Raw genomic sequence first — 114114 nt, 5'->3', positions numbered from 1 at the left:
TTCAGCCTAAAACCGGGAGACATTCATGGACTCCTCGGTCTGAACGGGGCGGGTAAGAGTACGCTGATCAAACTGCTGAACGGAACGGTCGAACCGACGTCCGGTGAACTGTCCATTGATGGGACGACCACACGTCTCACACCGGCGGAAGCGATTCGTCAAGGCATCATCACGGTATCGCAAGAAGTGGATGATGCGCTCTATTTGGACTTGCCTGTATACGAAAATGTTCTCCCATGGCAGACGGTGAAGCGGATTCGCCCACAACTGTTGAAACAGCGGGCAAAAGACGTGCTATCCCGGGTCGGTTTAGACATCGATCCAACGCGTCCGGCCGGTCACTATCCGCTCAGCGTAAAGCAACGTCTTCTCATCGCCCGGGCACTCGAGAGTGATGCCAAGTATTTATTACTCGATGAGCCGACCGCTGCCTTGTCGGAAACGGATGCCGCTGCCTTGCTTGAATTATTACAAACGCTGGCGGCAGAAGGGGTGGGCATCGTGTTGGTCACGCACCGGTCAGATGAACTGACGCGCGTCACGTCAACATCTACCTTTCTTCGAGACGGACGTGTCGTATATGAGGGACCGTTTCAAACCCTTTCCACGGAAGCCGTTCAAACCTTTTTGAGTGGGACGACATTTGAAGGGACACAGGAGAAGGCAATCCCTGAAGAGGGGAGTCGCTTATCCGCACAGTTGACCCTCCCTGCGTTCGGGACGCATCTCTCCGTTGAAGCGTACCGCGGGGAAGTGCTCGGGATTGGAGGATTGACGGGGAGCGGGAAGACGGAACTCGTGGAAGCCTTGTTCGGTCTTTCTGGGCTTCGTCAATCGATCACGGTTGATGGAACAATACACGTGATCAAAGAACCGACAGACGCTGTACGTTTAGGATTTGCACTCGTTCCAGAGGAGGGACGTCGTCACGGATTATTTCTAGACGAGACGATTGAGCGGAACGTGATTGCTGTCGCAGGAAAGACCGATGGTGTCTCTGACGTACTGGCATCGCTTCGCGTCCGCTATGCGAACATGAGACAACCTGTTCGTGAGCTGAGTGGTGGAAATCAGCAGAAGGTCGTCTTTAGCAAATGGCTACTTGACGACCGGGACATCTATCTGCTCGATGAACCGACAAAAGGGATTGATATCGCAGCGAAGCAGGACGTGTATGAACGCGTCGTCGCACTCGCGAAACAAGGGAAGACCGTGTTGTTCACCTCAAGTGAGCGACATGAACTTGAACGGGTCGCCAATCGGATTTTTTGGCTCGACCGTGGACAATTTGTAGAGAAAGGAGGCGCATGACATGGCACAATTAGTGGTCAAAGAACGAAAACGAATCAGCGGTCAGATCGGTCAATACGGGACGTTACTCGCAATCCTTGGGCTGATTGCAGTTTTTACCGTGACGAACGATCAATTTCTGACGTATGCAAACTTTAGTGACATCATCAAATCGGTTTCAATCGTGTCGTTACTTGCTCTTGGCGTCACATTTTCGCTCATCGTCGGCGGTTTCGACTTATCGGTCGGGTCGACGGCGAGTCTCGCGACAATCGGGGCAGCGGCAAGCCTTGTCCTTCATCGACAAGAACTTCTCGTCGCGCTGCTGATTCCGCTCGCCCTAGGGATTCTCGTCGGACTATTGAATGCGCTCGTCACAATCAAATTCCGGTTACCGGATTTGCTAGCGACACTCGCCATCATGTACGTCATTAACGGGATTCAGTTGACGTATACGAAAGGATTCTCGATTTATGACAACATGCCAATTGAAGGGGGGACGGCGCCAGGACGCTTCATTCCATCCTTTTTATTTATCGGACAAGGAACAATCGGTCCGATTCCGTTCGTTGCCTTACTCATGCTGTTGTTCTTCATTGGGGCTCACTTGTTTTTAACGTATACACGGACAGGGCGAGAGTTTTATTACGTTGGGTCAAACGCAGAAGCGGCCCGCCGCTCCGGGATTGCCGTGAATCGGATCAAGTTGTACGCTTACGTGCTCAGCGGATTGTTTGCGGCCATCGGCGGCATCATTCTTGCATCTCGGATTGGGACAGGACAGGTCTCGGCCGGAGCACCGCTTTTGATGGACGCTGTTGCGGCTGCTTATATCGGCTACGCCGTCTTTGGGACGGGTCGTCCGAACGTGATCGGGACATTGATTGGAGCTATTTTGATCGGAATTCTCTTGAATGGACTGACGATGTGGGACGTGCCGTACTATGCGCAAGATATCGTCAAAGGGACGATTTTGATTGGAGCGCTCGGTCTTTCTTATATTCAAAAGAAACAACGGACATGACAAAACCCCCGAACATCAGTTGTTCGGGGGTTCGCTTTGTTCACGCGTCATTGTGAGAAACGGATACACACCGCCGTTCGTCTCCTGCATGAACGTGTCTTGTGGGATGAAACCGAGCGACTCGTATAACCGGATGGCCCGTTTGTTGAACGTGGCGACGGCAAGATGCACTGTGCGAGTCCCATATGTCGCCTCGATCCAAGTAAGGATTGAAGTGAGGAATCGATGTCCGTTGCCGCTCCCTGTCAAATCAGGGCGCATGCCGAGACCAATGGAAATGGTTTCTGCTGACTCGAATTGCAATGTGACAAAGCCGATGAGATCGTCGTCCTCAAGAATGGCGAACGTCGCGTCTCCCCGTTCATCCGCATCTAAAAATAAGGCGAGGTCTTCTTCGTCGGCATCCATATTGTAAAACGCGTATTCGCCTTCATAGCGCCACTTGAAAGCGATTAGTTCGGCTTGCTCTTGGGTGAGTGGATGAAACGTATGGCTCATAAAAATTCCTCGTCTCTGATTGAAGTGGTCATGCTACACTCAAATCGTATCATGAAAACAAGGGGAGGGAACGTGATGGCAGTCAAATTGGACATGGTCGGGATCGTCGTGACGGATATGAAGCGGTCGCTCGACTTTTATCGGGCGCTTGGGTTTGAGATTCCAGAAGCGATGAACGGGGAAGCGCATGTAGAGATTGACGAAGGAGGCGTGCGTCTCGCGTTCGATACGGTAGAAGTGGCCGAATCAGTATACGGGGAATGGAAACAGGCAGACGGGCATCGAATCGAGCTTGCCTTCTTATGTGAAAGCCGTGAGGCGCTCGACCGATTATATGACAAGGTACTTGAACAAGGATATGCGTCACACAAAGCCCCATGGGATGCGTTTTGGGGACAACGTTACGCCATCCTGTACGATGCGGATGGGAATTTGATCAGTCTGTTCGCTTCATAAAAATAATCCCGGGCCATGTGGCTCGGGATTATTTGTTGTCGTGGCACTCTCCCCATGAACAAAGGGCATTCATGGCGGGTTGCAGTCCGAGGGCATCTTCAGTTAATGAATATTCGACGTGGAGGTGCTTCTCGGTCGAATAGTCGACACGGCGAACCATGCCGAGCTGTTCGAGTTCACGCAATTGGTCGGTCAACACTTTTCGGCTGACGTCCGGAATCGCTCGTTGAATATCAGAAAAACGAAGCGGTCCATCTTGAAGCGTGCAGTACACTTGAGGGCGCCATTTGCCGCCGATAATCTCAAGTGCACGGTTGACGGGGAACGATGTGGTCATGTTCAAGGAACCTCACTTTCGGGTAGTTACTTCAATGTGCGTACTTTTTTTCTTGCTTCAATGACAGTATCTTATCGTTATCCGCTAAATTGAGCAAACAAAAAGGAGTAGATGAAACATGACGTATCCAAGAACATTTTCACACATCGGTCTTTCTGTACCGAGCGTAACCGAGGCTGTAAAATTTTATGAGGACGTGATGGGATGGTATACCATCATGACACCATCAGACGTCGTCGAGGACGATTCGCCAATCGGAGTCATGTGTACAGACGTCTTCGGACCAGGCTGGGGTAAATTCCGTATCGCCCATATGTCAACAGGAGACGGAATCGGAATCGAGTTATTTGAGTTCCCGAATAACGAGACACCAGAAGACAATTTCGAGTTTTGGAAGACAGGAATCTTCCACTACTGTGTACAAGATCCTGACATCGAAGGGCTTGTCGAGAAGATTGTCGCCCATGGCGGCAAACAGCGGATGCCGATTCGGGAGTACTACCCGGGTGAAAAACCGTATCGCATGGTGTACTGCGAAGACCCATTCGGTAACCTCGTTGAAATTTATTCTCACTCATACGAACTCACGTATTCGGAAGGAGCTTACTAAACATGAAAGCATGGCTACTCGACCAACCCGGTCTGGAACATCTGCATATTGGAGAAATCGACCGACCGACACCAGGAACGGGAGAACTGTTGATTCGTGTCGAAGCGGTCGCCTTGAACCCGGTCGACTATAAAGTCGGTTCAAACGGAAACCCGAACTGGGCGTATCCACATATTCTCGGTGTCGATCTCGTTGGAGAAGTCGTCGAGGTTGGTTCAAGTATCGCCAACATCATTACGGGTTCACGTGTAGCCGTGCATACAGATCTTTCGAAAAATGGAGGGTTTGCCGAGTACACGGTCGTCGATGCAAGGGCCTGTGCGGTCGTTCCCCAAGGGGTGAGCGATGAGGCAGCTGCCTCGATCCTGTGTGCGGGGATGACAGCTTATGAAGCGGTCATGCAGAAGCTGAACACGCGAGATAAAGAAACGATTCTTGTGCACGCCGGTGCGGGCGGTGTCGGCGGTTTTGCGATTCAGCTCGCGAAGCGCCTCGGATTAAAGGTGTTCACGACGGCATCTCCTGAGAACGTTGAGTGGGTGGAGTCACTCGGGGCGGACGTAGTCATCGACTATAACGTCGAGGACGTGACGGCACGAATCATGGAAGAGACGGATGGTCGCGGCGTCGACTTGATTTTGAACACGGTCGGTCGTGACGTCGCGACAGCAGACCTCGATCGTCTCGCGTTCAGCGGTCATCTCGCCTATATCGCCGGTCCACCAGATATGACGAACATGAAAGGCTTCACGTTATCCCCTTCGGTTCATGAAGTGGCACTCGGGGCGGCACATGCGAGCGAGGACGAACATGCGATTCGCAACTTGGCGTATATGGCCGAAGAGATGATGAGCTTGCTCGATGCAGGTGAACTGAACGATCTTGTCACAGAAGTGTTATCGTTCGACCAGTTGAAAGAAGGTCTCGAAAAACTACAAACGCGGAAAGTGCGCGGTAAACTCATCGTCCGCATTCGCGACTGAGTAGAGGACTCCCTGTTATACTGACAGGGAGTTTATTTGTCGAGGAGGGGAATATATGGAGCGATTAGCAGACACGTATCGACAGACAGATGTTCAGTTGAGCGGTCACGGCAAACGGGAAATTGGAGTGTTGAAACGGGCGTTTGAGCATGTGCGTGACGATGAGCCGAGTGACCAGTATGGACAGGGGAAAACGATTCGACAGTTTGAAGAGAAGATGGCACAAGTTCTTGGGAAAGAGTCGGCGGTATTCTTTCCGAGTGGCACGATGGCGCAACAAATCGCGTTACGCATTTGGTGTGATGAAACAGGGAAGAACACGGTCGCGTATCATCCGCTCTGCCACCTTGAAATCCATGAGCAGGATGGCTTGAAGGAGTTACATCACATCGAACCGATTTTAGTTGGGGACGAAAATCGGGTGATGACACTCGAAGAGATTCAAGGGTTGCCAGACATCGCATGTCTATTGCTCGAACTTCCACAACGGGAAATCGGCGGGGAATTGCCGACCTTCGAGGAACTTGTGGCGATTCATGAACACTGTCGTGAGAAAGGGATCTATCTGCATCTGGACGGGGCACGATTGTTCGAATCGCTCCCGTATTACGAGAAAGAAGCATCTGAAATCTGTGCACTTTTTGATAGCGTGTACGTCTCGTTTTATAAAGGAATCGGTGGGATTGCCGGTGCCATCCTTGCTGGACCGAAATCATTTTGTGACACGTCGAAGGTGTGGAAGCGACGCTACGGCGGTGATTTGATTAGCCTTTACCCGTATATTCTTTCTTCCGATTATTATTACGAGATGCGGAAAGACAAGATGACAGGATATCGCGATGCTGCCGTACAATTGGCAGCGCGATTCAACGAACTCGACGACGTATGGACAACGCCACTCGTCCCGGTCACGAATATGTTCCATCTTCACTTTCGTGGAAAAAAGGAGGAAGTAGGCGAGCGGATTGCACGCATCCAAGAAGAGACCGGGATTGGCATCACCGGTTATCTCGTTGAAAAAGACGGGTACTGTTCCACAGAAATCAGTATTGGTGATGTCTATCCTGAGATTACTTCCAATCAACTTGATGATTTATTTAGACAATTACATGCTGAATGAGCGTAAAGCTTTGAAGAGCGTTGTTCTTCAAAGCTTTTTTATATTGAGATAAATCGCGCTTTCCAAAGTGATTAAAGTCACTTCGAAAAGAGGAGAGCGTAAACAGATTTTTCAATGAACCAGTGTGTTATACAACATATATCAATAGTTTGGACGGAAATTGAGGGACTTCCCCTATATAAAATGAACACGCTTTCAAATATGCTTGATTTGTAGAGTAGTTCACTTATTTGTCAAAAAATAACGTGGAATGAAACGGAAGGGGTTGTATAGGATGCGTACGCATTATCGTATTGTGATTGTTGGTGCTGGAACTGGGGGAATCAGTGTCGCGGCAAGATTACTTCGAGAGAAACATCATTTGAAAGATGAGATTTTACTGATTGATCCTGCCACTGTACATTATTATCAACCGTTATGGACGCTAGTCGGAGCAGGTATTGTGAAGAAAGAAGAGTCGGCCCGTCCGATGGATTCTCTCATTCCTGATGGGGCGAAGTGGTTACAAGATCATGTAACGACATTTGATCCTGAAAACAATCAAGTCGAAACGTCAAGTCACGGAAAGATTCAATATGATTTTCTCATCGTGTCACCAGGGATTGAAATTGACTGGGGACGCATCAAAGGGTTAAAAGAATCGCTTGGCTCAAAAGGGGTCTGCAGTAACTATTCATATGAACACGTTGACTACACATGGAATACCCTTGAAAAGTTCACAGGTGGAACGGCATTGTTCACACACCCAGCCACTCCAGTGAAATGTGGGGGCGCCCCTCAAAAAATCATGTATCTAGCTGAAGAGTATTTAGCGAAGAAGGGGATTCGAGATTCGAGTCGAGTGGTCTTCGGTTCGGCCAATCCTGCCATTTTTGATGTTGCGAAGTATCGGGACGCGCTGGAGAAAGTACTCGAACGAAAACAGATTGAAACGCATTTCCGGGTGAATTTAACGGAAATAAAAGCAGATGAAAAAATTGCGATATTTGAAAACTTAGATTCAGGTGAATCGTTCGAGATGAGTTATGACATGATTCATGTCACCCCACCGATGCAAGCTCCAGCTTTTGTTCGAAATAGTTCATTGGCAGACTCCGGTGGTTGGGTTGATGTCGACAAACATACACTACAACATAAGCGATTTAAAAATGTGTTCGGGTTAGGTGACTGTACGAACCTACCGACATCGAAGACAGGTGCAGCGATTCGGAAACAGGCACCTGTCGTTGTCCAAAATGTACTAGATGCAATGTCTGGTCATTTACCGACAGCTTCATATGATGGCTACTCTTCTTGTCCGATTGTCACAGGTTACGGTTCGTTGATTCTAGCAGAGTTTGATTATGATAAAATCCCTCAAGAATCGATGCCGTTCAATCAAGCAAAAGAAAGACGAAGCATGTACATTTTGAAAAAAGACTTTTTACCGATTATGTACTGGAACGGCATGTTGAAAGGGACGATGTGAGAAAGGAGGGATCGTGATGGAACGTTCTGCACTTGAGGAACAAACGGTCGAGACTGTACTGACAAGACCTGACGTTGAACAAGCATTGATTTCGCTCATTGATCGTTTGCCCAAAATTGAACAGTCTCTCCGCCGTTTAGAGGATGCTGTTGATTTTGGTATGGCGACGATGAAAGATGAAACGGTAAAAGAGAAAGTTGACGCAGCCATCGAAAATTCCAATATCCAGATCGAAACGCTGGAAGCGGCTATAAAACTGACCGAAAAGTTGCCGATGTTACTCCAGGTGACAAATCAACTTGAGTCCATGTTCACGTTTGTCCAAGATGTATATCATGATGAACAAACGAAAGAATTGATTGGGCAACGGATCGATGAGTATGCCGTGCCAGCGAAAGAGAAGGTTGAATGGACACGAGAGATGTGGACGGAAGTGCAACAACGTGTCGAACAGGATGACCGCCACATCACCCTATTTTCACTCATGCGTTGGATTAAAGAACCATCAGTTCAATACGGCCTTAAATACGTTCAAGCGACTGTTGATGTACTAAACGAACGGACAATCAAGCGTTAAACATGAATAAATCATGATGAATAGAGTGTTCAATAAATTAGACGTGCCTCGAGGCGCGTCTTTTTTCATGGGGGAATGAAGTGCATCATTTGGGTTTGTTTACCCATAGGGGTATTATGGATATAAGAACTGAAAGAGTGCGGAGGGGATAACGTTGACACTACGTGACTTTGAACATCAAATATTAGACGTACTCAAAGACGGTGTGATTGTGATGGACCATGACCGAACGATCATCTCGATGAATCAATCGGCCGAACAATTGACGGGATGGCAAATCGGAGAACCGGTTCCTTATTGTTCTTTTTGTCAGAAACGAAACGTGAACATTAGCGAAGAACGTTGCTATTTGATTGAACATGAACGTTCCCCATATTTCACTTCGGAGATGCCGACATACTCTGGGAAAATGGTTGACGTTGAGATGAACACGGCTCGCATCTTAAATGATCCGACGACCGGTGCGACATACTATCTGCTTGTCTTACGAGATTTTACAGAACGAAAGCGCAGGGAAGCGCATATCTTAAGAGAACAAATGGTTCGGGAATTGATTCGGGCGAGAGAAGAGGAACATGAACGATTGGCTCAAGAGTTACATGATGGGGTCGGACAATCGCTGTTTAGTATCACGCTTGCCTTGAATTCCTTGCAATCAGACGTAGTTGACCCCGATAAAAAAGAATATTTGAGTTCTGTCATTTCTGAAGTGAGTCTCCTGATGGATCACGTCAGAAATTATTCAAAACAGTTGAGACCAGTCGAACTTGATCAATTTGGACTGGAATCGGCACTACAGGTGCTACTTGATAGTTTTGCCACTCGTTATCCGAACGTGGCATTTCATACGGATTTTCGACTAAAGACACGATGTGATTCCCTTGTTGAAATTAATTTATATCGAATTGTCCAAGAGGCACTTGTGAACGCAATGAAGTATGCGAATCCGACAAATGTTGATTGTCGAGTATTTGAACAGGAGGAACAAATTGAATTGTTGTTTCGAGATGATGGAGTTGGCTTTGATTCTCTCGTGGTCTCGAAAGGGTTAGGGCTACGTCACATGGAAGAAAGGGCAAAAACAATAGAAGGTTTGTTTCAGATCGTTTCGGTGATAGGGCACGGGACTGAAATTTCAGTGTCAGTTCCGAGAGAGCGAGGTCATGATGAAACCGATTAATGTATTGATTGTTGATGATCATGAGTTAGTGCGACGTGGATTAAAACTGATGTTTCGTACAAATGAGCGCATTCGTGTAGTTGGGGAAGCGGCAGAGGGGGCAGCGGCAATACAAGAAGCGATTCGGACGCGTCCCGATGTCATTTTACTTGATATCACGATGCCGAATGGATTGGATGGGTTTGTGACGGTTCAAGCACTCGCTGAGGAAGTACCTTCCGCAAAAATCATCTTACTGACGATGCATGATGAAGAGATTTATATCAAACGTGCTCTTGAGCTGGATGTACCTGGTTTTATGTCTAAAAATAGCGATCCATCTCAACTAGCAGAAGGGATTGAGTATGTATTTGACGGGAAACGATATTATTCGACGTCATTGACCGAGGATTATATTGACAAGCTCGTGCTTCAAAAGAATGGTCATCCGTTATTAACACGCCGGGAACTAGAAATCGTGCGGTTGTCGACTTTAGGATATAGCCATAATGAAATCGGGGAAAAATTAGGAATCAGTCCCAAAACAGTAGAGAATCATAAAGCTCGGATTATGAACAAACTGCAGATGAAGCACCGACACGAATTGGTGCAATACGCCTTGAAAAATCATTTGATTGAAATGGAAGGATGACGGAAGGTATGAAGTTAGAAGTAGAAAAAACAATCGATTCACAATATATCCAGCAGCATCTAGCGAACGAGCGAACATTTCTCGCGTGGATTCGTACTGCGATTACCGTGATTGGGATCGGTTTCTTAGTGACGAACTTTCATTATTATCGAAGTGAGAATTTGAGTGGTGCAGAACATCAATTGATCTCAGCGATCGGAATGCTATCCATTTTGTTTGGCATCAGTACAATTCTTGTAGGAACCCGTTCCTATTTGAAAAAAGTGCATACGATTAACACGCAACAATTCAAATCTGCAAAGATGAGTCTCATTGCTTTGGCAATTGGGATGGTCTTCATCTTTTCACTCATCCTCTTCGTGAGCTATTTTTTATTGTGAACACAATCAGGCACCGTCTCTCTTACGAGGACGGTGCCTTTTACGTTACTGCGTCACAATCGCTTCAAGACGATCGAGTTGAGAGGTGAATCCTTCGACAGCCCCCATCTCGACGACTTGTTGGAGAGCTTCTTCATTCGGGAATTCGGAGCGACTAATGAATAACGTGCCTTCCGTTGTATCGAGAAACTCATTCGTGATGGTCATAACAGGTAAGTCCGGATTGACGTGTCCGTCCGCATCTGAGAACGCATCCGTATAGACGATTCGGGAATAAGGATCAATCTCGATAAAGGTCGATTTTCCGCATGACTCCATACCGTAAAAGTCACCTTGATCTTTGTCGACACAAGTCATGCAATAATGCCAAATCCCATCTGGTTTGAAGTCGAAGCTGTATACTTTCGTCTCCCATCCAGTAGGTCCCCACCATTTTTCTAAATGTGCGGGTGTCGAGAATGCTTCAAATACAAGTTGACGTGGTGCCTTGAACAGACGTTCCATGATCAATGTCGTGCCCTCTACATGTGATTTGACCGTACTCATGATCCATTCTCCTCTCGCTGTGACTCCGCTAAAAACGTCTCCAATCGATCGAGTCGCTCTGTTTCCTGAGCCATATAGGTCCGCCAAGCATCCATCGGTTCGAGTGCTTGAGACTTGAGTGCGTAGCGTCTTCGATTGGCATCAATGGTTACCGTGACGAGACCTGCATCATATAAGACTCGCAAGTGTTTCGATGTCTGCGGTTGACTGATTCCAAGCTGATTTGCCATCATTCCGACCGTCCACTCTTGTTTCCGTAACAATTCGATCATCCGCAACCGGTTCGGGTCGGCTAACGCTTGAAACAAAGAAGCCAATCTCTCTTCCATTTTTCGTCACCGTCCTCTTGTTCTGAATATTCCCGATTTAGAATATTCCAAAACAGGAATACTCAATGTTTAAACAATAAATCAAGTAGCATCTCACCAATCGGTCGTTCTTTGCCTTCATAAGGAAAAGCATGGATATGAATCGCAGGATTAAAATTCAGTTCGATGATGCCGTATTCGATTTGCGCATCATCGAGAGAGGGAATCATCATATCGACACCACAAATCGTTGCCCCGACTGACTTAGCGGCATCGACAGCAATACGCTTATAGATGTCAGAAACTTGATCCGTGTAGTCGATACTGTCGCCACCGGTACTGATATTAGAGTTTTCACGCAAGAAGACACGCTCATCGAGAGCGGGAATACTATCGGGTGTCTTGCCTTGAGCACGTAAAAATGAAATGACGACCTCGTCGATGTCGATTTTCTCGAGCGGTGTCTTGTATCCTTTTCCGCGCAACGGGTCTTCATTTTTTGTCGCAACGAGTTGACGAATGGAAGAGGTGCCATCCCCAGTGACGTTCGCCGGAACACGATGGAGGATGCCCGCGACTTCCTCCCCGATGACGAGGAAACGATACTCTTTTCCAGGTAAGAATGTCTCTAGTAAAACGACATCGTCAAACGTTTTTGCATACTGAAATGCAGAGAGTGCTTCCTCATACGTCGCTCCGTCTTTAAAAATGTGAATACCGACTCCGAAGTTTGTGGACTTTGGTTTTAAGACGATGGGTTGTTTTGAAAATGAATCCCATGCCTGACATAAATCTGATTCCTCTTGAAGTTCTACTCCTTCAGGGACACGAATGCCATGCTCTGCGAGTACAAACTTTGTCACCGTTTTATTCTCCATCATTAAGACGGAAACATAATTGTCTTTTGATGTTTTCGTTGCCTGTTTGACGTATTCTTCGTGTTTGCCCTTTCGAATCCGAATGAACTGGTCGGAACGATCGATGACATTGACACGATAGCCACGTTTAATTGCAGATTTCATTAAGATTTGAGTAGACAGTTCCAGGTCGGCATAACCGTGGATGCGAAAACGATTTGCATAGGCGTCCTCATAAAAATGTTCTGCTTGGGCGAGGGACCATGCGTGATAGCCCGTCTCGGTCATAATCGTCTTTAATCGGGAAGCGTACGTCCGGTCCACGTAATCAATTCTTTCGCGTAGAGCGGGAAAGACATTTTCGAAGCCGAGGTCATAGTGTGTGTTGAACGCATCGATGGCGTCGAGAAGTTCTGTCGCATACGTGTGTAAAGGCATGGCGTAACCATCTCGAGTCAATATACTTGTAGGAGACATGCCTTCTTTGGCGACACGTTGTTGATTATTGTACGCTTCAGCTTGCCAATCGAAATAAGGTGTCTCCTCAGTGAAGGTCAAGTACAGCAAAAACAGATGAAGGAACCGTAAATCTGAACGCGCAATTCCTGTCTTTTCAAACGGATTCAAATCAATATTGCGAATTTCGATATAATCGATGCCGTGTGCTTCGAGTTGATTTAAATCGTTACCACCTTTCGATGTTTTCAATCGGATGGGTGAGTAGAGTTCGTTCGGATTGGCAATCTCGCCTTTGGCAATGAACCATCTTACATCATCTATATAACTAGAGAGTGTCGCATAATTTGGATATAGCGGTTCAACATTCGTATACCCACAGTCACTATTCCGATATGACAATGCTTGTTTATTTGAAAAAGTATCTTCGTGGAGCGCTTGCATCTGACTGACACATTGTTCTTCATAACTCACATGAACGGCTGGTGTAGCACCGAACAAATAGACGATGAGCCAACGCATCCGTAAATATTGACGAATCAACTTTAAGTAAAGCTGATCTTTGAAGTGTCGATATTGTTCAGGAGACCCTTCGTACAGTGCGGATAACATCTCATCGGAAAACGAAAAATTGAAATGAATTCCGGAAATGAGTTGTTTTTTCGCCCCATATTTGTGGAGCAAATGCTCCCGGTAACGGCTAGCTTCGATTCCAGTCACACCAAAATCAGCGATTGGAATCGTACCGCCTTTCGGCAATGCGCATGGCATCGATTGTGGCCACAGGCGTTCGTCGCCTATGTTTAGCGCCGTGATGTCGTATAGCGTTTCTAAAAAGTGATGTGCTTCCTCGATTGTCGGAAATGTCGGGGTGATGAGCTCGATTTGACTTTCCGAGAAGTCGGTCGTGATATATGGATGTGTCGCTTTATGACCGAGTGCTTTTGGATGCTTCGAAACAGCTAGCGTGCCGTCTGACGTGACCCGTAACATTTCTCGCTCGATGGCAAATCTTCCACTCGTGATGAGCTGGTGGGGTAGTTGATTAAACTGCTTCTGCAAGGGAAGTCACTTCCTTTTTCGTTAATCGGACAAAGAGGGCGGAGACAAGTCCTTTCGTGATACTTGAGATGGCGATACTCCACCAGATGGCATCGATTCCGAGATAAGGCTCAAGAACAAATGCGAGCGGGATACGGGCCACTGTGAAAATAATCGAGATGGTCGCAGGGATTTTCGGTAATCCGAGTCCTGAGAAGTATCCGTTTCCGATCATTTCAATCGATGAGAAGACGAGCGAAATACCGATAATTCGTAAGTAACTTGCCCCAATCTCGATGGTTCGAACGTCATCGACGAATAGACCAATGAGCAAATCCGGGATGATTAAAAATAACAACATGATGAATCCCGTATAGATCATCCCAAGTCGGGTCGTTACCCGGTAACCTTCATAAACACGATCTACTTTTCGTGCCCCGAGATTTTGTCCCGTATAGCTAGCCATTGCTCCGTTCAAGCCACCAATCATCATGTAGGCAATCGATTCGATTTGAAGCCCGATGCGCTGTGCCGCAATCGCTTCCGTCCCGTATGAGCCAATCATGCGGGCAAGAAAAATACTGATTACCGTGAACAAAATCCGTTGGGTTGCCATCGGAAAACCAAGACGGAACACCTCTACATAATCAGCTCGAGTCGGCTGAACGACTTCATCCCAACTGAACAATGTACGAGCGCGGTGCCAAAACAATCCGAACATGATGACGTTGGCGACAAGTGTCGCAAGAGCAGCCCCAATCACACCGAGTTGGAATGGATAAATGAAGATCGGGGAGAGAATCATGTTGAGGATGACGCCTGTCGCATTGATTCGCATCGCTGTTGTCGTATTGCCATATGCACTGAATAGACGAGCAAACAGCAAATTAAAGAAAGAGAAGATGAGCATCGGCGCGCTGACGAATAAATATTCGTACGCAAGCTGTTCCACAGCGGGGGCCCCCATATTCAAAAAGCCGATGAAGGTATGACCGAACAAAATCAGCAATGAGACGTACGAAAGACCGAGTGTTAGATTCAGACGTCTGCCGGCCCGGACATAGCGCTGAACCAGATCGAGGTCACGTTTCCCGACAGCTTGTGATACTTTGATGCCGGCGCCAACGACAATCAACGATTGAATCGCCTGGCCGAGCATGATATAAAAACTGGCCGCACCGATACTTGCCACAGCATCGCTCCCTAGCGCACCGACCCAAAACATGTCGACGAGACTATACGTAAACTGTAATAACGAGCTACCGACGAGCGGAAGGGCGAGAGCCAGAATGACACGTTGCACGTTTCCAATCGTCAAATCGACAGTTTTCACAAAGCAAGACTCCTTACATTCTTTATATAACCGTTTAGTTATATATAAGCACGGTGTAATAGAATTGGCAATCATGATGTCCGAATCGATGAAAAATGGACACAAAAAAAGGAATTCGTGATGAATTCCTTAATGTCGATAGCCGCGAATCCAGGTCGTCATATAGACGAGTGTCGCGATGATGAGCGTTGAGGCGAGTGCATAGATCGGATATGCGGGAAGTGTGTCTTCAAATAACGGATAAAACATGAACGACCCCATAAAAATAGGAACGGAGATGCCGAACGAAACGTATGCCGCTTTAGTTGCTTTCGCTGTGATGATTTGTTCACGCTCATCGATTTCACTGAACTCGGTCATCCGGAGAGACCATTGAGTGAAACTCAATTGCTTGTTCGGTCGTGTGTTAAACGAATAGACTGTCCAAACAATGCCAAAAACAACGAGTAATAGTAGTGGAAGCAGATTGAATTCAACTAAGAAGCGATCAGACTCGATGACGGTCTTCGATACATCAGATAGAAATGAGCTGAATAGAAAAGCCATAAGAATATACAAGATGATGCTGGAAATAGACTGAACGACGACGTGTTTCATTGTGATTCCTCCTCGATTGTGAATATAGATTCGACCGGTTCCTCGAAAACGCGTGCGATGTGCATCGCCAGCATGAGTGACGGCGTGTAGCTACCTTTCTCGAGCGAGATGATCGTCTGTCTCGTCACACCGACCTTTTCGGCAAGGTCGCCTTGGGTTAACTGGTGCCGGGCACGCAGTTCTTTTACGCGGTTGACTAATGGCATATTGCCACCTCATTTCTAGTTTCTACCACTAGTGTAAAACAAACTTTACATAATGTAAAGAAGACTTTACTTAGTTGGAGGTGATACAATAACGTTATAGTCGAAAGGGGAGATAGCGGATGAAAGCGATTGGAGGACAACATCACGTGTCGGCGATGACCGGGGATGCCAAAAAGAACTTGCAATTCTACACGGAAATACTAGGAATGCGGCTCGTCAAAAAGACGGTCAACCAGGATGACCCATCGATGTATCACCTGTTCTATGCAGACGAGACCGGGACGCCTGGAACCGATTTGACGTTCTTTGAGCTACCGTTTCTCGGACAGACGTATCGAGGGTCAAACAGTATTTCCCGGACAGCGCTCAGAGTACCGGATGGGGCGCTCGCATACTGGCAGGAGCGTTTTGACACGTTCGATGTATCTTACGGAGAAATCGAGTCGGTTTTAGGAAGGGCAACCCTTTCGTTCGAAGATCATGAAGGCCAACGTCTCTGTCTGGTGGAAGATGGGAGCGGGACACCTTGGAGAAATGGTCCTGTTCCTACGGACGTCGGCATCTTCGGGCTCGGATTGAGTGAGTGGACGGTACGGCGGATTGACAAGACGGCACGAGTGCTGACGGAAGTGCTTGGCTATCGATACGTGGAGACATTTGAGCGGGATGGTCACGGTGTGCGCGTTTTTGAGACGGGAGAAGGTGGCGTGGCGACAGAGATTCATCTCGTTGATCGGCCGGATTTGCCATCGGAACGACCAGGGCGGGGAAGTGTGCATCATGTGGCGATTCGAGTGGAAGATACAGACGATATGGCGAAGTGGATTGAGAAACTTGACGCACATGGGATCAGTCACTCTGGTCTCATTGACCGCTATTATTTCCAGTCGATTTACTTCCGTGAACCGAGTGGGATTTTAGTAGAACTCGCAACAGATGAACCGGGATTCGCAACGGATGAATCGGTTGAGACGCTCGGAGAGAGATTGGCCTTGCCGCCGTTTCTGGAGTCGAGACGAGCGGAAATTGAGGAAAAGTTAAAACCACTATAACCAAAAACCCGACGGACTTTTTTCAGTCCGTCGGGTTTTGTACGCCTAAGAGCAGGGCAAGTTCGTTCGTTCGATTGGCGACGAGATCGGCAATCGTGTAACGGTCGAGCACTTGAAAGAACGCCAGCATGGCCTCATTCAACACACTTCGTAAGTCACAGGCCGGTGCAATCACACATCGACCTTCCCCGAAGCATTCCACGAGCTCGAGCGGTTCCATTGATCGAACGACCTCGCCTACGTTGATGTCTTCCATCGGGCGCGCGAGACGGAACCCGCCACCACGGCCACGAACCGACTCCAAGTAACCATGTTTGCCAAGCTCGTATACGACTTTCATGACATGATTTTTGGAGATTTTGTATTGGTCTGCGACTTCTTGAATCGTGACCAGCCGATGCGAAAACGTGGCGCTATACATTAACGTCCGTAGTGCGTAGTCACACGTTTGCGTGAGTCTCATCCATCATCACCTCTTTTTCCATTGTACAAGACAACGTCTAAAAGTGCGATTCACTTAAATGTGAAAGGATGGTGGCAGAAATGAGTCGGAATCGTGAAACTCGCTTTAAACAAGTATTTAATATATTGCTTTAAAGTGACCTGAATCACATAATGAACGTGTACGAAACAAAAGGGGGATAAACATATGTTAGATCAACAAACGATTGAGATTGTAAAAGCGACGGCGCCTGTTTTGAAAGAGCATGGTGTGACGATTACGAAGCATTTTTATCAACGAATGTTTGAACAAAATCCAGAAGTTCGTCACTTCTTCAACCATACGAACCAAAAACGAGGACGCCAACCGGAGGCACTTGCGAACGCGGTCTATGCGGCAGCCCTTCATATCGACCGACTCGAAGCGATTCTTCCTGCCATTCAACCGGCACTCCATAAACATAAGAGTTTGAATATCCGTCCAGAACATTATCCGATCGTCGGTGAAAACTTACTCGGAGCGATTCAAGATGTCCTCGGAGAAGCGGCAACACCAGACATCATCGATGCATGGGCGAAAGCGTATGGCGTGATTGCCGATGTCTTCATCTCACTCGAGAAACAGATGTATGATGACGCGCCGTGGGTCGGACTCAAACCGTTCGTCATCGAAGAAATCATTGAAGACACACCGGAAGTGAAGCGATTCCGTCTCGTTGCGAAAGATGGGGTCGTCGGTGCAGCCATCCCAGGACAATACATCTCGGTTCAGGCGCGAATCGCTGGCGAGGACATCTTGCACCACCGCCAATATAGCGTCATCGATACGACAGAAAACGGGTACTGGATCGCGCCGAAACAAGAAGGGCTCGTTTCGAACTGGCTTCATGAACAAACGGTCGGTACCGAAATTCCGGTAAGCGCACCAGCCGGTGAATTTACGCTTGAGGCGTCAGATCGACCGCTCACACTGATTGCGGGAGGAATCGGCATTACACCACTCTTCAATATGGCGAAGACGGCACTCGGACAAGGGCGTTCCGTCACATTGTTGCACGCGGTTCGCAGCACAACACTCCGGCCGCTCGGAGACGAACTTGATGAACTTGTGGCTAAAGGGCTCCACCTCATCACACACGTGGATGACGTATCGGGCTGCATGAATGAATCACAACTTGAGGCACTTGATGTCGAAGGTCATGATGTCTATACGTGCGGACCGAATGCGATGATGGAGACGGTCGTACGTGTCATTCCTCAGGCACGATATGAATTCTTCGGGCCGTCTGCAACGCTCTCGTTAACGTAACCAATCAAAAAAGTGTCGCAGCCTTGGATGGGTCTGCGACACTTTTATAATGAAATAGATGTCATGATTTGATCATGTTGATCGAGTGTTTGAATCGTCAAAGCATCCTCCAACGAGTTATACATGTCTAAGAAAAAGAAATCACGGTTTCCACCGTTACTGGCGTCGTTGAGCATATGTTCTTCCGACCATAGTTCTCCTTCAATCTGTAACTTCGCCACCTGCTGAGCATGATGATTCAAACGTAGAGCAAGATAGTGATTTTTGCCGTTCTGGATGTCAATATAGTCAAAAGGCGTAGACGGTTCCGTATCGATGGTTACAGAACCATAGCCGTCCTGATTTTGTTCCGCGACACCTAAAATCCTCTCCTCATCATTTGTGAAGAGTGCGAACACCGTGTCGTCCTTCTTATAATATTGATACACGACAAATCCCTGATCCGATAAATGACGGCCGAGCTGGATTTTCTCCAATAAAGAAGTGCGGAAGGCTGAAACGATAGCGATGCTTAGAATGAAGAATAGAAAGATTCCAACTTTTTTTCGGTTTGGCATAATTGGTCTCCTTTTCATAGCGGTGCTTCTGAAGTAGGTTCATCACATGGACGAATAAGGTTGTGAAGATAGCACGTTGTGATCTTGGTCCAATGTTTCAAGAGTTCCGACTTCAAAAGACGATGTATTCAATTTCATGACGTATGTCATGACGTATGATTCATCTTCAGGATTATTGACAGTGAATTCTTTCGATTCATCGCCTCGTTTTAACCGTAAATAGACGACATCTTCCGAGCGTTCTTTTAGGTGGACGCCGATGTACTCTTTGTTTTCAACTTGAAGGGTGACGAAATCAAAAGGCTGATTCGGCTCTGTTTGTTTCGTGACAGACCCTAAGTTCCCTGTTTCGACGTCAATCTCAGCTAGACCGATGACGGAGCGGTCTTCATTTGTGTAAAAAGAGAGAACGGACTGTTCCATGTTATGAATTTCAAACGTATACCAATCGTTCATCGTCATATAACGATTCATTTCTTTTTCGGCATTCTCGTATGAGTCACCGGCCTGAATGTTGGTGTACGTATACAGTCCGACACCGGTTGCGATGGCTACGACGATGAGACCGAAGACGATCGTGAGTAGGATAATTCGCTTCGACATTGTTCTTCCTCCAATTTTTTATAAATATAAACACCCCATGGCTCGTGCGAGTGCATGGGGTGTTTGAATTAGTACGTCAAGCTCGCGGCGACGATGATGCCGACGACGAGTGATGCGGCGAATAAACTGAAGCCGATGGCCATATTGCCGTTCTCGACTTCTTTTTCTAAGTTCACGCCAGGTGTAAGGACATATTCAAACGTCCAAAACGCCAATACTTGGGCAGCGATGCCGACGAGTCCCCAGATGAACGCATCGAGCAAGTTGACGCTGTTCGCCCAAACCGTATAGATGACGATGGCGAGTCCGAGTGCTTTCCCCCAAAGTTTCAACGCGACAGCCATGTTGCCTTCCTTGATTAACTTACGTTCCGAATACTTGGTCGTCAGGGCGAAGATGATGAGTCCAGCGAGAATGAGACCGAATCCTGTCCCGAGGTGGGCGAGGAAGCTTAAAATTGAGTCGAGTGTGATGAAAGTCATGAGTTTGTCTCCTTTTGTGTAGGTGTGCCAACGGCTAAGTAGTAAGATTGGTTGTTCGTGATCATGCTACCGGCGCGGACGCCGAGTGCGGACGAGTGTCCGTTCAAACAGAAACATCCGACCATATAATGGGTCTCGATTCGACCTTTGACGGTCGTCGTCATCCGTGTCGGAAGTTCAATAAACTGTTGGTACACAGCCGTCTCTTCCGCATACGTTTGCAGTGCTTCTCGGTGAAACGGTTGGCCTTCTTTCGTGTACAAGATGACGGAGTCCCCTTCACGTCCGAACGCCGGCTTTTTGACGTAGTCCGATTCACCGAGAAATGGTGTGTCTTCTAAGTAAGTCGGTAAAAAATATGTTCCGATGATGTCGCGCTCGGCTTCATCGAATAATGTCTCAGTCTCATACAATTCCCAAATGAGGGCTTGGACGCCTTTCGATTGCATAAGAAAAGCAGAGAGAGGGTTTAAGACCGATACGTGTTTTCGTTGATCGAGTTCGAGTAATCGAATGCCAATCAAGTCTCCGTCCGGTGCTCGGTCGTCCACGAGGTGTTCAATCGGATACGTTTGACGATACAAGATGTCAATCCGTTCGCCCGATGGCGTGTAGACACCGTCTTCGTCGACGAGTAAGGCGTGCAACGGTACGAATTCAGACGGTAAGTCGAGCGTTTCTTGCAAGAAGCGCGCCGTCCATTTGTCTTCGATGTTGTCGTCATGTGCCGTAAAGACGATTTTCGGTGTGCCTTCTCGTCCGAGTCGTTTCCATGCGGCGACGATGCCCTTGCGCAACTCCGTTTTCAGTTGGGCGGTGGCTTCTCTGTTCGGATCAAGGAGACCAAACTCGGAAGCGACCACGCCGTTCACGTCAAAGAGCTCCTTAATAAAGGTCGGTGTGTCCGCATTGAACTCCATCAATTTGAGTTGACCGTCTTTCATGATCCAGTCGTAACGACCGATGATTGTCTCTTGTGGAATCGTCTTCTCCCGTAAGAATGGCAGGCTCGCCTCGGGATAACCGAGTAGTCGGAGTGTCTCGTCCGGTAGCGTACGCAACAATTGATTCGTTTTACGGAAAATCGAGTCAACCGCCTCGGTCGCCTCCCTGACAGTGTCGACCTGTGAGGCGGTCATCTCAAAACAGTCATATAGGGCATATTCTTCATCGTTTAAATCGGGCCAAAAATAAGGGATTTGACTGTAAAGTTCGTCACGCGTCATCCGCCAAATCCACCTTTAGAGCCACTGCCGAGTCCAGATTTTGACGATCCTGAATTGGAACCGTTCGATACGGCGCCAGTCGCGCCACCATTTGCTTTATACGTCTTATACGACGAAGAGCTCTTCAATGCGTTTTTTGAGTTGAACAGGCTACCGAGTAAGAAGTAGCTGCCAAAGTGAGGAGAGCGGTCATCGTCACAATAATAGGATTCTGTCTCGTCATCCCAGTCCCAATCGTCACATTCGTAGCCGGTCGGTTCTTCCGGGAGTGCCGCCTCTTCATATTCGTCCCCACCACATGCGGCAAGGGAAGTGGTCAATACCGCGACCGAGAGTCCGCTTAAAATTTTCTTGCTTGTCTTCATGTTGATTCCTCCAATTCATAACCTGTCGGTGTGACATAGATGACATACACACCACGATCTTCATCTGTTTCTGCTGAATCGCGTTCATATTCTTTTCCTGCGACGTACAAGTATTGGCTCCCGAGCATGGCGAGCGCATCGAGGTGACGGTCGACGTAATAGGCTTCGAGCAGCGGGTTGTCAAATCGGTCGTCAAGCGTACGGATCTCGACTTTGATCTCGCTCGTTTCGTGTTTGTCCATCGGTCCTTCTGTATAGCGATCGACGTAAATTAAAAAATATTGATCGCCTTCTAGGGCGGACGAGCGTTGTTTGTATGTCATGCCGTCTTTGACGAAAAACTCACACTCGCGGCGAGCCAGCACTTCGTCTAAACCGAGAGACGTATAATGATAAAGCGGTTCGAACGATAATTCATTTTTATAGAGACGATACTCTAAGACGATTGAGTTCATAAGTCAGTCCTTCCTTTCTTCTTCTTATACGGAATCACGATCAAAATGGTTTCGTGAATCTTTTTGTAGATACGTTTAGTATATAAGAGAGAAGGAGGGGGAAACAGTGCATATCTTATTTCGTTTGTGGAAAGGGTTAGCGAAATTATCATTTTTGAATGTCGTTCTAGCTTCGATTGGCATTATCGTCCTAGGGACCGTGCTCGGTTATTGGTTAGAGCCTGAGACGTTCGGGTCGTTATTTGATTCGTTCTGGTGGACGATGACGACATTGACGACCGTCGGATATGGGGATTTTTATCCGTCCTCCGTGGCAGGACGATGGCTCGGGATTTTCTTGTTCCTATTCGGGATTGGGATTATCGGGGCGTTGATTGGAAAATTAGTTGAAATCGGCGCGACGTTTCAACGGTTAAAACGGGAGGGAAGACTAGTGTATCGTGGAGAAGGACATTATGTGTATATCGGGTGGTCCCCGAAGACAAAAAAGGCAATTGATGAAGTGCTCAACTATGAACCGAAAGCGGAAATCGTCTTGATTGATCAGTTGATCGAAGAGCCGTACGTGCACGATCAAGTGCACTTCGTTTCAGGGGATGCCTCAGATGAAGCGGTATTGCTGCAGGCGAACGTCCTGAAAGCACGACGCGTCGCCATTTTTGCGGATGCGCGAATCACGGAGACATTACTCGCCGATGGAAAATCGCTTTTGATCGCCTCAGCGGTCGAGGCGCTGTCCTCTGAACATCAAGTGGATTTGCACACGGTCGTTGAAGTGTGTGAAGAGCGGAATATCTCGAAATTCAAACACGTTCGCGTCGACGATTTTATTTTGGCGAACGACTCAGTCTCCCTCTTAATGGCGAAAGCGACGTTACAGCCAGGGACGACGGCGATTTTCCGTCAATTGTTAAGCAAACAGTCAGGCGGGAACATCCAAGCGTTGAAACCAAAAGTCGAGTGGCAAAATGTTCGGCAAGCGAACACGGCTTTACTTGAATCAGGGGTGACACTCATCGCGGTCAATGACCGATTAGATGTGGCGACGATGCTCGATTTGCCACTACAAGACACAGACATGCTCTATGTCGTCTGTCATGACGATGTATTTGAACGATTATCATAAGGAGTGAAACCATGCATAACGGAACGTTTATCCGAAAGATGACACGTATGCAAAACGTGCAACGATGGGACGAATATGCCCCACATTATCATGATAATGCAGCGAGTCATAGCTTTCGTGTCGCGGTCTTCAGCTTGATCGCGGCTTATGTGGAAAAAGAGAACGGGCGTGACGTCGACTTGCTCGATTTGCTCGGGAAAGCTATTTTCCACGACATGAATGAAGTACAGACCGGTCCGATCATGCACCGGACGAAAAAAGAGCCGACCTTGATTGGTCACATCGAGCGCATGGAACGGACAGCGAGCCTCGGTCTTGTCGAATTGTTGTCACAGTCGTTACGTCCTCACTTCCACCGTTTTGTTGTTGAGGCGGAAGATGACTCGTTCGAAGGACGGATTGTCGACGGAATCGATTCTTTTGATGCGATGCTATTCGTACGACGGGAAGTCGCCCATGGCTCTCCTCATTTCGATGACAAGTTAGAAGAGATGAAAGCTGCCCTCCGTCATCATCCGATTGATTCGGTCCGTTGGCTGTTCGACCAGGTCGAGGAAGAGACCGATGTGTTACGCTTCATCGAGAACGTCATGCGGATGGACAGTGTCCGTCGTTGGAAAGGGCGCTTCAATACGATTGACGACAACGATGCGATTCATGGTTTCCGGGCTGCCGCGCTCGGTATGTTCAGCGGACTCTTAGAGCGCGAGAAGTACAACGTCGACGTTGATGTCGCCGAACTCGTGGCACGTCTTCTTTGTCATGACTTAGTCGAAGGGGTGACCGGAGATGTGCTTGGACCGGTCAAGCATTCGACGAAAGAGACGGGAGCGGCATTTGAGGCGTACGAACGGGCAGAGAGTGAACGTCTTCTCGGGCTGTTGCCGGCATATATGCAACCGGCGTTCCGTCGATATATGGCTGATTCGAAAGATGATACGTATGAAGGGATGCTCGTCGACATGATGGACAAACTCGATGCCCTCATTAAGATGAACATGGAGCGGAAGATGAACGGGGCCGAGTATGAGGTCACGTATCGTGAGCAGCTCCGTAAAGTCCAGATGCGTTATGAGAACCCGAGTATGATTTTCTTCTTGGCCTATATTTTGCATGACCTGGATTACGTCACAAGTTGAGGTATAGGCGGATGGCACAAGCCATCCGTCTTTGTTTCGTTCAACTGAACTATTCAAATGAAAAATAGTTAGGGAGAGAGAACTGTTTTTGGACATTGGTCTATGCAACAAAATCAAAATCCTTCACAATAATTTATGCAAGCGCTTTCATTATTTGGTTGAGGAGGAATGAATGATGTTGAAGAAACGACAAGGGATTGCCGTGCTGGCTGGAGTGACATCGATTGCACTGCTTTCGGGGCAACCGGTCGCACAAGCGGCAACTCCACAGAACGGTACGATGATGCAATACTTTGAATGGTATGTCCCGAACGATGGGCTCCATTGGAACCGTCTCTCGAACGATTCGCAGCACTTGAAAGACATCGGGATCTCGACGGTTTGGATTCCGCCGGCGTATAAAGGGACATCTCAAAATGATGTCGGATACGGGGCCTATGATTTGTATGATTTAGGAGAGTTCAATCAAAAAGGGACGACACGGACGAAGTATGGAACAAAAGCGCAGCTACAGTCGGCCATCTCCAACTTACGCGGAAAAGGGATTGGCGTATACGGGGATGTGGTTATGAACCATAAGGGCGGAGCGGATTATACCGAGTCCGTTCAGGCTGTCGAGGTCAATCCTTCTAACCGGAATCAGGAGACGTCTGGGGAATATTCGATTTCTGCCTGGACAGGATTCAATTTTGCGGGCCGCAACAATACATACTCGCCGTTCAAGTGGCGTTGGTATCACTTTGACGGGACTGATTGGGATCAGTCACGGAACTTAAGCCGGATTTATAAATTCCGAAGTACGGGTAAAGCGTGGGACAGTGAAGTGTCCGGGGAGAATGGGAACTATGACTACTTGATGTACGCCGATGTTGATTTTGAGCATCCGGAAGTGCGACAAGAGATGAAAAACTGGGGGAAATGGTACGCGGATTCGCTCGGTCTCGATGGATTCCGTCTCGATGCGGTCAAACATATTAATCATTCGTACTTGAAAGAGTGGGTGACAAGCGTCCGTCAGACGACGGGGAAAGAGATGTTCACCGTCGCGGAGTATTGGAAAAACGACCTTGGGGCTATCAATGATTACTTGGCGAAGACGGGCTATACTCACTCGGTATTCGATGTACCGCTCCACTACAACTTCCAAGCGGCAGGGAACGGTGGCGGTTACTATGACATGCGCAACATTCTAAAAGGAACGGTCGTCGAGCAGCATCCTACACTCGCCGTCACCATTGTCGACAACCATGACTCACAACCTGGGCAATCACTCGAGTCGACGGTTGCTAATTGGTTCAAACCGCTCGCCTATGCGACGATCATGACACGCGGTCAAGGATACCCGACACTCTTCTACGGGGATTATTACGGGACGAAAGGGACAACGAACCGTGAGATCCCGAACATGTCAGGGTCTCTTCAACCGATTTTGAAAGCGCGTAAAGACTTTGCCTATGGCACACAACATGACTACATCAACCACCAAGACGTCATCGGTTGGACACGTGAAGGTGTGACAGACCGTGCGAAGTCAGGTCTTGCGACGATTTTGTCGGACGGACCTGGTGGTTCGAAGTGGATGTATGTCGGGAAGCAGAACGCGGGAGAAGTATGGAAAGACATGACCGGCAACAATGGTCGTCTCGTGACGATCAATGCAGATGGTTGGGGCGAGTTCTTCGTCAACGGCGGCTCGGTTTCCATCTATACGCAGCAATAAATCCACCAGACTTGTCTCACCTAAAAAATGAGACGAGTCTTTTTTCTGAATTTTCACCACATAAATTTTATACATGATATAATGACCTAGTGTTAATTCTTGATAGGGATGACTTTCCGATCCATGAATTCACATTGAACAACGTTGGTTGTTGGTTTCATTTATATTTTTGCGTTGTGACGCTGTTGAATTCAAGGAGGCTGTTATGAGTAAAGAAAAGATCGCCCAATTAAGAAAGCACGTCTCGCCGTTTGAAAAGTCCGATATTCGGATTAGTGTGCGGCAGATGATCAATACCATTTTACCGTTTCTCGTGTCGTGGTTTTTAGCGTATCAGTTGCTGAGTGTCTCGATTTTCCTGACATTACCGTTCACGTTGATTGCGGCAGGATTTGTCGTGAGGATGTTCATCATCTTCCATGACTGCACGCACGGTTCATTCTTCAAAAATAAGAAGGCGAACGCGATTGTCGGAACCATTACAGGAATCTTGACGTTATTCCCGTACGAGAAGTGGAAGCGAGAGCATGCGATTCATCATGCGTCGAGTGGAAACTTGGATAAACGAGGCGTTGGGGACATCTGGGTCATGACGATTGAGGAGTACATCGAAGCCTCGAAATGGACGCGATTGAAATATCGTCTATATCGTCATCCGCTCGTCATGTTCGGTCTTGGTCCGCTCTGGCTCATTCTCGTGACGAGCCGCTTCAATCGAAAAGACGCCCGTAAGAAAGAACGCCAAAACACGTATATCATTAATCTCTCACTCGTCGTGTTATACAGCGCGTTGATTTATGTCATCGGATGGCAAGCTTTCCTCATTGTTCAAGGCACGACCATGTTCATCGCCGGTGTGCTTGGGATTTGGTTGTTCTATGTCCAGCACACGTTCGAAGATTCATACTTCGAGGATGAGCAGGAGTGGGACTACGTGAAGGCGGCAATCGAAGGAAGCTCGTATTATGAATTGCCGAAAGTGCTTCAATGGGTGACCGGAAATATTGGTTTCCATCACGTCCACCATTTGAGCCCGCGTGTCCCGAACTACCATTTGGAGAAGGCACATACGTCGACACCACCGTTACAACGGGCGACGACAATCGGACTGTTTTCAAGTTTGAAATCGTTACGTTACAAATTGTATGATGCGAACAATAAAACATTCGTCACGTTCCGAGAAGTGCGCCATCTGTTGCGCCGAACGAACGCGGCATAAAAAAAGATTGTCCCCGTCAAAAGGGACAATCTTTTTAGCGTTTCCAGACCCATTCATCACTTTCATACTTCTTGATGAGCAAGTCGATTTCGGATTGCTGTTCTTCTGTGAAGACGAGCGGTTCGAACGTCAACGAGAAGGCGTCTTTGAAGCCGGTCTCGAACGCGGCCGCTACTTCGTCAAAGGAGACGAAGCGCTGTAACGTATCGTTCAAGGCGACGGCTTTTTCGCTGAACCGACTTTTGGCTTCACGTTTTTCGTGCTCTTCCATCGCGAAACAGTCGAACAATACCTCATCGTCGACAGAAAGAGGGATGGATCCATGTTGTAAGACGGCCCCTTGGTGGCGCACTTGTGCGCTACCCGCAATCTTTTTCCCATCGACGGCCAGCTCATAATACGAGGCGGCATCGAAGCAGACGGCTGATTTCGGTTTGCGGAGTGCCTCGCGGTCCTCTTCTGTCAGCGGGACCGAAAATTCGGCCGGTACACCGAGCTCGTGATACCCACGACGGACTCCTTCCGTGAGCAAGCGATAGCTCTCGATGATATTTGTCGGGAGGGCCGGTGTCGATTCTGGCAAGATGACGCTATACGTCAGCTCATCGGCGTGCAACACAGCGCGTCCTCCGGTCAGGCGACGGACGACCGGAATGTTGTTCTTCGTGAGGGCGTCACGGTCCAAGTCACGTGTCGCCCGTTGGAAACGCCCGACGCTGATCGCATGAGGTGCCCATGAATAAAAACGAAGCGTCGGTTTGAGTTCTCCCTTCGCGACCCAGTTGGCGATGGCTTCGTCAATCGCCATGTTTTCAGCCGGTGAAGTGGATTCTGTTCTAAGTAAGTGCCACGTCGTACCAGTCATAATCTCTCTTCTTTCTATTAGTCGATTGGCAACATCGTGTGGCGACGCGCCTTGTGTACTTGTTCATCCGCATGGTAAGACGAGCGGACAAGCGGACCTGCCTCACAATGTGAGAATCCTTTCGATAGTGCGATCTCTTTCAACTCGGCGAACTCGTCCGGGTGGTAGTAACGTTCCACCTCAAGGTGTTTCTTCGTCGGTTGCAAATATTGACCGAGTGTCAAGATGTCGACGTTGTGTGCGCGGAGGTCATCCATCGCTTCAATCAATTCCTCTTTCGTTTCTCCGAGTCCGACCATGATTGACGATTTCGTCGGGATATCCGGGTTCAATTCTTTTGAGCGTTTCAAGAATTCGAGTGTGCGGTCGTATGTCGCTTTGGCACGGACTCTCGGTGTGAGGCGACGAACCGTTTCTAAGTTATGGTTCATGATGTCAGGACCCGCATCAATCAACGTCTGCAAGGCAGAGAAGTCACCCATCATGTCAGACGGGAGCACTTCGATCGATGTCTCTGGATTCATAGAACGGACGGCACGAACCGTTTCTGCGAAGACGGTAGCCCCGTAATCGTTCAAGTCATCACGGGCGACAGCGGTGATGACGACGTGCTTCAAGTTCATGAGGCGTACGGATTCGGCGACGCGCTTTGGCTCTTCCCAATCGAGCTCGTTCGGTTTACCAGTCGTAACGGCACAAAAACGGCAAGCACGTGTACAAATACTTCCTAAAATCATGAACGTCGCGGTCCGACGTACCGCCCAACATTCATGGATATTCGGACACTTGGCTTCCTCACATACCGTATGTAGATTTTTTTCGCGCATCATCTTCTTCAAACCGGTATACGTGTCGTTCGTGTTTAATTTAATCTTCAACCATTCGGGCTTTCGTTTCAGTTCCCCTCTTGCCACAATAATTTCCCCCTTTTTGAAAGTTAACCTGTATCGAATTGAGTTTACCAAAAAAAGAATCAAAAACGAACCACGGAAATTATTGGTTTTGCCAATACAGTTTTCTGTGTATCAAAACAGAAACATTGTTTCAAAATGGTTACGCTTTCACATGAGTCATTGTTTCTGAAAAATGGAGTTGCTATACTGTTGTTGACCACCTGAATAAGAACCAAATGTAACTGATGCGATCAGGCATGGGGTGAACGAGCGTTGATGAGGCAACGCTTCTTCCTCCATGCCTTTTCGTTTGGGGGTCAGTCAAATTGGACGAAGGGGAGTGGGGAACATGAACAAGGCATTGAACTGGACGGCAACACTCGGATTGACGACGGCACTACTCGTTTCATCGATTCCGGCAGCGGATGCGGTCGTGGCGGAAGGGACGCCGACGATGTCGATCGACCGGCGCGTCAACACGAAGCTAGAATCGATGACGCTCGAACAAAAAATCGGGCAGATGATTATGCCGGACTTCCGACTCTGGAACGGGGCAAATCATACATCTCTTGCACCGGAAGTGGCGCGTGTCATCGATCGTTTTGATCTCGGTGGCGTGATTTTGTTTGCGGAGAACGTGAAGGAGACGGAACAGACGACGAAACTCGTTCACGATATACAGGAAGTCGTGAAGCAAGACGACAGCAATGACATTCCACTCTTTGTCACGATTGACCAAGAAGGGGGTATCGTGACGCGTCTCGGGACAGGGACGAACTTACCAGGAAATATGGCAATCGGGGCGACTCGTAACAGTCAATATGCGTATGACGCTGGAAACATCATCGGTTCTGAATTGAACGCACTCGGGGTAAACGTGAACTTCGGACCGGTACTCGACGTCAACAACAATCCAGGAAACCCGGTCATCGGGGTCCGTTCATTCTCGAGCGACCCTGAACTCGTCGGCGAACTCGGTTCGGCGATGACACAAGGCATTCAAGACCAAGGTGTCGCGGCGACTGCGAAACATTTCCCGGGTCATGGGGATACGGCAGTCGACTCACACTATGGACTACCGATTGTCGATAAGTCGCTCGACGAATTGCGTGGACTCGAGTTGTTGCCGTTCAAACGCGCGATTACAGAAGGGATCGACATGATTATGACGGCACATATCGGCATGCCGCAAATCGAAGATGAGGTCGTCGAGTCGGATCGTGGAACGTTCCCCCTCCCAGCGACGCTCTCGGACGATGTCATCACGGGCGTGTTACGTGAGGAACTCGGATATGACGGAATCGTTGTGACCGACGCGCTCAACATGCAGGCCATCTCCGACAACTTTACGGAAGCAGAAGCGGTCATCAAGACGTTTGAAGCGGGCGTCGATATCGCCCTCATGCCGACGATTTTGCGTTCGGAAGCAGACGTGATCAAACTCGAAGCCATCTTTGATGAAGTCATCCAAGCGGTGAAAGATGGGCGTTTATCAGAGGCGACCATCGATGAGTCGGTCGAGCGTATTTTAAAACTGAAAGCAGAGCGCGGTATTTGGGGAGAGACGATTGACTCGACGACGCTCGAGGAGAAGCTTACAGAAGCAAACGCCGTCGTAGGTAGTGCGGAGCATAAAGCGAAAGAGCGTGAAATCGCGGAAGCAGCCGTCACTCTCGTGAAGAATGAGGACAAGACACTCCCGTTCAAACCGAAAAAAGGGGACACGGTGCTCGTCTTGTCACCAGCGAAAGATCAGACGGACAGTATGGTGAAGACGATTAAGTCGCTTGAGAAAAACGCCGGGAATATGAAAGGCGTGAACGTCATCACGGCCAACTATTCGGCGTCAACGCCACACTTAACGCAAAATCCGGCACTTCAGCAACAAGTTGAGGCAGCCGATTACATCATCGTCGGTTCGAACGTGAACAATAGCGCGAAATTGAAGCCGACATCGGCTGACCATTACGTGCCGGCGGAAGTGTTCCGTTACGCCAGCGAGACAGGGAAGAAATCAGTCTTACTCAGCTTGCGTAACCCATACGATATTGCCGTTCAGACGGATGCTCCGGCGCAGCTCTTGATCTATGGGTTCAAAGGCGATCCGAACGGACCGGACTCGGAAGCGGGTAACTTGAAATCGGCCGGACCGAACTTGCCGGCGGGCATTCGTGCCATTTTTGGCGAAGTGAAGCCGCAAGGAACGCTACCAGTGGACGTGCCGGAATTTGTGGACGGTGTATTCCAAGACGAGAACTATGCACAGTTTGGAGATGGATTTAAAAACTGGAACCGCTAAACGAAAATGAGCTCACCCGATGGCGGGGAGCTCATTTTTTATGCCTCGAAATAGGCGATGACGAGTAGACCCGGACCGGTATGGGCACCGATGGCAGAGCCGACAAGTGTTTTCGTGATGTGTTTCGGTTGGACATGTCCAAGGACCATCTTCTCAAACTGTTCCGCTTTTTTAGAGTCGTCGCCATGACCGATGAAAAGGTCCCCGTTCTCGACGAGTGACTTCGATTCCATCGTCCATTCGACCATACGGCGCATGACCTTTTTATGACCGCGTACCTTTTCAATCGGGACGAGCTTCCCGTCCTCGACCGTCAGTAACGGCAGAATCGTCAACAAGTCACCGATGAAGGCGCTCGCTTTCGAGACGCGTCCGCCCCGCATCAAATATTCGAGTGACTCGACCGTGAACAAGTGGCGAATCTTTCCGACGAGTGAAGCAGCATGTTCACTTGTTTCTTCATACGTATGGTCTTGTCCGTACTCTGCGACCGTCTTGACGAACAATGCCTGTCCGACCGAAGCCGTTCGCGTATCGATAATCTTGAACGTGCTGTCTGGATATTCCTCTTTGAGCATCTCACCGACCATGACAGCCGTTTGATATGTACCGGAGAGTTCTCCGGAGAAAGCGAGGTATAAAAACGGGATTTCGGCTTCGAGATGTTGACGGAAGCAATGCTCGATTCGTGACGCCTCGATTTGGAACGTTTTTGGCGTCTTGCCTTGACGCATCGCATCGTACACGTCTTTCGGTTGAATCGTCTCCCCGTCTAAAAACTCTTCATTGTCGATGATGACACCGAGCGGTAAAATCTCAAGACCGTATTCGATAATTTGATCGTGTGTCAAATCGGCCCCGGTGTCTGTGATCAGTTTAAACATTGGATGAATCACTCCTCTGTTAATTGTTGTTCGATCTCGCGTAAAGGCTCATTCCGTTTCCACATCCGTTCGAGCTGGCTCACGAGTGTCGTTTGTTCTTCAGCCGTCAACGACGCGTTTTGGAGCGTGCTGACAGTGGAAAGGACGCGGTAGGCCCGTGTAAGGACATCTTGAACCGTGAGGGGAATGCTAAGCAAGTCTTCTAACGACGCCATTGTTTCCGGTACAATGGTCGGGTACGTGAACTTGGTTGCTTCCCCTTGGATGGCTAAATCATAAAAGTCTCGGATGATTTCGGCACGTTCGCTCCCGCTCTGTCTTACGCTTAAGTAAATTTGAACGGCAACACCGCCGCGGACGCGTCGTTGCGAAATACCGGCGAACTTTTTGCCGTCAATCGACAAGTCAAAACTTCCCGGACAGTACGAGCCGACGACTTCACCTGGGACGATGTCGCTCGTGACGTCTTGGAACATGTGTTGGATGAGGGAAGTCATGGCTTCATAGCCGCTGTCGATTTGAATGCCGTCATTCTCGGGTAAGATTAAAGATAAGTTCAGGACATCCTCGTCTAATACGACGGCGAGTCCGCCCGAGTTACGGACGACCGGTCGGAAGCCGCGCTCGTGCAAATACCGGACCCCATCTTTTAAATGTGGTAATCTTGCATCTTGAATTCCGAGTACAATCGTATTCGTGTGCACCCATGCGCGTAAGACAGCGCCTGATTGTTGGGTCGAAGCACATAACGTATCATCAGTCGCGAACGATTGTTCCGCTTGAAACATCGTGCCAAGGCTCGATTGGTCGATTACACGATAGCTCGGTTGTTTTAATAATGGATGGATCATCTACTTAATTCCTTTTCACAAATAATTTTCCTTCTCATTATAGCATGGAGGGAACGATTCGTTTGAAGTCGAATCTAGAACATAACGAAACGTAGGAGGGCATGTCATGTACTCGTCACGAGGACAATTATCTGGGTCAAAAGTGTTTAAAGACCCAGTACACCGTTATATTTACGTCTACGACCATCTTATTTGGGAACTGATCAATACGAAAGAGTTCCAACGCTTACGTCGCATCAAGCAACTCGGGACATCCTTTTTGACGTTCCACGGAGCAGAGCACACGCGATTCCATCATTCTCTCGGCGTCTATGAGATTGCGCGCCAATTGATTGACCAGTTCCAACAATATCCGGAATGGGATGACCGCGACCGTGAACTGTTGTTGGCGGCGGCGCTCTTGCACGATGTCGGTCACGGCCCATTCTCGCATGCGTTCGAACACGTCTTCTCTGTTCGTCATGAAGTGTGGACCGAGCGAATCATTTTAGGCGATACCGAGGTCAACCAAGTGTTGTCGGAGATGGGTGTCGGGTTCGCGGAAGAGGTGGCTTCCATCATCAACAAGACGCACCCGAACCGCTTGATCGTCAATATGCTCAGTTCGCAGCTCGATGTCGATCGGATGGATTATTTGCTCAGAGATGCGCACTTTGCGGGTGTCAGTTATGGGAAGTTTGATTTAGAGCGCATGTTGCGTGTTCTTAGACCAGATGAGGACCAAGTTGTCGTCAAACAGTCGGGGATGCATACGATCGAGGACTATATCATGCGCCGCTATCAAATGTATTGGCAAGTGTACCTTCACCCGGCGACACGTTCGAGCGACCTCCTCTTAAAAGCAATTCTCGAGCGGGCGCAAGAACTTTATGAGAGCGGCTACGCATTCAAGATGGTACCGAAACATTTCTTGCCTATTTTTGAGCAGAACAACATGTCGCTTGAACAATATTTGAAGTTGGACGAGACGGTCGTCTACTTCTATTTCCAGGAATGGATGGAGGAAGACGACGCAATTTTAGCCGATTTATCAAGCCGCTTCGTGAATCGTCGTTTATTGAAATATAAAAACTTCCCGGAAGCGAACCGCGTCCGCTATATGGAACGGTTGCGTCAGACGATGGAAGGCATCGGACTTCCGCCGAAATACTACTTGCTCGAAGATCAATTGAGTCAATTGCCGTACGATTTATATAAAGGACAGGGCAAGTATGAAGGCATTTATCTTCAGATGAACGATGGGGAACGGAAAGAGATTTCGGAAGTGTCGATGCTCGTCCAGTCGATTTTAAACTCGAGACAATCGGATGAAAAAATTTACTATCCGGAAGATGTGTTACTGAACTTAAGGGATCATGCGAATGAAAAATCGTGGCTCTTGTCGACGTTGAAATCCGAATAACCCGAAAAGGGGCGTGACACGATGGAGATTGCGACACTGATTGGTGGCATCGGGATTTTTTTACTCGGGATGACGTTACTCACAGACACGCTGAAAAAATGGGCCGGTACTCGACTTCGTCATCGGTTGAACCAATTCACCGATGGCTCGTTGTCGGGGGCGACACTTGGCGCGATGTTGACGGCTTTATTTCAATCCTCTACCGTCACGACGTTGATGACGATTGGTTTTGTGAGCGCAGGATTGATCACGTTCACGCAAGCATTGCCGCTCATCATCGGGGCGAACGTAGGTAGCGCGACGACAGGATGGATCATCGCCGTCCTTGGCTATAACGTAGACGTACGTCAAGTGTTCTTGCCGCTCATCGGTCTCGGAATGGCACTTCGTCTCTCAGGACCACGTCTTCGCCGAATCGGGCTATTGTTCGTCAGTGTCGGTTTGATTTTTGTCGGGATTGGAACGCTACAAGAAGCGATGCGGGATGTAGTCACGTTCTCATTCGGACCAATCGAGTCGATGCGTTTTTCTCAACAGGCGTTCCTGATTGGCATCGGATTTGCGATGACGGTTGTCCTTCAGTCGTCGACGATTGGGCTCGTCTTAACGATGACGGCTCTTGCGACCGCCGCGATTTCACTTCCGCAAGCCGCTTTTTTGGTACTCGGTCAAAGTGCGGGGACGAGTCTTGTCGTGGCACTCGGTTCAATGGGAGGCTGGAAGTCGGCCCGACGCATCGTATTGGGGCATGCGATCTACCACGTGTCCATCGTCCTCATCGGATGGCTGACATTCCCCGTTCTCTTCTTTGTCGTCAATCGAGTAGCCGATTGGTTCAACTGGAACGACTTGTTGCGCCTCGCCTTGTTCCATACGACGTTCCATGTGTTAGGCGTCCTCTTATTCTTGCCATTTTATCAATCGTTCGCAAGGCGCTTATTAAAGTGGATTCCGAGCCGATCAGAAAAACTGACACGTCTGCTCGACAAAAACATGTCGCAACTCCCGACGGTCGCCCTTGAGGCGGCGCGGCGGTCGCTACTCGAGATTGAACGCTATTTAGGGAACGAGACCGAGTTGCTCGTCCGGGAGGGACGTCTCCGGGAAGATGAGTTGACGCTCGTCGACAAGACGCTGAGCGATGTCCGCGTCTTTTTGAGTACGATTCAACTAGACGATGTCGGAAAGCAAAATGACTACGGGCAACACTTGTCCCTCCTGCATTCAATCGACCATCTCGAACGGTGGTTGTATGTATTGCGAGAAATCGAACCGGTCCAGTCACTGCGGGACACGGACTTTTTAGCAGCGCGCGAACTCGTCTTGCACGAACTCGATCTCGTTCATCAATTGAATCATCATACGCCACCGGAAGATTCGAAGATGTGGAAACAGGCGTCAAAACAGTTGGCGGAATATCGGAAGGCACATCGCTCGGAAGTGCTTGAAGAAACGGCGGCGAATCAGTTAGAGATGGACCAGACGATTCAAAAAGTTCAAGTATTGCTGTGGCTTGACCGTATCGGCTACCACATTTGGCGGGCAACACGGCACTTGATTAAGCCGACCGTGCCGAGTGAACGGTTCGAAGTGAACCGAGAAGACTAAACTAGAAATGGAGGGATGAAAATGGCGACATGGGTGACTCACTTTCGTATCGCGGAGCGAATTCTCGAGACGGATTCCGCGTTTGAACGCATACCTTTTTTAGTAGGGAATATCGGTCCAGACTGTGGGCTGGTCGGAGCGGATGGTCGTCCTGAACCACCGAAAACCATCACGCATTTCAAAACAGAGAACGGGATCTCCTCTGATTTGTTCAAACAGACGTATTTAGATGGAGGGACCACAAAATCGAATACAGAATGGTCTTATTTAGTCGGTTATTATTTTCATCTGGTCACAGACGAATATTGGGTGCGGTTGACCCGTGCGAAAAAAGAAGAACCGATTGTACGGGCAATCGTCGGAACACCAGACTATACCCGTTTAGTCAAAACGGACTGGTATGGGATTGACTTTGAGTACTTGGCAAAACATCCGAATCATATCTTTTGGACGGACTTCTGTCACATTGACTCGTTCGAAGACGTCTTACCGTTCTTCCCTCAAGGACAGACGGCGCAACAAATTCAAAACATCACGTCCTTCTATAAAACATATCCGTTTGACCCCCGGCATGAATATGTATATATGTCACCTGAAGAGGTCGATGATTTCATTGAAGAGGTTCTTTGTGGGCTACAAGCGAAAATTCAAGAAGTTCAACGTATACATATTTGACGTGGTGCTTAGACGAAAAAACGGACCCCGATTCAAGGAGTCCGTTCGTTACTTATTTCTTGTCCGCGTGCATGACGCCGGCTTGACCATAGTGCGTCGCATCCATTTCTTCGATGAAAACGGTGATGTTCTCTTTCGGAGCGTTCGTCGTCTCGGAGACGGCGTCCGTCACTTTTTCAATCAACGCGCGTTTTTGTTCCACGCTACGGCCTGGGAGCATTTTTACTGTTACGTAAGGCATGGGTCATTCCTCCTTTGCTGAAGTCTCTTTCATTGTAGTGAATCCACTTCCTCGAGAAAAGAAAATTTTCGTCCACCTCAAAGCTTGCGCTCACTTTTTCGACATTTCGGGTAAGGAACAAGACAGAGCGAATGTGGGAGGAATGAAGATGAAGTGGAAAGGTAGACAACAAAGTCGTAACGTCGAGGACAGAAGAGGGCGTAGCATCGGAGGAAAAGGGATTGCCGGGGTCGGGGGTGGTCTCGGATTGATTCTCGTCATCGTCTTTACGTTATTGAATGGGGGAAGCCCGACCGACCTCGTCAACAATATCGGACTAGGCGAGCCACAAACCGAAGGAACATACACCGGTACGGAGCGAGAAGAGGAGATGGCGGATTTCGTGGCGGTCATCTTGAAAGATACGGAAGAAGTATGGACAGACATTTTTGCGGAAAACGGCATGACGTACCAAGAACCGACGCTCGTCTTGTTCTCGGGACAAGTTGAATCCGCGTGTGGCATCGCCGGATCGGCGGTCGGTCCTTTCTACTGTCCGGGCGACCAAAATCTATACATTGATTTGAGTTTTTATGATGAGCTGAGTCAGCGTTTCAATGCGCCGGGTGATTTTGCGATGGCATACGTCGTCGCCCATGAGGTCGGGCACCATGTCCAGACGCTTCTCGGAACGACAGAAGAGATCATGCCGCTTCGGAACGAGATGAGCGAGACTGAATTCAATCGCTATCTTGTCCGTTTCGAGTTACAGGCGGACTACTATGCAGGCGTATGGGCGCATCATGCACAAGGACTCGGTTATCTTGAAGCAGGGGACGTCGAAGAAGCGATGAATGCGGCTCATCAGATTGGTGACGATACTCTACAACGACAGGCGCGAGGATACGTGACGCCGGACTCGTTCACGCACGGTACGTCGGAACAGCGGATGCGCTGGTTCGAAAGAGGCTTTGAGAACGGGTCGATTCAAGGTGGGGATACGTTCAATACGAACAACTTATAGGTCGAGCGCACGCTCGACCTTTTTAGCCGATTGGAATATGAGGAAAGAATCCGCTATCATAAAAGAACAACAGTTGCAGGAAGGGGATGACCCGATGGAATCCTTACTTACGAAAATCGATTTAGCAAAAGACGATATGACGGCGGTTGAAAAGAAAATCGCAGACTATATCTTGTCCCATTCAACGCTCATTCCAAATATGACGACGAAAGAACTTGCCCAAAAGACGGATGTGTCCGAGGCGAGTATCGTCCGTTTTGCCCGCGTGGTCGGGATTGATAGCTTTAAAGCATTTAAACTTGCGCTCGTGAAAGACTTGGCCGTCACCGAAACGACATTGACGGACTTCAACGTTCTCCAGCAAAAGGATACGCCATACGATTCGTTTCAAAAAGTCATTCATGTGAATAAAGCGGCCATCGAGGCATGTGCCGAAGCGATGGACAAACGAGAGCTCGAACATGCGGTGGACTTATTCGCGCGCGCGAATCGTGTCATTTTTTATGGGGTCGGTGGATCATCGACTGCAGCGATGGATGCGCAATATAAATTCACGAAGCTCGGGTATGCGGCTACGACATCGTCGGACTTTCATTATATGTTGTCGTTGATTCCGCATTTAGGAAAATCAGACGTATTCGTCGCCATCAGCACGTCGGGACGGACGAAAGATGTGCTCGAACTCGTTCGTTTCGCCAAGAAGAAACGTGTGCCCGTCATCGCCATCACGAACTTGGACAAGTCGCCACTTTACCGAGAAGCGGATGTACGCCTTTGTACGCCGAACGTCGAGAGCGATTTCCGGATTGCGAGCATCGCCTCGCGGATGACGCAATTGACGATTGTCGATACGTTATATATGGGTCTCTTGCACCGAAAAGGAGAAGGCTTGATTGATCGATACGCAGAAGCGCGAGATGAAATGGTGAAGTTGCGCCGATGATTCGACCATATTCGAAAGAAAATCGCACGGAGTTGGAAGACTTTTTGGTAAAGCAACGTACCTTCGCTCGCTTGAATGGACAGTCCATTCAAGCGTTCCGTGATGAGAACGTGGCGGATTTTGAAGAGGACGGCACCGTCAGTTTGATTATTCGTGAAGATGGACGGATTGTCGCCATCGCGGACCTGTTGAAACGACATCCCGTGGACGGTTCGCTTTGGCTCGGATTGTTCGTCGTCGATGAAGTCCTTCATGGGACAGGCTTGGCGCAAACGTTATATGAACAAGTGGAAGAAGGATATATGCGCCCGCATCAGACGGTGTTTCGATTAGGGGTTCTTCCGGACAATCTTCGCGCCCGTCGGTTTTGGGAGCGGAACGGCTATGTATATGAAAAGGATTCTACCACGAATAAAGACGTGCGCGTTCATGTCCTGAAGAAACAACTCATTCGACCGGAGTGAGTTTTTCTTTCGTAAATACTGAAATTAAATTTCAAAAATAACTAATAATAAATTGACTTTAAGTTTCAATATAGTACGATGAAATCATAGAGAAGAAAGGATGGTGGCGATGCTAGAGAAATTGGCTACAGAAAGACGGAATGAACGAACGATGCAACTAGATGAGATGTCGATCGAGGAGCGATTGACGATCATGAACAGTGAGGACCGACAAGTCCCGCAAGTGATTCAACATCAGATTCCCGTCATCACGCAAGTTGTGGAGCGGGTCATCGCATCCTTTCGTAAAGGCGGTCGCTTGATTTATATCGGGGCGGGTACGAGTGGACGTTTAGGCATTTTAGACGCCGCAGAGTGCGTACCGACGTTCGGGGTGTCCCCGGATCAGGTCATCGGGTTGATTGCCGGTGGCGAGCGTGCGCTCATTCAAGCGGTCGAGGGAGCAGAAGACAGCAAGGAATTGGCAGTCGATGATTTGAAAGCGCTTCAACTGACGATAGACGACACGGTCATTGGGATTGCGGCGAGCGGACGGACGCCATATGTGATTGGAGGTCTCGATTATGCACGGGAAGTTGGGGCAACCACTGCGGCCATCTCCTGTAATCAGGACGCAATCATTAGTCGACATGCAGACTATGCCATTGAAGTGGAGACAGGACCGGAAGTGTTGACCGGTTCGACACGATTGAAGGCAGGAACGGCACAAAAATTGGTCCTCAACATGATTTCGACGACGTCGATGATTGGAGTAGGCAAAGTGTATCAAAACTTGATGGTCGACGTGAAACCGACGAACGAAAAATTAGAAGTACGTGCCAAGCGGATGATCGCAGAAGCGACAGGGGTCGACATGGAAACGGCCGCGCGTTATTTTGCGTCATCTAAAGGACATGTCAAAACAGCAATCGTCATGATTTTGGCGGACGTCTCTTATGAAGAAGCCATCGAGCGATTAAAGCGTGCGAACGGGTTTGTCCGCGAGGCGCTATAAGGGGGAAAATCGAGATGAAGAAAGAAGAGGTTTTAGCACAGGACATCCTCGCACATGTCGGGGGGAAAGAGAACATTCGTCAACTTGCTCACTGCATGACGCGTGTCCGGTTGTCGTTGAAGGATCCGATCAAAGCCGATCTTGACGCCTTGAAGAAAATTGATGGCGTCATGGGGGTCATCGATGATGAGACGCTACAAATCGTCGTCGGTCCAGGAACGGTGAATCGGGTCGCGGATTATATGAGTCATGAGACAGGCCTTGCGATCGGAGAAGAGTCGGTGGACGTGAACTTGACGCCAGAGGAACGCGCAGCGGTCGAACGTCAAAAAGTAAAAGAGAAGCAAAAGTCACCGTTTAAACGATTCCTCCGTCGACTCGGGAATATCTTCATCCCGCTCATTCCGGGTCTTGTCGCTTCAGGAATCATCAACGGTGCGGCGAACTTTGCTGTCAACGCCGGTGTCGACCGGACGGAGACGTGGATGCAGATTTTACTCGTTCTCGGTAGCACAGTCTTCGCATACTTAGCCATCCTCGTCGGGTGGAACACGGCGAAAGAGTTCGGGGGCACACCGGTGCTCGGGGCGATTGCCGGGGGGATTCTGTTCAACCCGCTCCTCGCGGACATCGTGATTTATGGGGAACCGCTCGTCGTCGGACGCGGTGGCTTGTTCGGTGTCATTTTTGCCGGTTGGCTCATGACGTATATCGAGAAGCACATTCGTCGCTTCATGCCGGTATCGATCGATATTATCTTCACACCACTCTTCACAGTCCTCATCGTCGGATTTACGGCGCTCTATGCGATCATGCCGGTCGCGGGTGTATTGTCAGATGGGATCATGCGAGGCATTAATGCGACGCTTGAGTTCGGGGGACCTGTCGCGGGGGCACTTTTGGCCGGTTTCTTCTTACCACTCGTCATGGTCGGGTTACACCATGGTTTGACGCCGATCCATTTAGAACTGTTGAATACGGTCGGGACGACTGCGCTTCTTCCAATCTTGGCGATGGCAGGTGCCGGTCAAGTTGGTGCGGCGCTTGCGATTTTTGTGAAGACAAGCAACCCACGACTCCGTAATATTATCAAAGGGGCCATCCCGGTCGGTTTCCTCGGAATCGGTGAACCGCTCCTTTACGGGGTCACGCTTCCGCTCGGACGTCCGTTCTTAACGGCATGTCTTGGCGCCGCGGTCGGTGGTGCCTTCCAAGCAACGATGAAGACGGCTGCACTTGGAATTGGCGTATCGGGTCTATCTCTTACGCCGCTGATTGATGACGGGATGTACTTGACGTATGTCGCCGGACTATTGATTTCGTATACGGCAGGCTTCCTGTTCACTTATTTCTTCGGCTTCAAAGAAGAGATGGCGGATGGGATTTGACAAACAAAGATGGCTCGGTCGAGTCATCTTTTTCTATACGTTTTGTGAGGAGGGAAATAGATGAGAGGGATTTCTGTTTACTTAAGTGAGGAATTGACGTCTGCGTCCATTGATTGGATCGAACGCATGCGAGAGAGCGGGTTCACGAGCATCTTCACGTCGCTTCATATTCCGGAAGACGATTCGACGTTATATACAGGACGGCTCCAGCAGTTAGGGGAATTGGCAAGACGCCTAAACATGGAACTCGTGGCAGACATCGCCCCGTCATCTCTACAGGCGCTCGGGAAAGGCTGGAATGATGCCCATACACTGTTGGACTGGGGCGTCACGGGGTTACGTGTCGACTATGGCGTCACACCGAAACAAGTGGCCGACTTGTCACGACATATGATGGTTGCGCTCAATGCCAGTACGCTCACGGAAACAGAGTTTGAAGAGATGGTGCGGCAAGGGTTACAGCGTGACCACGTCGAAGCGTGGCATAACTTTTATCCACGACCTGAGACGGGGCTCGACCGCTCCTGGTTTAACGAGAGAAACGGCTGGTTACATGCGCAAGGAATCAAGGTACAAGCGTTTATCCCTGGAGATGAACAATTGCGTGGTCCGCTTCATGAGACGTTACCGACACTCGAGGCGCACCGCCATCAGTCTCCGCTTTCGTGTTATATCGATTTACAAGCGACGGTCGACCGGATTTTGATTGGTGACCCGCGCGTGTCCAATCAGGCGATGCGACAATTTCAGGCGTACGATGAAGGGGTCATCGTCCTTCATGCAACTTCAGAGTACGGTGTCGATTCATTACCGACACTGCATACGAACCGGATGGACCCAGCCCGAGATGTCATTCGTTCGGTTGAATCGAGAGCTTACGGACGACCCGGGGACCATTTGATTCAACCGCAAAATACAGAAGAACGACTGCTCGGTAGCATCACGATGGACAATGAACGATATGGACGTTATGCGGGAGAACTGCAAGTAACGAAGCGGGATTTGCCGACAGATGAACGGGTCAACGTCATCGGTCGGGTCATTGAAATGGACCGCACGCTCATCCGTCACATTGGACCGGGAAGACGTTTCCAAATCGACTGGACGTGACTCAGGATTGCCACCGTCCTATATCATTGTGTACAGTAGAGAGGGAGGGTGGAACATGAAAGACATTAATTTTAATATCATTTCAGACGATGCGACGGACGGGCACGGCGGTTTTGGTGTCGGTTCGCTTAGTTTAAATAACATGTCCCCGGTCATCATCGATGTCGAAGCGGGCACGGCGACAATCGATATGGGTGCGATGCACGCCAAGTCTGCCATCGAGAAGCGTATCAAGTTTTTGACGGACCAAGAAGCGGTACCGAATGGGAAACCGTACTGGATCGTTTGGGTGACGGTCGGTCGGAAACGAGAAGGCTTTTACTATGGCGGCGTCGCCGCATGTGACATGTTGGTAGATGTCGAAGCGAGACGAGGCTATAAACTATTGCCTTATCACGTCAATCAGATGGACAAATCGTTGAAGGGTCGGATTTTAATCGACATGATGGACGCTCCGTCCCGCAGCGTATTGGCGAATTTCTTGCAAGAACATCGTCCAGAAATTTGGACGAACTCGACTGAACTTCATGCAGAGCTCGAGCGCTTAGGTGCCGAGTAAAAAGATTGGACGAATTTTTCGTCTCCAATCTTTTTTGTTTCGCATTTTTGGGAGTAACAGGAAATTATGTAACTGAAGAGATATTCATTTGTAATTGTATGAAAATTCAGTATTATGATATACTGACTACATTGTGAAAAAAAGAAAGGGTGATACGATGAGCGAAACAAAAAAAATCTTAATCGGTCTCGCGCTAGGTGTTGTAGTTGGTCTCGGATTGGCGGGATTGCCGGATTCAATTTATGAGATTGTGAATCCGTATATTTTATCTCCGGTAGGAACGGTCTTTTTGAATCTGATTAAAATGTTAGTCGTGCCGATTGTCTTCTTCTCGATTATTTTAGGCGTCATGGGTCTCGGGGACCCGAAAGAGCTAGGTCGAGTCGGGACGAAGTCGATTTTGTTCTTCTTAGCGACGACAGCACTCGCGATTATGTTAGCGATGGGCGTCGCATCTGTTTTACAACCAGGGGAGCGTGGGGACTTCCAAACAACAGGTCTTGAATTTGAATCAACAGCGACCGAGGAATCGTCAAATATCGTACAGACATTCGTCAATATGATTCCGACGAACCCGATTACGGCACTCGCTGAAGGAAATATGCTTCAAATCATCGTCTTTGCGGCATTGATTGGATTCGCATTGATTGCCCTTGGTGACAAAGCGAAGACATGGCGTCAATTCGTCAAACAAGGCGACCGCATCATGATGTACTTGATTCATCTCGTTATGAAGCTCGCTCCATACGGCGCATTCGCATTGATTGCTTCGGCAATCGGAGGCATCGGTCTCGATGCGGTCGTCGCCATGGCATGGTATATGATTGCCGTTGTCTTGACGCTCTTCTTACACGCAACGATTGTATACGGGGCAGCCGTTTACTTCATCGGAAAGATGAGCCCAGTGTTCTTCTTCAAAAACTTCTATGAGGCGATGACATTCGCATTCTCGACATCTTCGTCGAATGCGACGCTTCCGGTATCGATGGAAGTCGCCCAGAAGAAACTCGGAGTTCCACGTTCGATTTCGTCGTTCGTGCAACCACTCGGGGCAACGGTCAACATGGACGGAACAGCCATCATGCAAGGTGTTGCTACCATCTTCATCGCGCAAGTGTTCGCGTCTGACTTAACAATGACTCAATTGTTGACGGTCGTCATTACGGCGGTCCTCGCTTCAATTGGGACAGCGGGTGTACCAGGAGTCGGGCTTGTCATGCTTGCCCTCGTTCTTCAGTCGGTCAACTTGCCGGTAGAGGGAATCGCTCTCATTATCGGGGTCGATCGTATTCTCGATATGCTTCGCACATCTGTTAACATCACGGGGGATGCGGCATGTGCGGTTGTCGTTTCGAAATTGGAAGAAAAACATCTACCACCAGTCGACGAAGACTCGTGGGATGAAGCAGGCGCGACCTCTTCATCATCGCTATGATATAGTAAGGGACCATGACAACGCGTCATGGTCCCTTATTTTGTGAATAGAAAGAGTGATGGTTATGGAATGGGAACTGCTCCCGCTTCCTTTATTTTTAGTTATAAGCATCATATTAAATAGTGTGATTGCGGTAGCCGGGGTGCTGCCGAGCGCTTTTTTGACGGCGATCAACGTGAGCGTCCTCGGTCTCGTACCCGGTATTCTCGTTTCGATTGTCGGCGAGGCAGTTGGAGCTATCGGCAGTTTCGTGTTGTACCGAAAAGCGCTGCACCGCTATACGTCCCCGGACGGTGGCCGGTTTCAGCGACTCCGAGAGGCCACAGGAGCCGAGGCCTGGTTTCTCGTCCTTGGCATGCGTCTCATGCCGTTCGTGCCGTCTGGACTCGTCACGTTATCGGCAGCGTTCAGTCGTATGACACTCGCCTCGTTCGCGGTCGCAAGTACGATTGGGAAAGTGCCTGCCCTCATCATGGAAGGGCTGGCGGTGACGGCAGCGATGCAATTGACGGTCGGATGGCAATTGCTCTTGGTCGGTCTCGTCGGAGTTTCTTATCTTGTCTGGCGAATGCGTCAGAGAAGAGGCGAGAAGATATGACAAAACGCCTCGACGAAACGCTTACCAGTCGTTTTCTTCCGTAACACAGCCCAGTCGATTAAAATCGATTCTTCAAAATCCTTTAAAAAGGCTTCGTGAAGTTGTTGGATTGACGTCGTATCGAATTGGGCGATCATCATCTCGTGATTCAGAAACATACTCCGGAAGTCGAAGTTGGCTGACCCGACGAGGGCAACTTTGCCATCGATCAGGAGCGTTTTCGCATGGATGAAATGGCGATTGTATTTATAAATTTTAATGTTCCGCTTCAACAGCTGTTCGAAATAATACTCGGTCGCATGGAAGCTGAACCATTCGTCTCCCTTGCCCGGTACGACGATGCGCACATCAATACCGCTACGACCTGCGACTTCGAGAATCGCCAACAGTTCAGGTGGAGGAACGAGGTATGGGGTGGTGAGCCAGATCGACTCTTTTGCCTCCATCAACAGACGCATCAACCCGTCACGAATCGTCACATCTTTACCAGGTGACGTAACGAGCAGTTGTGTCGCCCCATTCTGTCCTTTCGGTTCATTCACAAAGTATCGAGAGAGATGTTCTTCGTCTGCGAATAAATCCCAAGTCTCATCGATTGTCCCTTGACCCGCATACAGCCAGTTCTCGACGAAGAGCTGTTGAAGTTCTCGGACGATGGGACCTTCGAGACGTAGATGCGTGTCACGCCAGAAACCGAGCTTCTCATTTTTCCCTAGATATTCATCACCGACGTTCAACCCGCCTGTTAGTGCGATTCGCCCATCCACGACAATCAATTTTTGATGGTTACGGAAGTTGGCATTGAAAACGAGGTATGGATGCAAGACCGGGTCAAACGCTTGGACGTGGACACGGGACTCCCGTAACGGCTGGATAAAGTCTTCCCCGATTTCTTGGCTACCGAGTCCGTCATATAAAAAGCGAACGATGACGTTCTCATTTGATTTTTGGATAAGTGCATCTCGGACCTTTAGTGAAATCTCATCGGTTCTAAATAGATAGTATTGAATGTGGATATGATCGGTTGCACCGTTGATGGCGTCTAATAACGCCTCGAATTTTTCTTCGCCGTTGACGAGGAGAGTCGTCGACGTGTGAGCGTCCGCACCGCTTGCTCCTAATTTTTCAAGTGTCCGTGTCAACGGATAAGCAGACACGATATCAGGAGACGTCTCGATTTTTTCACTCTCGATTGCTTGTTTTAGCATCCGGATTTCTGACGAGGTCCGTTTAAAGCGTCGATGGCGACGCGGCGTGCGGCCGAACATGACCCATGCCAAGACGCCGATGAACGGGATGAAGAATACGGTTAATAACCAGGCGAGCTTCCCTTGGGGCTGTACTTGGTCAAATAAAATCTGCCAACCGACGACGAGCGGTGCGACGATGGCAATCCCGATTAGTACGGGAACGAGGACATCGAGCCAAAACAAGAGACCGACGAGCAAGATGACGCTGATGATCATGATGATGAGTTGAATGACGCGACGTTTCAAAGGAAACACCACCTTTCCATAGACGATGAAAACGAGGGGGGGATCCCCCTCGTTTTTTAGTAAACGCTGTTCAGGACAGCATTGATTTCGTCCGCATAACGAACGAAGAAGTACACATTTACTGCGAGAGAGAACAAGACGAGGAAGAGACCGAACTGTGCTTTGACCCGATTTCGATTCCAGTAATAGAAGACGGACAAGAGCACTGCCAGTCCTACGAATAGAGCGATGACTTCAACGATTCCCCAGACGATGTCCTTGGATAAAAACATGTCGACGATTGTCATGACGACATAGATGAAAACGACAATCCCCATAATCACGACTAAAATAGCTAAAATAATGCTGATCCAATCCGAGCTAACTGCGTCAATTAGGTTTTCAATGGCCATTTCGTATTCGCTCACAACCGTTCCTCCTTTCGACAGATTGCATAACTATACATCCATTACCCTTTTTTCAACATCTAAAATCAAGCTTTCACTGGCGGATGGATGAATGAGGGAAGTGGAATTTTAGAAACGATGGCCACGACCGCAAATACATAGAGCCAACTATTCGGTGGGAAAAAGAGCACGAGTAACACGATGATGGCCAACGGTTGTCGCATCGCCGTGGCGAGTAAAGCGCTCGTCGTCAGAACGACTGAAAATGTCATATCGAGTTCGAACAAGAGACTGAAAAAATAACCGAGTGTGAACGAAGAGAAGAGGAGCGGATAAATATGACCACCGCGCCAGCCGGTCGCTAGACAGAATGCCGTAAAGAGCAGTTTCAACACGCTGTAGAGAAGAAGAGTGTATAGCGGGATGAGTTGCCAGTCTTCTGCATATTCGAGAATCGTTTCTTCTCCAGAGAAGAGGAGGTTCGGATAAAGAAGAGCCATGATCCCGATTCCGACGCCGCCGAGCGTTGTGAGGATTAGAATAGGCACATTTGAGAAGAGGCGCATCAATGCATGTTCACTGACCAAGTAAAGCCAGCCGAGAACCATGCCGCCAAGAATAATGAATAACATCGTCCAATTGATCTGGACACTTTCAATCGCAGGGAACTTAATGATGAACGGTGGACGTTCGTCAAGTTGATTGAGTAAATAAAATGTCCCGATTCCGGCGAGTGTCGCAAGCAGGTTCAGCATCGGTTGCTTTTTCTGCTCGCTCTCTTCCGCCGCAATGGCACCAAAGAGTGGCGCGTTGAAAACAATCCCAAGCACGACGGCATGACCGACTTCTTGCAATTCCGCTAATTCTTGACGGACGTGACGGATGCGCTCCGAGAACCACGTCGTGAGCCCGCCGACGATTCCGACGAGCGCGGCCTCGGGACCGAGACTTGCCCCTCCGATGAGAACGAGGAGGGCGGTCAACGTCGTAAAGCCAATCAAACGATAGTCGATGCGCCCCGTTCCTTTTCGTTCTTCTAACACCTCAGGCATGAGACGGGGCATCTGACCGTATCGACGTTGCAACAGACCGATGCATATACCGGCGATGACCGGTACGAGAAACACATAAAACGGAAAATCAAATTGCTCAGGAATCGTATGCCACACAACGTGTATGCCTTTATAAACAACGGATAAAAAGAGCCAACTTACTAAGCCGATGATGATTCCGAGTACGATGGCATAACCACTGACAATCCATGATTTCATCTACATCTCCACCTCTTTCGCTCGCGTCGACCTTCTATAATATGCTATCTCCTGAACACCTCAGACCGAAACCTAAAAAACGATGAAACCGTATCGAAGTGATGAAAACGACAATCGCTTCATACGAAAAACAAAAAAGTGCGGACACTCGATCAAGTCGATGCCCACACTTGGAATAACGAAACCTGCTTATGCTGTTTTGATGACGTGCTCTTTCGCAGGAGCCGGTTTTCCGAAGAAATACCCTTGGGCCAAGTCGAATCCGAGTTCACGACACACATCCGCCTCTTCGATGCGCTCGACACCTTCAGCGAGAAGTGTGATGCCCATCGAGTGGGTCAACGCACGCACTTTTTTGAGGAAATCCCGCTTTTCGGCATCCTCGTCACAAAATGAAACATACGAACGGTCGATTTTGACATAGTCCGGTTCGAGTCGCTTCAACATGTCGATGGTCGAGAAACCTGCACCGACGTCGTCTAGCGCAACTTGCATCCCCCGCTTTTTATATGTCGAAAAGACGTGCTGCAAATGATCGACGTCATGTACCTTCTCTGTCTCCACGACTTCGAAGATAAAACGGTCCGGACTGAGACCATATCGATCGATGATATCGAACGTATGCTGCAAACAATAGTCTGGGTTGTAAATCGTTGAGGGTAAGAAGTTGATGAATGTCTTTTGGTGAGGGGCGACGGCTTCGTATGTCGCTTTAATCGCCTCAGCACGAGCCCGCTGATCGAGCTTCGAATGAAGACCGAAACGGTTTGCCGTCCGGAATAAATCATAAGGCGAGATGTTGGCACCGCTACGGAGAAGTGCCTCGTACCCGAATGTTTCCGTAGAATCGAGGAAGATGATTGGCTGGAGATGACTCTCGAACGTGCCGTGCTGAATCTGTTCAATGATGTGCCGATTGGCAAGCTGATCTTTTAATACTTCGACCTCAAGCGGCGGGGTCTGACGGTTCGATGCAGGATCGACACAGTATACCGTTCCGTTTGCTTGTGTGAGGAGTACATCTAGTTCTTCAAACGATGTATACGGGTATTCCTTGAATGTTGTGACGAGTGTCCCTTGAGCAATCAAAGGAATTGTTGTATTACAAGAAGCGCAGGGTGACCACATACTATTCCACCTTTCCATTCAAAATTGGTTCATTCAGTATATCGGTCACGTCTCACAAAAAACTCACATTCAGGAACCATTCTTCAAAAAAATCGTGCAAAATGGGTACAGGTTTTGTATACTTCCTATCGTATGATTAAGAAGCGCCTCAAAACGCCACTCGCATACGAACAACTTTTTGAACAGAAAGGGGTTCTATCGATGGACCAAAAATTAAAATTATGGTTTACGGAGCACCAAACAGAAGATTACGGGATCACGTTCCGTGTAAACCACGTTTATGAGAGCGAACAAACGGAGTTTCAACGACTAGAAATGGTCGAAACGGACGAGTTCGGAACGATGTTGTTACTTGACGGGATGGTCATGACGACGGATAAGGACGAATTCGTCTATCACGAGATGGTCGCACACGTCCCACTCTTTACACACCCGAATCCAAAGCATGTGCTTGTAGTCGGTGGGGGAGACGGCGGTGTCATCCGTGAAATCATGAAACACCCATCAGTTGAAAAGGCAGTTCTCGTTGATATTGACGGGAAAGTCATTGAATATTCGAAGAAATACTTGCCGAACATTGCCGGTGAACTTGATAACCCACGTGTTGAAGTCATCGTCGGTGACGGTTTCATGCATATTGCGAAGTCAGAAAACGAGTATGACGTCATCATGGTCGACTCGACAGAACCAGTCGGACCAGCAGCGAACCTCTTCACAAAAGGATTCTATGCAGGCATCTCGAAAGCGCTCAAAGAGGATGGCATCTTTGTCGCACAGACAGATAACCCGTGGTTCACACCAGAACTCATTCAAACGGTTCAACGTGACGTGAAGGAAATCTTCCCAATCACGAAATTGTACACGGCAAACGTTCCGACGTACCCGAGTGGGATGTGGACGTTCACAATCGGGTCGAAGAAATACGATCCAGAACAAGTATCGGCTGAGCGTTTCCATGACATCGAAACAAAATACTACACGCCGAAGCTTCACAACGCGGCATTCGTCCTTCCGAAATTCGTGGAGGATTTGACAAAATGATCAAACGTTTTGATGAAGCATACTCAGGTAAAGTGTTTATCGCCAGTCTCCCAGAGGTGACAGAGGCGAAGACGGTTCTTTACGGGATGCCGATGGACTGGACGGTCAGTTTCCGTCCGGGTTCACGTTTCGGTCCGAACCGGATTCGTGAAGTGTCGATCGGCCTTGAAGAATACAGCCCGTATTTAGATGGTGATTTGGCAGATGCAGCGGTATACGATGCAGGAGATATCCCACTTCCATTCGGAAACGCACCGAAGTCGCTCGATATGATCGAGGCGTTCGTCAAAGATGTCGTCAAAGCAGGCAAGTTCCCACTCGGAATGGGTGGCGAACATCTCGTCACATGGCCGATCATCAAAGCGATGCACGACGTGTATGGCGACGACTTTGTCATCCTCCACTTGGATGCGCATACGGACCTTCGGGATGAGTATGAAGGCGAGCCACTCTCACACTCGACTCCGCTTAAAAAAGCGGCAAACTTGATTGGACCATCGAACTGTTACTCGTTCGGAATCCGTTCAGGGATGAAAGAAGAGTTTGAGTGGGCACGTGAAGTCGGCTACAACATGCATCAATTTGAAGTCATCGAGCCACTTAAGCGCGTCTTACCGACACTCGCTGGGAAAAAAGTATATGTCACGATCGACATCGACGTTCTTGACCCGTCAGCAGCACCAGGGACAGGTACACAAGAAATCGGCGGCATCTCGACGAAAGAATTGTTAGAAGCGGTACACGCTATCGCGAACGCAGACCTCGACATCATCGGCGCAGACCTTGTCGAAGTGTCACCGGCATACGATCAGTCGGATATGACGGCCATCGCGGCAGCAAAAATTCTTCGTGAGATGATGATTGGATTCGTGAAGTAAATGCGGAAAAAAGGTCAGCTGGAAATGGAACTGAGCGCCCGGATCACCCAATGGGAGAAAGAATACTTGGGTCGCGGGTCATTGACGTGTAAGGCAGACCTGCTTCGGGACCTCGCCATCGTTACACTCCAAGGTGTGTTGACGCCGGCCGAGTATGACTTGGCCACCAAGTCGTCAGGTCGCGAGCAATTGAAGAAATACCGCAACAATCTCGTCGAATCGGGACGGAGCCAACTTGAAACGATTGTCGGGCAAGTGCTCGGCCGTTCGATTGTTTCGCTCCACACGGACATCAGTACGAAAACAGGGGAGCGTCTCATCGTCTTTCGGTTGGACGCACCTTGGGATCAAACCGATTGACAACGGAACGTCGACTTTTTAAAATGAAATTCAGAGACGTGAGAGGAGCGAATGGACGAGTCGTCACGAGGCGTGCTTTCGAGATCTTCTTACGGAGCTACTGAACAATTTAATCAACCGACAGTTGTCGGCCTGACGGAGCGAATAGTCGAGCCGTCGGCATACAGCGCACGCCTTCTTTAGGTGTGCGCTTTTTTGTCGCCAAGGAGGAACATGTATGGAATTGTTTTTATTTTTACTAACGAGCGCTCCCGTGCTTATGTTTGTGACGGGTGTGATTGCCGCAGTCGGGAAATCGAACTTGAAGATTCCTGATTCACTCAGCACGACGCTCAATATTTACTTACTACTTGCGATTGGATTGAAAGGTGGGATGGGACTCGCCTCGGTATCATTTGAAGAAATTGCACTGCCATTGACGGTGACGCTGTTGATTGGGATTTTATTACCGCTCCTCGCTTTTCTCGCAGGAGGTCTCCTGAAGTTTACCTTCCACGAACGGATTGCCATGGCTGCGACGTTTGGTTCCGTCTCGCTCGTGACCTATGTGGCCGCATCGACGCAGTTAGAGCGTCTTGGGATTGGATACGAACCGTTTATGACGACCTTAGTCGTCGTGCTCGAAATCCCTGGATTGATTGTAGCGTTACTGTTATATAACCAAACGCAGGTGATGGGGATTACGGCGACGTCCGGTAAGACGAATTCGTTGTCTGTCCTCCGAGATAGCTTATTTTCGAAGAGTATCCTGCTTATGCTAGCAGGTCTTGTGGTTGGACTCGTGACGCCAGACGCGACTCCGCTCAAACCTTTCTTTGTGGACTTGTTCCCAGGGGTATTGCTTCTCTTCTTATTAGGATTGGGAGTAAAAGTCGGGCAACAGTTGAAGACGGTACCGACCTATGGGCTGAAGTTCGTTGCGATGGGAATGTTGTTCCCGTTGATTGGAGCACTCGTTGGCTTTTTGGCGGCGGGTGTCGCTGGTCTTTCGGAAGGGGGAACGATTCTTCTCATGACGTTAGCAGCGAGCGGTTCATACATCGCCGCGCCTGCGATGCTACAAGCCTCGGTCCCAGAAGCGAAACCGTCCTTTTATTTGACACTCTCCCTTGCGGTCACGTTCCCGTTCAACTTATTGATTGGTATTCCGTTGTACATTGCAATCGTCACATGAAAAAAGCGTCGACTCCTCCTGAGTCGGCGCTTTTTTGTGTGTTCGTGGAGCATCATTGTGTCACTTTTTGCGCTTCCATACATTTGAGAGCGGCCGTCCAGCTGCCAAAGAGGACGTTAATCGTCGATGTACTCGGTACGTTCCGTCCTTCCGCCCATTTTCGATAATGGAGGATGCTGAAATGAGGCAATTCTTTTTTCGCGAGCCGGAGCGCTTCGATCACATCCTCTTCATCCCATTTTCGTTTCGGTGGAGCGATATCCAATACGAAAAGAGCATAGCTCCAAGAACCATACTTTCTAGCGATGGTCGCAACGGTCGGATAGCCTCGTTCTTGCGCCCACACCGCATAATGTTGAGACGTGAGGCGTTCGAGTTCTTCCGATGCTTCGATCAAGGCTTGGATGATGCGTTCTTCACTATTTTTAGCGGCTGTCGTTTGAAGCTTCGCTTCTCGGAGTGCATTCGACCATGAACCAAAGCGACTACTGATGAGTGTGAGAGAAGGCGATCGTGTCACTTTTGACCATTCTCGGTACGTTTGACTCGTGAATAGCGTGAGCTCTTCTGCGGCTTTGTTTAACGCGCGTAGAATATCTTCGTCTGAATAATAATGAAACGAAAGCTTAATCTGTGCTGCAACGAGGGCTTCACGCCACGAACCAAATTGGTGGATGACGGTGGAAAGGGAAGGGACATTTTTGTCATGAGACCAAACGCTATATTGTTTGGAATCAAGTTCTGCGTATTCTTGGGCAGCCAACTGCAAAGATTGTACGATTTGAGGTCTTGTCCATTTTTTCATCTTGGTGTCTCTCCTTTTGTGTGAACGCTCACGGGCGTCTCAGAAGGTCTCTTGGTGTGAATGAACATGTATGTTGTTAGGTTGGTCGTACAGAAGTCAAACAGCGATGCGGTACAGGTTCCTCCTTTTCATTCAAAACACAGTTGTCAACAACATCCAATTTTATTTGGTATGTTCTTTCCATTCCCGCTCGGAAGAAAATTATTCATTATGTGAAAGAAAAGATGAGAATAACTTTGTGAACTTATTTGTTACAGCGATTTCATTAATAACAAAAAGCTCGCATTATCCTTAAATTTGTTACAACGACTCGGGTAGTTTACTAGCATCAACGCATTCTTCGCACACCATACCCAACACGATTACACAACTTAGACATTTGGAGGTGCAATACACAATGGCTACACTCGTCAACGTATATCGAAGAAATCGCAGAAACTTATTATTCTTCTGCGTCGATATCGCAATCGTCTCAATCGTCTTATATATGACGTTTGACATTTTATTTTCGAAAGTGATGCCGTTCACAGCGACAACATACGATTTGTTGCTGATGGTGGCAATCAAAATGTTTAGCTTCATGCTTGTCGGAGCGCTTTTGAAAATTCATCGAATCGATTGGCGATACGCTTCAATCCATGAAATGAAACAAGTAACCATTGCGTTGGTTAGTAGCGACTTGATTCTCTTCGCCTACAACCAGTTTCAATTCGGACGCGGGCTCGGTGTCATGATTGCAGTTCAAGGGCTATTAGCATTCAACATGATTTTATTCACACGTTTCTTGGCCCGTCATCACGTCTTGCATACGTTCAAGCCGCACCCTGCTCCGCAAGGCCGGAAAACACTGATCATCGGGGCCGGGAACTCTGGACAGCTCATCGTACGTGAGTTGAAAGAGTATCGGACGAACGTCCTCCATGTGGTTGGAATTATCGATGACGATCCGATGCTCGCCTCCTTATATGTACACGGTGTCCCGATTCTCGGTACGACAGACGATTTAGAGCGCATCATCGAAGAACAAGGAATCGAAGTCGTCATTTTCTCTATCCCGAGTCTTGCGCACGCGAGACGAATTGAATTGTTGAAACGGATTGAAAAGACTGGCGTTGAATCACATGCACTCCCAATGTTGTCCGAACTTGCTACCGGGAATGTGTCGATTAACGAAATTCGCGAAGTGAAAATCGAGGATTTGTTAGGGCGAGAACCGGTACAACTTGATATTTCAGGTATCTCGAAACATGTGGAAGGGGCAACGGTCCTCGTGACAGGAGCTGGAGGGTCGATCGGTTCGGAACTCTGTCGTCAGTTGATTAAGTTCAAACCGGCCGAGATGATCCTTTTTGGACATGGAGAAAACAGCATTTATTTAATCGAGAAAGAGTTAAACGGACTTGGACTTGAGACGAAACTTCATCCAGTGATCGGGGATGTGCAAGATGTAGAGCGACTCGAACACGTCTTTCAAACGTATCGTCCAGAAATCGTCTATCATGCGGCGGCACACAAACACGTTCCGCTCATGCAAGATAACCCGCTTGAAGCAGTCAAAAATAATATCTATGGCACAAAGAATATGGTCGATGTGGCTTCCAAATATCGGGTCGATCGATTCGTCATGGTATCGACCGATAAAGCGGTCAACCCAACGAACGTCATGGGGTCGACGAAACGAATCGCAGAGATGATCGTTCAGGAAAAAGCGCGTTCAAGCGATACGATTTTCGCTGTCGTTCGATTCGGTAACGTTCTCGGTAGCCGTGGTTCGGTCGTCCCTCTCTTCAAAGAACAAATTGCCCAAGGAGGACCGGTCACGGTAACGGATTCAGAGATGACCCGTTACTTCATGACCATTCCAGAGGCGAGTCGACTCGTCATTCAAGCGAGTGTGTTATCCCGAGGTGGAGAAATCTTCGTACTCGATATGGGAGAACCGGTCAAAATTATCGATTTAGCGAAAAAGATGATCGAGCTCAGCGGGTTCACCATCGATCAAATTCCGATTGAAGTGACGGGGATTCGCCCAGGTGAAAAGCTATACGAGGAATTACTGGCTACAAACGAACTCGACCCAGAGGCGAATATCTTCCCGAAAATCTTTGTCGGTTGCACGCGTCCCTTCACATCGGTCGCTCCCATCTTGCGGTTAATCGAACACTTCCGACAGAACGGTCCGGCACTGACAGACGCATTATTATTCGTCGCGAACAGTAACGATATTGACCGAGATCTGCAACGAATTTTTGCAAGTGGATTCGAGTTTATCCCAGCCCAGCACGTGCGGATCCGGGTCGTCGATGGAAATTAAAGGGGGGAGTGCAATGGATCGTGTCATGGTGATCGGTGTATCCACGTTCAAAGGATTTCATCTTGCCAGGCGACTACTAAAAGACGGATACGAAGTGATTGGGATTGATGATGAAGGAGAAGCGAAAGCGCAGCTTGCGAGACAACGATTATACGTCTTGTCTCATCCCTTGTTCCATCTCATTCGAACAGATGTCTCCCATAAGCCACATATGCGCCAAATCGTGACGATGTATGAACCGAATCACGTCATCTTATGCAATGGAACATCTACCGTTTATCAGCATCGTCAAATAGAGCGATACGAACAAGTGAAGCAACTTGTTATGAATCAAAAAAGTCGGGTGCCGATTCAGTCGTTCATCACGTTCGACCTTCCAATGGAACAGACTCGTCATTCTTCATCAGCGCTTCATCTGATAACAGAGGATGTATACGGACCTTGGGATGATTCGACAACCCTGTTTTCGAAAGCGGTACTCGCGATTGACCAAGGTCATCGTATGGTCGGATTCTATGCAACGGACATTGTAAAAGCCTCTTATATCGATGATGTGGTCGAAACCGTCGTTCGCGTCATCAAATTGATTCAGTCAGGCTTACCAATCGTTGGGCAGTTCCGAATCGATGCCTCGGATTATGTACACGTCCAAACGCTGCTCACCGAAATCGGACACCAGATGCATCAACCGGACCATGTATTTCTACCGATGCGTGACCAAGTCTTTCAAGAAATAGATTTGCCTACGCTAGAAGCGATGATTGGATTTCGACCACGCACCCCGCTCCACGAGGGGTTACGGAAGACGATCGAATGGTACAACGCCTATCAAACGATGATGAGGGAGGACATGAGCACATGACTATTTTATTATCAAAACCGCACATGTCCGGACGAGAGATGGCTTACGTAGAAGAAGCATTCGCAAGTAACTGGATTGCGCCACTCGGTCCGAACGTTAACGCCTTTGAGGAAGAGCTTGGGAAGTACGTTGATCACTCGCATGCACTCGCGACGAGTTCTGGCACAGCGGCGCTCCATCTCGCGTTGTTGACGTTAGGAATTGAAAGAGGAGATGTGATCTTTTGTCAGTCGCTCACGTTCGTCGCTTCGGTCAATCCCATTCTGTATGTCGGGGCGACACCGGTATTCATCGATTCAGAGAAGGAAACGTGGAACATGTCACCGGAAGCATTGCGAAAAGCATTGGTTCAAGCCGCTACGAAAGGAAAGTTACCGAAAGCGGTCATCGTGGTTCATCTATACGGGGTGGTCGCGAAGATTGGCGAGATTCGTCACATTTGCCAAGAGTTTGGGGTGGCATTGATTGAAGATGCCGCGGAATCGCTCGGAGCGACTTGGAAAGGGCAGATGACTGGTACGATTGGTGACATCGGATTCTATTCGTTCAATGGGAATAAAATCATCACCACGTCCGGTGGAGGGATGCTATTGCTAGGCTCTGACAGTCAGCGCCAATATGCGTTGAAACTCGCCACGCAAGCAAGAGAGAACGTTTTACATTACGAACATGAAGAAGTCGGGTACAACTATCGCTTGAGTAATGTGTCGGCAGGGATCGGTCGCGGACAGCTAGAGGTCATCGAACAACGAGTCCGGGCGAGACGTAACGTCTTTCGTCGGTATGAACAAATGTTTTCGACGATTGATGTCACGTATCAACAAGAAATCCCTTTCTCTCGTGCGAATCGTTGGTTGACCGCCATGCAAGTCGGACGCGATATCGCCAGCCGTGATCAGTTGATTCAACAGTTGAGCGACGCCGAAATTGAATCACGGCCAGTCTGGAAACCGATGCACCTACAACCGCTCTATCGAGATGCCGAATATGTCACGGTTGACGGGGAAGACGTGAGTCGCCACTTATTTGAAAACGGTGTTTGCTTGCCATCAAGCTCGAGCTTGACGATTGGTGAGCAACAGAAAGTGATTCAGGCCGTGCTAGATACACGCCATTTCGTAAAAGAAAAAAGCGTGTAAGGAGGAAATGAAATGAAAACGGAAGCAGAGATCATTCGAGCGCTTCAAACCGCAGCATCTCTGACTCCATCTCTCACGGTGACACAATATCAACGATGGAGCCAAAATCGAGACGTTCCCACGTTCGCTGACATTTTATCTGTGTATGGAACGTGGATGAATGCCCTGAAAGCATCCGGACTGTTAGAGGTCAGGAGATATGAGTCTAAGGATATGATTCAGGCACTTCGACTCGCATCGGCAGAAGAGGGAAAACTGACAAGTGCTCAATATCGGCACTGGGCATCAGGACGAAGTGTTCCTTCGGTAGGCGATATTATTACCCACTTCGGGTCGTGGAGTCTCGCCGTCAAAGCGGTCGAGCGTTTAGAAGAAGAGCATTTCACCGTACAACCTGCCAAAGACAAAGCGGAGATTGTACAAGCGTTATATGAAGCGTATCGAGTATTAACACCTTTCAATGCGATTACGTATCAAAAATGGGCTAAACGTTTTAATAAACCGAGCGTGGCAAAAGTATCGAGACGATTTGGTTCTTGGAAACGAGCATTATGCGAACTAGGGATTCATGAAATGACGGATCAAAAGTGATCAATGGAGGGATCGAGAGATGACTAGACCGATTGTACTCATGATTAGTGACCATCATACATCCACTTTCGTCTATCACGCTATCCGAGATTTAGGCGTGACACATGTCATTCAAGAAGACGGTCCCACTGAACATCGACCGCAGTCGCTCAAACAGTGGATTACTCATCTATATATTCGATGGGCGACGCCATTTATGAAATGGACGAGTCAAGCGCGTATTCGAGAAGTGAGAGAGCGTTATCCATTACAGGATTCTCCGATTCCTCCTCATCACCTCATCCATGTCTCATCCTTGAACGATGACAAAACGCTCATGTGGCTCGAACGACTCGCACCGAAGCTGCTCGTGATTCATGAGACCGGGCCAATCGAGTCGAGTCGTTTGAACCAGTTACCATGCCCCATCATCACCGTTCGTCCGTCGATGGCGGAAGGGCAGCTACAAGCCTATTGGGCGATTCAATCCGTGCCTTCTTTTTGTGAGGCGACGCTCGAACAATGGACGACACAAGGATGGCGCGTTCTCGATCGGGCGGTCATCTATAAAGGCGGAAGCGACAATTTTGCCACATATCCTTATTTACAATTGACCACGGTATTGCCGATGTTGCGCCGACATATCGAAGCACTAGATCTCGTACAATCAGACCGACGACAAAGTAAAGTCCAAGCCTGAGGCTTGGACTTAACTGTTGGCGATACAATAATATTGGATGGCTTCATTATAGTACGATGCAAGCCCCGGTTCGAAGCGGTCATAATAGGAGGTGAATCGCTCATCCGCCACATACATCTGTCCGAGTCCGCTGAACATGTCGAGCGAGCAATCATAAAAGTGAGTGTGGATGAACAGATGATTGTCTCTGACGACCGATTGAACGCGGTCATCTTCGATTGCGACTTGTGAACGAAACAAATCGACGAGTGGCGCAATCAAATCGAGTTGCATCTGATTCATGCGCTCCCAGTCTGCTTTCGGTCGCTTCGATGCACGTTCGTGAGATGTTTTGTAAGCTGAACTCTCTCCCCAACGCTCCTGTACCTCGTCTTGATGCTTTTCTTCATGTGCTTGAATCTCTTCATAAGACAATCCCTTGAACAATGACTTGTCTTCCATCGGAACCCCTCCTTTGAGTGAGGTGAGGGTTGATTCCGCCGTCTCCGCGAGCTGTGCGAAGTAGGTTGCCTTTTGTCTCAACGCATCAATGTGTTCGCTCAATACTTCGAACCGGTCAAACGTCGATGCATCGAGCAACTGTCCGATTTGATCGAGCGGAACGTCGAGCGTTCGATACAGTAAGATCAGCTGTAGACGCTCGGCATCACGCGACGTATAACGGCGGTAGCCATTGTCGTCACGCATAGGGACGAGTAATCCAATCGAGTCATAATGGCGAAGCGTGCGTGTCGTCGTTCCGGCGAGTGACGCAAGTTGTTGAATCGTATACATCCCTTCACCTCCTTAGAACAAGCGTAAAGGTTGACGTCACGTCAAGGTCAAGCCTGTTTTTCAAATAACGAAAATCCGTTCCGTTCTCCGATGTAACGGAAGCCGAATTGAGGATAGTATCCATTCAAGAACGTGTTGTCTGCGACGCAATCCAATCGAACGGTCGAAGCAGTGTGAGATAGGGCATACTGCATCAGACGCTCGCCGAGGCGTTCTCCTTTTACGTTCGAGTCCGTGACGAGTCGGTGCAAGTAGACGGCACCGTCGGGGTCATCCCATAGGTTATGGTCCCAGTCGGTCGGTGGGATGAGACTGACCGCACCGACGACTTGGTGGTCACGTTCATACACAAACACAGTCCCTTTCGTTAAATCGTGTCGCACATAATCCGAGCGACTCGGCTCCAAATATTTGACCCATTGTGACTTTCCGGCTGCCTGAAACTCTTTCGCTTTCTTTACAATCAGTTGGTCGATGGCTGAAAAATCATCAAGTGTAGCAAATCGAAACATGATGAAGCACCTCGCTTTCATTTCTTTTCAAAATCGTGTAGGGTACACGTTGAGTATGCTGATGAAACATCTTTGTATCATCGAATGTTTTTTGGTAAGATAAATTTATTGCATCGTGCAAACGATTGCGCTAATGATATAAAGTTCACAGCACGAATAAGATAATTATAAATGATGAGCAGTGAGTTTTGGGATAAGGAGTATCTAGATCACATGCAACTTTTACAACGAGAACAACAACAAACACAAACACTTAAACGCAACTGGTGGAAAGAAGCCGTCGCCTATCAGATTTATCCGCGCAGTTTTTATGACGCGAACGGAGACGGAATTGGAGACATTCAAGGAATCATTGATAAGCTCGACTATTTGAAAGACCTCGGCATTGACGTCATCTGGATTTGCCCGATGTATAAATCGCCAAACGATGACAACGGCTATGACATTAGTGACTATCAGGACATCATGGACGAATTCGGGACGATGGAAGACTTCGACCGTTTATTGGACGAGGTGCATCAGCGCGGTATGAAACTGTTGCTCGACCTCGTCGTCAACCATACGTCGGATGAGCATCCTTGGTTCATTGAATCGAAGAGCTCAAAAGACAATCCGAAGCGTGACTGGTACATTTGGCGCGACGGTAAACCGGACGGCTCGAAGCCGAACAACTGGGAATCAATCTTTGGCGGCTCGGCTTGGGAATTTGATGAAACGACGGAGCAATACTACTTGCACGTCTTCTCGAAAAAACAGCCAGACCTTAACTGGGAAAACGCTGAGATGCGTACAGCTGTCTACGACATGATCAACTGGTGGCTTGAAAAAGGAATCGACGGGTTCCGTGTCGATGCAATTAGCCACATCCGCAAGAATCCAACGTTCGCTGACTTGCCGAACCCGAACGACCTCGACTTTGTACCGTCTTTTGAGATGCACATGAACGTGGACGGGATTCATGACTATTTAGAAGAGCTTCGTGACGAGACGTTCAATAAACATGACATCATGACAGTCGGTGAGGCGAACGGCGTATCGCCTGACGATGCACACCTTTGGGTCGGTGAAAAAGAAGGGAAGATGAACATGGTCTTCCAATTCGAACACATGGACCTATGGAGTGAAGACGCCGATTCGAAACTCGATGTCGTCCACTTGAAGAACGTGTTGACGAAATGGCAAAAAGGACTTGAAGCTGACGGATGGAACGCACTTTACGTCGAAAACCATGACCAGACACGTACGGTCTCGAAATGGGGAGACGATGAGCGTTATTGGAAAGAGAGCGCCAAGTCGATTGCGATGATGTACTTCCTCATGCAAGGAACGCCATTTATCTATCAAGGTCAAGAAATCGGGATGACGAACGTCAAATTCGATTCAATCGACCAATATGATGATATCGCGACACGCAATCGCTACTATATCGGCGTCGAGCAAGGGAAGAGTCATGACGAGATGATGCGCATCACGTGGAACTCGTCACGCGACAACACGCGCACTCCGATGCAGTGGAGTGACGCTCCGAACGCCGGCTTCACGTTCGCAGAGAAGCCGTGGGTCGGTATCAACCCGAACTATACAGACATTAACGTCGAAGCACAGCTTGAAGATGAGGACTCCATCTTTAACTTCTATAAAGAGATGATTCAACTTCGTAAAGATGATGAGACGTTTGTATACGGGGCGTATGATGTTGTCTTGCCGGATCACCCGGAAGTCTATGCGTATACGCGTACACTCGGTGACACGCAGTACCTTGTCGTCACGAACTTGACGGCGAAAGAGACGATGTTCGATATGGATCAGACACTTCGTGCGAAAGATGTCGTCTTGAGCAACATGCCGATTGAAGGCGACGTTGAATCGATGCTTCTTCACTTGAAGCCGTTCGAAGGTCGCGTGTATAAAATCAGCTAATTTTTCAGGACTCCAAGGTCGTGGACGAGAATTCGTCTTCGGCCTTTTTTATTGGTGGAAGGGGATAATGCTGACTCATGCGAACTCCTTATAGGGAGATGAAAAGGAGGGGACGTAGATGAAACTGTTATTAACGTCAGCAGGTATTAAGAACGAAAGCATTAAACAATCACTTCTCGAGTTATTGAACAAGCCGATTGAAGAGTGTGAGGCACTCTGTATCCCGACAGCCATCTATGCGTTGAACGGTGGAACGCAGCACGCATGGAACTTTTTTAACGGAGATTTCTCTGCACCGATGTGTGAGTTGGGTTGGAAGTCGGTTGGGGTGCTCGAACTGAGCGTGCTCCCGAGTATCGATGAATCGGTATGGAGACCGACGTTTGAACGGGCGGACGTGTTATTGGTGAATGGTGGCGATCCCCTCTTTTTACATCACTGGATGAAACAGTCCGGGGTCGCGGCATTACTCCCATCTTGGGAAGGTGTCTATGTCGGATTGAGCGCGGGCAGCATGGTGATGACCCCAAGAATCGGGGAAGCATTTGTCGGATGGCGTTCATCTGATGAGCAGAGCGATGGGACGTTAGGGTTTGTCGACTTCTCAATCTTTCCACACCTTGACCACGAGATGCTACCGGAGAATACGTCACGAGATGCGGCAGAATGGGCGGAAGCGTTACAGGCACCCGCTTATGCGATTGACGACGAGACCGCGATTCGTGTGAATGAGGGGAAGATCGATGTGATTTCGGAAGGAAAGTGGAAGAAGTTTTTCTGACTGTATAAAAGCAATAGGAAGGAGATATGAGAGATTGAACCGATTTACACATCAACGAAACACAAATCGAATTATCGTACGACCGTTAGAGAAGCAGGATTATGCGGCATGGTTAAGCGGCTTTACAAATCGTCTTGTTTCGCAACACGAGTATGATCCTGGGAAATTAGACATGAGCGACTGTACGTCCGTTTGGTTTGACTAGCTAGTCGACAATCATCAGTCACTTGCGCTTGAAGACCAGGCACATGTCTTCGCCGTTTTCCGACTCGACGATGGGACACACCTTGGTATGGTGGATTTTTCTACTCTTGCGCGAGATGCGTTTCAATGGGGGAGGGTCGGGTATACGATTCATAATCAGCATTGGGGTCAGGGGTATGGGACGGAAGCAGTCGACCTGGCAATGCGCATCGCTTTTGACGAGTTGAACTTTCAACGAATCGAGGCACATATCAATCTCGACAATGAAGCATCCATTCGTCTCGCGGAGCGTGTCGGCATGTCATACGAGTGTACGAGAGAAGGGTTTATTTATGAGAACGAAAATTGGGTAGACCATCTCGTCTACGTGAAAACGAAGCGCCGTCGATAGAACGACTCCTACCACATATGGTACGATGAATTGACGGAAAGGGGGATGAGCATGGCGATTGAACCACTTCGCGTGCGTGTCCAGCAAACAACACGGATGAGTGACATGCCAGAGGCGATCGAGCTCTCGGCTGACGGTTTATACTATCCATTGAAGACTGGCTTTATTTTAATGTTTGACCAACAACAAGAGGACGGACCGGTCCCGACGACAATCAAGTACACGCCGGAACGATTGGCGCTGATCTGTAAAGGACCGATCGAGATGAATCACTCCTTCATCGAAGGTCGCTTCACGCAAAGCTTATACAAGAATCCATATATGTCGATGACGATGGCGACGACGACATCGCGCCTCGATGTGTCAGAAGAATCATGTACGTTCGTATATGAGTTGTCCATGAATGAAGAAGATGTTGGCATATATGAAGTGCATGTCACATGGACATTTGAAGGAGGAGAAGACTGATGAACTTTACAGAACGTGTAAACAAGATTGAAGAGATGTTGAACGAAGATTGGTTCGAGATGCTCGAAACGAACGAAGAAGAGTATGAAGAGTGGCGCGGTCGCCTCGAGGACCATGCCGAACAAGTCATTACGCACTACGACCAGGAGAACGGTGTTGATGTCAATTCGATCGATAAACTCCTTCAATTGAACGACGAGTTCCCACTCCTATATGGAGAGGATACCGTTCGCCTGTATATCGCACTCATTGAAGCACGCCCAGAAGACAAAGCGGTCTACGATCGGTACGTCGATTATTTGGCAGCCATCAGCGATGCATCGCACGAACAGTTCTTACATTTCCATACACTTGTTGAAGCAGGACGGTTAGAAGAAGCGAGACAACTCGCTCCGCACATGCCGCAACGTCTCGGACTCGAAGAATAAGCATACCGACAGTGTCATCCGAACAGGATGGCACTTTTTTTATGGTTGAAAGGGGACACAATTCATTCCGGACGTCTATTTTAAATGGCGTGTCCGTTCTCTAAGATGAAGGAACAAGGAAATCAATTTAGAGAGCGCGAATGGAAATGAATAAAGGGGGAAATGTGATGTTAAGACTAATCAAGACATCTGTCGAACAAAAAGAACAGATTCTCGCATTTTTACAGGAATGGTACGAACGGGATGAGCGGATCGTCCCGACCTCGGTGGACCGTGAAACGACGGACTTTGAGGCATACGTCAACACGTTACGTCAGAAAGAGTTGCCCGAGAACATAGAGGCAGGCTGGGTCCCGAGCACGACGTATTGGCTCACGGACGGAGAAGAGCTTCTCGGGGCGGCGAACATTCGTCATGACTTGAATGAATCGCTCTTGAAGATTGGTGGGCATGTCGGATATGGAGTGAAACCGAGCGCGCGTGGGCGAGGACTCGCTACGGTTCAATTACAACTTGCGCTTGAGAAAGTGAAAGAGCTAGGAATTGAGCGTGCCTTAATTACGTGTAATCGGACAAACGTCGCTTCTCGTCAGGTCATTTTAAACAATGGAGGCGTCGCGGACACACCGTATACAGAAGAAGACGGGACGATCGTCGAGCGGTTTTGGATCGACTTGAGAGGATGAAGACGAGATGGCGAACTGGATTATCATCTATTTGGCGCTGATTAACTTCTTCGGCATCTATTTGTTCCGGGAAGAGACCGTTCCTTCAAAGAAGTGGTTCTCTTTCTCGAGCGGGGTCGCCATCACGTACTTCTTCATGTATCTCTTGCCGTCGCTGAATAAACGCCAGGACACACTTCGTGTCGATTGGTTGAATCTGGCCTTACCTTCAGAAATCTACATCGTCAGTCTTATCGGGTTTACATTGTTCTATGGCACGATGCGGTTCGTTCGGACACCTCATTTCCAAGATGAGGCGGTCGATCGGGCCGTTTCGTATTGGCTGCAGGTGACCTTGCTCACGGCATACATGACATTTTCAGCGTACGTGGTGACGGCCGACTCCGTGACGTTCGTTGCAAGAAGCTTTTATGCGACGGCGCTCGGTGTCCACTTTTTGGCGCTCGGGCATGACTTGAACCGGCACTATGGTGAACGTTATATGCGACAAGGACGCTACTTGTTGAGCGGTGGGATTTTGCTCGGAGGGTTCTTTTCACGCTGGATTGACTTGCCCGCGCACGTCGAAGCGCTCTGTTTTGCGTTCGTGGCCGGTGCGATGATTCTCAATATCGTGAAGTTTGAACTCCCGTCCGACCGAAATCTGCACTTCCGCACATTCGTTTTGGCCGTATGTAGTTATGGGGGATTATTGCTCATCTTGAAACATCTTCTAAACTTCTGACGAGAACTTCACAAAAATGAATGACTGTTCATTCATCATTTGATATACTGAATTCAAGATTGAATCCGTTTTCAAAAGGGGGAGTTTTGGGGATGTCTACATTTTTAATCGTCAACTGGATTCTATTCTTGCTCGTCCTCGGCTATGGGGTGTATTTATTTGCTTCGCTGGTTCACCAGCGTTATACATTCATCAAGCTCGGGAAGAAGGCAGAATGGAGCCAAACGAACAAAGAACGACTCGAACAGGTCATGATCAACGTGTTCGGTCAAAAGAAATTGTTAAAGGATAAAAAGAGTGGCGCCATTCACGTCATGATGTTTTATGGCTTTATCCTCGTCCAATTCGGGGCGATTGATTTTATTTGGAAAGGACTAGCGGTCGGAACACGTTTCCCACACATCCCGCTCGGTCCACTCTATCCAATCTTCACGTTCATGCAAGAAGTCGTCATGCTCATGATTCTCGTCGCGGTCGTTTGGGGATTCTACCGTCGTTACGTCGAGAAGCTCGTGCGCTTGAAACGAAACTTTTTAGCAGGTCTCGCCCTCATTTTCATCGGCGGGTTGATGGTTTCCGTCTTGTTCGGGAACGGGTTTTATCTCGTCTATAAAGAAGAGCTTCCGATGTGGGGTGAACCGGTCGCGACACTCATCGGTTCAGCGTTTGCTTGGGTACCGGGTCCGGTCGCTTTCGCCTTGTTCGTCGTCTTTTGGTGGATGCACCTCTTATTCTTACTCAGCTTCATGGTTTACATCCCGCAAGGCAAACACGCGCACTTGATCGCCGGGACGCTCAACGTCTGGCTCGGGCGCACACACAAAGTCGGTCGCTTGGCACCTGTTGATTTTTCAGCGATGGAAGAAGCAGAAGAATCAGATGAAGAGATCGTCTTCGGGGTCAACAAGATTGAAGACTTTAACCAGAAGCAACTCGTCGACTTATACGCTTGCGTCGAGTGCGGACGTTGTACGAATGTATGTCCGGCAACGGGAACAGGGAAGATGTTGTCGCCGATGGACTTGATCGTCAAACTTCGTGACCATATGAATATGAAAGGTGCGGCGGTCACAAGAAAATCACCGTGGGCACCGGCACTCATGTTCCAAAACACGCAAGGTGCTGAAATCGCAGCAGCGGCGCAAGATGGCCATATGCTCGTCGCAGACGAATTGATCGGCAACGTCATCACGGAAGAAGAAATCTGGGCGTGTACGACATGCCGAAACTGTGAAGATCAATGTCCGGTCATGAACGAGCACGTCGATAAAATTATCGACCTTCGTCGTTACCTCGTCATGATGGAAGGGAAGATGGATCCGGAGGCGCAGCGCACGGTCGCAAACATCGAGCGTCAAGGAAACCCATGGGGAATGAACCGGAAAGAACGCGAGAACTGGCGCAAGGATACAGAACTCGTCATTCCGACGGCGAAAGAGAAGAAAAAAGCAGGCGAAGAATTCGAATACCTCTTCTGGGTCGGCGCGATGGGCTCTTACGATAGCCGTAGCCAAAAAGTCGCGCAGAGCTTTGCGAGCGTCTTGAACAAGGCGGGCGTCTCATTCGCCATTCTCGGAAACGAAGAGAAGAACTCAGGGGACACACCTCGTCGAATCGGAAACGAGTTACTCTTCCAAGAACTCGCCGAAGCGAACATTAAATTGTTTGAGAAGTATGGGGTGACGAAGATCGTCACGGTCGACCCACACGCCTACAACACATTCAAAAACGAGTATCCAGACTTCGGACTTGATGGTGTGAAAGTGTATCACCATACGGAGTTGCTCGCCGAATTGCTCGATACGGGTCGGATTCAGCCGGATCTTCAAGTGAACGAACGTGTCGTCTATCACGACTCATGTTACCTCGGTCGTTACAACGGCATTTATGATGCACCGCGATTCGTCCTCGAACGGATTCCGGGTGTCGAACTTGTCGAAGCGACACGTAACCGTGAAAACGGCATGTGTTGTGGAGCCGGCGGTGGTCTCATGTGGCAAGAAGAGAAAGTCGGGACGCGTGTCAACGTGGCTCGGACGGAACAACTGCTTGAAACGAAGCCGACGGTTATCGGTTCGGCATGTCCGTACTGTTTGACGATGTTATCGGATGGGACAAAAGCGAAGGAAGTCGATGAGACGGTCGGCACGTTCGACGTTGTCGAATTACTCGATCGCTCGCTGAAAGCCATCGAGATACCAGAACCGGTTGTACAATAATGCAGGAAGGCACGGTCCGTGGACCGTGCCTTATTTGTTTATTGCATTTCAGCTGTGGAGAGAAGCGAAGAGGTCAAATGAGACAAACCTTGTGTCGTCTCGTTGATGGATGAAATGGTTTCAACCATCTGTTCGAGATCTTGTTTGTTCCGTTCAAACGAAAGAACGTATTGCCCCATTTCTTCTTGAACGGTCGAGAAACTAGCCTTGACGTCATTCAATTGACGCATCGCTTCATCGTTCGTCCGATGCATATGCCCCATTTGATCAAAGAGTGCTGCGATATTGGCTTCATTTTCATGAATGAGCGCATTGATTTGACTGCTCAGTTGTTTTGCATTTTCCGCGAGTGTGCGCACTTCGGTGGCGACGACGGCAAATCCTTTCCCGTGTTCTCCTGCTCGAGCCGCTTCGATTGAAGCGTTCAAGGCGAGCAAGTTCGTTTGGTTGGCGATTTGTTCGATGCTTCGCGTCATGTTGACGATTTCTTGAGAACCATTTTTTAGAGCTGTGATGCGATCGAGCGAAGTGTCTACATAAGTGGCAGATTGTTTGAATTCGACTTCCATCTGTTCGATTTGTTCGCCGTTCGTATGTGTCAACGTCATCAAGTGACGACTCATCTTTTCCGTTTGCTCCGTTTCCGCAAGAACTTGGTGCGCTCGATTGCTTGTTTCAGACATCGCTTGCCCTGTTCGGTCCATCGTCGTAGCGACTTCTGCACTGACGCGTGAGACGTCGCTTAACAATGTGGCACGGGCTTCGTTTGCGGACTCGAGTTCATCGAGACGGGCATTGACGTATTGTTCCGTAACAATTTGCGCGTCGAGATTCATCGCGTGTGATAACGCCAAAAGAGATTCGGTTAAAGTAGCCGGATCATGTTGATACGTCTCGACGACTTTTGGCACGAGGAGTGTGTTAAAAGCAGAGTACGTCGCGAGGAACCAGACGACAGGGACCGCAAAGTGATGATGTGTCTGTCCCATTCGTTTTCGCATGGCTAAGAATTTATCATCGATGTTCCCGGTCAATAAACTACGGAAATAATCGGCGAATACCTTCTTTAAACGCTCCCTTGTTGATGAAGCGTTAGCGATTCGGACCATTTCAGGTTGAAGCATTAAGTGATCGAGTACGTTTTCAAGAACTTCATCTAAAACAGATTCTACGAGTGGCGCCATGTCTTGTAGGCGCTTCACTTGGGAGGCCGTATAACCCATATAGTGAGCACGTCCGTTCAAATTTGAGTCAGACGGTTTAGCAATTGTCTGAATTTCGGGAAAACCTTCGGAAGCGACGAAATGAGTTGAAGTTGTCTTACGAAAAAGTGCCATTTGTTTATTCTCCTTCTATTTCATATCTAATTTGGCGTTCTTTTCTATATCGGCAGAAATATGAAGAAACGGAGAACTAGATGTGTTGTAAAGCAGGTTCGTATACAAATGGTTTCGGGAAAGGAGGATTGAGGAACTGGATCTTCCATATTAAGTGAGGTGCGGATGTATGAAAAACATAGTGGTCCTGTTGACGATTGTCAGTGCGCTTAGTAGCCAAATCCTTCCCCAGATTTTGTTTTTATCCATCATGGCAGTCGAAGAAGGGGTCGGGCGATTGATTCCGTTCCTTATTTTTTACGTATCGAGCATGTCAGGACTCTTGTTGTGGGTTTATGTTATCGGACGACGTGGCTCAAAAGATACGTTTTTAATTGCTTTGTCTGTCCTTGTCGTCGGTCTCGTGTGTTTTGTTCTTCCATTTGATCGTGCCATTGAATGGAGCGCATTTTTGGTAGGTGTTGGCTCGATTGGAGTCGGGTCCATCATGACGACGATTTTATCGCAATTAAATGAACTGAAGCCTGCTGTAGAAACTGACTCGAATGAAAAGAGTGGCAGTTCATTACCATTAGTCCTCGGGTTAGTCGGTTGGATTGCCGTGTTCTCCTATGCGTTGACGCAGTCGTACAATCTTGCCGTCGCTCTATTTTTGATCAGTTTGATTCTCCCCTGGCTTTTTGTTCGGAAATTACCGCTTCAAAAATCTGCGACATGGCAGTTTGACACCCGTTCTTTTCTCCGTGCCTTTATAGCGGTCACTGTCTTTACATTGATTAGTCGTCTGCTCAGTCTTCTAGAAGGGGCGCGTGGCTACATCGAAGTGTTTGCCTTAATGATTATCTTACTAAGCTATGTGGGTTGGCTCATGTTTCAAAAGCGGATCCGACGATTCATTACAGCTAGTCGTACACGGCAAGTGCAATTATTATCATTCGTAATCGGGCTGTTTGGTGGCTGGACATTGATTGGGGCAGTATTTGTAAGTCTTGCGTTATATTCATTTCAAGTACTTCTCTTTTACGTCTTCGTTCCATTTTTAACGGGAGTGATCGGGTGGATTCTATTTAGTCGCATGTTTCATTTTGCGCGCCATCCTTATCTTGTGTTACTCATCTCCTCTTTGGTTTTTTTCCTAGGGTTTATCGAACCTCTCGCATTCATACCAGTATTATTTGTCAGTGGTTATACACAAACCATGTATTCAAGTGTCAGTCATGCTTACTTATTCGAAGAGTACGGGGAAAACAAAGAGTTTGCCTCGTTGCTCATTCAATTGTGGAAGCGGTTCGGGATGGTCGTGTCCTACTCATTTCTGATGGTCGGTTTGTTGGGATACGGTTTATACGTTGGACAGACCGTCAATGCGGAATTGTCGTTTCAAATCCCACGAGGTTGGATGTTCGGCGTTCTGGGACTGACGTGGTTGTTCAATATCGGGTTGATCACTGTCTATTGGTTCCGTATTCGAACCGAGGCATCCAATGAATCATAATTTCCTCTAGCTTTTTCATATCGCTTTTGTTTATAATGAGGAGTGATGTTTAACTAGTGACGGAAAAGGAGTGTCCTTTAATGAATAAATCGTTGATTGATTTCGTTTATGAACTTCTCCAAGAAACTGGCGAACAGCCTGTTTCTTTTGATGAGATTCGCGAAAAGATCAAGCAAAACTATACGTTTGCGAGTGAAGAAGAAGAGCTCGAAAAAATCGCACAACTTTACACCGATTTGAACATCGACGGGTTGTTCGTCAACTTGGGAGCAAACCGTTGGGCGCTTCGCGTTTGGTATCCATTCGACAAGTCGGATGAAGATCTCGTCATCGAAGCACGTCAACGTGGTGAACTTGACGAATTCGAAGAAGAGTTCGAAGAAGCAGACGAAGGCATCGTCGATATCGAAGATGACTTGGATGTATTCGCAAAAGTAGAAGATTATGATTCATCTGAATTTGACGATGAGGACGAAGAAGAAAAAGTAGAAGGCCTTGATGACTTCAAGGACGACGACTTGGACGACGACCTCGATCTCGAAGACGAGGATGATTTATAAGAGACCGCAAAAAGCCGGGCATCGCGCCCGGCTAGGCGTGTCTCTTTTTCTTTTTTAGTCGTTTTCACCGACTTGAAAAAAAGAAAAAATAATATCTTGACGACTGTATCGTCTCTGGCGTAAATTAGTCATGGGCTAGTTTAGCACGTAACGATGCAGCAAAAGTGTCCTCCATTCACGGGGGCACTTTTGCTTTTTTTGTTTTTTCGTTTCCCGATGGTTGGTATTCAAGAGAGGAGAAAGAAACATGACAAAGTACATTTTCGTAACAGGCGGGGTAGTATCTTCGCTCGGTAAAGGGATCACGGCAGCTTCACTCGCGCGTCTACTCAAAAATCGAGGACTTAACGTGACGATTCAAAAGTTTGACCCATACATCAACATCGACCCAGGTACGATGAGCCCGTATCAACACGGAGAAGTATTCGTTACAGATGATGGTGCTGAGACTGACCTTGACCTCGGACACTATGAGCGTTTCATCGACATTAACTTGTCGCAAAACGCGAACGTCACATCAGGGCGAATTTATTCGACTGTCTTGAAGAAAGAGCGTCGTGGAGACTATAACGGTGGAACGGTTCAGGTCATTCCACATATCACGAATGAAATCAAAGACCGTGTCTTCCGTGCAGGACGTGAGACGAACGCTGATGTCGTCATTACAGAGATTGGTGGAACAGTCGGAGATATCGAATCTCTTCCGTTCATCGAAGCCATTCGCCAAGTAAAAAATGACATCGGAAAAGAGAACGTCATGTACGTTCACTGTACGCTCGTTCCTTACCTTCGTGCGGCAGGTGAGATGAAGACGAAACCGACGCAACACAGCGTCAAAGAGCTTCGCAGTTACGGGATTCAACCAGACATCATCGTTCTCCGTACGGAGCACGACATTCCGGAAGACATGCGCGAGAAAATCGCACTCTTCTGTGATACGCGTAAAGAAGCGGTCATCGAGGCGCAAGATGCGTCGACGCTTTACGAAGTACCGCTCAACCTTCAAAAACAAGGAATGGACCAACTCGTCAACGACTACTTCGGTTTCAACACACCGGCTGCCGACATGACGGCTTGGAAAGAGCTCGTTCACACGGTCACACACCTTGAGAAGAAAGTGAAAATCGCACTCGTCGGGAAATATGTCGAGTTGCGTGATGCGTATATCTCAGTCGCAGAGGCGCTCAAGCATGCAGGTTATGCGTTCAACGCGGACATCGACATCGACTGGATCAACGCAGAAGACGTGACAGCTGAAAATGTCTCAGACATCCTCGGCGATGCAGACGGTATCCTCGTTCCTGGTGGATTCGGTGAGCGTGGAATCGAAGGGAAAATCGAAGCGACACGTTTCGCTCGTGAAAACAACGTCCCATTCTTCGGGATCTGTCTCGGAATGCAGCTCGCGACGGTCGAGTTTGCCCGTAACGTCTTGAAGTTGGACGGCGCCCATACGGCTGAAATCGACCCATCGACACCGTATCCGATCATCGACCTTCTTCCAGAGCAAAAGGACATCGAGGACCTCGGCGGCACACTCCGTCTCGGACTTTACCCATGTAAACTCGAAAAAGGGACAAACGCGCACGCCGCATACGATCAAGAGCTCGTATACGAGCGTCATCGTCACCGTTATGAGTTCAACAACGAGTACCGTGAAGCGTTTGAAGCAGAAGGTTTCAAGTTCTCAGGTACGAGCCCGGACGGTCGTCTCGTAGAAATCATTGAGATCCCAGAACACAAGTGGTTCGTGGCATCACAGTTCCACCCAGAATTGATTTCGCGTCCAGAACGTCCACAACGTCTATTCCATGACTTCATCCAAGCATCACTTGGAGAATAAGTGATTGAACACCACGGTCCATTGCGGATCGTGGTTTTTTCTACATCAAAAGCATGAGAGGGAAGGTGCCCTTGGCAGGATACATCCCCTTCACTTTCTGGGTACACTAGAAGTAGAATGGGGAGAGGGTGATGGCTCATGAAAGAACGACATTCGATTTATCTTGGATACGGATTGGGGCTTGTGGCGCTCAGTCTGTTGCCGTTCGTCGTCTTGCCTTCCCTTCTATTACCGTACCAGCTCGGTTGGACGGGCATTGTCTTACTCGCACTTTCGGTCGGACTACTGCGGGCGATTCGGGACGGCTCGAACGTCATCCTGAAGCAGATGTGGAAAATTACGTTTTCTCTCTTTTTGATTTTCGTTCTCGTCTATTACGTCTCGTTCGGACTTGTTCTCTATGACACATACGGATTAGATCGTCTATTAGAACAATATAAACGACAGGCGGTCTGGGTGTTCGCGGCATTCAGCTTTTTACAGCCGATTGCCTTACCGGTCCCGGAAGCGGTCAGTATGCCGATTGGAAGTGTAGCGCTCGGACCGTTTCGAGCGGCTTTAGTCGGAAGTATTTCGACTACGCTTGGTATCTTTGTCATGTATGGATTGGCCCGGTTCGGTCGTGAACGGATCATCCGTTGGGTTGAGGAAGAGAAGTTGAAAACATACGACCGATATGTCGAGAAGTATGGTCTTGGCATTTTGCTCGTCTTATTCATCATTCCGATTTTGCCGGACGAGGTCATCTGTCTTGCGGCCGGATTCAGTCGCGTGCCGTTCCCGCGTTTCGCGGGCATCGCGTTCGGTGCAAAACTCGTCACGTCGTTTGGGCTTGCCTACTCCGTCTCCATCGGACAAGTGTTTATGACCGATTCGAGTCCGATTGCGATTGCTTCTGTCATGGCAAGTTTGATTGTCTTGATTCTTGCGTTCATTTGGCGTAAGCGAAAAAAAGGGGATTCGAACGGGACACACGAATAAGGTAAGAACAATCTATAGAGAGGAAGACAAGATGCGACAAGACAATGAAGTGGTCATTCGACCAATTGCAGAACAAGACTTATCAAGACTATGGGAATTGATTTACCGGGATGCGACACCGGAGTGGAAACAGTGGGACGCCCCTTACTTCGAACACAAGGCGATGTCCTACGAAGCGTTTCAACAAATCGAGCGGTCGCTTATCCAAAAAGATGACATGTGGGTCATTGAAGTGGATGGCACCGTATACGGGACCGTTTCTTACTATTTCGAGGATACCGGACGAGAGTGGCTCGAGATGGGCATCATCTTGCATCAGTCTGACCGCTGGAATCGTGGTGTCGGGACGCGCGCCCTGCGGTTATGGACCGAACATCTATTTGAAACGTTACCTGTCGTCCGTGTCGGCTTGACGACATGGTCCGGAAATGAACGTATGATGCGAGTCGCTGAAAAAGTAGGGATGCAGCTCGAAGGTCGAATCCGTCAAGTGCGTGTCGTGAATGAAAAGCGCTACGATTCGATTCGGATGGGCATGTTACGGGAAGAGTGGAATGAAAAAACGTTGAGGGTCTGAACCTCAACGTTTTTTCTTATGGTGTGATTGACGGTATTGAAGGGGAGTCATGTTTTTGTAAGTCTTAAATGTACTGATAAATGTTGTACACGAGGAAAAACAATACGACTTAGCAATTTCACAAATAGGCAAAGAGGTCACAATTAAGTCATTCATTGATGCCTCAATTCGACGTCTTCGAATGCGTTCTGCAATTGTTTCTCCTGTCTCTTGTTTAAACAAAACAGATAAATAATTGTTAGACAATCCGACTTTTATCGCTACGCTTGATAGAGATAAAAAAGAGTCAGTTAAGTGCTCTTCAATCAATCGGATGGCAGACAATACGCGAGGATCTGAAGAACCTTGTGAGGAAATGAATGACATCATCGTAGCCAATGATTCTGTAATGACAGGGATCGCATAAACAAAATCGAGTGGGGTATGAAGTTCATCCATCAATTTCAACAGCGCACTGGTGTATGCAAGTGATGTCTGGACATTTGAATTGGAGGCAGGAACAAGGCGACTCACATGATAGATGAGTCCTCGAAAGTAAAGACGAAGGCCGTGATGCTCATCTATCATGGGATGCTTCAATAAGTCGAGTGTTAATGTTTCCAACAATGTGTTGGCTAATTGAAGTTGATTACTTTGAAGAGCGTGTATAATTTGCTCATCCAATTCGTAAAAATTTTCCACGTAACTTTGGTCTATAAAATGATTTTTCTCTCGAGCGAGATGGGTTAAAAATTGTTGTCGGATTCTATTTTCCATTTAGCGGTTCACTTCTTTTCTTGAGGATAGAAGCGAGGATGAATGCTTATTTAGAAGCATGTCGTTTCGTTAGCTGTTTTAGCTCCGCGATTTCTTTAGCAAGTGCTCGTTCGTTTGATTCTGAAGAGTCTTGCATTTGTTTCTGAATGGCCTGACTTTGTTGTCGAAATGCATCCGTTTTTTGCTTAGAATGTTTTTGATACTGACGGTGTTGTTCATGGTGTGAATTCAAATCTACTGGTTGATCTGCCATTAGGATAGAATGCTCCTTTCAACAAAAAAATCAAACCGACTGACCCAACGCCTCGTTAATATTAGATTAAAATTGTGAGAGAAATGTGAAAAGTGGAATATATAAAATTTAGGAAGAAAATTAAATAAAAATGTGGCGAATATGTGTCCGAAATGTGTCCAGAAAATAAAAAATGACAGACATGTAAAATGTCTGTCGCGAACTAAAACGTTATTTTACTTCTTGATCTTTAATCGGGAACCAACCGGCACGAGTCGTGATGGCGTTCCAGAGTGGAGCGGGAACAGCGAGCTCGGCTTGTTTGTTCAAATCGAGTTCTGTCTCGATATCGTCTTCACGGTCCGTCTTCACTTTTTCGAGCCATTCTGGGTCGATGATGAGCTCACGACCGAGCGCGGCAAAATCGACGACATCGAGTGCATCTTCCACTTGAGCAGGACGTTGGAGTTGTCCGACTCCGATGAGCGGGATGGCACCATTGATGCGTTTAGCAATACGGTCAATCGAACGCTCCGTAACGTTCTCGTCACGCATAGAAGCTGTATTGAAATTCCAGAGAGACGCATGAATATAATCAACGCTTTCTTCTAAAATCATATCGAGTAACACATCCGTGTCGTCGAGCGTGATGCCTGGCTCTTCAATTTCTTCTGGTGAGAAGCGATAGCCGACGAGGAAGTTTTCCGCATCTGCGGCTACTTCTTTGACACGGCGGATGACTTCGCGCGGGAACGTCAAACGTCCACGGACATCACCGCCGAAGCGATCTTCACGGCGATTGGAGTGCGGAGAGAAGAATTGTTGAATCAAGTAGGTATTCGCCCCATGAATCTCGACTCCGTCAAATCCGGCTTCGATGGCGCGACGCGTCGCTTCACCGAACGCCTCGATGATGGCTTCGACTTCTTCGGTCTCGAGGGCACGTGGTATAGCGGCGCCTTCTCGGACAGGTGCGACGGCACTTGCACTGACAGGTTGTTCGTTCGGTACGAGTTCAGGTGGTGACATCCGTCCTGCGTGGAAAATTTGAAGGATGGCTTTTGCGCCTTCCGCTTTTAAACTTTCCGCCAATTGACGGAGACCTGGGATGAATTTGTCGTCATTGACCCCGAATGCGTTCGGGAACCCTTTCCCGTCTTCTGTCACGTACGCGCAAGCCGTGATGGCGAGCCCGACGTTTTGCGCCCGCTTCCGATAGTAGGCGAGCTCATGCTCGGATACTTCGCCTGTTGGCTCTGATGAGTAATGTGTCATCGGTGCCAATACGAGACGATTCGGTACTTCGACGTCATTTTTGAACTGAAAAGGTTGTAACATACGTTTCATCTGAAATCCTCCTTCAACATGATACCTTGAAGTCTAAGCTTCTCGACTCAAAAATGCGAGTCGGATGCTTGTGAATGAACACATTACAGGTTGCTCAAGCGTAAGAGATGATTGAACTAAAAAGAATAGGGTATAATACAGGAGAAAAGTTGATATTCGGTTCGAGACAATAGAGAGACCACAACAGAAAGGGGAAGCCTTGTTTTTGTTGTGGTCTCTTTTTCTATTCATTGAACCGTACTTACTATAGGAGGGAATAAGATGGAAATCAGAAATTTCTCAGCGAAAGAACGAGCGAAACGATATGAGCAACTGACGAGTGAACGTCATGACGTTCTTGTTGTCGGTGGAGGTATTACCGGAGCGGGGATTGCGCTCGATGCTTCGTCGCGTGGGATGAAGACAGCTGTCCTCGAGATGCAAGATTTTGCGGCAGGGACATCAAGTCGTTCGACGAAACTTGTTCACGGGGGGCTCCGCTATTTGAAACAATTCGAAGTGGCGCTCGTCGCAGAAGTCGGGAAAGAGCGGGCGATTGTATATGAGAATGGTCCCCACGTCACGACACCGGAACAAATGCTCTTACCGATGCACAAGGGAGGTACGTTCGGTCCCTTCTCAACATCAATCGGACTGATGGTGTACGACTTCCTCGCAGGTGTAAAACGTGCAGAACGTCGCATGATGCTCAAACCAGATGAGGTCATCAAAAAGGCGCCGCTCGTGAAAAAAGATGATCTGGTCGGAGGCGGTTACTACGTCGAGTACCGCACAGATGATGCACGATTGACGATTGAAGTGGCGAAAGAAGCAGCGAATCATGGTGCGCTTCTCATGAACTACGCCAAAGTGACCGGATTGATTTACGAAAACGGCAAAGTGGCCGGTGTACACGTCGAAGATCAGATTGACGGGTCGACGTATGATGTCTATGCGAAGAAAATCATCAACGCGACCGGTCCATGGGTCGATGAGTTACGAGAAGAAGATAACTCGAAAAAAGGGAAGCAACTTCGCCTGACAAAAGGAATTCACTTGGTGATCGACCAGTCGAAATTCCCGCTCAAACAAGCGATCTATTTCGATACACCGGACGGTCGCATGGTCTTTGCGATTCCACGCGGAAACAAAGCATACGTCGGAACGACGGATACGTTCTTCGATAAAAACAAAGCGCATCCACGAATGACGACGGAAGACCGCGATTATATTTTAGAAGCCATTCACTATATGTTCCCAGACGTCAATGTCACAGCGGATGATGTGGAATCAAGCTGGGCAGGTATTCGTCCGTTGATTTACGAAGAAGGAAAAGACCCTTCTGAAATTTCACGTAAGGACGAAATTTGGCAGTCAGACAGCGGCTTGATCACGATTGCCGGCGGTAAATTGACAGGGTATCGCAAGATGTCGGAAACGGTCGTCGACCTCGTCGCAAAACTGTTGAAAGAAGAAGACGGTGTCGTTTACTTGGCTAGCCGGACGAAACATATGCCGATGTCAGGTGGTCACGTCGGTGGTTCGAAAGGCTTCAAAGACTTCCTTGAGAAGAAAACAAAAGAACTTCAAAATCATGGCTTAGACGAAAACCATGCGGAAGAACTTGTTCGTCTATACGGATCGAATATCGATCGTGTCATCGAACGTATGGACGCGAACGCATATGACCTTCCTGAAATCGTCTACGCGCAATTGGTTTACGGAATCGAAGAAGAATCAGTCGTTCGTGCCATCGACTTCTTGATTCGCCGGACAGGCGCAATGTTCTTCGATATCGACTTCGTCCGTCAATATAAAGACGGTGTCCTTCGCTGCATGGCCGATGTCTTCAAATGGTCAGATGAGCGTTTGAAAGAGGAACGCGAAGAAATCGAGAAAGAGATTGAAATCGCAGTTATCCCAGTGCCTGTAGAATCTTAAAATCTAATGTGTCACACGAGAGGTTCATTCTGAACAGGATGAACCTCTTTTTGTGGAATGGTTTCATGACTTCAGAATAACGGTATATCTCATAAGTAGTCACTCTTACGTTGAAGGAGAACTGTTTATGAAACGAAAGCTCATCGCCGTCTTATTAATCGGCGTTCTATTCATAGTAGGCTGGCGCTATGTCAATCTGGATCGTCTGTTAGCCGATGTGTATTACGTCAAAGTCCCGAGCCCAGAAGTGGCGACACAGACATCTAACGGATATCGGTACGATCTCATCGGCTACGATGAAGATGGGAAGAAGCGACCGCTCGCCATTGCGACTCCTTCATTATTAGCAGAGGGAGACTTTCTGAAAGTGTATGTCAAAGAGGAAGCTCCTGAAGTGACCGATTATGAACGCGTGGGTGCGCTAGAAGTCCCTGCACAATTGAAAGAAGAACAGCAAGAAGATACCGAGTCATCGTTCCCTTGATTTCAAAAGATAGGCATCGCGAAAAAGAGACGAGTTTGGTATGGTTAAATTGTTTGATTATGGAAAACGATGAATGAAAGAAGGGACATGCATGTCACGGATGTTGATTGCAGATGACCAGGACGGAATTCGTACGATGCTCGCCCAAGTGTTCACAAACATGGGGGTTGACGTGGACACGGCGCAAGACGGCATCAAAGCCTGGGAGTTTTTAGAGCGAGAGCAATACGATTTAGTACTTCTTGATATGAACATGCCCCGTATGTTCGGTCACGAAGTGTTGCGTCGGATGAGAGAACAAGAACTAGAGACACCTGTCATGATCATGACGGCGTTCGGAGAAGAAACGGTGATTGACGAGGTGCGTCGTCTCGGAATCACTGCACAATTTGAAAAGCCGTTTGATATATACGGAATGATTGAAAAAGTGAAGGAAGTCTTGAAAATTTGACATTTCGTCACCAAGATGACATATGTAAACGCTTGCGCTAAGCCATTTCTATGCCCGAATAGCATAGGCACATGTTTTACGGTGTGTTATAATGGGAACGAATTGCACGGGGGAACTTTTCCCAAACGTGTATAATAGCGAACAGACAGGAGGATGTCATTATGCCATTAGTATCAATGACAGAAATGCTTAACAAAGCATTCGAAGGCAAGTATGCAGTAGGCCAATTCAACATCAACAACCTCGAGTGGACGCAAGCGATTCTTCGCGCTGCGGAAGACGAGAAATCACCAGTAATCCTCGGTGTATCAGAAGGTGCAGCGAAGTACATGGGTGGCTTCACAACAGTTGTCAAAATGGTTGAAGGTCTCATGCACGACTACAACATCACTGTTCCAGTTGCAATCCACCTTGACCACGGTTCTTCATTCGACAAGTGTAAAGCAGCGATCGACGCTGGATTCACATCAGTCATGATCGACGGTTCACACCACCCGATCGACGAAAACGTTGAAATGACGAAACAAGTTGTCGAGTACGCGCACGCTAAAGGCGCTTCTGTTGAGGCAGAAGTCGGTACAGTTGGCGGCGAAGAAGACGGCGTCATCGGTGGCGTACAATACGCTGACCTCGAAGAATGTGTACGTGTTGTTAAAGAAGCGAAAGTGGATGCACTTGCTGCAGCACTCGGTTCTGTACACGGACCATACCAAGGTGAGCCGAAGCTTGGCTTCAAAGAGATGGAAGAAATCGCGAAAGCGACACAAACTCCACTCGTTCTTCATGGCGGATCAGGAATTCCTGAGCACCAAGTTAAAAAAGCAATCGAGCTCGGACACAGCAAAATCAACGTCAACACTGAGTGCCAACAAGAGTGGACTCGTGCAGTACGTGAGAAGCTTGACGCTGACTCGAAAGTATATGACCCACGTAAAGTTATCGGACCTGGGATCGAAGCGATCTACAACGTCGTAACTGGCAAAATGCGTGAGTTTGGTTCTAGCAACCAAGCATAATCCTGTTTGATCAAGTCGGTTCTCTATGAGGACCGACTTTTTGTATGTTCAACTGTCATCAGGCTCTGAATCTGACAAAGGGTGTAGTAATTCACCTGTTCTTTCCTCATAATAGAGGTTGTAAGCGATCACAAATTGAGGAGGAGACACATATGCGTTTTTTCATTGACACAGCAAATGTGCAAGACATCAAACAAGCTCACCAAATGGGCGTCATCGGGGGCGTGACGACGAATCCGTCGCTCGTCGCTAAAGAAGGTGTCGACTTTCATACAAGACTTCGTGAAATCTGTGAGATCGTCGGGGATCTCTCGGTCAGCGCGGAAGTTATTGCACTCGATGCAGAGGGTATGGTGGAAGAAGGAAAGGAACTTGCTGCCATTGCGCCGAATATTACGGTAAAGGTACCGATGACACCAGCGGGGATGGAAGCGGTCAAGCAGTTTAAAGAGCTCGGGATCAAAACGAACGTGACGCTCATCTTTAACGCGAACCAAGCATTGCTCGCGGCGCGCGCCGGCGCTTCATACGTTTCTCCATTCATCGGCCGTTTAGATGACATCGGTCAAGATGGACTCGAACTCATCGAGACGATTGCCAACATCTTTGCGATTCATGGCATCGAGACAGAAATCATCGCGGCATCGGTACGTCATCCGGTTCACGCGACGAAAGCCGCACTCCTCGGGGCTGACATTGCGACAGTCCCTTACAAAGTCATCGAACAGATGATGAAACATCCGCTCACAGACAAAGGCATTGAGCAGTTTTTAGCGGATTGGAACAACGCTCAATCCAAATAAGTCCGTCGTAGAAAGGTTTTGATCAGCGTGGAAATTCTCCATATCGTTGGGCAGCAAAAATTAGAAGGAACCGTTGAAATTAGCGGAGCGAAACAAAGCGCCCTCCCTTGTCTTGTGGCTGCACTTCTTACAGAAGAGTCGGTGACGATTGAAAACGTTCCGATGATTGAAGATGTAGAAGTGATGGTCAACTTGTTGAGAGAGTTAGGGGTTCGGGTCGAGCGTGAGGGCGAACGGATGACCATTCATTCGAATGAAGCTGTCGCTATGCCTCTCCTCGGTTCGGAGACGCGGAAAGTCCGTGCCGCTGTGTATTTACTCGGTGTCTTCGCCGCTCGATTCGGAAAAGGGGCGGTCGGGCTACCTGGAGGATATGCGATTGGTCCACGACCGATTGATTTGCACTTGAAAGCGTTGGAACGTCTCGGCATTCATGTCGAGAATGAATCTGGTCTCTATCATGTCCGGGTCGAAGAACTTGTCGGGAATCGGATTTACTTAGACTTACGGTCGTTCGGGGCAACCGTGAGTGCGATGCTTGCAGCGGTCTTGGCGAAAGGGACGACGGTCATCGAGAATGCGGCCTGTGACCCTGAAGTCGTCGATGTGGCAACGATGCTCACATCGATGGGCGCACACGTGAGTGGAGCGGGTACCGATGAGATTCGTATCAAAGGCGTTGAACGGTTACATGGTTGTACCCATACGTTAATCCCGGATCGCCTCGAGGCAGGTACGTTCATGATGTTCGGCGCGGTCTCGGGTAGCGTGACGGTGCAACCGGTCATTTCGACTCACCTTGAAGGGGTCATCCAAAAACTATTGGATTATGGTGCACAGGTGGAAGTTGGCGAGGAGTCAATCGCGGTGACTGCCAATCAATCCTTGCCGACAGACATTCGCGTGTTCCATTATTCGGGATATCCGAGTGACTTACAGCCGATTATGTCAGCGGCTTTGTTGAAGGCAGACGGGACGAGCATTGTCACGGACAAGCTGTATTCCCAACGATTCCGACACATCGCCGAGATGCGCCGAATGAACGCGCAAATCACGCTAGAAGATTCCTCGGCGGTCATTCGCGGAGGAAATCAACTTGCGAACGCAGAAATGGAATGCACAGATGCGCGAAGTGCCGCGGCACTCGTTTTATCAGCACTTCAGGCGTCTGGAGAATCGACGTTACTTCATGCAGAACGGTTGAATGATTCATACGTCGACTTTGTCGGCAAATTAAAACAGCTCGGTGCGCTCGTTTGGGTGGAAGATCACACCGAGGCATAAAAGGGGAGATTTCGGGTGGAACGAAGTTTATCGATGGAACTGGTCCGGGTCACAGAAGCAGCGGCACTTGCTTCAGCCCGTTGGATGGGTCGCGGTTTGAAGGTCGAGGCAGATGATGCAGCGACGACGGCAATGCGTGACGTCTTTGACACGATTCCGATGAAGGGGATTGTCGTCATCGGAGAAGGTGAAATGGACGAGGCCCCGATGCTCTACATCGGAGAAAAGGTCGGGAACGGCTATGGCTCACGTCTCGATGTCGCGGTCGACCCGTTAGAAGGAACGAACATCGTCGCAACCGGAACGTGGGGAGCGCTTGCCGTTCTCGCAGTCGCCGATGCGGGAGACCTTCTTCATGCACCGGACATGTATATGGAAAAAATCGCAGTCGGACCGGAAGCGGCTGGTCTCGTCAGTCTCGACAACTCGATTGAAGAGAACATCGAGATTGTGGCGAAGGCGAAGAAGAAAAACGTGGAAGATGTCGTTGTGACGATCTTACATCGGGACCGACACAAAGAAATCATTCAGCGGGTCCGGGCGACTGGAGCGCGAATCAAGTTGATTCCAGACGGGGATGTGGCGGCAGCAATCAACACGGCCTTCCCGAAAACGGGTGTCGACTTGCTACTCGGTTCAGGTGGTGCACCTGAGGGCGTCATCGCCGCTGTCGCGATGAAGTGTCTCGGTGGAGACTTCCAAGGACGCTTGCTCCCGGAAGACGAGGCACAAAAACAACGTTGCCATGACATGGGTATCGAAGACACGGATCGGATTCTTCTCCTCAATGATTTAGTAAAGGGTGAGGATTGTATCTTTGCGGCGACAGGTGTCACGGACGGTGAATTGTTACGTGGCGTCCAATTCACGTCGCAAGGTGGGCAGACACATTCCGTTGTCATGCGTGCCAAGTCTGGTACTGTACGCTTCGTAGAAGGGAATCATTCCCTCACGAAAAAACCGAAAATGGTCATGAAACCTGAATAACATGGAGTCGCGGATGAGTAAACGTCCGCGACTTTTTTGTGGTGAAAACGGGAATGGGTAGTCAGGAGGTGGGTATGATGATCGAAGTGGAAGGACTCGTGAAGACATTTAAAGATGTTCCGGCAGTGAATGATGTTTCGTTCTCCGTGAAAGAAGGAGAAATTTTTGCGTTTTTAGGACCGAATGGCGCCGGTAAATCGACGACGGTGCAAATGTTGACGACGCTCGTGCGTCCGACATCCGGAGTGGCGCGAGTCAACGGATTCGATGTCGTCAAACAAGAAAAAGACGTCCGCCTGTCGATTGGGGTCGCTTTACAGGAAACCGGGATCGATAAAGTGCTGACGGGGCGTGAGTTGCTCGTCTTACAAGGGCGATTGTTTAAGATGTCAAACGAGGAGGCGCGTCGTCGTGCGGATGAGTTGTTAGAAGTCGTGTCTCTGACAGATGCCGCAGATCGACGGAGTGGAACGTATTCAGGTGGAATGCGGCGACGTCTTGACTTAGCCCTTACGCTCGTCCATCGCCCGACCGTGTTGTTTTTAGATGAGCCGACGACGGGTCTCGACCCGGCAAGTCGGATTGAAATATGGAATGAAGTGCGAAGACTGAACCAAGAGTTTGGAACCACGATTTTTTTGACGACCCAATACTTAGAAGAAGCGGATGAATTGGCTGACCGGATTGCGATCATCAATCACGGAAAGATCGTCAGTGAAGGAACGGCCGAAGAGCTAAAACAACTCGTCGGTGGTGAGGCGATTGCGATGGATTTCTCGAACGAGTCAGATGCGACGACTGCCGCGACACACTTTCAGACCACGGCGAACGGGAACCATGTATCGTTCGAACTGCGTGATGTGACGCTGACCGAAATCGTTCGGGCGTTAGATGAACAAGGGCTACAACCTGAACGTTTGACGGTGAAACAACCGTCGCTTGATGACGTATTCTTACAAGTGACGGGCGAATCTTATGAAGGGGGCGAGCTTCGTGTGGACTGAGACGTGGTTATTTACGAAGCGGAGTTTAGTCACGACGATCCGAAATCCGTTTTCATTTATTCCGAACTTGATCATCTCTGTCTTCTTTTTACTCGTGTATACGAGCGGACTGTCGAGCGTGGCGTCCCTTCCTCAGTTCGAAGGAAGTGACTACTTGAACTTCATCTTACCGGTATCAATCGTTTCGGGTGCGGTCGGTGGGGCAGGGGGGACCGGACAAGCGCTTGTCCGTGATATCGAGAGTGGGTATTTTGCGAGGTTATTATTGACTCCCGCGACCCGGACCGCGATCGTGCTCGGACCAATGATTGCGGGGATGCTGCAGTTACTTGTCCAAACGCTACTTATCTTTGCGGTCGCGTTTTTACTCGGCCTCACGATTCCGGTCGGGGCGGTCGGCTTTTTCTTCACGGTATTACTCGCCATCGGGTTCGGCCTTGGATTTGCGGGCTATTCGGTAGGCGTCGCGTTAAAGACACGGAATGCACAAGCGGCGCAGGCGGGTACGCTGTTGTTCTTCCCTCTCATTTTCCTATCGACGACGTTCGTTCCGAAAGAATTGATTGAGGCAGAGTGGTTGAAAGTGGCGGCGACATTCAATCCGACCACGTACATTTTTGAAGGGATGCGGGCCGTCTTGACCCAACCGGAGATTGACTGGGGTGCTCTATCGGCTGGACTCGCAGTGGCAGGAACGATGAGTGTACTCATGATTGTCTTTGCGGCGACGAATGCGAGAGGGGCATTGAAACAAAAATAAGGGAGGAGTTGGATGCAAGAACTTTCAATGATGATTCGGATTGTTTTGACAGGGGTTGGTGCGTATATATCAATCATTTTGATGTTGCGTATTTCTGGTAAACGAACGTTAGCTAAGATGAATGCATTCGACTTTATCGTGACGGTGGCGATGGGTTCTATATTAGCGACTACGTTAACGAGTCAACAAACGTCATTGCTTGCAGGGTTAACGGCATTTGGAACGCTAGTCGTCTTACAATATATGTTGGCGAAATTGTCCAAGCGATTTTCAATGGTAAATCGAATGATTAAATCGGAGCCGACGTTACTGTTTTATAGAGGGGATTATTTACAAGAATATTTACGGAAAGAACGAATATTAGAAATGGAAGTCATTCAAGCGATTCGTGCGAGTGGAACTCCTCTAGAACAAGTCGAGGCGGTTGTCTTAGAGACGGATGGGACGTTCTCGGTACTAAAGGATTCTCAAGATGTGATGGAACATGTAAACAAATAAAAAAACGACTCGGTTCCCATGAACCGAGTCGTGATGTTGAATTAGAGGTATGATCCAGCGCCAACGTAACGTGGTGCCCAGTATCCAGAAGTGAAGCTCGCGTATTTCACGCCGCCTGTTTCTGAGTTGATCATTTGCGTTTTGCTAAGTGCCATCCCAACGTGGTGGATCGTTCCACCTGAGTGTGAGAAGAAGACGAGGTCACCAGCTTGAATCGATGACTTCGAGATTTTCTTCGCGCTTGAGTATTGCTGGCGTGAAGAACGTGGGAGTGTTTTACCGATTGCTTTTTTGTAAACATGTCCAGTGTAGCCTGAGCAGTCAAATCCAGCAGTCGTTGTTCCACCGTAACGATAAGGTGTACCGAGGTACTTTTTCGACTCAGCAACGAGTTTTGCACGTTTGCTTGACGATGACGTTGAAACTGTCGTCGTTGTTGAAGTTGATGTTCTCGGCTTCAAGTACGTGTACGTTGAAGAAGCTGAGATGTAACGGTGTGTACCTTTGTAGTTGATCTTATAAAACGAACCGGATTTACCAAGGTATGTATAGCGTTGACCTTTATCCATCTTCGCGACAACTTTCGATGACGTAAGTGACGGGGCAGTGCGGATGTTCAAGCCGTTGACTTTCGAGTAAGCGAAAGTGCCGGTAGCGGCTTCTGCTTGTTCACCAGTTGAGAACATGAGACCCGAGAAAGCAACAGTAGCAGCGACGACGATAGATGCAATACGCTTTAACATTGTGTAATTCCCTCCGTTTTTAAAATCAAATCGTTATTATATGACAAAGTCGAGTATTTTATAGTCGAGCACAAGTTGTGAGTATTACCCGGTTTCCTGTGCAAATAAACTATATCATGCGCAAGACCGATGGCATTTTTCAATCACAAGTCAAAAAAGCGTTTTCTTGTAACAGAAATGAAACAATATGTGGATATAGCACTTATTTTGTTACAAAATCATCTTTTACTGTGTAAGGTTTTGTACAAGAGGGAAACGCATGAGCAAAAGGTGATTTTTGCACGGTGACGACATGGAGAAAATGTGATTAGATGATGACAGAACAAAAATAATCAAGTTGAATACTTCTTGTAATGAAATGTAGAAAGATAGGTGACTTGAATGAGTCAACAGACAGAACCGACAAAAAATTACACGCTTCGTGAACTCGAGACGAAGACGTTAAAAGAATTATATGAGATCGCCAAAGAAGTCAAAGTTCCAAACTTCCGAGAAGCACGGAAACGTGAGCTCATGTTCCGGATTTTGAAATCTCAGGCCGAATCAAAAGATTTATACTTCCTCGAAGGTATTCTAGAAATCATTCCACCGAATCCTCAGTCGCAAAATGACGGCGGATTTGGCTTCCTCCGACCAATCAATTACTCTCAATCTTCAGAAGACATTTACATCGCTGCTTCACAAATTCGTCGTTTCAACCTCCGAAATGGGGACCTCGTGACGGGGAAAGTCCGCAAACCGAAAGAGAACGAACGATTCCAAGGGTTGTTGAGTGTAGAGGCGGTCAACGGGGAGTCGACGGACTCGACGCGGTCACGCGATTACTTCCCGGCACTTACGCCGATCTATCCGGAACAACAGATGGTGCTTGAGACAGAGCCGAAACATCTTTCTGTACGTGTCATGGATATGATTGCCCCTGTCGGATTCGGACAACGTGGATTGGTTGTCGCGCCACCGAAAGCGGGGAAAACTTCGCTCTTAAAAGAGATTGCGAACTCGATCACGACGAATCATCCGAACGTCGAATTGATCATTCTTTTAATCGATGAGCGACCAGAGGAAGTGACCGACATCCAACGTTCTGTACCGGATGCGGACGTGGCCTTCTCGACGTTTGATGAGACACCGGAAAACCATGCGCGCATTTCAGAACTCGTCCTCGAACGGGCGATGCGTCTCGTGGAACATAAGAAAGACGTGGTCATCTTACTTGATTCCATCACACGATTGACGCGTGCGTATAACCTATCCGTTCCGCCGAGCGGACGGACGCTCTCTGGAGGGATTGACCCGGCAGCGTTCCACAAACCGAAAAAATTCTTCGGGGCGGCCCGGAATATTGAAGACGGAGGTAGCTTGACGATTCTTGCGACCGCACTCGTCGATACCGGTTCACGAATGGATGACGTCATCTATGAGGAATTCAAAGGAACGGGTAACATGGAACTCCATCTTGATCGGAAATTGGCGGAACGCCGCATCTTCCCGGCAATCGATATTCGTCGTTCGGGGACGCGGAAAGAAGAGTTGTTACTCGGCAAGGACGAACTCGACTCGCTATGGACGATTCGTCGTACGATGAACGAGTCTCCAGACTTCGTGGAACACTTCTTACGCCGTGTCCGTGAGACAAAAACGAACCTCGACTTTTTCGCTGCGCTAGAGGCAGATAAGAAAAAAAGACGACCGGTGAAAAAAACGAAAACAGACTTGTAAATCCTATAGTAGGGTGATATTATATTCTAGTGAACTTTCTCTAGGTTGAAAGAATACTTAGGGCCGAAGGAGTTGAAAAGCAATGAAACAAGGAATCCACCCAGAATACCGTAAAGTCGTATTCATGGACTCGACGACAGAATTCAAATTCATCACTGGTTCAACTCGTTACTCTAACGAGACAATCACGATGGAAGATGGAAACGAGTACCCACTCATCCGTGTCGATGTATCTTCTGATTCGCACCCGTTCTACACAGGTCGCCAGAAATTCGCATCTGCAGATGGTCGTATCGAGCGCTTCAACAAGAAATACCAACGTTAATCGTAAAGTTGTATGCTCACCGCCTAGGGATTGCCCTTGGCGGTTTTTTGTTACATAGACGCGGGTAAAGAGACAAAAGAATGTCGTTAGGGGGCCGTTATGGAACTTATACTCATCAGTATCAGCTTGTTGATCGGGGTCGGCATCATGTCGCAATGGTTGGCATGGCGCTATCAAATTCCGGCAATCATCATCATGACGCTCGCCGGGGTGTTGGCAGGTCCGATTCTTGGGCTGTTTGATCCGCGTGAACTACTAGGGGACTTATATAGTCCGATCATCTCGTTTGCGGTCGCCATCATCTTATTCGAAGGGAGTCTCGGGCTTCATTTCAGTGAAATCAATCAATTCCGGCGGTCAATCGTCCGCATCGTCACGGTCGGAGTCGCGCTGTCGTTCGTCGGAATGTCGCTACTCATCCAATATGTCGGCGGGCTACACTGGGTCGTTGCCTGGACGATGGGGGCGCTCTTCGTTGTGACGGGTCCGACTGTCGTCATTCCGTTATTGCGACAGGCGCACTTGAAAGATCGTGTCGGAGCGATTTTGAAGTGGGAAGGAATTATCGTCGATCCGGTCGGGGCACTGCTCGGGCTCTTCGTCGTCCGGCTCGGATACATCGTATATGAAGGAATGGACTTATGGATGCAGCTCTTGTTTGCTGGTGCTTGTATTGTCGGGATCGGACTCGGGTATTTGTTCGGGCATCTCCTCATGGGATGGTTTGTCGCGGAGAAGGTACCTCGTTACCTGCGTGCCTCGGTCACATTGACGGCCGTCCTCATCTTGTTCTCACTCAGTGAACTCATGATGCACGAAGTCGGGCTTCTCGCCGTGACGGCGATGGGGATGACGATGGCCAATACGAAACATCGGGACGAGGAGATTATCGAAGAGTTGCAATCGTTTAAAGAAGACATTTCAATTTTGCTCATTTCGTCCGTCTTCATCTTATTGACGGCGTCGCTTTCTCGGGCAGAGCTCTTAAATATCTTCCAATGGCCACTTCTCTTGACGATTGCCGGGATTCTCTTCTTGGTTCGCCCAGTGGCGATTTACTTGTCGACGATTGGTGGAGGACTGCCGCTAGCGGAACGAGGATTTATCGGCTGGATTGCACCGCGTGGAATCGTCGCGATGACAGTCGCTGGATTTTTTGCTGAAGAAGTCGCGCATCTCGGGATTGACGATGCGAAGCAAATGTTACCGCTCACGCTCGGACTCGTCTTCATTTCCGTAACGTTACACGGTCTCACGATCCGGCCGCTCGCACGTAAATTGAAATTAATTGATGTGCAAAAAGAAGCGAAAGCCGACGAGTAAAGGACGGATTCACTTCAAAAAGAATTTGGAAGAAGTCAACCCTTTTCCTCAACTCGAAAGATAGGTATAATCGGAAAGCGATTATCGATGGAGAGGGCGAAGAACAATGATGCATGTGACGAACCGATATGGTTGGATTGAAGTGATTTGTGGGAGTATGTTTTCAGGGAAGTCGGAGGAATTGATTCGCCGTGTCCGCCGCGCTCACTATGGAAAGATTCCGGTCCAAGTGTTCAAACCAGCAATCGACGACCGGTATCATGAAGAGAACGTCGTCTCACATACTGGCAACTCGGTCGTGGCGGTACCCGTCGCGTCGAGCCAAGACTTATACGATGCCGTGCGCGAAGAAACGCAAGTTATCGCAATCGATGAGGTACAGTTCTTTGACGAAGGGATTGTCGATGTCATCGAACAGCTCGCGAACGAGGACAAACGTGTCATCTGTGCCGGACTCGATATGGACTTCCGAGGTGAACCGTTCACAATGATGCCTGAGCTGTTGTCGCGTGCGGAGTTCGTGACGAAACTGCAGGCGATTTGCTTGTCTTGTGGTGCACCGGCTTCACGGACGCAACGCTTGATTGACGGACAGCCGGCTCGTTATGAAGATCCAGTCATCTTGGTTGGGGCTTCGGAGTCGTACGAACCGCGATGCCGTCACTGCCATGACGTACCGAATAAACCACATCCGGTCCGCCATACGGTGGCAGACTGATGAATCGACGGACCGCCCTCGGCGGTCCGTTTTTTTGCTATAATAGATAGAGTTTGATTTGACGGAGAAAGGACGGATCATTATGTTTGACCGTTTAAGTGTATTAGAAGATCGCTATATGCAATTGAATGAAATGCTCGCCGACCCAGAAGTGCTCAGCGACTCGACGAAGTTGAGACAATATTCGAAAGAACAGGCGCAGTTAGAAGAGACGGTACAGATGTATCGTCAATATAAAGAGAAGAGCGAGGCGTTCAAAGAAGCGAAGGCGATGCTCGAAGACCGGACGCTCGACGCCGACATGCGCGAGCTTGCTAAAGAAGAGATGAACCTCTTAGAGCCGGAAGTGAAAGAATTAGAAGCGAAGTTGCGGATTTTATTGCTTCCGAAAGACCCGAATGATGATAAGAACGTCATCGTCGAAGTCCGGGGTGCGGCAGGAGGAGACGAGGCAGCCCTTTTCGCAGGCGATTTATATAAGATGTACACGCGATTCGCTGAGCGTCAAAACTGGAAAGTTGAACTAATTGACGCGAACTATACCGAACTCGGTGGGTTCAAAGAAGTCACGTTCATGATTAACGGGGCAGGTGCCTATTCAAAACTCAAATTTGAGAACGGCGCGCATCGTGTACAACGTGTCCCGTCGACGGAGTCAGGTGGACGGATTCATACGTCTACGGCGACAGTTGCCGTCTTACCTGAAGCGGAAGATGTCGAGGTACACATCGATATGAAAGATGTACGTGTCGATACGTTCACTTCGTCAGGTCCAGGGGGACAGTCCGTCAACACCACGCAGTCCGCTGTCCGTTTGACACACATCCCGTCTGGTCTCGTCGTCTCATGTCAGGACGAGAAATCGCAACATAAAAACAAAGACAAGGCGATGAAGGTCCTTCGGGCACGCCTATATGACAAAATGCAAAGCGAGCATATGGAAGAACTGTCGGCACAGCGGAAATCTGCTGTCGGGACAGGGGACCGCTCTGAACGGATTCGCACGTATAACTTTCCACAAAGTCGTGTCACCGATCACCGTATCGGATTGACGCTCCAGAAGTTAGATCGTGTATTAGCGGGTGAACTCGAGGACATCATTGACGCCCTCATCATGGATGAACAGGCACGTCTTATGGAGGATGCGGAATGATGCGTGTCGCCGCGCTACTGAAGCAGACAGAGGAACGGCTTCAAGAGGCCGGGCGCGACCGTGCGGCTGCCGAATGGTGGCTCATGCACGTGCTCGATGTCGACCGAACAGGTCTCCTCGTTCGATTGTCGGATGAACTATCCGCGGATGAAGCGGAACGGTTCGAAGCCGGAATCGAGCGTCTATTGACTGGAGAACCCGTACAACACGTGATCGGGCAGGCACCGTTTTATGGTCGCTCGTTCAAAGTGAATCGGGACGTCTTAATCCCGAGACCGGAAACAGAAGAGTTGATTGACTGGCTTCTCGGGCAAATTCGTCACGTAGCGGACGATGAAATCGTGGACATCGGAACAGGGAGCGGCGCGATTGCGATCACGCTCAGTTTAGAACTCGGTGTCCGGGTACAGACGGTCGATATTTCCCCGGAAGCGATTGCGGTCGCGAAACGGAATGCGGAAACGCTCGGTGCGAATGTTCGCTTTTTTGAAGGAGATGGGCTCGCCCCGATTGCCGATCAATCGATTCGGATTCTCGTCTCGAATCCACCATATATCGAGGCAGACGTTCTATTAGATGAGACGGTTGTCGGCTATGAACCGCATCTCGCTCTCTTTGGAGGAGTGGACGGGCTCGACATGTATCGGCAATTGATTTCAGAATCAGTGCGCGTCTTACGTGCCGATTGGCAATTGATTGCGTTTGAAATCGGGTATAACCAAGGACAAGATGTGAAATCATTACTGTCTGAACGTTATCCTGAAGCAGAAACGGGTATTTTAAAAGATATAAACGGCAAGGACCGTATCGTCTATGCCGTAAGGGAAGGGATTGCGTATGGAAACGAAATGGATTAAATCGAATGAGATTGAAGAGGGGGTACGTCTTCTTCAAGCGGGTGAAATCATCGCCATGCCGACAGAAACGGTCTATGGTCTCGCAGGAGACGCCATGAATGATGTGGCGATTCGCAAGATTTTTGAGGCGAAGGGCCGACCGTCGGATAACCCACTCATCGTCCATATCGCTTCAATCGAACAAACGAAACTGTTTGTCGATACGATTCCTCCCGTTGCCAAGCGCTTAATGGATGCGTTTTGGCCAGGCGCTTTGACGATCATCTTGCCTTCAAACGGCCGAGCTTCATCGCTCGTGACCGCAGGACTGGATTCCATCGGACTTCGGATGCCGAATCATTCGGCGGCACTTGAGTTGATTCGCGAGTCAGGCTTAGGACTTGCGGCACCAAGTGCGAACCGTTCCGGGCGTCCGTCTCCGACGACCGCTCAACATGTGGCTGACGATTTGGCCGGGCGGATTGCGGGGATTGTCGATGGAGGACCAACTGGAATCGGCGTCGAGTCAACCGTCATCGATTGTACGGGTGACGCGGTGACGATTTTACGACCGGGTGGCGTGACGCGAGAAGAAATCGAAGCTGTCATCGGACCGGTCGCCTTAGATGCCAATTTGAGTGACGACAAAGCCGCACCACGATCACCGGGAATGAAATACACGCATTATGCCCCAACGGCGCCCGTCTTTTTAGTCGATGGTACACGTGATGATTTACAACGTGTCATCGAGGAGCGGAAGCAAGCAGGGTTGCGGATCGGTGCACTCGTATTCGATGAAGAGCCGACAATGGCTGATGTCACCTATTCCCTCGGTACTTCGATGGAAATGGCGGCGCAACGTTTATACGATGCCCTTCGTCGATTTGATGAAACGGATGTCGATGAGATTTATGTGAACAAGATTGAACCGGTCGGGGTCGCCTTAGCCGTTTACAACCGCTTGTACAAAGCGGCGGGAGGGAAGGTCGTTCACCCGACGAAAGATGCCTAAAGACATAGAGGAGGACACGCGATGTCAATGAAACGCGTATTATTCATATGTAGTGGCAACACGTGCCGAAGCCCGATGGCGATGGCCTTGCTTCGTTCGAAAATGACTGGGGACGAGTTTGATATTCGCTCAGCCGGTCTACGGACGATGCAAGGATTCGATGCTTCTGAAAATGCACTACAAGTTCTCAGAGAACGTGGGATTGAGCTCGATCACGTCACCCAAACGTTCGATGAAGTGTTGGGCAATTGGGCGGACATCATCTTGACGATGACACGTGCGCACCGTGAACAAATTCGGGATACATACCCGAATTTGGCGGAGCGGACGTACACGCTCTACGAATTCGTGACAGGACTTGAACGAGACATCAACGACCCGTTCGGCGGTTCGATGAATGTATATCGTCAAGTGCGAAACGAACTCGAGCCACTCGTGAATCGACTTGTGCTAAAATTAACGAATGATGGGTCAAAGGTGACGAAACCACCGAGACGCCTACCAAAGAAGACGGGGGAATGAACGAATGAAAATTGCAATTGGCGCCGACCACGGCGGATTCAACTTAAAGAGAGACATCGTAGCATTGCTTGAGGAACTCGGACATGAGTATAAAGACTTTGGCACGCACTCGGCCGACTCGATTGACTACCCAGACGTAGCCATTCCGGTCGCAGAAGCTGTCGCGGCAGGCGAATTCGATCGTGGGATCTTGATTTGCGGTACAGGAATCGGAATCGGAATCGCAGCGAACAAAGTCAAAGGGATTCGTGCGGCACTCGTTCACGACTCATTCAGTGCGAAAGCGACACGTCAGCATAACGACTCGAACATCATGACGATGGGCGAGCGTGTCATCGGACCTGGCCTTGCGGTCGACTTGGTGGCGACGTGGCTCGATACGGACTTTGAAGGCGGACGCCACTCAAACCGTGTCGACAAGATGAGCGCGTACGAATCGAAGTGAGCCCGATGAAGACGGAACTTCTCGGATTATTAACGGAGCTTCACGAACGGTTCCCGTTACATGATGAGCGTATTCTCGTCATCGGATGCTCCACGAGTGAAGTGCTTGGGAAGACGATTGGAAAGGCAGGGTCCATCGACGTCGCAGAAGAGTTGATGGAGGCCTTCCTTGAATTGAAAGAGAAGACGGGTGTCCATTTGGCGTTTCAAGGGTGTGAGCATATCAATCGTGCCCTTACCGTGGAACGACGGACGCTCAAGCAATTTGGTCTCACGGAAGTGACGGTCGTTCCTGTTCGTTCGGCGGGTGGGGCGATGTCGGAGAAGGCATATGCGAACTTCGAGGAACCATGTGTCGTCGAATCGATTCAAGCGGATGCGGGAATTGATATCGGTTCGACGTTGATCGGGATGCATTTGAAACCAGTGGCCATCCCGGTCCGACTATCGTCGAAACACCTCGGCGAAGCGTACGTCACGTTTGCGGTCACGAGACCAAAACTGATTGGTGGACCACGAGCTCACTATCCAAACAAATAAAAAGCATCGCATTCAGGTTTTTCGACCGAATGCGATGCTTTTTTGTGGTTATAATTCTTCTCCGAATAAATACGACACGACCATCGGGAAACGCTCGCGCCAGGCAAGTTCGTTATGAACACCCTCTTCAATCACTTCGAAACGGATGTGTTCGACCTTATCTTTTAACAGGTTGTACACCCGTTCGCTCGACTCACGGTACATCTCGTTCGTCGGTCCGTTCTCCATCGGTTCTTCGACTTCTTTGGCACCGACGTCTAAATAGAGACGTTCTACACCTTTTAAGTCACTCGCCTCAATCAATTGCTCCAGTTCGGTTTGATTGAACCAGAAGGCAGACGATAAGGAAGCAACGCGCTTAAAGATTTCAGGATACACACACGCTGCGTAGACCGAGATGAGTCCACCCATCGAGCTTCCCATCATCGCCGTTTCTTCTGGAATGGTCCGGTAGTCGGCATCGATTTTAGGTTTTAGTTCTTGAGCGATATATTCGATATACGCCGATCCTTCTCCGCCGAGGACGATGTCTCGTCCGAGCAGGCTATCCCCGATATATGGGTTTTCCCATGGTCCGTACTCATCGAGTCGTTTTTCCCCAGGTGCGCTATCGAGTGCGACGACGATCAAGTCACGTTTCGAGGCGTCTAAATATTCACCGACGCGCCAGCTCATGTTGTAGCTTGCCTCCTCGTCGGCGAAACAGTTTTGCCCGTCATGCATATAGAGAACGGGATACCGTTTTTCCGATGTCTCATAGTCGGCAGGTGTATACACCCGAACCGTCCGGGTGCGTTCGAATGGTGTGATCGTGATTTCTTTTGTCTCAATCATGAAGTGACCTCCTTTGGATTCTCTCTAAATGATACCCAACTTTTCGTCAGATTATAGCGATACCCAAAAAAACAAGCGTGTGGTACGATGGGGGTGTTGATTTTTAGACATTTAGAGGGGGTCTTCACATGGTAAACACGACGAAGTTAAAAGTGCAGGATGCAGAATTGTTTGAGGCAATGCAACACGAGCTCGGTCGTCAACGCGACAACATTGAACTCATCGCTTCAGAAAACTTTGTTTCAGAAGCGGTCATGGAAGCGCAGGGAGGCGTATTGACAAACAAATATGCCGAAGGATATCCAGGACGCCGTTATTATGGCGGCTGTGAGTTTGTCGACGTCGCTGAAAACTTGGCGCGTGACCGTGCGAAAGCATTGTTCGGTGCAGAACATGCGAACGTACAACCACACTCTGGTGCACAAGCGAACATGGCAGTATATTTCACAGTGCTTGAAGCAGGAGACACGGTGCTCGGGATGAACCTGTCACACGGTGGTCACTTGACGCACGGTAGCCCGGTCAACTTCTCGGGAGTGCAGTATAACTTCGTCGAATACGGTGTAGACAAAGAGACAGAACACATCGACTATGACGTCGTCGCAGCGCTTGCGAAAGAACATAAACCGAAATTGATTGTCGCGGGAGCGTCGGCTTACCCACGCACAATCGACTTCGCGAAGTTCCGTGAGATTGCGGACAGTGTCGATGCGTACCTCATGGTCGATATGGCGCACATCGCTGGACTCGTGGCAGCAGGTCTTCACCCGAACCCAGTCGAGCATGCGGATTTCGTCACGACGACGACGCACAAGACACTTCGTGGACCACGTGGCGGTATGATTCTTTGTAAAGAAGAGTTTGCGAAAGCAATCGACAAATCCATCTTCCCAGGAATTCAAGGTGGACCGCTCATGCACGTCATCGCAGCGAAAGCAGTCGCGTTCGGAGAGGCACTCCAACCAGAATTCAAAGAGTACCAACGTCAAGTCATCGCCAATGCACAGGCACTTGCGGCTGGTCTTGAAGAAGAGGGGCTCCGAATCGTATCGGGCGGAACGGACAACCACCTCTTACTCGTCGACCTTCAAGGAATCGACATCACAGGGAAAGCGGCGGAGCATGCGCTCGACGCTGCAGGGATCACGGTCAACAAAAACACGATCCCATTCGATCCAGCGTCACCGTTCGTCACAAGCGGAATCCGTCTCGGTACGGCAGCGATGACGACGCGTGGCTTCAAAGAGGACGATATGCAAGAAGTGGCACGCCTAATCGGTCGTGTACTCAAACAACATGAAGATGAGTCGGTACTCGCAGAAGCACTTCAAGACGTGCGTACGTTAACTGCGAAGTTCCCACTTTACCCAGAACGAGGCTGAGTCAATGGACATCCGGACACTCGCAGAACGAGAGCTATCCGAACTCCCATTGTTCGATATGACGGAATGGTTGGCTCGTAAGGGGGAACACGACCCATCTTTCCGTCTTGTCGCCAGTGAATTCGGGGTCATCACGACGCTCCTCGACCATGGCTATTACGAAGAAGCGAGCGAACGAATCGTACCGCTCCTAGGGATGAAGGTGCCCGCTGCGTTCCATCGACTAGGTCTTGCGCTAGAAATGAAGGCGAACGGGAAAAAAGCGGCCAAGCGCCGCTTTCGTTCGTTTTCTCCGGCCGTCATCCAGCACTCAGATTTAGCCGAGTGGCGACAGGCGTTCAAGTTTGATAAGAAATGGCTCGGTCTTCCGCTCGTCGTGGGACTTGCTGCCGCTGCGCTCGTGTTTTGGCCAGATACCCAACCTCCGATTGCCCCGCCAAGCGAGACCGATCAAGTCGTCGTCGAGACAGTGACCGAAGAAGAGGCGATGGCGGAGCGCTTGAAGGAACTAGAAGCCGAAGTCGCGCGACTCGAGAAAGAAAATGAGCAGCTACAAACTCAAGAAGAAAATTCAAGTGATTCGGCGGAAGAGAAGCCGAAACAAGCGACTGATGTCGTGCCGTTAGCGGAGGTCGAAGCGCTCGTACAAGACAAACAGTACGAGCAAGCTGAACAGTTGCTCGACGGAGAAGCGAAAGCAGGTCAAGAGCAGGCGGTCGGATTTTATCGACTCCTTGTCGACAACAAGTTAGGCAAAGCGAAAATCGCGGATTACGCGGATTATCTCGATTCCTATCCTGAGTCTGGGTACAAGGCAGACGTCCTATGGATGAAAGGGATCGCCGAGAAAAAAGCGGACGATCCTGCTTATCGGGATACGCTGACGACTGTGTCAGAAATGAAAGGAACGTATTGGGCGCCGATTGCGAAATCAGTGCTCGACGAGTGAGGTGTTGCGCAAGCAGCGCCTTTTCTCATGAAATTCTAATGAACTCCACCTCGATTTCTCGTTTTTACCTCGTATGATGCGAGTAGGAGGGATGTATGAATGAAACGTTTACTGAAAACAATTGGGACTAGTCTGTTGGCAATCGGCCTGATGAGCATCGGACTTGCCGGTTTCTTGTTCTTTACGACACCTGGTCAATCAAGCCTCACGCAACTGTCGCTCGCGGCAACGGGCATCGAGCAGCAAATCGAGCAAGTGGATGCAACGTGGGACCAATGGGAAGACCGTTTCGAACGACAAGTTGAATCGGCAATCCCGGAAGGCGTCCGTCTGTTTTTTGAGGATTGATTTCGGGAAATGAATACCAATACGTCGAGCGGTCCGCTCGGCGTTTTTTCAAAGGAGTGAGCAGGATGCAGACGATTCTGGTCGTAGAAGATGATTCGAAGATTGCACGGTTACTGGAACTAGAGTTGAAGCATGCAGGGTATGAAGTCGTCGTGGCGACAGATGGGCGTAGTGGTTTAGAACGGGCCGTCGCCGACGAGATCGATCTCGTCTTACTCGATATCATGTTGCCTCAAATGAGCGGACTCGAGGTGGTCCGTCGATTAAAAGAAGAACGACCGCTGTTGCCCGTTCTCATGGTGACGGCTCGGGGAGACCGCTATGACAAAGTGAGTGGACTCGACCTAGGTGCCGATGACTACATCACGAAACCGTTTGAAATCGAAGAAGTGCTCGCTCGAATCCGGGCGTTTTTGCGCATGCGTCAGCTCGTTCGACAGGATCATTCCGAGCATGTCCTGACCTATGAGACACTCAAGGTCGATGTGAATCGACATGAAGTGTATTGCGAGGGAAATAAAATCGATTTGACGCGGCGTGAGTTTGACTTGTTGGTCTTCTTTTTAGAGAACCCTGAACGCGTCTTGACCCGTGATCAACTCGTCGAACATGTGTGGGGATTTGATTACTTTGGTGACACGAACGTCGTGGACGTATATGTCCGTTATGTCCGAAAGAAGCTGACCGGGTCTTGGATTCAAACCGTCCGTGGTGTCGGGTATATGTTGAAGCGTGGTGAGTGAGCATGCTACGTACAAAGATCGCCTGGGCGATGACCGGGTTCATGTTGCTGCTCCTTCTCGTCTCGTTTGGCGTGACATGGTTCGTCGCGAGGCAAGAAATTGTCGATTCACGTTTTGACGTGTTACAACAAGCGTTAAACTTATTAGAAGAAGACGTCCGAAATAGCGATGCCGTGCTGTCCCTTCATGAAGACAGTGTCGTTCTAGAGCGTCAAGAAAACGGGGAGTGGGGAATCATCGGTGGAGAAGTGCCGGACGGGACGACATTTCCCATCAATTATGGAGAACCCGCACTCATCGATGACTGGTTCGTCGTCGCCACGACGGATGGGCTGGCGTTCGGGTTTCAAGACCGGGCGGTGAGTGACACGATTCAAGCGTTGGCGACAATTTTTCTCGTCATGTTTTTCCTAGCCGTGCTCTTGACGTTCCTCGGTACATGGTGGATCTTACGCCAAGGGCTGTCGCCGTTACGGCGATTGACGGAGACGATGGAACGGATTACCGAATCGGGCAAATTAGAAACGATTGAGGTCGATGACCGAAAGGACGAAGTGACACTCCTTTCAAACGGATTCAACCATATGATTGAACGGGTCGAAGGGACGATGGACCAACAGCGTCGTTTCGTCGCCGATGTTTCACATGAACTAAAAACACCGCTGACCGTCATCGAAGGCTATGCGAAATTATTGCAGCGCTGGGGTCAAGAAGACGAGAGTGTCCGCGCCGAGGCCATCAATCATATTTTGACGGAGTCGCGACAAATGCGAAACGACTTGATTGAACCGATGTTGGAATTAAATCGCTTCGCTGCGCTTGAAGAGGTCGACCGAGAAGATATCGATTTAGCTGAGCTTGGCGACATGCTAACAGAACGATTTTTACGGTCGCACGGCGTACACCTTCCCATTGATGCGAACGGTAGCTGGTATGGCCATCGTGAATCGTTACAACGCATTCTCGTCATCTTGATCGATAATAGTTTGAAATATGCAACAGAGACGAGTCTTCACCTGACAGACAATCGAATCGAAGTGCGCGACAGGGGACCTGTCTTATCAGATGAGGTAAGAGCTCGTCTGTTCGACCGCTTTTATCGATTGGATGAAGCACGAGACCGGAGCGGCAGTGGACTTGGTCTTGCGATTGCGAAGGAAGTCGCAGATGTGAACGGCTGGACAATCGGAAGCGAATCGAATGATCCTGACGGCAGTGTATTTTTCCTCACTCGATGATGAACATTTCGCATTTTCTCATCAACTTCTAATGAAGCCTTAAGTGCGCTCTCACACACGAGGCTTATGATGAAAATAAGAAGAACACATAACGAGGAGGAAATGAACATGAAACGCATCGGCTGGATCATCGGAGCTTTACTTGGCGTCATGGCAATTGTAGGGATTGGATTTTATGTGAGCGGGAATCAGACGGACACGGTCATCGTCCCGCAAGCCATCAATCAAGCGAGTGACGACCCTTCACAAGACCAAGCGGATGATTCTTCGTCAGCAGAAGATTCAAGCGTCAACGCATCCGACGACTCATCATCTTCAAGTGTAGAAGATGACTATGAACTATACGGGACACTTGTCAGTCTGACAAAAGAGGATGTCACGATTAGTTTCAATGGAAAAGAATCGACGTACCGCTTAGCACAAACGCATGAGATTGACGACGATACACCGCAAGTCGGTGACCGAGTGAAACTCGAATTGAATCGAAATGATGAAGTGAAAGAAGTGGACCGTGAGAGCGGAAATGATGATGCATACATTACTGGAGCACTCGTCAAACTCACAGATCAAGAAGTCACAATCAACATCGATGGAAAAGACAAAACGTATCCGCTCGCTGCACGATCTGAAATCGATGACGACACACCTCGGGTCGGAGATCGCGTCAAACTTGAATTGAATCGAGATCAAGCAGTCATCGAAGTGGACAATGAATCCGATGATGACCAATATGAGCAAGAGGATTCTTCACAGGACGATTCCTCACAAGATGACTCTTCTGAAGATGAACGCGAGAATGACTAATCAAAGACTCGAAAGAACCAATCTCTCAAGAGGTTGGTTCTTTTTTGTAGATAGATATCCAATCAAAAGCTTCTACCCAACCATCAGAAACGTAATAATTCTGAAATCATCACAAAAATAGGTTATATGTTATGATGTACAAGAAAAATTTAGGTGGTTTTCACCTAATTGGGAATGAGGGGGAACATCAATGCGGACGTACTGGGGAATCTTACTCAGTTGTATCTTGTTGAGTGGATGTGGTGCCGAGACGTTGAACGCGATTGAATTACGTCCTTTGTCATCTTATCGAGTCGAACAAGAGCCTGAGGTGGCATTAACCGAACAAACGAAAGAAAATATACTTACATATTGTGAGAAGCGTCCGACCGATGTCTTACCGAAACGAAGAGCAAAAGTGGCGGAAGTGACATTCCGTCATCCCCTTTATGAAGCACTCGGCTATAAAAATGTGAAGTATTTTGCTGCGGGCGAAGAGCGATATCTCACTTGTGCCAACAGTAACCAATTGATGGAGCGGACGTTTGCGATCGAACCGATTCCGGAATTTGAAGCACTCGACAAAGAGCGATTCGTCGAGTCAGAGGTCGTCTCGACGATTGAGTTTGATCGCGTCGAGGACATGAAAGAAATTACGAGTGCGTTTAAGGTGAATGATGCACATGAAACGGTCATCCCAGATTCTGCATTCCGTTACACGACACCGGACACGGGCGCAATCTACGTGACGTTCGAGACGATTCGGAACGGGCGAACGCTCGACCCGATTGTCGAACCGAAACTGTTCCCGTTCCAAAGTGGAGAAAATGAAGGTTATGTCTTTTTGACGAAGCGGGCCGATGATCGAATCGCCCTGCAAATCGGGAAGACCCCTTCGCTCAGACAACTCGTTCTTCCGAGTATGTACGAAGCACCGTACATGAAAGTCGATGCTAAAGAAGAGGACCTCTCGCTCGAAGGAAACCATCGAGAACTGATGAAACGAATCATTCTCTCGGAACAACCAATCGGAGGGAACGTGTCTGAACAGACCTCACTCGCACTCTCGAAAACATACGGCACCGTCCTTGAAATCTGGGGACACGTCCGTCGACCTGTTCCGAGCAAAATGTCGTCACGACCAGCGGATGAGGACATGCAACTCGCTGTCTTTGAATCAAGTCGAGATACGGTCTGGTTAGACGGACCAAAAACCCAGGAACTATTTGATGAATTGTCTCACGTCCAGGTGCGCGAGAAGCCGACGAATGCTGTCAACATAGGACAATTACATTTATATAGAGAATTGACGAAACAGTCGTTTGACGTGTGGAAGACGGAAACCGAGCTTTACTTGATTGACCAAAAGACGTCACGGTCTTACGAACTTCCTGCGAACGACTATTTCCAAATCAATTAACGTTCAGGGCGTCTGACCTTTATTAAAATAGAAGTTGGCTCTACCCATCTCAACAGAGTTAGGGTACAATGCTCGAGAGAGAATGAGAGAGGAGTGAAGCAAGATGGGAAAAGTACATGTTTATGACCATCCTTTGATTCAGCACAAAATGACGATTATGCGAAAAGTAGAGACGGGGACGAAGCAGTTCCGTGAACTCGTCGACGAAGTTTCTTCACTTATGGCATACGAAATCACGCGCAGCCTACCCCTAACAGATGTAGAAATTGAGACACCGGTCTCTGTTTCCACTCAAAAGATGATTGCCGGCAAGAAATTGGGAATCGTCCCTATTTTACGTGCAGGACTTGGTATGGTGGATGGGTTCCTCAAAATGATGCCGAACGTAAAAGTCGGCCACATCGGTCTCTATCGCGATCCGGAAACACTTGAGCCACACGAATACTACTTGAAGCTCCCGACAGACGTGACGGAACGCGACTTCATCGTCGTCGACCCGATGCTCGCAACGGGCGGTTCGGCTGCTGATGCCATCGCGGCTCTTAAAAAACATGGAGCGAAGTCAATCAAATTGGCTTGTCTGTGTGCAGCACCAGAAGGCGTCGAGCGTGTACAAGCAGAACATCCGGATGTCGAGATTTATCTCGCAGCACTCGATGAAAAATTAAATGATCACGGTTATATCGTTCCTGGACTTGGGGATGCGGGTGACCGTTTGTTTGGTACAAAATAATTAACTCATATGTAAAACGGACATCTCCCGCGAGATGTCCGTTTCTTTTTCATGTACAGAAGAACGACCGCGAGGGCTGCTCTTTTTAGTTTGTTTCAATCAATCCTTCTTCGATTAAGAAGTCACGTGCGACTTTTTCAGGACGTTGTTTTTCAACATCGGCAAGATAGTTTAATTCTTGCATGACCTCGTCCGTGATTTTACCGCTTAGCGTATTCAAGACGTCTTCTAACTCAGGGTGTTCTTGTAACGTCTCGTTGCTGACGATTGGGACAGCATAGTACGGCGGGAAAAATTGTTGATCGTCCTCAAGGACCGTCAAGTCAAAACGCTTCAATAAACCATCTGTCGAGAAACTATCGATGGCGTTGCTCTCGTTATTCATAAGTGCTGTATAACGAAGGCCGCCGTCGACCGGTTTCACGTCCTGGAAGTTGAACGGATAGGCTTCTTTCAATCCAAGGTAACCGTCTTCCCGGTTCGAGAATTCAATCGTTGGACCGAAGACGAGCGTGTCGCTCACTTCTGCTAAGTCAGATACCGTCTTCAGGTCATACTTTTCGACATCTTCTTTTTTTACCGCAATCGCATAAGTGTTGTTGAATCCGATTGGGTCGAGTGTCTGAATCCCGAAACGCTCATTGATTTGATCTTTGACATTCTCATATACGGCATCCGGGTCGTTATCGACTTCTTGTTTCAAGACATCGACCGACAGCGTTCCTGTGTATTCAACGTACGTATCAATCTCACCTGTCCGGAGAGCGCTGAATGCGACTTGCGTGCCGCCTAGGTTCAGTTGACGTTTGACATCAAGGTCGGTCCGATCTTCGATCAAATCGGCAACCATGTTCCCGAGAATCAATTGTTCGGTAAAGTTTTTTGATCCGACGACAATCGTCTCATCGTCTCGGGTGAAGGCATAAATCGATCCTGCGAGCAATAGCACTAACGCGGTCGCGATGACAAACGCAGGTTTGACGACCTTTTTGGCCGTGCTACGTTTTTTCTTCTTCATTCGACCATCCGCTAATACGATGCCGTTCGGGGCTACTTTATATTCGATTCGGCTGACGATGAAGTCGATGAGGAGAGCAAGCAATCCGGCTGGAATCGCGCCGGCCAAGATTTGATTGTTGTCGACCGTTTGAATCCCGGCGAAGACGAGATATCCTAAACCGCCGGCACCGACGAATGCGGAAATCGTCATCAAGCCGACAGCCGTGACCGCTGATATTCGAATCCCTGCCATAATAATCGGTAAGGCGAGGGGGAGTTGAATTTTACTTAAAATTTGTCGGTTCGTTAAGCCGATCCCTTTCGCTGATTCGAGCGTATCGCCCGGGATGCTTGAAAGACCGGTATACGTGTTTTTGACAATCGGTAAAAGCGAGTACAATACGACCATGATGATCGCAGGCGTCGATCCAATTCCGATAAACGGAATCAGGAAACCGAGAAGAGCCAAACTTGGGACTGCCTGGACGACACTCGTCAATCCGAGAGTCGGTTTGGCGAGTCGGGGTATACGTAAAATCAAAATACCGAGCGGCACACCGAGAAGAACGGCGAGAGAGACGGCGAACACCGTTAGTTGGAGATGTTCGAGTAGTAGCGTTCCGATTTGGCTTGTATTGTTTGTGAAGTAATCAAAAAAGCTTTGAATGGCATTCATACAGGTTCCTCCTCATGGTCTTGTGTAAATTGTTCACTGAGGACGGATAGTAAGCTGCTTCGTGTAATGAGGCCATGTAGTATAGGACCTTCGACGACGGGCAAGTAACCTTGGTCGCTCGTATTCATCACGTCTAATATATCGAGAAGGGAATCGTCGATGGAGACGTACGCGTATTCGCGATTCATGACGTCTTCGAGTCGTTTTGTCTGATCGATATTCGCATTAATGTCTTTCAACTTAATCAATCCTTGGAGCTTCCGGTCACGGTCGGTGATCAACAAGCTATCGACTTTACGCGAGCGCATGATTTCGATTGCTTGAAGGACCGTCCGTTTGCCGCTGATGGAAACAGGATCGACAATCATAATATCTTTTGCCTTAATGTATTCCGGACTGCTCCAAATTCGATTTTTCCCGATGAACGATTCAACATATGCATCTTTTGGATGACGCAAAATCTGTTCCGGTGTATCGAATTGGACGATTTCGCCGTCGCGCATGATACAAATGCGATCGGCCAGTTTGATCGCTTCATCCATATCATGGGTGACGAATACAATCGTCTTCTTCACTTCTTCTTGTAAGTTAAAGAGTTCTTCTTGCAAATCGTTTCGCGTGACGGGGTCGAGCGCACTGAACGGCTCATCCATCAAAATGACCTCAGGATCGTTCATTAAAGCGCGGGCGAATCCGATTCGTTGTTGCTGACCGCCGCTCAATTCACTCGGATATCGATCGATGAATTGATCCGGATCAAGTCCGACCATCTTTAATAGGTGCTCGGTTCGAGCATCCATCTCTTGTTCGGCTTGCCCTCCTAGGCTTGCAATCAATTGAATGTTTTCGCGAATCGTCATGTGAGGGAAGAGACCGGTCTGTTGAATGACATATCCCATTTGACGACGCAACTTGATTGGGTCCATCTTCCGAGTATCCTGGCCATTGACGATAATCGTTCCTTCTGTCGGCTCAATCAAACGATTAATCATTTTTAGAGAGGTTGTTTTACCGCAACCAGACGGGCCGATAAACACGACGAGCTCACCTTTGTTGATGGTGAGGTTCATTTCTTTTAAAACGGTCGTTTGCTTAAACGACTTTTTGACATTTTTAAACTCAATCATGCGTTCACCCTTTTCAAATAATTATTTTCACATAATCATATATGCCCGATGTCAATGAACTGTAAACATTTCTTTTTGAAAAAGCGTTTACTTCGTATCTAAAGCGGGGATTATAATTCCCCTGTTTTGATTGGTAGTAACGTCGCTCTAAGGGATGAATCGTGTGCATGAAATCTATAGCGAACCTGAGGTCGAATGCCGACGGTTTGAGTGAACACATGGCATCGGTTTGGACAAAATGCTTGATCTACTCGAGCTAAGAAGTGAGCAGTCGTCTATCAGTCGATGACGTAGTGAGTTCATTTTAAAGAGGAGTCACAAAATCGACACAAATATAAAGGGAGCTCATAAGAACATTAGGGTGATTAATTAGTGTATATCCTATCGTTTAAGGTTGATTTAAAGGGATTTCCTGACATTAAACATTAAAAATAATGGGTGTGAGAGACATCACGGAAAATTGGCGAGAACCTCTCGACAGCGCGAAATGACTATCGTTATACTAAAACAGGGCGGTGAAAACGATTTCAAAATGAAGTCAACGACCGTTTCGTAACTCTTTGTGAACGTAAACGTTTACCGATTGAAATTTCCAAAACGTGGGGGTATAACTGAACTATTCTTCATCTGATTCCGTTTGTGAAATGTTATAAAGTCAACATTTTTATTTCAACGTTTCTTCACACTTTCTTAAAAAAGTGCATCAATCGTTTACTTTATGAAGTGCGTAAAACTATTGATACGACTTGATTTAAAGCGCTTTTATAATTGTGAAATTCATTGACTTCTTATGCCATTTCTATTACTCTGAACTTGTGTGACTTTTGATGGTCACGCGAGTGTGAATCCGTGAAGAAGAGAGAAGCGCATCGTGCGTGAAAGGGGGACCGGGATGGCGAAAAAAGACAATCGTTACCTATCCTATGCCTCGCTCGCTTCACAAATTTCGACAGCACTTGCTGGACCGATCGTCATCGGTTATCTCGTCGGACAATACGGCGAAAGACGTGAATTTTGGGGCACGTTTGGTTGGAATGTGTCGATCATCCTCGGACTCGTGTTCGGGATTACGGCGCTAGTTCTCACCCTTCGGAGTTTATTGACAGGAGAGGACGAATGAATACGATTCAAGCAGACAGAAAAGCACAGAAAGAACTGATGAAGCGTTATACGAAATGGTTTACCGTCTGGTTTGCGATTTTGCTTATCGGCGCATTCATCATCCCGATGTATAAAGCCGTATTTCTCGGGCTATTCATCGGTGGAGTCGGAAGTCTCATCATTCTACATATGCAGAATCGAAGCGTCATTCGCATGTATGACGTCATCGAGCATGGACGACGACCAAAGTCGCACGGGACCGTTTCAAGAATGGCGGTTGGTGCGTTAGCAGTGATAGTCGGTCTTCTCTATGAGGATCGGGTATCCGTCATCGCGGTGGTAACTGGTCTAATCGCCGGCCACATCATACAATTTGGCGAGTTCACACTTGCCCAGCTCAGCAGGAAAAGAGGTGAATATTAATGGGTCATGAGTTTCCCACATATTCTCTGCACTTTGGGGACTATACGTTATACGGGAGCTGGACGAACGTCATTACAGTGCTAATAGCAGCGTTACTCGTCTTCGTATTCGCCATCTGGGGAACAAGACGTTTGGCTATGAAGCCGACTGGCAAACAAAACTTCATGGAATTCTTCGCGGAGTTCGTGCGTGGAATCATCGCTAGTGCGATGGACTGGAAGACAGGAGGACGCTTTATCGGATTTGGGATGACGTTGATTTTGTTCATTCTCTTCTCAAACTTGATGGGTCTACCGTTTAACGTCATTTCCGGACACTATCTGTGGTTCAACTCACCGACGGCCGATCCTTACGTAACCTTGGCGTTGTCGACACTCGTCGTTGCAATGTCGCATTACTACGGGGTGAAGCTACATGGATTCAAGCACTATTCGGCGGAATTCGTAAAACCAGTCTGGTTCTTGCTTCCGATCAAATTGATCGAGGAGTTTGCGAACACGTTGACGCTCGGTTTGCGTCTATACGGTAACATTTTTGCCGGTGAAATCATGATTACCATCATCTTGGGACTCGCGATTACAGCCGAAGGAGCACTTAACCCGCTCGGCGCAATCTTTGCGGTCTTCCCAATGATTCTATGGCAAGGTTTCTCAATCTTTATCGGGGTTATCCAATCCTACATTTTCCTGACGCTTGCAATGGTGTACATCGGGCACAAAGCTTCGGCCGAACATTGATTCGGACATCTCGCCAAAGCGTTACAAACAACTTATTTACTTAACTTTTAGGAGGAATATACACAATGGAACAACTTAATCTTCTCGCAACAGCAATTGTTATCGGTCTTGGAGCACTCGCAGCTGGTATCGGTAACGGTTTGATCGTATACGGAACAGTACAAGGACAAGCACGTCAACCAGAACTCAAAAACGAACTTCGTCAAACAATGTTCATCGGTATCGGTTTGGTTGAGGCCCTCCCGATCATCGGTGTGGCTGTCGGTTTCCTTCTCCTCAACTCTTGATTCCGAGTTAACGAGAATAGCATGAGAGGGAGCACGTCTCCCTCACTTATTTAGTCAAGAGGAGGGTATGCATGGATACGATGATGATTGCAGCTGGTGCTGGTGGCGAAGGCCTCCGCATTCTAGATATGATCTTTACAATTTTCACATTCCTCGTACTCTTGGCCCTGTTGAAGAAATTTGCTTGGGGACCACTCCTTGGAATGATGAGACAGCGTGAAGAGTATGTAGCGAATGAGATTGAGCTCGCTGAAAAGAGCCGCAAAGATGCGGAAAACTATGTCGTCGAACAACGTGATGCACTCAGTGCGGCACGTACAGAGTCGAAAGAAATGCTCGACGCAAGCCGTCGACAAGCAGAAGCAGAACAAGCACGCTTGGTGGAGCAGGCGCGTTTGGAAGCTGAACAAATTAAAATCGAGGCAGAGAAAGCGATTGAGCGTGAGCGTGAGCTTGCGAAACAATCTCTTCAAACGGAAGTCGTCACACAGGCGCTTTCGGCAGCACGCCACGTCCTTCAATCAGACCTTAAAGGCGATGAAGCGAAACAACGTGCCCTCGTCACAGACTTCCTGTCTAAAGCGAAAGGTGCGAACTGATGAACGCATCACTAGCAAAACGCTATGCCAAAGCGCTCTTCGACTTAGCACGGGAACAAGGCACGCTCGACCAAGTCGAAGCGGAAGTGCGTCTGCTCGATGAAGTGCTCCACGCGACTCCTGAACTCATGGATCTCTTAACGAATCCGGCAGTCAGTGACAGCGAGCTTGCACAGCTTTTAAAAGACAGCTTTGGTGATATGACGGCGATTGTCGTGAACACACTTCTCGTCATGGTCGAAAACGACCGTGCGGCAGAGGTTCGCGCATTGCCACGTTACGTCCGCGACTACATCAACGACTATCGTGGGATTGCAGAGGGTATTGTCACAAGCGCCTACCCGTTGTCGGCAACAGACTTGAAAGACGTCGAACTCGTCTTCGGACAGAAGCTCGGGAAGACGCTCCAATTGAAGAACGTCGTCGATGAAGAAGTCATCGGTGGACTCCGTGTCCAAGTCGGATACACGACGTACGATGATACGATCGAAACGAAATTGACACGCCTCGAGCGTGAATTGTTGAATGCGTAAGAAATAGGGGTGAATTCAATGACAATCAAAGCTGAAGAAATTAGCGCCCTGCTAAAAGAACGAATCGCTTCGTACGGTTCTGAAATCGAAGTCAGCGAGACAGGTACAGTCATTCAAGTAGGTGACGGTATCGCTCGTGCACACGGACTCGATAACGTTATGGCGGGGGAACTCGTAGAGTTCTCTAACGGCGTAATGGGCTTGGCGCAAAACTTAGAAGAAGGTAACGTCGGGATTATCATCCTTGGCGATTACAAAGGCATTAAAGAAGGCGACTCTGTCAAACGTACAGGCCGCATCATGGAAGTACCAGTCGGTGAGGCACTCCTCGGACGTGTCGTGAACCCGCTTGGACAACCAATCGATGGTCAAGGACCAATCGTAACAGACACATATAACCCAATTGAGCGTAAAGCTTACGGCGTTATGGCACGTAAATCGGTTCACGAACCACTTCAAACAGGAATTAAGGCGATTGACGCCCTCGTTCCAATCGGTCGTGGTCAGCGTGAGCTCATCATCGGTGACCGTCAAACAGGTAAAACATCTGTTGCCATCGATGCGATCATCAACCAAAAAGAAGAGAACATGATTTGTATCTACGTCGCAATCGGTCAGAAAGAATCGACTGTACGTGGTGTAGTAGAGACGCTTCGTCAAAACGGCGCGCTCGACTATACAATCGTCGTTTCGGCATCGGCATCACAGCCGGCACCACTTCTTTACCTCGCACCATTCGCAGGGGTATCGATGGGTGAGTACTTCATGGACCGCGGACAACACGTCCTCGTCGTTTATGATGACCTCTCGAAACAAGCGGCAGCTTACCGTGAGCTCTCGCTCCTTCTCCGTCGTCCTCCAGGCCGCGAAGCCTACCCAGGGGATGTCTTCTACCTCCACTCACGCCTTCTTGAGCGTGCAGCGAAGTTGAACGACGAACTCGGCGGTGGTTCATTGACAGCACTTCCGTTCATCGAGACACAAGCATCGGATATCTCAGCATATATCCCGACAAACGTTATCTCAATCACGGATGGTCAGATCTTCCTTCAGTCGGACCTCTTCTTCTCTGGGGTACGCCCAGCGATCAACGCCGGTCTCTCAGTATCACGTGTTGGTGGTTCGGCACAGGTAAAAGCGATGAAGAAAGTTGCTGGTACACTTCGTCTTGACCTCGCGTCTTACCGTGAGCTCGAAGCGTTCGCTCAGTTCGGGTCAGATCTCGACAAAGCGACACAATCGAAGTTGAACCGTGGTCAGCGTACGGTTGAAGTCTTGAAACAAGACTTGAACGCACCGCTTTCTGTAGACAAGCAAGTTATCATCATCTACGCACTCACGAAAGGTCATCTCGATGACATCCCAGTCACAGACATCCGTCGTTTCGAATCAGAAATGAACGCATGGCTCGACCAAAACCGTAAAGACCTCTGCCGTGAAATCCGTCAGACAGGAAACCTTCCTTCAGACGAGGCAATGGTCGACGCAATTACGGAATTCAAAAAGACGTTCTCGCCATCGGTTTAATCCGGTGACGAGCGTCTATTAAGGTGGTGAATCGAAATGGCATCATTACGTGAGATCCAGATGCGGATCACCTCGACCCAAAGCACGAAGCAAATCACGAAAGCGATGAACATGGTGTCGGCATCGAAGTTGAACCGGGCCCAAGGGAACAACGCCAACTTCAAGCCGTACATGGACAAGTTGCAAGAAGTCATCTCGTCGATCGCCGGTGGTACATCAGGCGCGACACACCCGATGCTTCAAGTACGTCCCGTCAAACGGACTGGTTATATCGTCATCACGTCAGACCGCGGACTCGCAGGCGGATATAACGCCAGCGTCTTGCGTGACGTGTACCGTGAACTCAAAGACAAGCACACATCAACAGATGAGTATCGTCTTTACGTAATCGGAAAAGTCGGTGTCCAGTTCTTCAAGTCACGCAACATTCCGGTGTATAGCGCGATGACAGGGCTAAACGACCAACCAACTTTTGTTGAAGTCGCCGAAATCGTCAAGCAGACGGTTGGTGCCTTCAGCGAGAGCGAGATTGATGAATTGAAGCTTTGCTACAACTCGTTCATCTCGGTCATCAGCCAAGAAGTGAAGATTCAACAATTGCTCCCGCTCGGGGATATCGAACAGTCCGCATCCAATGTGATGTATGAATACGAACCAGAAGAAGAAACGATCTTAGCGGCGCTCCTCCCACGTTATGCGGAAGGACTCATCTACGGTGCATTGCTCGATGCGAAAGTATCAGAGCACGCAGCACGGATGACGGCGATGTCGAGTGCGACAGACAATGCGGATGAACTCATTCGCGGACTCAAGCTCAAATTCAACCGCGCGCGTCAAGCAGCGATCACACAAGAAATCACAGAGATTGTCGGAGGTGCGTCGGCGCTTGAATAAGCGCACGCTCTCTAGATTGTAGGAGGCTAACACGATGAACGAATACGGCATGAAAGGCCGCGTAGTCGCAGTCATG

123 protein-coding genes and 1 pseudogene (2 of these 124 cut by a window edge) are annotated in these 114114 nt (G+C 48.7%); 89 read left to right on the top strand and 35 right to left on the bottom strand.

Going from position 1 to position 114114, the window contains the following annotated elements; genetic code table 11:
* Positions 1-1311, top strand: partial view of a sugar ABC transporter ATP-binding protein gene (locus PJK55_RS09810; RefSeq protein ID WP_271305648.1) — the 3' portion only. It extends 63 nt beyond the left edge of the window; the window shows 1311 of its 1374 coding nt (coding positions 64-1374); the start codon falls outside the window, past its left edge; the stop codon is at positions 1309-1311.
* A gap of 1 nt (position 1312) precedes the next feature.
* Positions 1313-2314 (top strand): ABC transporter permease, encoded by a 1002-nt coding sequence (locus PJK55_RS09805; protein ID WP_271305647.1) that lies wholly within the window; start codon positions 1313-1315, stop codon positions 2312-2314.
* Positions 2315-2329: 15 nt separating this feature from the next.
* Here the strand turns inward: PJK55_RS09805 and PJK55_RS09800 are convergent, their stop codons facing one another.
* On the bottom strand, positions 2330-2812 hold the full coding sequence (locus PJK55_RS09800; protein WP_271305646.1) for a GNAT family N-acetyltransferase: 483 nt from the start codon (positions 2810-2812) through the stop codon (positions 2330-2332).
* Between the two features lie 75 nt (positions 2813-2887).
* On the opposite strand from PJK55_RS09800, the gene PJK55_RS09795 reads away from it, so the two are divergent.
* Positions 2888-3268, top strand: coding sequence for a VOC family protein (locus tag PJK55_RS09795; RefSeq protein WP_214784925.1), 381 nt, complete (start codon positions 2888-2890; stop codon positions 3266-3268).
* A gap of 28 nt (positions 3269-3296) precedes the next feature.
* Here the strand turns inward: PJK55_RS09795 and PJK55_RS09790 are convergent, their stop codons facing one another.
* Positions 3297-3605 carry a winged helix-turn-helix transcriptional regulator gene (locus PJK55_RS09790; protein WP_031422089.1) on the bottom strand — a complete coding sequence of 103 codons (309 nt, stop codon included), beginning with the start codon at positions 3603-3605 and terminating at the stop codon, positions 3297-3299.
* A gap of 118 nt (positions 3606-3723) precedes the next feature.
* On the opposite strand from PJK55_RS09790, the gene PJK55_RS09785 reads away from it, so the two are divergent.
* The 8 genes from PJK55_RS09785 to PJK55_RS09750 all read left to right on the top strand — a co-directional run bounded on the left by PJK55_RS09785 (position 3724) and on the right by PJK55_RS09750 (position 10554).
* The gene (locus PJK55_RS09785; protein ID WP_012727473.1) at positions 3724-4215 is read left to right on the top strand and encodes a lactoylglutathione lyase family protein; all 492 of its coding nucleotides are present in this window, start codon (positions 3724-3726) and stop codon (positions 4213-4215) included.
* 2 nt (positions 4216-4217) lie between these two features.
* The gene (locus PJK55_RS09780; RefSeq protein WP_271305645.1) at positions 4218-5198 is read left to right on the top strand and encodes a zinc-binding dehydrogenase; all 981 of its coding nucleotides are present in this window, start codon (positions 4218-4220) and stop codon (positions 5196-5198) included.
* 55 nt (positions 5199-5253) lie between these two features.
* Positions 5254-6318, top strand: a complete 1065-nt coding sequence (locus PJK55_RS09775) for a threonine aldolase family protein (RefSeq protein WP_271305644.1) — start codon at positions 5254-5256, stop codon at positions 6316-6318.
* Between the two features lie 274 nt (positions 6319-6592).
* The gene (locus PJK55_RS09770) at positions 6593-7786 is read left to right on the top strand and encodes an NAD(P)/FAD-dependent oxidoreductase (RefSeq protein WP_271305643.1); all 1194 of its coding nucleotides are present in this window, start codon (positions 6593-6595) and stop codon (positions 7784-7786) included.
* A 16-nt stretch (positions 7787-7802) separates the two neighbouring features.
* Positions 7803-8363: a hypothetical protein gene (locus tag PJK55_RS09765; protein WP_271305642.1), complete on the top strand. Its 561-nt coding sequence runs from the start codon at positions 7803-7805 to the stop codon at positions 8361-8363.
* A gap of 154 nt (positions 8364-8517) precedes the next feature.
* Complete coding sequence (locus PJK55_RS09760) at positions 8518-9543, top strand: PAS domain-containing sensor histidine kinase (RefSeq protein ID WP_271305641.1); 1026 nt, start codon at positions 8518-8520, stop codon at positions 9541-9543.
* The gene (locus PJK55_RS09755) at positions 9530-10174 is read left to right on the top strand and encodes a response regulator (protein WP_214745083.1); all 645 of its coding nucleotides are present in this window, start codon (positions 9530-9532) and stop codon (positions 10172-10174) included. The genes PJK55_RS09760 and PJK55_RS09755 overlap by 14 nt, the downstream gene beginning before the upstream one ends.
* 8 nt (positions 10175-10182) lie before the next feature.
* Positions 10183-10554, top strand: a complete 372-nt coding sequence (locus PJK55_RS09750) for a YidH family protein (RefSeq protein ID WP_271305640.1) — start codon at positions 10183-10185, stop codon at positions 10552-10554.
* A 45-nt stretch (positions 10555-10599) separates the two neighbouring features.
* Here PJK55_RS09750 and PJK55_RS09745 read toward each other — a convergent pair whose 3' ends face one another.
* The 6 genes from PJK55_RS09745 to PJK55_RS09720 all read right to left on the bottom strand — a co-directional run bounded on the left by PJK55_RS09745 (position 10600) and on the right by PJK55_RS09720 (position 15898).
* Complete coding sequence (locus tag PJK55_RS09745; RefSeq protein ID WP_271305639.1) at positions 10600-11100, bottom strand: SRPBCC family protein; 501 nt, start codon at positions 11098-11100, stop codon at positions 10600-10602.
* A complete protein-coding gene (locus PJK55_RS09740; RefSeq protein WP_271305638.1) occupies positions 11097-11429 on the bottom strand; it encodes an ArsR/SmtB family transcription factor in 333 nt (110 codons plus the stop codon). Before PJK55_RS09740 ends, PJK55_RS09745 begins: the two co-directional genes overlap by 4 nt.
* A gap of 62 nt (positions 11430-11491) precedes the next feature.
* Positions 11492-13783, bottom strand: a complete 2292-nt coding sequence (gene gshAB, locus PJK55_RS09735; RefSeq protein ID WP_271305637.1) for a bifunctional glutamate--cysteine ligase GshA/glutathione synthetase GshB — start codon at positions 13781-13783, stop codon at positions 11492-11494.
* Positions 13767-15095, bottom strand: coding sequence for an MATE family efflux transporter (locus PJK55_RS09730; protein WP_271305636.1), 1329 nt, complete (start codon positions 15093-15095; stop codon positions 13767-13769). Before PJK55_RS09730 ends, gshAB begins: the two co-directional genes overlap by 17 nt.
* A gap of 129 nt (positions 15096-15224) precedes the next feature.
* Positions 15225-15692: a hypothetical protein gene (locus PJK55_RS09725; RefSeq protein WP_271305635.1), complete on the bottom strand. Its 468-nt coding sequence runs from the start codon at positions 15690-15692 to the stop codon at positions 15225-15227.
* A complete protein-coding gene (locus PJK55_RS09720; protein ID WP_224862398.1) occupies positions 15689-15898 on the bottom strand; it encodes a helix-turn-helix transcriptional regulator in 210 nt (69 codons plus the stop codon). The genes PJK55_RS09725 and PJK55_RS09720 overlap by 4 nt, the downstream gene beginning before the upstream one ends.
* A 119-nt stretch (positions 15899-16017) precedes the next feature.
* Here PJK55_RS09720 and PJK55_RS09715 point away from each other — a divergent pair, with 119 nt between their 5' ends.
* Entirely contained in the window at positions 16018-16950 is a 933-nt protein-coding gene (locus PJK55_RS09715; RefSeq protein ID WP_271305634.1) for a ring-cleaving dioxygenase, read from the top strand.
* A 22-nt stretch (positions 16951-16972) separates the two neighbouring features.
* On the opposite strand, the gene PJK55_RS09710 is transcribed toward PJK55_RS09715, so the two are convergent.
* The gene (locus PJK55_RS09710) at positions 16973-17413 is read right to left on the bottom strand and encodes an RrF2 family transcriptional regulator (protein WP_271305633.1); all 441 of its coding nucleotides are present in this window, start codon (positions 17411-17413) and stop codon (positions 16973-16975) included.
* 186 nt (positions 17414-17599) lie between these two features.
* Between PJK55_RS09710 and PJK55_RS09705 the strand changes: the two genes are divergently transcribed.
* Positions 17600-18700 (top strand): globin domain-containing protein, encoded by a 1101-nt coding sequence (locus tag PJK55_RS09705; RefSeq protein ID WP_271305632.1) that lies wholly within the window; start codon positions 17600-17602, stop codon positions 18698-18700.
* A gap of 44 nt (positions 18701-18744) precedes the next feature.
* On the opposite strand, the gene PJK55_RS09700 is transcribed toward PJK55_RS09705, so the two are convergent.
* The 6 genes from PJK55_RS09700 to PJK55_RS09675 form a co-directional block, all read right to left on the bottom strand.
* Positions 18745-19257, bottom strand: coding sequence for a hypothetical protein (locus PJK55_RS09700; RefSeq protein WP_271305631.1), 513 nt, complete (start codon positions 19255-19257; stop codon positions 18745-18747).
* A 42-nt stretch (positions 19258-19299) separates the two neighbouring features.
* The gene (locus PJK55_RS09695) at positions 19300-19860 is read right to left on the bottom strand and encodes a hypothetical protein (RefSeq protein ID WP_271305630.1); all 561 of its coding nucleotides are present in this window, start codon (positions 19858-19860) and stop codon (positions 19300-19302) included.
* A 68-nt stretch (positions 19861-19928) separates the two neighbouring features.
* A complete protein-coding gene (locus tag PJK55_RS09690) occupies positions 19929-20342 on the bottom strand; it encodes a DUF350 domain-containing protein (protein ID WP_034770831.1) in 414 nt (137 codons plus the stop codon).
* Entirely contained in the window at positions 20339-21568 is a 1230-nt protein-coding gene (locus PJK55_RS09685; protein ID WP_271305629.1) for a glutathionylspermidine synthase family protein, read from the bottom strand. The genes PJK55_RS09690 and PJK55_RS09685 overlap by 4 nt, the downstream gene beginning before the upstream one ends.
* Positions 21565-21933, bottom strand: a complete 369-nt coding sequence (locus PJK55_RS09680) for a hypothetical protein (RefSeq protein ID WP_214784900.1) — start codon at positions 21931-21933, stop codon at positions 21565-21567. Before PJK55_RS09680 ends, PJK55_RS09685 begins: the two co-directional genes overlap by 4 nt.
* On the bottom strand, positions 21930-22388 hold the full coding sequence (locus tag PJK55_RS09675; RefSeq protein WP_214694705.1) for a hypothetical protein: 459 nt from the start codon (positions 22386-22388) through the stop codon (positions 21930-21932). The genes PJK55_RS09680 and PJK55_RS09675 overlap by 4 nt, the downstream gene beginning before the upstream one ends.
* 106 nt (positions 22389-22494) lie before the next feature.
* Between PJK55_RS09675 and PJK55_RS09670 the strand changes: the two genes are divergently transcribed.
* The 4 genes from PJK55_RS09670 to PJK55_RS09655 all read left to right on the top strand — a co-directional run bounded on the left by PJK55_RS09670 (position 22495) and on the right by PJK55_RS09655 (position 27592).
* Positions 22495-23514, top strand: coding sequence for a potassium channel family protein (locus PJK55_RS09670; RefSeq protein WP_214744703.1), 1020 nt, complete (start codon positions 22495-22497; stop codon positions 23512-23514).
* An 11-nt stretch (positions 23515-23525) separates the two neighbouring features.
* The gene (locus tag PJK55_RS09665; RefSeq protein ID WP_271305628.1) at positions 23526-24653 is read left to right on the top strand and encodes a YfbR-like 5'-deoxynucleotidase; all 1128 of its coding nucleotides are present in this window, start codon (positions 23526-23528) and stop codon (positions 24651-24653) included.
* Positions 24654-24831: 178 nt separating this feature from the next.
* A complete protein-coding gene (gene amyS, locus PJK55_RS09660; RefSeq protein ID WP_371743030.1) occupies positions 24832-26373 on the top strand; it encodes an alpha-amylase in 1542 nt (513 codons plus the stop codon).
* Between the two features lie 205 nt (positions 26374-26578).
* Positions 26579-27592 (top strand): fatty acid desaturase, encoded by a 1014-nt coding sequence (locus tag PJK55_RS09655; RefSeq protein WP_074035721.1) that lies wholly within the window; start codon positions 26579-26581, stop codon positions 27590-27592.
* A gap of 34 nt (positions 27593-27626) precedes the next feature.
* Here PJK55_RS09655 and PJK55_RS09650 read toward each other — a convergent pair whose 3' ends face one another.
* Together PJK55_RS09650 and lipA are read right to left on the bottom strand one after the other, a co-directional pair.
* Complete coding sequence (locus tag PJK55_RS09650) at positions 27627-28457, bottom strand: lipoate--protein ligase family protein (protein WP_271305627.1); 831 nt, start codon at positions 28455-28457, stop codon at positions 27627-27629.
* A 17-nt stretch (positions 28458-28474) separates the two neighbouring features.
* The gene (gene lipA / locus PJK55_RS09645; RefSeq protein ID WP_333781802.1) at positions 28475-29377 is read right to left on the bottom strand and encodes a lipoyl synthase; all 903 of its coding nucleotides are present in this window, start codon (positions 29375-29377) and stop codon (positions 28475-28477) included.
* Between the two features lie 322 nt (positions 29378-29699).
* Here lipA and PJK55_RS09640 point away from each other — a divergent pair, with 322 nt between their 5' ends.
* The gene (locus PJK55_RS09640; RefSeq protein ID WP_271305626.1) at positions 29700-31649 is read left to right on the top strand and encodes a glycoside hydrolase family 3 protein; all 1950 of its coding nucleotides are present in this window, start codon (positions 29700-29702) and stop codon (positions 31647-31649) included.
* Positions 31650-31687: 38 nt separating this feature from the next.
* On the opposite strand, the gene PJK55_RS09635 is transcribed toward PJK55_RS09640, so the two are convergent.
* Positions 31688-32533, bottom strand: a complete 846-nt coding sequence (locus PJK55_RS09635) for a DegV family protein (protein ID WP_271305625.1) — start codon at positions 32531-32533, stop codon at positions 31688-31690.
* Positions 32534-32541: 8 nt separating this feature from the next.
* The gene (locus tag PJK55_RS09630; protein ID WP_271305624.1) at positions 32542-33384 is read right to left on the bottom strand and encodes a lipoate--protein ligase family protein; all 843 of its coding nucleotides are present in this window, start codon (positions 33382-33384) and stop codon (positions 32542-32544) included.
* 106 nt (positions 33385-33490) lie between these two features.
* Between PJK55_RS09630 and PJK55_RS09625 the strand changes: the two genes are divergently transcribed.
* Genes PJK55_RS09625 through PJK55_RS09615 form a run of 3 tightly spaced genes read left to right on the top strand, consistent with a single transcriptional unit; the run spans position 33491 to position 37069 of the window.
* Positions 33491-34786 carry an HD domain-containing protein gene (locus PJK55_RS09625; protein WP_214694686.1) on the top strand — a complete coding sequence of 432 codons (1296 nt, stop codon included), beginning with the start codon at positions 33491-33493 and terminating at the stop codon, positions 34784-34786.
* A 21-nt stretch (positions 34787-34807) separates the two neighbouring features.
* Positions 34808-36394, top strand: coding sequence for a Na/Pi cotransporter family protein (locus tag PJK55_RS09620; protein ID WP_271305623.1), 1587 nt, complete (start codon positions 34808-34810; stop codon positions 36392-36394).
* A 21-nt stretch (positions 36395-36415) separates the two neighbouring features.
* Positions 36416-37069: a hypothetical protein gene (locus tag PJK55_RS09615; protein ID WP_271305622.1), complete on the top strand. Its 654-nt coding sequence runs from the start codon at positions 36416-36418 to the stop codon at positions 37067-37069.
* 52 nt (positions 37070-37121) lie between these two features.
* On the opposite strand, the gene PJK55_RS09610 is transcribed toward PJK55_RS09615, so the two are convergent.
* Complete coding sequence (locus PJK55_RS09610) at positions 37122-37310, bottom strand: 2-hydroxymuconate tautomerase (RefSeq protein ID WP_214744680.1); 189 nt, start codon at positions 37308-37310, stop codon at positions 37122-37124.
* Positions 37311-37458: 148 nt separating this feature from the next.
* Here PJK55_RS09610 and ypfJ point away from each other — a divergent pair, with 148 nt between their 5' ends.
* The 9 genes from ypfJ to PJK55_RS09565 all read left to right on the top strand — a co-directional run bounded on the left by ypfJ (position 37459) and on the right by PJK55_RS09565 (position 45804).
* Positions 37459-38313 (top strand): KPN_02809 family neutral zinc metallopeptidase, encoded by an 855-nt coding sequence (ypfJ, locus tag PJK55_RS09605; protein ID WP_271305621.1) that lies wholly within the window; start codon positions 37459-37461, stop codon positions 38311-38313.
* Positions 38314-38407: 94 nt separating this feature from the next.
* The gene (locus PJK55_RS09600; protein WP_074035742.1) at positions 38408-39256 is read left to right on the top strand and encodes a MurR/RpiR family transcriptional regulator; all 849 of its coding nucleotides are present in this window, start codon (positions 38408-38410) and stop codon (positions 39254-39256) included.
* Complete coding sequence (locus PJK55_RS09595; protein WP_271305620.1) at positions 39253-39720, top strand: GNAT family N-acetyltransferase; 468 nt, start codon at positions 39253-39255, stop codon at positions 39718-39720. The genes PJK55_RS09600 and PJK55_RS09595 overlap by 4 nt, the downstream gene beginning before the upstream one ends.
* Positions 39721-39820: 100 nt before the next feature.
* The gene (gene murQ, locus PJK55_RS09590) at positions 39821-40714 is read left to right on the top strand and encodes an N-acetylmuramic acid 6-phosphate etherase (RefSeq protein ID WP_271305619.1); all 894 of its coding nucleotides are present in this window, start codon (positions 39821-39823) and stop codon (positions 40712-40714) included.
* 14 nt (positions 40715-40728) lie between these two features.
* A complete protein-coding gene (locus tag PJK55_RS09585) occupies positions 40729-42102 on the top strand; it encodes a PTS transporter subunit EIIC (RefSeq protein ID WP_271305618.1) in 1374 nt (457 codons plus the stop codon).
* Positions 42103-42162: 60 nt separating this feature from the next.
* The gene (locus PJK55_RS09580; RefSeq protein WP_271305617.1) at positions 42163-43212 is read left to right on the top strand and encodes a DUF871 domain-containing protein; all 1050 of its coding nucleotides are present in this window, start codon (positions 42163-42165) and stop codon (positions 43210-43212) included.
* Positions 43213-43267: 55 nt separating this feature from the next.
* Positions 43268-43771 (top strand): YwhD family protein, encoded by a 504-nt coding sequence (locus PJK55_RS09575; RefSeq protein WP_271305616.1) that lies wholly within the window; start codon positions 43268-43270, stop codon positions 43769-43771.
* A gap of 157 nt (positions 43772-43928) precedes the next feature.
* Positions 43929-45206: a dicarboxylate/amino acid:cation symporter gene (locus tag PJK55_RS09570; RefSeq protein WP_214784869.1), complete on the top strand. Its 1278-nt coding sequence runs from the start codon at positions 43929-43931 to the stop codon at positions 45204-45206.
* Between the two features lie 64 nt (positions 45207-45270).
* On the top strand, positions 45271-45804 hold the full coding sequence (locus PJK55_RS09565) for a TVP38/TMEM64 family protein (protein ID WP_271305615.1): 534 nt from the start codon (positions 45271-45273) through the stop codon (positions 45802-45804).
* Here PJK55_RS09565 and cls read toward each other — a convergent pair.
* The 4 genes from cls to PJK55_RS09545 form a co-directional block, all read right to left on the bottom strand.
* On the bottom strand, positions 45780-47309 hold the full coding sequence (gene cls, locus PJK55_RS09560) for a cardiolipin synthase (protein ID WP_271305614.1): 1530 nt from the start codon (positions 47307-47309) through the stop codon (positions 45780-45782). The two genes, PJK55_RS09565 and cls, sit on opposite strands and share 25 nt — an antisense overlap.
* Positions 47310-47356: 47 nt before the next feature.
* Complete coding sequence (locus tag PJK55_RS09555; RefSeq protein WP_074035622.1) at positions 47357-47707, bottom strand: hypothetical protein; 351 nt, start codon at positions 47705-47707, stop codon at positions 47357-47359.
* Positions 47708-47772: 65 nt separating this feature from the next.
* Positions 47773-48957 carry a chloride channel protein gene (locus tag PJK55_RS09550; protein WP_271305613.1) on the bottom strand — a complete coding sequence of 395 codons (1185 nt, stop codon included), beginning with the start codon at positions 48955-48957 and terminating at the stop codon, positions 47773-47775.
* A gap of 189 nt (positions 48958-49146) precedes the next feature.
* The gene (locus PJK55_RS09545) at positions 49147-50085 is read right to left on the bottom strand and encodes an EAL domain-containing protein (protein WP_271305612.1); all 939 of its coding nucleotides are present in this window, start codon (positions 50083-50085) and stop codon (positions 49147-49149) included.
* Between the two features lie 201 nt (positions 50086-50286).
* On the opposite strand from PJK55_RS09545, the gene speE reads away from it, so the two are divergent.
* From speE to PJK55_RS09525, 4 genes are all read left to right on the top strand, one after another.
* Positions 50287-51126 (top strand): polyamine aminopropyltransferase, encoded by an 840-nt coding sequence (gene speE / locus PJK55_RS09540; protein WP_012727429.1) that lies wholly within the window; start codon positions 50287-50289, stop codon positions 51124-51126.
* The gene (gene speB / locus PJK55_RS09535) at positions 51123-52004 is read left to right on the top strand and encodes an agmatinase (protein WP_074035764.1); all 882 of its coding nucleotides are present in this window, start codon (positions 51123-51125) and stop codon (positions 52002-52004) included. Before speE ends, speB begins: the two co-directional genes overlap by 4 nt.
* Positions 52005-52364 carry a DUF2294 domain-containing protein gene (locus PJK55_RS09530; RefSeq protein ID WP_031422162.1) on the top strand — a complete coding sequence of 120 codons (360 nt, stop codon included), beginning with the start codon at positions 52005-52007 and terminating at the stop codon, positions 52362-52364.
* A 217-nt stretch (positions 52365-52581) separates the two neighbouring features.
* Entirely contained in the window at positions 52582-53538 is a 957-nt protein-coding gene (locus tag PJK55_RS09525; RefSeq protein ID WP_271305611.1) for a sodium-dependent bicarbonate transport family permease, read from the top strand.
* 52 nt (positions 53539-53590) lie between these two features.
* Here PJK55_RS09525 and PJK55_RS09520 read toward each other — a convergent pair whose 3' ends face one another.
* On the bottom strand, positions 53591-54343 hold the full coding sequence (locus PJK55_RS09520; protein WP_271305610.1) for a homing endonuclease associated repeat-containing protein: 753 nt from the start codon (positions 54341-54343) through the stop codon (positions 53591-53593).
* A gap of 397 nt (positions 54344-54740) precedes the next feature.
* Between PJK55_RS09520 and PJK55_RS09515 the strand changes: the two genes are divergently transcribed.
* From PJK55_RS09515 to PJK55_RS09495, 5 genes are read left to right on the top strand one after another with little or no spacing between them, the layout of a single operon-like run.
* Positions 54741-56657, top strand: coding sequence for a polysaccharide biosynthesis protein (locus PJK55_RS09515; protein ID WP_271305609.1), 1917 nt, complete (start codon positions 54741-54743; stop codon positions 56655-56657).
* Positions 56658-56670: 13 nt separating this feature from the next.
* Positions 56671-57519 (top strand): NAD-dependent epimerase/dehydratase family protein, encoded by an 849-nt coding sequence (locus PJK55_RS09510; protein ID WP_271305608.1) that lies wholly within the window; start codon positions 56671-56673, stop codon positions 57517-57519.
* Positions 57516-58658 carry an aminotransferase class I/II-fold pyridoxal phosphate-dependent enzyme gene (locus PJK55_RS09505; protein ID WP_271305607.1) on the top strand — a complete coding sequence of 381 codons (1143 nt, stop codon included), beginning with the start codon at positions 57516-57518 and terminating at the stop codon, positions 58656-58658. Before PJK55_RS09510 ends, PJK55_RS09505 begins: the two co-directional genes overlap by 4 nt.
* Before the next feature lie 12 nt (positions 58659-58670).
* Entirely contained in the window at positions 58671-59249 is a 579-nt protein-coding gene (locus PJK55_RS09500) for a hypothetical protein (RefSeq protein WP_271305606.1), read from the top strand.
* Between the two features lie 19 nt (positions 59250-59268).
* Positions 59269-59928: a hypothetical protein gene (locus tag PJK55_RS09495; RefSeq protein ID WP_271305605.1), complete on the top strand. Its 660-nt coding sequence runs from the start codon at positions 59269-59271 to the stop codon at positions 59926-59928.
* 9 nt (positions 59929-59937) lie between these two features.
* Here PJK55_RS09495 and PJK55_RS09490 read toward each other — a convergent pair whose 3' ends face one another.
* Both PJK55_RS09490 and PJK55_RS09485 read right to left on the bottom strand, forming a co-directional pair.
* Positions 59938-60702: a MerR family transcriptional regulator gene (locus PJK55_RS09490; RefSeq protein WP_271305604.1), complete on the bottom strand. Its 765-nt coding sequence runs from the start codon at positions 60700-60702 to the stop codon at positions 59938-59940.
* 47 nt (positions 60703-60749) lie between these two features.
* Positions 60750-61214, bottom strand: a complete 465-nt coding sequence (locus PJK55_RS09485) for a GNAT family N-acetyltransferase (RefSeq protein ID WP_271305603.1) — start codon at positions 61212-61214, stop codon at positions 60750-60752.
* Between the two features lie 213 nt (positions 61215-61427).
* Between PJK55_RS09485 and PJK55_RS09480 the strand changes: the two genes are divergently transcribed.
* The 8 genes and pseudogenes from PJK55_RS09480 (at position 61428) to PJK55_RS09445 (ending at position 69035) form a co-directional block, all read left to right on the top strand.
* Entirely contained in the window at positions 61428-63134 is a 1707-nt protein-coding gene (locus PJK55_RS09480; protein WP_271305602.1) for a glycoside hydrolase family 13 protein, read from the top strand.
* A 118-nt stretch (positions 63135-63252) separates the two neighbouring features.
* A complete protein-coding gene (locus PJK55_RS09475) occupies positions 63253-63915 on the top strand; it encodes a Type 1 glutamine amidotransferase-like domain-containing protein (RefSeq protein WP_271305601.1) in 663 nt (220 codons plus the stop codon).
* Between the two features lie 34 nt (positions 63916-63949).
* Positions 63950-64510 (top strand): annotated as a pseudogene (locus PJK55_RS09470) (GNAT family N-acetyltransferase).
* Positions 64511-64561: 51 nt separating this feature from the next.
* On the top strand, positions 64562-64978 hold the full coding sequence (locus PJK55_RS09465; RefSeq protein WP_214694605.1) for a DUF1934 domain-containing protein: 417 nt from the start codon (positions 64562-64564) through the stop codon (positions 64976-64978).
* Positions 64978-65406 carry a hypothetical protein gene (locus PJK55_RS09460; protein WP_074035800.1) on the top strand — a complete coding sequence of 143 codons (429 nt, stop codon included), beginning with the start codon at positions 64978-64980 and terminating at the stop codon, positions 65404-65406. Before PJK55_RS09465 ends, PJK55_RS09460 begins: the two co-directional genes overlap by 1 nt.
* Before the next feature lie 167 nt (positions 65407-65573).
* On the top strand, positions 65574-66092 hold the full coding sequence (locus tag PJK55_RS09455; RefSeq protein WP_271305600.1) for a GNAT family N-acetyltransferase: 519 nt from the start codon (positions 65574-65576) through the stop codon (positions 66090-66092).
* A 7-nt stretch (positions 66093-66099) separates the two neighbouring features.
* Entirely contained in the window at positions 66100-66816 is a 717-nt protein-coding gene (locus tag PJK55_RS09450; RefSeq protein WP_271305599.1) for a hypothetical protein, read from the top strand.
* 92 nt (positions 66817-66908) lie between these two features.
* The gene (locus tag PJK55_RS09445) at positions 66909-69035 is read left to right on the top strand and encodes a heterodisulfide reductase-related iron-sulfur binding cluster (protein WP_271305598.1); all 2127 of its coding nucleotides are present in this window, start codon (positions 66909-66911) and stop codon (positions 69033-69035) included.
* 38 nt (positions 69036-69073) lie between these two features.
* Here PJK55_RS09445 and PJK55_RS09440 read toward each other — a convergent pair whose 3' ends face one another.
* A complete protein-coding gene (locus PJK55_RS09440) occupies positions 69074-70372 on the bottom strand; it encodes a methyl-accepting chemotaxis protein (RefSeq protein WP_271305597.1) in 1299 nt (432 codons plus the stop codon).
* 169 nt (positions 70373-70541) lie between these two features.
* On the opposite strand from PJK55_RS09440, the gene PJK55_RS09435 reads away from it, so the two are divergent.
* The 5 genes from PJK55_RS09435 (at position 70542) to PJK55_RS09415 (ending at position 75828) form a co-directional block, all read left to right on the top strand.
* Positions 70542-71867, top strand: a complete 1326-nt coding sequence (locus PJK55_RS09435; protein WP_271305596.1) for a hypothetical protein — start codon at positions 70542-70544, stop codon at positions 71865-71867.
* A gap of 80 nt (positions 71868-71947) precedes the next feature.
* Positions 71948-72427, top strand: a complete 480-nt coding sequence (gene rpoE, locus PJK55_RS09430) for a DNA-directed RNA polymerase subunit delta (protein WP_012727404.1) — start codon at positions 71948-71950, stop codon at positions 72425-72427.
* A gap of 247 nt (positions 72428-72674) precedes the next feature.
* Positions 72675-74270, top strand: a complete 1596-nt coding sequence (locus PJK55_RS09425) for a CTP synthase (protein ID WP_031422194.1) — start codon at positions 72675-72677, stop codon at positions 74268-74270.
* A 138-nt stretch (positions 74271-74408) separates the two neighbouring features.
* Positions 74409-75251 (top strand): TVP38/TMEM64 family protein, encoded by an 843-nt coding sequence (locus PJK55_RS09420; protein ID WP_271305595.1) that lies wholly within the window; start codon positions 74409-74411, stop codon positions 75249-75251.
* Positions 75252-75282: 31 nt separating this feature from the next.
* Entirely contained in the window at positions 75283-75828 is a 546-nt protein-coding gene (locus PJK55_RS09415; protein ID WP_271305594.1) for a GNAT family N-acetyltransferase, read from the top strand.
* Between the two features lie 3 nt (positions 75829-75831).
* Here the strand turns inward: PJK55_RS09415 and PJK55_RS09410 are convergent, their stop codons facing one another.
* The 3 genes from PJK55_RS09410 to PJK55_RS09400 all read right to left on the bottom strand — a co-directional run bounded on the left by PJK55_RS09410 (position 75832) and on the right by PJK55_RS09400 (position 78163).
* The gene (locus tag PJK55_RS09410; protein WP_271305593.1) at positions 75832-76584 is read right to left on the bottom strand and encodes a helix-turn-helix domain-containing protein; all 753 of its coding nucleotides are present in this window, start codon (positions 76582-76584) and stop codon (positions 75832-75834) included.
* A gap of 46 nt (positions 76585-76630) precedes the next feature.
* Positions 76631-76837: a hypothetical protein gene (locus PJK55_RS09405; RefSeq protein WP_271305592.1), complete on the bottom strand. Its 207-nt coding sequence runs from the start codon at positions 76835-76837 to the stop codon at positions 76631-76633.
* A gap of 210 nt (positions 76838-77047) precedes the next feature.
* Entirely contained in the window at positions 77048-78163 is a 1116-nt protein-coding gene (locus PJK55_RS09400) for an NADH-dependent flavin oxidoreductase (protein ID WP_271305591.1), read from the bottom strand.
* Between the two features lie 261 nt (positions 78164-78424).
* Between PJK55_RS09400 and PJK55_RS09395 the strand changes: the two genes are divergently transcribed.
* The 10 genes from PJK55_RS09395 to PJK55_RS09350 all read left to right on the top strand — a co-directional run bounded on the left by PJK55_RS09395 (position 78425) and on the right by PJK55_RS09350 (position 87370).
* Positions 78425-80083, top strand: a complete 1659-nt coding sequence (locus tag PJK55_RS09395) for a glycerol-3-phosphate dehydrogenase/oxidase (RefSeq protein WP_271305590.1) — start codon at positions 78425-78427, stop codon at positions 80081-80083.
* Positions 80084-80210: 127 nt separating this feature from the next.
* Positions 80211-80567, top strand: coding sequence for a DUF1093 domain-containing protein (locus tag PJK55_RS09390; protein ID WP_271305589.1), 357 nt, complete (start codon positions 80211-80213; stop codon positions 80565-80567).
* Between the two features lie 91 nt (positions 80568-80658).
* Positions 80659-81018 (top strand): response regulator, encoded by a 360-nt coding sequence (locus PJK55_RS09385; protein WP_074035830.1) that lies wholly within the window; start codon positions 80659-80661, stop codon positions 81016-81018.
* A gap of 161 nt (positions 81019-81179) precedes the next feature.
* Positions 81180-82034, top strand: a complete 855-nt coding sequence (gene fba, locus PJK55_RS09380) for a class II fructose-1,6-bisphosphate aldolase (RefSeq protein WP_214694578.1) — start codon at positions 81180-81182, stop codon at positions 82032-82034.
* Positions 82035-82186: 152 nt separating this feature from the next.
* Complete coding sequence (gene fsa, locus PJK55_RS09375) at positions 82187-82837, top strand: fructose-6-phosphate aldolase (RefSeq protein ID WP_271305588.1); 651 nt, start codon at positions 82187-82189, stop codon at positions 82835-82837.
* Between the two features lie 27 nt (positions 82838-82864).
* Positions 82865-84121 (top strand): UDP-N-acetylglucosamine 1-carboxyvinyltransferase, encoded by a 1257-nt coding sequence (gene murA / locus PJK55_RS09370; RefSeq protein ID WP_271305587.1) that lies wholly within the window; start codon positions 82865-82867, stop codon positions 84119-84121.
* Between the two features lie 15 nt (positions 84122-84136).
* The gene (gene glpX / locus PJK55_RS09365) at positions 84137-85108 is read left to right on the top strand and encodes a class II fructose-bisphosphatase (RefSeq protein ID WP_271305586.1); all 972 of its coding nucleotides are present in this window, start codon (positions 84137-84139) and stop codon (positions 85106-85108) included.
* 77 nt (positions 85109-85185) lie between these two features.
* Entirely contained in the window at positions 85186-86112 is a 927-nt protein-coding gene (locus tag PJK55_RS09360) for an ATP-binding cassette domain-containing protein (RefSeq protein WP_271305585.1), read from the top strand.
* Positions 86102-86872 (top strand): ABC transporter permease, encoded by a 771-nt coding sequence (locus PJK55_RS09355; RefSeq protein ID WP_012727390.1) that lies wholly within the window; start codon positions 86102-86104, stop codon positions 86870-86872. The genes PJK55_RS09360 and PJK55_RS09355 overlap by 11 nt, the downstream gene beginning before the upstream one ends.
* A 12-nt stretch (positions 86873-86884) precedes the next feature.
* Positions 86885-87370 carry a DUF421 domain-containing protein gene (locus PJK55_RS09350; RefSeq protein WP_271305584.1) on the top strand — a complete coding sequence of 162 codons (486 nt, stop codon included), beginning with the start codon at positions 86885-86887 and terminating at the stop codon, positions 87368-87370.
* Between the two features lie 41 nt (positions 87371-87411).
* Here the strand turns inward: PJK55_RS09350 and PJK55_RS09345 are convergent, their stop codons facing one another.
* On the bottom strand, positions 87412-88113 hold the full coding sequence (locus tag PJK55_RS09345) for a C40 family peptidase (RefSeq protein ID WP_271305583.1): 702 nt from the start codon (positions 88111-88113) through the stop codon (positions 87412-87414).
* A 381-nt stretch (positions 88114-88494) separates the two neighbouring features.
* Here PJK55_RS09345 and rho point away from each other — a divergent pair, with 381 nt between their 5' ends.
* The 10 genes from rho to PJK55_RS09295 all read left to right on the top strand — a co-directional run bounded on the left by rho (position 88495) and on the right by PJK55_RS09295 (position 96705).
* A complete protein-coding gene (gene rho / locus PJK55_RS09340) occupies positions 88495-89832 on the top strand; it encodes a transcription termination factor Rho (RefSeq protein ID WP_271305582.1) in 1338 nt (445 codons plus the stop codon).
* An 82-nt stretch (positions 89833-89914) separates the two neighbouring features.
* The gene (locus PJK55_RS09335) at positions 89915-90157 is read left to right on the top strand and encodes a type B 50S ribosomal protein L31 (RefSeq protein ID WP_012727387.1); all 243 of its coding nucleotides are present in this window, start codon (positions 89915-89917) and stop codon (positions 90155-90157) included.
* Between the two features lie 99 nt (positions 90158-90256).
* Positions 90257-91480 (top strand): cation:proton antiporter, encoded by a 1224-nt coding sequence (locus PJK55_RS09330; protein WP_271305581.1) that lies wholly within the window; start codon positions 90257-90259, stop codon positions 91478-91480.
* 106 nt (positions 91481-91586) lie between these two features.
* On the top strand, positions 91587-92198 hold the full coding sequence (locus PJK55_RS09325; RefSeq protein ID WP_214744592.1) for a thymidine kinase: 612 nt from the start codon (positions 91587-91589) through the stop codon (positions 92196-92198).
* An 82-nt stretch (positions 92199-92280) separates the two neighbouring features.
* Entirely contained in the window at positions 92281-93351 is a 1071-nt protein-coding gene (gene prfA / locus PJK55_RS09320) for a peptide chain release factor 1 (protein WP_074036532.1), read from the top strand.
* Positions 93351-94208, top strand: coding sequence for a peptide chain release factor N(5)-glutamine methyltransferase (gene prmC, locus PJK55_RS09315; protein WP_271305789.1), 858 nt, complete (start codon positions 93351-93353; stop codon positions 94206-94208). Before prfA ends, prmC begins: the two co-directional genes overlap by 1 nt.
* On the top strand, positions 94189-95199 hold the full coding sequence (locus tag PJK55_RS09310; RefSeq protein WP_271305580.1) for an L-threonylcarbamoyladenylate synthase: 1011 nt from the start codon (positions 94189-94191) through the stop codon (positions 95197-95199). The genes prmC and PJK55_RS09310 overlap by 20 nt, the downstream gene beginning before the upstream one ends.
* 21 nt (positions 95200-95220) lie before the next feature.
* Positions 95221-95721 carry a low molecular weight protein arginine phosphatase gene (locus PJK55_RS09305; protein WP_271305579.1) on the top strand — a complete coding sequence of 167 codons (501 nt, stop codon included), beginning with the start codon at positions 95221-95223 and terminating at the stop codon, positions 95719-95721.
* A 4-nt stretch (positions 95722-95725) separates the two neighbouring features.
* Positions 95726-96166 carry a ribose 5-phosphate isomerase B gene (rpiB, locus tag PJK55_RS09300; RefSeq protein ID WP_214694546.1) on the top strand — a complete coding sequence of 147 codons (441 nt, stop codon included), beginning with the start codon at positions 95726-95728 and terminating at the stop codon, positions 96164-96166.
* Positions 96163-96705, top strand: a complete 543-nt coding sequence (locus tag PJK55_RS09295; RefSeq protein ID WP_442899502.1) for a TIGR01440 family protein — start codon at positions 96163-96165, stop codon at positions 96703-96705. The genes rpiB and PJK55_RS09295 overlap by 4 nt, the downstream gene beginning before the upstream one ends.
* Before the next feature lie 48 nt (positions 96706-96753).
* Here the strand turns inward: PJK55_RS09295 and PJK55_RS09290 are convergent, their stop codons facing one another.
* Positions 96754-97539, bottom strand: a complete 786-nt coding sequence (locus tag PJK55_RS09290; protein ID WP_224862287.1) for an alpha/beta hydrolase — start codon at positions 97537-97539, stop codon at positions 96754-96756.
* 128 nt (positions 97540-97667) lie between these two features.
* On the opposite strand from PJK55_RS09290, the gene glyA reads away from it, so the two are divergent.
* From glyA to upp, 8 genes are all read left to right on the top strand, one after another.
* The gene (glyA, locus tag PJK55_RS09285; protein ID WP_074035858.1) at positions 97668-98921 is read left to right on the top strand and encodes a serine hydroxymethyltransferase; all 1254 of its coding nucleotides are present in this window, start codon (positions 97668-97670) and stop codon (positions 98919-98921) included.
* Positions 98922-98925: 4 nt separating this feature from the next.
* Positions 98926-99870: a hypothetical protein gene (locus PJK55_RS09280; protein ID WP_271305577.1), complete on the top strand. Its 945-nt coding sequence runs from the start codon at positions 98926-98928 to the stop codon at positions 99868-99870.
* 99 nt (positions 99871-99969) lie between these two features.
* Complete coding sequence (locus tag PJK55_RS09275; protein ID WP_271305576.1) at positions 99970-100218, top strand: hypothetical protein; 249 nt, start codon at positions 99970-99972, stop codon at positions 100216-100218.
* Positions 100219-100283: 65 nt separating this feature from the next.
* Entirely contained in the window at positions 100284-100961 is a 678-nt protein-coding gene (locus PJK55_RS09270) for a response regulator transcription factor (RefSeq protein ID WP_214744568.1), read from the top strand.
* Between the two features lie 2 nt (positions 100962-100963).
* The gene (locus tag PJK55_RS09265; protein ID WP_271305575.1) at positions 100964-102199 is read left to right on the top strand and encodes a sensor histidine kinase; all 1236 of its coding nucleotides are present in this window, start codon (positions 100964-100966) and stop codon (positions 102197-102199) included.
* Positions 102200-102307: 108 nt separating this feature from the next.
* On the top strand, positions 102308-103003 hold the full coding sequence (locus PJK55_RS09260) for a hypothetical protein (protein ID WP_271305574.1): 696 nt from the start codon (positions 102308-102310) through the stop codon (positions 103001-103003).
* 190 nt (positions 103004-103193) lie between these two features.
* Entirely contained in the window at positions 103194-104402 is a 1209-nt protein-coding gene (locus PJK55_RS09255) for a hypothetical protein (protein WP_271305573.1), read from the top strand.
* Positions 104403-104505: 103 nt separating this feature from the next.
* Positions 104506-105135, top strand: coding sequence for a uracil phosphoribosyltransferase (gene upp / locus PJK55_RS09250; protein WP_074035874.1), 630 nt, complete (start codon positions 104506-104508; stop codon positions 105133-105135).
* A gap of 85 nt (positions 105136-105220) precedes the next feature.
* Here upp and PJK55_RS09245 read toward each other — a convergent pair whose 3' ends face one another.
* Complete coding sequence (locus PJK55_RS09245; RefSeq protein WP_271305572.1) at positions 105221-106810, bottom strand: ABC transporter permease/substrate-binding protein; 1590 nt, start codon at positions 106808-106810, stop codon at positions 105221-105223.
* Positions 106807-107937 carry an ABC transporter ATP-binding protein gene (locus tag PJK55_RS09240; protein ID WP_271305571.1) on the bottom strand — a complete coding sequence of 377 codons (1131 nt, stop codon included), beginning with the start codon at positions 107935-107937 and terminating at the stop codon, positions 106807-106809. Before PJK55_RS09240 ends, PJK55_RS09245 begins: the two co-directional genes overlap by 4 nt.
* A gap of 892 nt (positions 107938-108829) precedes the next feature.
* Between PJK55_RS09240 and PJK55_RS09235 the strand changes: the two genes are divergently transcribed.
* From PJK55_RS09235 to atpD, 9 genes are all read left to right on the top strand, one after another.
* Complete coding sequence (locus PJK55_RS09235) at positions 108830-109057, top strand: hypothetical protein (protein ID WP_026825087.1); 228 nt, start codon at positions 108830-108832, stop codon at positions 109055-109057.
* Positions 109054-109461: an ATP synthase subunit I gene (locus tag PJK55_RS09230; RefSeq protein WP_074035876.1), complete on the top strand. Its 408-nt coding sequence runs from the start codon at positions 109054-109056 to the stop codon at positions 109459-109461. The genes PJK55_RS09235 and PJK55_RS09230 overlap by 4 nt, the downstream gene beginning before the upstream one ends.
* Positions 109461-110198: a F0F1 ATP synthase subunit A gene (gene atpB / locus PJK55_RS09225; protein ID WP_074035878.1), complete on the top strand. Its 738-nt coding sequence runs from the start codon at positions 109461-109463 to the stop codon at positions 110196-110198. The genes PJK55_RS09230 and atpB overlap by 1 nt, the downstream gene beginning before the upstream one ends.
* 65 nt (positions 110199-110263) lie before the next feature.
* Complete coding sequence (atpE, locus tag PJK55_RS09220; protein ID WP_214694520.1) at positions 110264-110485, top strand: F0F1 ATP synthase subunit C; 222 nt, start codon at positions 110264-110266, stop codon at positions 110483-110485.
* 71 nt (positions 110486-110556) lie between these two features.
* Complete coding sequence (gene atpF / locus PJK55_RS09215; protein WP_074035884.1) at positions 110557-111084, top strand: F0F1 ATP synthase subunit B; 528 nt, start codon at positions 110557-110559, stop codon at positions 111082-111084.
* Positions 111084-111617, top strand: coding sequence for a F0F1 ATP synthase subunit delta (locus PJK55_RS09210; protein ID WP_074035886.1), 534 nt, complete (start codon positions 111084-111086; stop codon positions 111615-111617). Before atpF ends, PJK55_RS09210 begins: the two co-directional genes overlap by 1 nt.
* A gap of 18 nt (positions 111618-111635) precedes the next feature.
* Positions 111636-113144, top strand: a complete 1509-nt coding sequence (gene atpA / locus PJK55_RS09205; RefSeq protein WP_271305570.1) for a F0F1 ATP synthase subunit alpha — start codon at positions 111636-111638, stop codon at positions 113142-113144.
* A 36-nt stretch (positions 113145-113180) separates the two neighbouring features.
* The gene (gene atpG / locus PJK55_RS09200) at positions 113181-114038 is read left to right on the top strand and encodes an ATP synthase F1 subunit gamma (protein ID WP_074035890.1); all 858 of its coding nucleotides are present in this window, start codon (positions 113181-113183) and stop codon (positions 114036-114038) included.
* A 34-nt stretch (positions 114039-114072) separates the two neighbouring features.
* Positions 114073-114114, top strand: partial view of a F0F1 ATP synthase subunit beta gene (gene atpD, locus PJK55_RS09195; protein WP_074035892.1) — the beginning only. It continues 1377 nt past the right edge of the window; the window shows 42 of its 1419 coding nt (coding positions 1-42); the start codon lies at positions 114073-114075; its stop codon lies beyond the right edge, outside the window.

Origin of the sequence: Exiguobacterium sp. MMG028, from assembly GCF_027947425.1 — a bacterium.
Taxonomy (GTDB): domain Bacteria; phylum Bacillota; class Bacilli; order Exiguobacteriales; family Exiguobacteriaceae; genus Exiguobacterium; species Exiguobacterium aestuarii_A.
Note: the sequence above shows the minus strand (reverse complement) of the source record. Positions and strands in the feature narration are given on the sequence as shown.

Bases quoted from the DNA above. Each gene is read 5' to 3' on its own strand.
- PJK55_RS09805 (WP_271305647.1), top strand. From the start codon at position 1,313: ATGGCACAATTAGTGGTCAAAGAACGAAAACGAATCAGCGGTCAGATC.
- PJK55_RS09800 (WP_271305646.1), bottom strand. From the start codon at position 2,812: ATGAGCCATACGTTTCATCCACTCACCCAAGAGCAAGCCGAACTAATC.
- PJK55_RS09795 (WP_214784925.1), top strand. From the start codon at position 2,888: ATGGCAGTCAAATTGGACATGGTCGGGATCGTCGTGACGGATATGAAG.
- PJK55_RS09790 (WP_031422089.1), bottom strand. From the start codon at position 3,605: ATGACCACATCGTTCCCCGTCAACCGTGCACTTGAGATTATCGGCGGC.
- PJK55_RS09785 (WP_012727473.1), top strand. From the start codon at position 3,724: ATGACGTATCCAAGAACATTTTCACACATCGGTCTTTCTGTACCGAGC.
- PJK55_RS09780 (WP_271305645.1), top strand. From the start codon at position 4,218: ATGAAAGCATGGCTACTCGACCAACCCGGTCTGGAACATCTGCATATT.
- PJK55_RS09775 (WP_271305644.1), top strand. From the start codon at position 5,254: ATGGAGCGATTAGCAGACACGTATCGACAGACAGATGTTCAGTTGAGC.
- PJK55_RS09770 (WP_271305643.1), top strand. From the start codon at position 6,593: ATGCGTACGCATTATCGTATTGTGATTGTTGGTGCTGGAACTGGGGGA.
- PJK55_RS09765 (WP_271305642.1), top strand. From the start codon at position 7,803: ATGGAACGTTCTGCACTTGAGGAACAAACGGTCGAGACTGTACTGACA.
- PJK55_RS09755 (WP_214745083.1), top strand. From the start codon at position 9,530: ATGAAACCGATTAATGTATTGATTGTTGATGATCATGAGTTAGTGCGA.
- PJK55_RS09750 (WP_271305640.1), top strand. From the start codon at position 10,183: ATGAAGTTAGAAGTAGAAAAAACAATCGATTCACAATATATCCAGCAG.
- PJK55_RS09745 (WP_271305639.1), bottom strand. From the start codon at position 11,100: ATGAGTACGGTCAAATCACATGTAGAGGGCACGACATTGATCATGGAA.
- PJK55_RS09740 (WP_271305638.1), bottom strand. From the start codon at position 11,429: ATGGAAGAGAGATTGGCTTCTTTGTTTCAAGCGTTAGCCGACCCGAAC.
- PJK55_RS09725 (WP_271305635.1), bottom strand. From the start codon at position 15,692: ATGAAACACGTCGTCGTTCAGTCTATTTCCAGCATCATCTTGTATATT.
- PJK55_RS09720 (WP_224862398.1), bottom strand. From the start codon at position 15,898: ATGCCATTAGTCAACCGCGTAAAAGAACTGCGTGCCCGGCACCAGTTA.
- PJK55_RS09715 (WP_271305634.1), top strand. From the start codon at position 16,018: ATGAAAGCGATTGGAGGACAACATCACGTGTCGGCGATGACCGGGGAT.
- PJK55_RS09710 (WP_271305633.1), bottom strand. From the start codon at position 17,413: ATGAGACTCACGCAAACGTGTGACTACGCACTACGGACGTTAATGTAT.
- PJK55_RS09705 (WP_271305632.1), top strand. From the start codon at position 17,600: ATGTTAGATCAACAAACGATTGAGATTGTAAAAGCGACGGCGCCTGTT.
- PJK55_RS09700 (WP_271305631.1), bottom strand. From the start codon at position 19,257: ATGCCAAACCGAAAAAAAGTTGGAATCTTTCTATTCTTCATTCTAAGC.
- PJK55_RS09695 (WP_271305630.1), bottom strand. From the start codon at position 19,860: ATGTCGAAGCGAATTATCCTACTCACGATCGTCTTCGGTCTCATCGTC.
- PJK55_RS09690 (WP_034770831.1), bottom strand. From the start codon at position 20,342: ATGACTTTCATCACACTCGACTCAATTTTAAGCTTCCTCGCCCACCTC.
- PJK55_RS09685 (WP_271305629.1), bottom strand. From the start codon at position 21,568: ATGACGCGTGACGAACTTTACAGTCAAATCCCTTATTTTTGGCCCGAT.
- PJK55_RS09680 (WP_214784900.1), bottom strand. From the start codon at position 21,933: ATGAAGACAAGCAAGAAAATTTTAAGCGGACTCTCGGTCGCGGTATTG.
- PJK55_RS09675 (WP_214694705.1), bottom strand. From the start codon at position 22,388: ATGAACTCAATCGTCTTAGAGTATCGTCTCTATAAAAATGAATTATCG.
- PJK55_RS09665 (WP_271305628.1), top strand. From the start codon at position 23,526: ATGCATAACGGAACGTTTATCCGAAAGATGACACGTATGCAAAACGTG.
- PJK55_RS09655 (WP_074035721.1), top strand. From the start codon at position 26,579: ATGAGTAAAGAAAAGATCGCCCAATTAAGAAAGCACGTCTCGCCGTTT.
- PJK55_RS09650 (WP_271305627.1), bottom strand. From the start codon at position 28,457: ATGACTGGTACGACGTGGCACTTACTTAGAACAGAATCCACTTCACCG.
- PJK55_RS09640 (WP_271305626.1), top strand. From the start codon at position 29,700: ATGAACAAGGCATTGAACTGGACGGCAACACTCGGATTGACGACGGCA.
- PJK55_RS09635 (WP_271305625.1), bottom strand. From the start codon at position 32,533: ATGTTTAAACTGATCACAGACACCGGGGCCGATTTGACACACGATCAA.
- PJK55_RS09630 (WP_271305624.1), bottom strand. From the start codon at position 33,384: ATGATCCATCCATTATTAAAACAACCGAGCTATCGTGTAATCGACCAA.
- PJK55_RS09625 (WP_214694686.1), top strand. From the start codon at position 33,491: ATGTACTCGTCACGAGGACAATTATCTGGGTCAAAAGTGTTTAAAGAC.
- PJK55_RS09620 (WP_271305623.1), top strand. From the start codon at position 34,808: ATGGAGATTGCGACACTGATTGGTGGCATCGGGATTTTTTTACTCGGG.
- PJK55_RS09615 (WP_271305622.1), top strand. From the start codon at position 36,416: ATGGCGACATGGGTGACTCACTTTCGTATCGCGGAGCGAATTCTCGAG.
- PJK55_RS09610 (WP_214744680.1), bottom strand. From the start codon at position 37,310: ATGCCTTACGTAACAGTAAAAATGCTCCCAGGCCGTAGCGTGGAACAA.
- ypfJ (WP_271305621.1), top strand. From the start codon at position 37,459: ATGAAGTGGAAAGGTAGACAACAAAGTCGTAACGTCGAGGACAGAAGA.
- PJK55_RS09600 (WP_074035742.1), top strand. From the start codon at position 38,408: ATGGAATCCTTACTTACGAAAATCGATTTAGCAAAAGACGATATGACG.
- PJK55_RS09595 (WP_271305620.1), top strand. From the start codon at position 39,253: ATGATTCGACCATATTCGAAAGAAAATCGCACGGAGTTGGAAGACTTT.
- murQ (WP_271305619.1), top strand. From the start codon at position 39,821: ATGGTGGCGATGCTAGAGAAATTGGCTACAGAAAGACGGAATGAACGA.
- PJK55_RS09585 (WP_271305618.1), top strand. From the start codon at position 40,729: ATGAAGAAAGAAGAGGTTTTAGCACAGGACATCCTCGCACATGTCGGG.
- PJK55_RS09580 (WP_271305617.1), top strand. From the start codon at position 42,163: ATGAGAGGGATTTCTGTTTACTTAAGTGAGGAATTGACGTCTGCGTCC.
- PJK55_RS09575 (WP_271305616.1), top strand. From the start codon at position 43,268: ATGAAAGACATTAATTTTAATATCATTTCAGACGATGCGACGGACGGG.
- PJK55_RS09570 (WP_214784869.1), top strand. From the start codon at position 43,929: ATGAGCGAAACAAAAAAAATCTTAATCGGTCTCGCGCTAGGTGTTGTA.
- PJK55_RS09565 (WP_271305615.1), top strand. From the start codon at position 45,271: ATGGAATGGGAACTGCTCCCGCTTCCTTTATTTTTAGTTATAAGCATC.
- PJK55_RS09550 (WP_271305613.1), bottom strand. From the start codon at position 48,957: ATGAAATCATGGATTGTCAGTGGTTATGCCATCGTACTCGGAATCATC.
- PJK55_RS09545 (WP_271305612.1), bottom strand. From the start codon at position 50,085: ATGTGGTCACCCTGCGCTTCTTGTAATACAACAATTCCTTTGATTGCT.
- speE (WP_012727429.1), top strand. From the start codon at position 50,287: ATGGACCAAAAATTAAAATTATGGTTTACGGAGCACCAAACAGAAGAT.
- speB (WP_074035764.1), top strand. From the start codon at position 51,123: ATGATCAAACGTTTTGATGAAGCATACTCAGGTAAAGTGTTTATCGCC.
- PJK55_RS09530 (WP_031422162.1), top strand. From the start codon at position 52,005: ATGCGGAAAAAAGGTCAGCTGGAAATGGAACTGAGCGCCCGGATCACC.
- PJK55_RS09525 (WP_271305611.1), top strand. From the start codon at position 52,582: ATGGAATTGTTTTTATTTTTACTAACGAGCGCTCCCGTGCTTATGTTT.
- PJK55_RS09520 (WP_271305610.1), bottom strand. From the start codon at position 54,343: ATGAAAAAATGGACAAGACCTCAAATCGTACAATCTTTGCAGTTGGCT.
- PJK55_RS09515 (WP_271305609.1), top strand. From the start codon at position 54,741: ATGGCTACACTCGTCAACGTATATCGAAGAAATCGCAGAAACTTATTA.
- PJK55_RS09510 (WP_271305608.1), top strand. From the start codon at position 56,671: ATGGATCGTGTCATGGTGATCGGTGTATCCACGTTCAAAGGATTTCAT.
- PJK55_RS09505 (WP_271305607.1), top strand. From the start codon at position 57,516: ATGACTATTTTATTATCAAAACCGCACATGTCCGGACGAGAGATGGCT.
- PJK55_RS09500 (WP_271305606.1), top strand. From the start codon at position 58,671: ATGAAAACGGAAGCAGAGATCATTCGAGCGCTTCAAACCGCAGCATCT.
- PJK55_RS09495 (WP_271305605.1), top strand. From the start codon at position 59,269: ATGACTAGACCGATTGTACTCATGATTAGTGACCATCATACATCCACT.
- PJK55_RS09490 (WP_271305604.1), bottom strand. From the start codon at position 60,702: ATGTATACGATTCAACAACTTGCGTCACTCGCCGGAACGACGACACGC.
- PJK55_RS09485 (WP_271305603.1), bottom strand. From the start codon at position 61,214: ATGTTTCGATTTGCTACACTTGATGATTTTTCAGCCATCGACCAACTG.
- PJK55_RS09480 (WP_271305602.1), top strand. From the start codon at position 61,428: ATGCAACTTTTACAACGAGAACAACAACAAACACAAACACTTAAACGC.
- PJK55_RS09475 (WP_271305601.1), top strand. From the start codon at position 63,253: ATGAAACTGTTATTAACGTCAGCAGGTATTAAGAACGAAAGCATTAAA.
- PJK55_RS09465 (WP_214694605.1), top strand. From the start codon at position 64,562: ATGGCGATTGAACCACTTCGCGTGCGTGTCCAGCAAACAACACGGATG.
- PJK55_RS09460 (WP_074035800.1), top strand. From the start codon at position 64,978: ATGAACTTTACAGAACGTGTAAACAAGATTGAAGAGATGTTGAACGAA.
- PJK55_RS09455 (WP_271305600.1), top strand. From the start codon at position 65,574: ATGTTAAGACTAATCAAGACATCTGTCGAACAAAAAGAACAGATTCTC.
- PJK55_RS09450 (WP_271305599.1), top strand. From the start codon at position 66,100: ATGGCGAACTGGATTATCATCTATTTGGCGCTGATTAACTTCTTCGGC.
- PJK55_RS09445 (WP_271305598.1), top strand. From the start codon at position 66,909: ATGTCTACATTTTTAATCGTCAACTGGATTCTATTCTTGCTCGTCCTC.
- PJK55_RS09440 (WP_271305597.1), bottom strand. From the start codon at position 70,372: ATGGCACTTTTTCGTAAGACAACTTCAACTCATTTCGTCGCTTCCGAA.
- PJK55_RS09435 (WP_271305596.1), top strand. From the start codon at position 70,542: ATGAAAAACATAGTGGTCCTGTTGACGATTGTCAGTGCGCTTAGTAGC.
- rpoE (WP_012727404.1), top strand. From the start codon at position 71,948: ATGAATAAATCGTTGATTGATTTCGTTTATGAACTTCTCCAAGAAACT.
- PJK55_RS09425 (WP_031422194.1), top strand. From the start codon at position 72,675: ATGACAAAGTACATTTTCGTAACAGGCGGGGTAGTATCTTCGCTCGGT.
- PJK55_RS09420 (WP_271305595.1), top strand. From the start codon at position 74,409: ATGAAAGAACGACATTCGATTTATCTTGGATACGGATTGGGGCTTGTG.
- PJK55_RS09415 (WP_271305594.1), top strand. From the start codon at position 75,283: ATGCGACAAGACAATGAAGTGGTCATTCGACCAATTGCAGAACAAGAC.
- PJK55_RS09410 (WP_271305593.1), bottom strand. From the start codon at position 76,584: ATGGAAAATAGAATCCGACAACAATTTTTAACCCATCTCGCTCGAGAG.
- PJK55_RS09405 (WP_271305592.1), bottom strand. From the start codon at position 76,837: ATGGCAGATCAACCAGTAGATTTGAATTCACACCATGAACAACACCGT.
- PJK55_RS09400 (WP_271305591.1), bottom strand. From the start codon at position 78,163: ATGAAACGTATGTTACAACCTTTTCAGTTCAAAAATGACGTCGAAGTA.
- PJK55_RS09395 (WP_271305590.1), top strand. From the start codon at position 78,425: ATGGAAATCAGAAATTTCTCAGCGAAAGAACGAGCGAAACGATATGAG.
- PJK55_RS09390 (WP_271305589.1), top strand. From the start codon at position 80,211: ATGAAACGAAAGCTCATCGCCGTCTTATTAATCGGCGTTCTATTCATA.
- PJK55_RS09385 (WP_074035830.1), top strand. From the start codon at position 80,659: ATGTCACGGATGTTGATTGCAGATGACCAGGACGGAATTCGTACGATG.
- fba (WP_214694578.1), top strand. From the start codon at position 81,180: ATGCCATTAGTATCAATGACAGAAATGCTTAACAAAGCATTCGAAGGC.
- fsa (WP_271305588.1), top strand. From the start codon at position 82,187: ATGCGTTTTTTCATTGACACAGCAAATGTGCAAGACATCAAACAAGCT.
- PJK55_RS09360 (WP_271305585.1), top strand. From the start codon at position 85,186: ATGATCGAAGTGGAAGGACTCGTGAAGACATTTAAAGATGTTCCGGCA.
- PJK55_RS09350 (WP_271305584.1), top strand. From the start codon at position 86,885: ATGCAAGAACTTTCAATGATGATTCGGATTGTTTTGACAGGGGTTGGT.
- PJK55_RS09345 (WP_271305583.1), bottom strand. From the start codon at position 88,113: ATGTTAAAGCGTATTGCATCTATCGTCGTCGCTGCTACTGTTGCTTTC.
- rho (WP_271305582.1), top strand. From the start codon at position 88,495: ATGAGTCAACAGACAGAACCGACAAAAAATTACACGCTTCGTGAACTC.
- PJK55_RS09335 (WP_012727387.1), top strand. From the start codon at position 89,915: ATGAAACAAGGAATCCACCCAGAATACCGTAAAGTCGTATTCATGGAC.
- PJK55_RS09330 (WP_271305581.1), top strand. From the start codon at position 90,257: ATGGAACTTATACTCATCAGTATCAGCTTGTTGATCGGGGTCGGCATC.
- PJK55_RS09325 (WP_214744592.1), top strand. From the start codon at position 91,587: ATGATGCATGTGACGAACCGATATGGTTGGATTGAAGTGATTTGTGGG.
- prfA (WP_074036532.1), top strand. From the start codon at position 92,281: ATGTTTGACCGTTTAAGTGTATTAGAAGATCGCTATATGCAATTGAAT.
- prmC (WP_271305789.1), top strand. From the start codon at position 93,351: ATGCGTGTCGCCGCGCTACTGAAGCAGACAGAGGAACGGCTTCAAGAG.
- PJK55_RS09310 (WP_271305580.1), top strand. From the start codon at position 94,189: ATGGAAACGAAATGGATTAAATCGAATGAGATTGAAGAGGGGGTACGT.
- PJK55_RS09305 (WP_271305579.1), top strand. From the start codon at position 95,221: ATGTCAATGAAACGCGTATTATTCATATGTAGTGGCAACACGTGCCGA.
- rpiB (WP_214694546.1), top strand. From the start codon at position 95,726: ATGAAAATTGCAATTGGCGCCGACCACGGCGGATTCAACTTAAAGAGA.
- PJK55_RS09290 (WP_224862287.1), bottom strand. From the start codon at position 97,539: ATGATTGAGACAAAAGAAATCACGATCACACCATTCGAACGCACCCGG.
- glyA (WP_074035858.1), top strand. From the start codon at position 97,668: ATGGTAAACACGACGAAGTTAAAAGTGCAGGATGCAGAATTGTTTGAG.
- PJK55_RS09280 (WP_271305577.1), top strand. From the start codon at position 98,926: ATGGACATCCGGACACTCGCAGAACGAGAGCTATCCGAACTCCCATTG.
- PJK55_RS09275 (WP_271305576.1), top strand. From the start codon at position 99,970: ATGAAACGTTTACTGAAAACAATTGGGACTAGTCTGTTGGCAATCGGC.
- PJK55_RS09270 (WP_214744568.1), top strand. From the start codon at position 100,284: ATGCAGACGATTCTGGTCGTAGAAGATGATTCGAAGATTGCACGGTTA.
- PJK55_RS09265 (WP_271305575.1), top strand. From the start codon at position 100,964: ATGCTACGTACAAAGATCGCCTGGGCGATGACCGGGTTCATGTTGCTG.
- PJK55_RS09260 (WP_271305574.1), top strand. From the start codon at position 102,308: ATGAAACGCATCGGCTGGATCATCGGAGCTTTACTTGGCGTCATGGCA.
- PJK55_RS09255 (WP_271305573.1), top strand. From the start codon at position 103,194: ATGCGGACGTACTGGGGAATCTTACTCAGTTGTATCTTGTTGAGTGGA.
- upp (WP_074035874.1), top strand. From the start codon at position 104,506: ATGGGAAAAGTACATGTTTATGACCATCCTTTGATTCAGCACAAAATG.
- PJK55_RS09245 (WP_271305572.1), bottom strand. From the start codon at position 106,810: ATGAATGCCATTCAAAGCTTTTTTGATTACTTCACAAACAATACAAGC.
- PJK55_RS09240 (WP_271305571.1), bottom strand. From the start codon at position 107,937: ATGATTGAGTTTAAAAATGTCAAAAAGTCGTTTAAGCAAACGACCGTT.
- PJK55_RS09235 (WP_026825087.1), top strand. From the start codon at position 108,830: ATGGCGAAAAAAGACAATCGTTACCTATCCTATGCCTCGCTCGCTTCA.
- PJK55_RS09230 (WP_074035876.1), top strand. From the start codon at position 109,054: ATGAATACGATTCAAGCAGACAGAAAAGCACAGAAAGAACTGATGAAG.
- atpB (WP_074035878.1), top strand. From the start codon at position 109,461: ATGGGTCATGAGTTTCCCACATATTCTCTGCACTTTGGGGACTATACG.
- atpE (WP_214694520.1), top strand. From the start codon at position 110,264: ATGGAACAACTTAATCTTCTCGCAACAGCAATTGTTATCGGTCTTGGA.
- atpF (WP_074035884.1), top strand. From the start codon at position 110,557: ATGGATACGATGATGATTGCAGCTGGTGCTGGTGGCGAAGGCCTCCGC.
- PJK55_RS09210 (WP_074035886.1), top strand. From the start codon at position 111,084: ATGAACGCATCACTAGCAAAACGCTATGCCAAAGCGCTCTTCGACTTA.
- atpA (WP_271305570.1), top strand. From the start codon at position 111,636: ATGACAATCAAAGCTGAAGAAATTAGCGCCCTGCTAAAAGAACGAATC.
- atpG (WP_074035890.1), top strand. From the start codon at position 113,181: ATGGCATCATTACGTGAGATCCAGATGCGGATCACCTCGACCCAAAGC.